Source organism: Chryseobacterium sp. Marseille-Q3244, from assembly GCF_940807095.1.
Taxonomy (GTDB): Bacteria; Bacteroidota; Bacteroidia; order Flavobacteriales; family Weeksellaceae; genus Chryseobacterium.
Window position 1 is genome coordinate 173,015 of sequence record NZ_CALNWX010000003.1, and the last position, 115,343, is coordinate 288,357.

General features: G+C 35.5%; 106 protein-coding genes (2 of these 106 running past the window's edge). 47 read left to right on the plus strand and 59 right to left on the minus strand.

Annotated elements, in window-relative coordinates:
• Positions 1–447, plus strand: the 3' portion of a protein-coding gene (locus tag NBX25_RS06615) for a ClbS/DfsB family four-helix bundle protein (protein WP_250253207.1). It extends 69 nt beyond the left edge of the window; 447 of the gene's 516 nt are visible here — the last part of the coding sequence; its start codon lies beyond the left edge, outside the window; the stop codon is at positions 445–447.
• 36 nt (positions 448–483) lie between these two features.
• On the opposite strand, the gene lysS is transcribed toward NBX25_RS06615, so the two are convergent.
• The 4 genes from lysS to NBX25_RS06635 form a co-directional block, all read right to left on the minus strand.
• A complete protein-coding gene (lysS, locus tag NBX25_RS06620) occupies positions 484–2,181 on the minus strand; it encodes a lysine--tRNA ligase (RefSeq protein ID WP_123860091.1) in 1,698 nt (565 codons plus the stop codon).
• A 173-nt stretch (positions 2,182–2,354) separates the two neighbouring features.
• A complete protein-coding gene (rlmF, locus tag NBX25_RS06625; protein WP_250253208.1) occupies positions 2,355–3,278 on the minus strand; it encodes a 23S rRNA (adenine(1618)-N(6))-methyltransferase RlmF in 924 nt (307 codons plus the stop codon).
• Between the two features lie 3 nt (positions 3,279–3,281).
• The gene (locus tag NBX25_RS06630) at positions 3,282–3,647 is read right to left on the minus strand and encodes a c-type cytochrome (protein ID WP_250253210.1); all 366 of its coding nucleotides are present in this window, start codon (positions 3,645–3,647) and stop codon (positions 3,282–3,284) included.
• Positions 3,647–3,865: a hypothetical protein gene (locus tag NBX25_RS06635; protein ID WP_123860088.1), complete on the minus strand. Its 219-nt coding sequence runs from the start codon at positions 3,863–3,865 to the stop codon at positions 3,647–3,649. The genes NBX25_RS06630 and NBX25_RS06635 overlap by 1 nt, the downstream gene beginning before the upstream one ends.
• Positions 3,866–4,084: 219 nt before the next feature.
• Here NBX25_RS06635 and NBX25_RS06640 point away from each other — a divergent pair, with 219 nt between their 5' ends.
• The 15 genes from NBX25_RS06640 (at position 4,085) to NBX25_RS06705 (ending at position 15,875) form a co-directional block, all read left to right on the plus strand.
• A complete protein-coding gene (locus NBX25_RS06640) occupies positions 4,085–4,522 on the plus strand; it encodes a cupin domain-containing protein (RefSeq protein ID WP_250253212.1) in 438 nt (145 codons plus the stop codon).
• A gap of 242 nt (positions 4,523–4,764) precedes the next feature.
• Positions 4,765–5,409: a hypothetical protein gene (locus NBX25_RS06645; RefSeq protein ID WP_250253213.1), complete on the plus strand. Its 645-nt coding sequence runs from the start codon at positions 4,765–4,767 to the stop codon at positions 5,407–5,409.
• 257 nt (positions 5,410–5,666) lie between these two features.
• Positions 5,667–7,094, plus strand: a complete 1,428-nt coding sequence (locus NBX25_RS06650; RefSeq protein WP_250253214.1) for an anthranilate synthase component I family protein — start codon at positions 5,667–5,669, stop codon at positions 7,092–7,094.
• A 35-nt stretch (positions 7,095–7,129) separates the two neighbouring features.
• On the plus strand, positions 7,130–7,732 hold the full coding sequence (locus NBX25_RS06655) for an anthranilate synthase component II (RefSeq protein ID WP_123908309.1): 603 nt from the start codon (positions 7,130–7,132) through the stop codon (positions 7,730–7,732).
• Positions 7,733–7,800: 68 nt separating this feature from the next.
• Positions 7,801–8,787 (plus strand): anthranilate phosphoribosyltransferase, encoded by a 987-nt coding sequence (gene trpD, locus NBX25_RS06660; RefSeq protein WP_123908311.1) that lies wholly within the window; start codon positions 7,801–7,803, stop codon positions 8,785–8,787.
• 44 nt (positions 8,788–8,831) lie between these two features.
• A complete protein-coding gene (trpC, locus tag NBX25_RS06665) occupies positions 8,832–9,605 on the plus strand; it encodes an indole-3-glycerol phosphate synthase TrpC (protein ID WP_123908313.1) in 774 nt (257 codons plus the stop codon).
• Between the two features lie 65 nt (positions 9,606–9,670).
• A complete protein-coding gene (locus NBX25_RS06670; protein WP_250253398.1) occupies positions 9,671–10,381 on the plus strand; it encodes a phosphoribosylanthranilate isomerase in 711 nt (236 codons plus the stop codon).
• 167 nt (positions 10,382–10,548) lie between these two features.
• Positions 10,549–10,752, plus strand: a complete 204-nt coding sequence (locus tag NBX25_RS24655; protein ID WP_284346216.1) for a transposase — start codon at positions 10,549–10,551, stop codon at positions 10,750–10,752.
• Positions 10,727–10,933 (plus strand): transposase, encoded by a 207-nt coding sequence (locus NBX25_RS24760; RefSeq protein WP_349815570.1) that lies wholly within the window; start codon positions 10,727–10,729, stop codon positions 10,931–10,933. The genes NBX25_RS24655 and NBX25_RS24760 overlap by 26 nt, the downstream gene beginning before the upstream one ends.
• Before the next feature lie 94 nt (positions 10,934–11,027).
• Positions 11,028–11,573 (plus strand): GNAT family N-acetyltransferase, encoded by a 546-nt coding sequence (locus NBX25_RS06680; protein ID WP_250253216.1) that lies wholly within the window; start codon positions 11,028–11,030, stop codon positions 11,571–11,573.
• Positions 11,574–11,577: 4 nt separating this feature from the next.
• Positions 11,578–12,756 (plus strand): tryptophan synthase subunit beta, encoded by a 1,179-nt coding sequence (gene trpB / locus NBX25_RS06685; protein ID WP_123908320.1) that lies wholly within the window; start codon positions 11,578–11,580, stop codon positions 12,754–12,756.
• A gap of 78 nt (positions 12,757–12,834) precedes the next feature.
• Positions 12,835–13,569, plus strand: coding sequence for a tryptophan synthase subunit alpha (gene trpA / locus NBX25_RS06690; protein ID WP_123908322.1), 735 nt, complete (start codon positions 12,835–12,837; stop codon positions 13,567–13,569).
• Between the two features lie 31 nt (positions 13,570–13,600).
• Positions 13,601–14,329: a lipoyl(octanoyl) transferase LipB gene (lipB, locus tag NBX25_RS06695; RefSeq protein ID WP_123860075.1), complete on the plus strand. Its 729-nt coding sequence runs from the start codon at positions 13,601–13,603 to the stop codon at positions 14,327–14,329.
• A gap of 206 nt (positions 14,330–14,535) precedes the next feature.
• Complete coding sequence (locus NBX25_RS06700; RefSeq protein WP_123908323.1) at positions 14,536–15,495, plus strand: protein-glutamine glutaminase; 960 nt, start codon at positions 14,536–14,538, stop codon at positions 15,493–15,495.
• Positions 15,496–15,563: 68 nt separating this feature from the next.
• A complete protein-coding gene (locus NBX25_RS06705; protein ID WP_123860071.1) occupies positions 15,564–15,875 on the plus strand; it encodes a hypothetical protein in 312 nt (103 codons plus the stop codon).
• Positions 15,876–15,898: 23 nt separating this feature from the next.
• Here the strand turns inward: NBX25_RS06705 and NBX25_RS06710 are convergent, their stop codons facing one another.
• On the minus strand, positions 15,899–16,654 hold the full coding sequence (locus NBX25_RS06710; RefSeq protein WP_250253217.1) for an SDR family oxidoreductase: 756 nt from the start codon (positions 16,652–16,654) through the stop codon (positions 15,899–15,901).
• 243 nt (positions 16,655–16,897) lie between these two features.
• Between NBX25_RS06710 and NBX25_RS06715 the strand changes: the two genes are divergently transcribed.
• From NBX25_RS06715 to NBX25_RS06735, 5 genes are all read left to right on the plus strand, one after another.
• Positions 16,898–17,530 carry an NAD(P)H-dependent oxidoreductase gene (locus NBX25_RS06715; RefSeq protein ID WP_123860067.1) on the plus strand — a complete coding sequence of 211 codons (633 nt, stop codon included), beginning with the start codon at positions 16,898–16,900 and terminating at the stop codon, positions 17,528–17,530.
• A gap of 30 nt (positions 17,531–17,560) precedes the next feature.
• The gene (locus NBX25_RS06720) at positions 17,561–17,995 is read left to right on the plus strand and encodes a MarR family winged helix-turn-helix transcriptional regulator (RefSeq protein ID WP_250253218.1); all 435 of its coding nucleotides are present in this window, start codon (positions 17,561–17,563) and stop codon (positions 17,993–17,995) included.
• Positions 17,996–18,421, plus strand: a complete 426-nt coding sequence (locus NBX25_RS06725) for an organic hydroperoxide resistance protein (RefSeq protein WP_123860063.1) — start codon at positions 17,996–17,998, stop codon at positions 18,419–18,421.
• A 37-nt stretch (positions 18,422–18,458) separates the two neighbouring features.
• Complete coding sequence (locus tag NBX25_RS06730; protein ID WP_164464379.1) at positions 18,459–18,608, plus strand: hypothetical protein; 150 nt, start codon at positions 18,459–18,461, stop codon at positions 18,606–18,608.
• A 235-nt stretch (positions 18,609–18,843) separates the two neighbouring features.
• Entirely contained in the window at positions 18,844–19,734 is an 891-nt protein-coding gene (locus NBX25_RS06735; RefSeq protein WP_250253219.1) for a chitinase, read from the plus strand.
• Between the two features lie 63 nt (positions 19,735–19,797).
• Here the strand turns inward: NBX25_RS06735 and NBX25_RS06740 are convergent, their stop codons facing one another.
• From NBX25_RS06740 to NBX25_RS06780, 9 genes are all read right to left on the minus strand, one after another.
• The gene (locus tag NBX25_RS06740) at positions 19,798–20,427 is read right to left on the minus strand and encodes a peptide deformylase (protein ID WP_123908332.1); all 630 of its coding nucleotides are present in this window, start codon (positions 20,425–20,427) and stop codon (positions 19,798–19,800) included.
• Between the two features lie 257 nt (positions 20,428–20,684).
• Positions 20,685–21,557, minus strand: coding sequence for a ChaN family lipoprotein (locus NBX25_RS06745; RefSeq protein ID WP_250253220.1), 873 nt, complete (start codon positions 21,555–21,557; stop codon positions 20,685–20,687).
• Positions 21,558–21,694: 137 nt separating this feature from the next.
• Entirely contained in the window at positions 21,695–22,726 is a 1,032-nt protein-coding gene (locus NBX25_RS06750; RefSeq protein WP_250253221.1) for a hemin-degrading factor, read from the minus strand.
• Positions 22,727–22,730: 4 nt separating this feature from the next.
• Positions 22,731–23,381 (minus strand): class I SAM-dependent methyltransferase, encoded by a 651-nt coding sequence (locus tag NBX25_RS06755; RefSeq protein WP_123908337.1) that lies wholly within the window; start codon positions 23,379–23,381, stop codon positions 22,731–22,733.
• A 2-nt stretch (positions 23,382–23,383) separates the two neighbouring features.
• Positions 23,384–24,157: a heme ABC transporter ATP-binding protein gene (locus tag NBX25_RS06760; RefSeq protein WP_250253222.1), complete on the minus strand. Its 774-nt coding sequence runs from the start codon at positions 24,155–24,157 to the stop codon at positions 23,384–23,386.
• The gene (locus NBX25_RS06765; protein WP_123908341.1) at positions 24,157–25,197 is read right to left on the minus strand and encodes a FecCD family ABC transporter permease; all 1,041 of its coding nucleotides are present in this window, start codon (positions 25,195–25,197) and stop codon (positions 24,157–24,159) included. The genes NBX25_RS06760 and NBX25_RS06765 overlap by 1 nt, the downstream gene beginning before the upstream one ends.
• Positions 25,181–26,059, minus strand: coding sequence for a heme/hemin ABC transporter substrate-binding protein (locus tag NBX25_RS06770; RefSeq protein WP_123908342.1), 879 nt, complete (start codon positions 26,057–26,059; stop codon positions 25,181–25,183). The genes NBX25_RS06765 and NBX25_RS06770 overlap by 17 nt, the downstream gene beginning before the upstream one ends.
• 21 nt (positions 26,060–26,080) lie before the next feature.
• Complete coding sequence (locus NBX25_RS06775) at positions 26,081–27,214, minus strand: HmuY family protein (protein WP_250253225.1); 1,134 nt, start codon at positions 27,212–27,214, stop codon at positions 26,081–26,083.
• Positions 27,215–27,226: 12 nt separating this feature from the next.
• Positions 27,227–29,341 (minus strand): TonB-dependent receptor plug domain-containing protein, encoded by a 2,115-nt coding sequence (locus tag NBX25_RS06780; RefSeq protein ID WP_250253226.1) that lies wholly within the window; start codon positions 29,339–29,341, stop codon positions 27,227–27,229.
• 94 nt (positions 29,342–29,435) lie between these two features.
• Here NBX25_RS06780 and NBX25_RS06785 point away from each other — a divergent pair, with 94 nt between their 5' ends.
• Both NBX25_RS06785 and NBX25_RS06790 read left to right on the plus strand, forming a co-directional pair.
• Complete coding sequence (locus NBX25_RS06785) at positions 29,436–30,251, plus strand: T9SS type A sorting domain-containing protein (protein WP_250253227.1); 816 nt, start codon at positions 29,436–29,438, stop codon at positions 30,249–30,251.
• 185 nt (positions 30,252–30,436) lie between these two features.
• Complete coding sequence (locus NBX25_RS06790; RefSeq protein WP_250253235.1) at positions 30,437–31,729, plus strand: T9SS type A sorting domain-containing protein; 1,293 nt, start codon at positions 30,437–30,439, stop codon at positions 31,727–31,729.
• 76 nt (positions 31,730–31,805) lie between these two features.
• Here the strand turns inward: NBX25_RS06790 and NBX25_RS06795 are convergent, their stop codons facing one another.
• From NBX25_RS06795 to NBX25_RS06805, 4 genes are all read right to left on the minus strand, one after another.
• Positions 31,806–32,096, minus strand: a complete 291-nt coding sequence (locus NBX25_RS06795; RefSeq protein WP_250253237.1) for a putative quinol monooxygenase — start codon at positions 32,094–32,096, stop codon at positions 31,806–31,808.
• A gap of 89 nt (positions 32,097–32,185) precedes the next feature.
• Positions 32,186–33,073 (minus strand): sulfite exporter TauE/SafE family protein, encoded by an 888-nt coding sequence (locus tag NBX25_RS06800; protein ID WP_250253240.1) that lies wholly within the window; start codon positions 33,071–33,073, stop codon positions 32,186–32,188.
• Positions 33,067–33,198 carry a hypothetical protein gene (locus NBX25_RS24660; RefSeq protein WP_262697004.1) on the minus strand — a complete coding sequence of 44 codons (132 nt, stop codon included), beginning with the start codon at positions 33,196–33,198 and terminating at the stop codon, positions 33,067–33,069. Before NBX25_RS24660 ends, NBX25_RS06800 begins: the two co-directional genes overlap by 7 nt.
• An 88-nt stretch (positions 33,199–33,286) precedes the next feature.
• Positions 33,287–33,694, minus strand: coding sequence for an RrF2 family transcriptional regulator (locus NBX25_RS06805; protein WP_109712849.1), 408 nt, complete (start codon positions 33,692–33,694; stop codon positions 33,287–33,289).
• Positions 33,695–33,834: 140 nt separating this feature from the next.
• Between NBX25_RS06805 and NBX25_RS06810 the strand changes: the two genes are divergently transcribed.
• The 4 genes from NBX25_RS06810 to NBX25_RS06825 all read left to right on the plus strand — a co-directional run bounded on the left by NBX25_RS06810 (position 33,835) and on the right by NBX25_RS06825 (position 36,869).
• Positions 33,835–34,263: a DUF4268 domain-containing protein gene (locus NBX25_RS06810; protein WP_123860035.1), complete on the plus strand. Its 429-nt coding sequence runs from the start codon at positions 33,835–33,837 to the stop codon at positions 34,261–34,263.
• A 108-nt stretch (positions 34,264–34,371) separates the two neighbouring features.
• Positions 34,372–35,010: a hypothetical protein gene (locus NBX25_RS06815; RefSeq protein WP_250253241.1), complete on the plus strand. Its 639-nt coding sequence runs from the start codon at positions 34,372–34,374 to the stop codon at positions 35,008–35,010.
• Between the two features lie 37 nt (positions 35,011–35,047).
• Positions 35,048–35,866: a DUF2314 domain-containing protein gene (locus tag NBX25_RS06820; RefSeq protein WP_250253242.1), complete on the plus strand. Its 819-nt coding sequence runs from the start codon at positions 35,048–35,050 to the stop codon at positions 35,864–35,866.
• 244 nt (positions 35,867–36,110) lie between these two features.
• Positions 36,111–36,869, plus strand: a complete 759-nt coding sequence (locus tag NBX25_RS06825) for a T9SS type A sorting domain-containing protein (protein WP_250253243.1) — start codon at positions 36,111–36,113, stop codon at positions 36,867–36,869.
• 130 nt (positions 36,870–36,999) lie between these two features.
• Here NBX25_RS06825 and NBX25_RS06830 read toward each other — a convergent pair whose 3' ends face one another.
• Complete coding sequence (locus NBX25_RS06830; protein ID WP_250253244.1) at positions 37,000–38,397, minus strand: phosphatidylinositol-specific phospholipase C; 1,398 nt, start codon at positions 38,395–38,397, stop codon at positions 37,000–37,002.
• A gap of 429 nt (positions 38,398–38,826) precedes the next feature.
• Between NBX25_RS06830 and NBX25_RS06835 the strand changes: the two genes are divergently transcribed.
• The 3 genes from NBX25_RS06835 (at position 38,827) to NBX25_RS06845 (ending at position 41,191) form a co-directional block, all read left to right on the plus strand.
• The gene (locus tag NBX25_RS06835) at positions 38,827–39,564 is read left to right on the plus strand and encodes a hypothetical protein (RefSeq protein WP_250253245.1); all 738 of its coding nucleotides are present in this window, start codon (positions 38,827–38,829) and stop codon (positions 39,562–39,564) included.
• 135 nt (positions 39,565–39,699) lie between these two features.
• Entirely contained in the window at positions 39,700–40,893 is a 1,194-nt protein-coding gene (locus NBX25_RS06840) for a serine hydrolase domain-containing protein (RefSeq protein WP_250253246.1), read from the plus strand.
• A gap of 148 nt (positions 40,894–41,041) precedes the next feature.
• Positions 41,042–41,191: a hypothetical protein gene (locus tag NBX25_RS06845; RefSeq protein ID WP_250253247.1), complete on the plus strand. Its 150-nt coding sequence runs from the start codon at positions 41,042–41,044 to the stop codon at positions 41,189–41,191.
• Between the two features lie 38 nt (positions 41,192–41,229).
• Here the strand turns inward: NBX25_RS06845 and gldG are convergent, their stop codons facing one another.
• The 4 genes from gldG to kbl form a co-directional block, all read right to left on the minus strand.
• A complete protein-coding gene (gene gldG / locus NBX25_RS06850) occupies positions 41,230–42,906 on the minus strand; it encodes a gliding motility-associated ABC transporter substrate-binding protein GldG (RefSeq protein ID WP_250253248.1) in 1,677 nt (558 codons plus the stop codon).
• 3 nt (positions 42,907–42,909) lie between these two features.
• A complete protein-coding gene (locus tag NBX25_RS06855) occupies positions 42,910–43,638 on the minus strand; it encodes an ABC transporter permease (protein ID WP_123860017.1) in 729 nt (242 codons plus the stop codon).
• 64 nt (positions 43,639–43,702) lie between these two features.
• Complete coding sequence (locus NBX25_RS06860; protein ID WP_123908361.1) at positions 43,703–44,254, minus strand: CopD family protein; 552 nt, start codon at positions 44,252–44,254, stop codon at positions 43,703–43,705.
• 190 nt (positions 44,255–44,444) lie between these two features.
• Positions 44,445–45,641 (minus strand): glycine C-acetyltransferase, encoded by a 1,197-nt coding sequence (gene kbl, locus NBX25_RS06865; RefSeq protein WP_123908363.1) that lies wholly within the window; start codon positions 45,639–45,641, stop codon positions 44,445–44,447.
• Positions 45,642–45,799: 158 nt separating this feature from the next.
• Here kbl and NBX25_RS06870 point away from each other — a divergent pair, with 158 nt between their 5' ends.
• Complete coding sequence (locus tag NBX25_RS06870; protein WP_250253249.1) at positions 45,800–46,678, plus strand: cupin-like domain-containing protein; 879 nt, start codon at positions 45,800–45,802, stop codon at positions 46,676–46,678.
• A 28-nt stretch (positions 46,679–46,706) separates the two neighbouring features.
• Here the strand turns inward: NBX25_RS06870 and NBX25_RS06875 are convergent, their stop codons facing one another.
• From NBX25_RS06875 to priA, 3 genes are all read right to left on the minus strand, one after another.
• Entirely contained in the window at positions 46,707–48,635 is a 1,929-nt protein-coding gene (locus tag NBX25_RS06875; RefSeq protein WP_250253250.1) for a M1 family metallopeptidase, read from the minus strand.
• 87 nt (positions 48,636–48,722) lie between these two features.
• Positions 48,723–50,192, minus strand: a complete 1,470-nt coding sequence (gene dacB, locus NBX25_RS06880) for a D-alanyl-D-alanine carboxypeptidase/D-alanyl-D-alanine endopeptidase (protein WP_250253251.1) — start codon at positions 50,190–50,192, stop codon at positions 48,723–48,725.
• A gap of 162 nt (positions 50,193–50,354) precedes the next feature.
• Positions 50,355–52,802, minus strand: coding sequence for a replication restart helicase PriA (gene priA, locus NBX25_RS06885; RefSeq protein ID WP_123908370.1), 2,448 nt, complete (start codon positions 52,800–52,802; stop codon positions 50,355–50,357).
• Between the two features lie 102 nt (positions 52,803–52,904).
• Here priA and NBX25_RS06890 point away from each other — a divergent pair, with 102 nt between their 5' ends.
• Positions 52,905–53,654, plus strand: coding sequence for a sulfite exporter TauE/SafE family protein (locus tag NBX25_RS06890; protein WP_250253252.1), 750 nt, complete (start codon positions 52,905–52,907; stop codon positions 53,652–53,654).
• Positions 53,655–53,667: 13 nt separating this feature from the next.
• Here NBX25_RS06890 and NBX25_RS06895 read toward each other — a convergent pair whose 3' ends face one another.
• The 5 genes from NBX25_RS06895 to NBX25_RS06915 all read right to left on the minus strand — a co-directional run bounded on the left by NBX25_RS06895 (position 53,668) and on the right by NBX25_RS06915 (position 59,754).
• A complete protein-coding gene (locus NBX25_RS06895) occupies positions 53,668–54,576 on the minus strand; it encodes an AEC family transporter (RefSeq protein ID WP_250253253.1) in 909 nt (302 codons plus the stop codon).
• A gap of 182 nt (positions 54,577–54,758) precedes the next feature.
• Positions 54,759–57,239 (minus strand): beta-mannosidase, encoded by a 2,481-nt coding sequence (locus NBX25_RS06900; protein ID WP_250253254.1) that lies wholly within the window; start codon positions 57,237–57,239, stop codon positions 54,759–54,761.
• A gap of 119 nt (positions 57,240–57,358) precedes the next feature.
• The gene (locus tag NBX25_RS06905) at positions 57,359–58,021 is read right to left on the minus strand and encodes a copper homeostasis protein CutC (protein WP_250253255.1); all 663 of its coding nucleotides are present in this window, start codon (positions 58,019–58,021) and stop codon (positions 57,359–57,361) included.
• Between the two features lie 15 nt (positions 58,022–58,036).
• Complete coding sequence (locus NBX25_RS06910; RefSeq protein WP_250253256.1) at positions 58,037–58,603, minus strand: hypothetical protein; 567 nt, start codon at positions 58,601–58,603, stop codon at positions 58,037–58,039.
• Positions 58,604–58,758: 155 nt separating this feature from the next.
• Positions 58,759–59,754, minus strand: coding sequence for an isoaspartyl peptidase/L-asparaginase family protein (locus tag NBX25_RS06915; protein ID WP_123908378.1), 996 nt, complete (start codon positions 59,752–59,754; stop codon positions 58,759–58,761).
• A 108-nt stretch (positions 59,755–59,862) separates the two neighbouring features.
• Here NBX25_RS06915 and NBX25_RS06920 point away from each other — a divergent pair, with 108 nt between their 5' ends.
• The 4 genes from NBX25_RS06920 (at position 59,863) to NBX25_RS06935 (ending at position 63,608) form a co-directional block, all read left to right on the plus strand.
• Complete coding sequence (locus NBX25_RS06920) at positions 59,863–60,468, plus strand: Crp/Fnr family transcriptional regulator (RefSeq protein WP_123908379.1); 606 nt, start codon at positions 59,863–59,865, stop codon at positions 60,466–60,468.
• A gap of 215 nt (positions 60,469–60,683) precedes the next feature.
• Positions 60,684–61,043 carry a DUF3302 domain-containing protein gene (locus NBX25_RS06925; RefSeq protein ID WP_123908380.1) on the plus strand — a complete coding sequence of 120 codons (360 nt, stop codon included), beginning with the start codon at positions 60,684–60,686 and terminating at the stop codon, positions 61,041–61,043.
• A gap of 5 nt (positions 61,044–61,048) precedes the next feature.
• Positions 61,049–62,206 (plus strand): HlyD family secretion protein, encoded by a 1,158-nt coding sequence (locus NBX25_RS06930; RefSeq protein ID WP_250253257.1) that lies wholly within the window; start codon positions 61,049–61,051, stop codon positions 62,204–62,206.
• A 1-nt stretch (position 62,207) separates the two neighbouring features.
• Positions 62,208–63,608 (plus strand): TolC family protein, encoded by a 1,401-nt coding sequence (locus NBX25_RS06935; protein ID WP_250253258.1) that lies wholly within the window; start codon positions 62,208–62,210, stop codon positions 63,606–63,608.
• Between the two features lie 65 nt (positions 63,609–63,673).
• On the opposite strand, the gene NBX25_RS06940 is transcribed toward NBX25_RS06935, so the two are convergent.
• From NBX25_RS06940 to NBX25_RS06965, 6 genes are all read right to left on the minus strand, one after another.
• Positions 63,674–64,162 (minus strand): YeeE/YedE family protein, encoded by a 489-nt coding sequence (locus tag NBX25_RS06940; RefSeq protein ID WP_250253259.1) that lies wholly within the window; start codon positions 64,160–64,162, stop codon positions 63,674–63,676.
• Between the two features lie 24 nt (positions 64,163–64,186).
• Positions 64,187–64,750: a YeeE/YedE family protein gene (locus tag NBX25_RS06945; protein ID WP_250253260.1), complete on the minus strand. Its 564-nt coding sequence runs from the start codon at positions 64,748–64,750 to the stop codon at positions 64,187–64,189.
• Positions 64,751–64,765: 15 nt separating this feature from the next.
• Complete coding sequence (locus NBX25_RS06950; RefSeq protein WP_250253261.1) at positions 64,766–66,178, minus strand: MBL fold metallo-hydrolase; 1,413 nt, start codon at positions 66,176–66,178, stop codon at positions 64,766–64,768.
• A gap of 85 nt (positions 66,179–66,263) precedes the next feature.
• Entirely contained in the window at positions 66,264–67,058 is a 795-nt protein-coding gene (locus tag NBX25_RS06955) for a sulfite exporter TauE/SafE family protein (RefSeq protein ID WP_123908386.1), read from the minus strand.
• Positions 67,059–67,214: 156 nt separating this feature from the next.
• Positions 67,215–67,841: a Crp/Fnr family transcriptional regulator gene (locus NBX25_RS06960; protein WP_123908387.1), complete on the minus strand. Its 627-nt coding sequence runs from the start codon at positions 67,839–67,841 to the stop codon at positions 67,215–67,217.
• A 19-nt stretch (positions 67,842–67,860) separates the two neighbouring features.
• The gene (locus NBX25_RS06965; RefSeq protein ID WP_250253262.1) at positions 67,861–70,125 is read right to left on the minus strand and encodes a family 20 glycosylhydrolase; all 2,265 of its coding nucleotides are present in this window, start codon (positions 70,123–70,125) and stop codon (positions 67,861–67,863) included.
• 309 nt (positions 70,126–70,434) lie between these two features.
• Here NBX25_RS06965 and NBX25_RS06970 point away from each other — a divergent pair, with 309 nt between their 5' ends.
• Positions 70,435–71,274, plus strand: a complete 840-nt coding sequence (locus NBX25_RS06970; RefSeq protein WP_250253263.1) for a DUF4197 domain-containing protein — start codon at positions 70,435–70,437, stop codon at positions 71,272–71,274.
• Between the two features lie 463 nt (positions 71,275–71,737).
• Here NBX25_RS06970 and NBX25_RS06975 read toward each other — a convergent pair whose 3' ends face one another.
• On the minus strand, positions 71,738–72,391 hold the full coding sequence (locus NBX25_RS06975) for a CoA transferase subunit B (protein ID WP_045494942.1): 654 nt from the start codon (positions 72,389–72,391) through the stop codon (positions 71,738–71,740).
• A 262-nt stretch (positions 72,392–72,653) separates the two neighbouring features.
• Here NBX25_RS06975 and NBX25_RS06980 point away from each other — a divergent pair, with 262 nt between their 5' ends.
• The gene (locus NBX25_RS06980; protein ID WP_123908389.1) at positions 72,654–74,456 is read left to right on the plus strand and encodes an ABC transporter ATP-binding protein; all 1,803 of its coding nucleotides are present in this window, start codon (positions 72,654–72,656) and stop codon (positions 74,454–74,456) included.
• A gap of 497 nt (positions 74,457–74,953) precedes the next feature.
• Here the strand turns inward: NBX25_RS06980 and NBX25_RS06985 are convergent, their stop codons facing one another.
• Positions 74,954–75,655, minus strand: coding sequence for a CoA transferase subunit A (locus NBX25_RS06985; protein ID WP_123908390.1), 702 nt, complete (start codon positions 75,653–75,655; stop codon positions 74,954–74,956).
• A gap of 376 nt (positions 75,656–76,031) precedes the next feature.
• Here NBX25_RS06985 and NBX25_RS06990 point away from each other — a divergent pair, with 376 nt between their 5' ends.
• Positions 76,032–77,567, plus strand: coding sequence for a toxin-antitoxin system YwqK family antitoxin (locus NBX25_RS06990; protein WP_250253264.1), 1,536 nt, complete (start codon positions 76,032–76,034; stop codon positions 77,565–77,567).
• Between the two features lie 375 nt (positions 77,568–77,942).
• On the opposite strand, the gene NBX25_RS06995 is transcribed toward NBX25_RS06990, so the two are convergent.
• Positions 77,943–80,690 carry a fibronectin type III domain-containing protein gene (locus tag NBX25_RS06995; RefSeq protein ID WP_123908392.1) on the minus strand — a complete coding sequence of 916 codons (2,748 nt, stop codon included), beginning with the start codon at positions 80,688–80,690 and terminating at the stop codon, positions 77,943–77,945.
• 295 nt (positions 80,691–80,985) lie between these two features.
• Here NBX25_RS06995 and rplS point away from each other — a divergent pair, with 295 nt between their 5' ends.
• A complete protein-coding gene (rplS, locus tag NBX25_RS07000) occupies positions 80,986–81,342 on the plus strand; it encodes a 50S ribosomal protein L19 (RefSeq protein WP_068942389.1) in 357 nt (118 codons plus the stop codon).
• A gap of 438 nt (positions 81,343–81,780) precedes the next feature.
• Here rplS and NBX25_RS07005 read toward each other — a convergent pair whose 3' ends face one another.
• Both NBX25_RS07005 and NBX25_RS07010 read right to left on the minus strand, forming a co-directional pair.
• On the minus strand, positions 81,781–82,224 hold the full coding sequence (locus tag NBX25_RS07005; RefSeq protein ID WP_250253265.1) for an SRPBCC family protein: 444 nt from the start codon (positions 82,222–82,224) through the stop codon (positions 81,781–81,783).
• A 189-nt stretch (positions 82,225–82,413) separates the two neighbouring features.
• Positions 82,414–83,196, minus strand: a complete 783-nt coding sequence (locus NBX25_RS07010) for an AraC family transcriptional regulator (RefSeq protein WP_250253266.1) — start codon at positions 83,194–83,196, stop codon at positions 82,414–82,416.
• 76 nt (positions 83,197–83,272) lie between these two features.
• On the opposite strand from NBX25_RS07010, the gene NBX25_RS07015 reads away from it, so the two are divergent.
• Positions 83,273–84,421 carry an MFS transporter gene (locus NBX25_RS07015; RefSeq protein ID WP_123908395.1) on the plus strand — a complete coding sequence of 383 codons (1,149 nt, stop codon included), beginning with the start codon at positions 83,273–83,275 and terminating at the stop codon, positions 84,419–84,421.
• On the opposite strand, the gene NBX25_RS07020 is transcribed toward NBX25_RS07015, so the two are convergent.
• The 11 genes from NBX25_RS07020 to NBX25_RS07070 all read right to left on the minus strand — a co-directional run bounded on the left by NBX25_RS07020 (position 84,418) and on the right by NBX25_RS07070 (position 96,705).
• Positions 84,418–84,936, minus strand: coding sequence for a DUF3592 domain-containing protein (locus NBX25_RS07020; protein ID WP_250253267.1), 519 nt, complete (start codon positions 84,934–84,936; stop codon positions 84,418–84,420). The genes NBX25_RS07015 and NBX25_RS07020 overlap by 4 nt on opposite strands.
• A gap of 84 nt (positions 84,937–85,020) precedes the next feature.
• Positions 85,021–85,293 (minus strand): hypothetical protein, encoded by a 273-nt coding sequence (locus NBX25_RS07025; protein WP_250253268.1) that lies wholly within the window; start codon positions 85,291–85,293, stop codon positions 85,021–85,023.
• Entirely contained in the window at positions 85,290–86,000 is a 711-nt protein-coding gene (locus NBX25_RS07030; RefSeq protein ID WP_250253269.1) for a hypothetical protein, read from the minus strand. The genes NBX25_RS07025 and NBX25_RS07030 overlap by 4 nt, the downstream gene beginning before the upstream one ends.
• A gap of 24 nt (positions 86,001–86,024) precedes the next feature.
• Entirely contained in the window at positions 86,025–86,807 is a 783-nt protein-coding gene (locus NBX25_RS07035) for a hypothetical protein (RefSeq protein WP_250253270.1), read from the minus strand.
• A gap of 2 nt (positions 86,808–86,809) precedes the next feature.
• Entirely contained in the window at positions 86,810–87,499 is a 690-nt protein-coding gene (locus NBX25_RS07040) for a hypothetical protein (RefSeq protein ID WP_123859952.1), read from the minus strand.
• Complete coding sequence (locus NBX25_RS07045; RefSeq protein WP_250253271.1) at positions 87,489–90,227, minus strand: hypothetical protein; 2,739 nt, start codon at positions 90,225–90,227, stop codon at positions 87,489–87,491. Before NBX25_RS07045 ends, NBX25_RS07040 begins: the two co-directional genes overlap by 11 nt.
• A gap of 2 nt (positions 90,228–90,229) precedes the next feature.
• Positions 90,230–90,706 (minus strand): DUF4280 domain-containing protein, encoded by a 477-nt coding sequence (locus tag NBX25_RS07050; RefSeq protein WP_250253272.1) that lies wholly within the window; start codon positions 90,704–90,706, stop codon positions 90,230–90,232.
• A gap of 47 nt (positions 90,707–90,753) precedes the next feature.
• Positions 90,754–91,746, minus strand: coding sequence for a hypothetical protein (locus NBX25_RS07055; protein WP_250253273.1), 993 nt, complete (start codon positions 91,744–91,746; stop codon positions 90,754–90,756).
• A 148-nt stretch (positions 91,747–91,894) separates the two neighbouring features.
• Positions 91,895–92,890, minus strand: coding sequence for an alpha/beta fold hydrolase (locus NBX25_RS07060; protein ID WP_250253274.1), 996 nt, complete (start codon positions 92,888–92,890; stop codon positions 91,895–91,897).
• 85 nt (positions 92,891–92,975) lie between these two features.
• The gene (locus NBX25_RS07065) at positions 92,976–93,962 is read right to left on the minus strand and encodes an EamA family transporter (protein WP_123908401.1); all 987 of its coding nucleotides are present in this window, start codon (positions 93,960–93,962) and stop codon (positions 92,976–92,978) included.
• A 127-nt stretch (positions 93,963–94,089) separates the two neighbouring features.
• Positions 94,090–96,705, minus strand: coding sequence for a T9SS-dependent M36 family metallopeptidase (locus NBX25_RS07070; RefSeq protein ID WP_250253275.1), 2,616 nt, complete (start codon positions 96,703–96,705; stop codon positions 94,090–94,092).
• Positions 96,706–97,174: 469 nt separating this feature from the next.
• On the opposite strand from NBX25_RS07070, the gene NBX25_RS07075 reads away from it, so the two are divergent.
• Complete coding sequence (locus NBX25_RS07075) at positions 97,175–98,077, plus strand: BatD family protein (RefSeq protein ID WP_250253276.1); 903 nt, start codon at positions 97,175–97,177, stop codon at positions 98,075–98,077.
• Positions 98,078–98,183: 106 nt separating this feature from the next.
• Here NBX25_RS07075 and NBX25_RS07080 read toward each other — a convergent pair whose 3' ends face one another.
• The 3 genes from NBX25_RS07080 to rpsA all read right to left on the minus strand — a co-directional run bounded on the left by NBX25_RS07080 (position 98,184) and on the right by rpsA (position 104,740).
• Positions 98,184–100,784, minus strand: coding sequence for a T9SS-dependent M36 family metallopeptidase (locus NBX25_RS07080; protein ID WP_250253277.1), 2,601 nt, complete (start codon positions 100,782–100,784; stop codon positions 98,184–98,186).
• Positions 100,785–101,138: 354 nt separating this feature from the next.
• Positions 101,139–102,590 carry a T9SS type A sorting domain-containing protein gene (locus tag NBX25_RS07085; protein ID WP_250253278.1) on the minus strand — a complete coding sequence of 484 codons (1,452 nt, stop codon included), beginning with the start codon at positions 102,588–102,590 and terminating at the stop codon, positions 101,139–101,141.
• Between the two features lie 359 nt (positions 102,591–102,949).
• A complete protein-coding gene (gene rpsA, locus NBX25_RS07090; protein WP_123908405.1) occupies positions 102,950–104,740 on the minus strand; it encodes a 30S ribosomal protein S1 in 1,791 nt (596 codons plus the stop codon).
• A gap of 431 nt (positions 104,741–105,171) precedes the next feature.
• Here rpsA and NBX25_RS07095 point away from each other — a divergent pair, with 431 nt between their 5' ends.
• Both NBX25_RS07095 and NBX25_RS07100 read left to right on the plus strand, forming a co-directional pair.
• Positions 105,172–106,443, plus strand: coding sequence for a carcinine hydrolase/isopenicillin-N N-acyltransferase family protein (locus NBX25_RS07095; protein ID WP_250253279.1), 1,272 nt, complete (start codon positions 105,172–105,174; stop codon positions 106,441–106,443).
• Positions 106,444–106,588: 145 nt separating this feature from the next.
• Positions 106,589–107,896 (plus strand): DEAD/DEAH box helicase, encoded by a 1,308-nt coding sequence (locus NBX25_RS07100; protein WP_250253280.1) that lies wholly within the window; start codon positions 106,589–106,591, stop codon positions 107,894–107,896.
• Positions 107,897–107,984: 88 nt separating this feature from the next.
• Here the strand turns inward: NBX25_RS07100 and NBX25_RS07105 are convergent, their stop codons facing one another.
• Positions 107,985–108,878, minus strand: a complete 894-nt coding sequence (locus NBX25_RS07105; protein WP_250253281.1) for an SMP-30/gluconolactonase/LRE family protein — start codon at positions 108,876–108,878, stop codon at positions 107,985–107,987.
• A gap of 258 nt (positions 108,879–109,136) precedes the next feature.
• Here NBX25_RS07105 and ccoG point away from each other — a divergent pair, with 258 nt between their 5' ends.
• Positions 109,137–110,579, plus strand: coding sequence for a cytochrome c oxidase accessory protein CcoG (gene ccoG, locus NBX25_RS07110; protein ID WP_250253282.1), 1,443 nt, complete (start codon positions 109,137–109,139; stop codon positions 110,577–110,579).
• A 110-nt stretch (positions 110,580–110,689) separates the two neighbouring features.
• On the opposite strand, the gene NBX25_RS07115 is transcribed toward ccoG, so the two are convergent.
• Positions 110,690–111,568, minus strand: coding sequence for an AraC family transcriptional regulator (locus NBX25_RS07115; RefSeq protein ID WP_250253283.1), 879 nt, complete (start codon positions 111,566–111,568; stop codon positions 110,690–110,692).
• Between the two features lie 126 nt (positions 111,569–111,694).
• Positions 111,695–114,373, minus strand: coding sequence for a reprolysin-like metallopeptidase (locus NBX25_RS07120; RefSeq protein ID WP_250253284.1), 2,679 nt, complete (start codon positions 114,371–114,373; stop codon positions 111,695–111,697).
• Between the two features lie 181 nt (positions 114,374–114,554).
• On the opposite strand from NBX25_RS07120, the gene NBX25_RS07125 reads away from it, so the two are divergent.
• Both NBX25_RS07125 and NBX25_RS07130 read left to right on the plus strand, forming a co-directional pair.
• Positions 114,555–114,899: a MerR family transcriptional regulator gene (locus NBX25_RS07125; RefSeq protein WP_123908413.1), complete on the plus strand. Its 345-nt coding sequence runs from the start codon at positions 114,555–114,557 to the stop codon at positions 114,897–114,899.
• Positions 114,900–115,051: 152 nt separating this feature from the next.
• Positions 115,052–115,343, plus strand: partial view of a ComEA family DNA-binding protein gene (locus NBX25_RS07130; RefSeq protein WP_250253285.1) — the 5' end (the start) only. It continues 992 nt past the right edge of the window; the window shows 292 of its 1,284 coding nt (coding positions 1–292); it begins with the start codon at positions 115,052–115,054; its stop codon lies off the right edge, out of view.

Here is a 115,343-nt window from a genome sequence, read left to right on the forward strand (position 1 = left end):
GAGTTTGATGATATTAAAGAAGCTGAAAAAGATCTGTTAAAACCAGGAGTGGATAAAACTCCATCCCAGAATATATCCTATCAGATTGGCTGGACACATTTAATCCTTCAATGGGAATCTGATGAGAAAAAAGGAATTGAAGTAAAAACACCAACTCCAGAATACAAATGGAATAATTTAAAAGGATTATACCAGTCTTTCTATGAACAATATGGCTCCTATAGCTTATCAGATCAAAGAGAACTCCTAAAAAAGCAAGTCAATGAAATCATAAAATGGATTGAAAGTCTTGATGATAATACCCTATTTGTTCCTGAACAGAGAAAATGGGCAACAACATCAGCTAAATGGCCCGTTTGGAAATGGATCCATATCAATACGGTTGCCCCTTTTAAAAATTTCAGGTCACAGCTAAGAAAATGGAAAAAAGAAACCGGTACAGAATAATTCTGTACCGGTTTTTTATTATTATGATGTATAAAACTAAGCTAGTTTCATCAATAGATTCTCATCAATCTTCTCTACTTTCACAATATTATTCTTTGTCAAAGTTTTAGAAGCTTTATCCCATTTTTTACCAGATAATTGGCTTCTTTCTTTTACTTCAGCCAAAGACATTGCTTCTTCCTGAGAATTAAGAATTTCAAGAATTACTTTTTCATCTTCTCCCAGTTCAATTTGAGGAACTGCTTTCTCCGGTCTCATCTGAGGGAAGAATAATACTTCCTGAATAGAGGCATTGTTCGTTAAGAACATAATTAATCTGTCCATACCGATTCCTAATCCTGAAGTTGGTGGCATACCATATTCAAGGGCTCTTAAGAAGTCCTGATCGATGAACATTGCTTCATCATCTCCTCTTTCAGATAAAGCCATTTGTGCTTCAAAACGCTCTCTCTGATCGATAGGGTCGTTAAGCTCTGAATAGGCGTTGGCAATTTCTTTTCCACATACCATTAATTCAAAACGTTCAGTCAAACCTTCTTTGCTTCTGTGCTTTTTAGTCAATGGAGACATCTCAACCGGGTAATCTGTAATGAAAGTCGGCTGGATGAAGTTTCCTTCACACTTCTCACCGAAGATCTCATCAATTAATTTCCCTTTACCCATCGTTTCATTCACCTCAATTCCAATAGACTTCGCGAAATCATATAATTCCTTCTCTGTTTTTCCAGTGATATCGAAACCTGTAAATTTCAGGATTGCTTCTGTCATAGAAACTCTTGGATAAGGAGCTTTGAAATCTACTTCATGTTCTCCAAACGTAGCTGTTGTAGTTCCGTTTACCTGAATAGCACAGAATTCCAATAATTTCTCAGTGAAATCCATCATCCAGTTGTAGTCTTTATAAGCTACATAGATTTCCATAGCTGTAAACTCCGGGTTGTGAGTTCTGTCCATTCCTTCGTTTCTGAAGTTTTTAGAGAATTCATATACTCCGTCAAAACCACCTACGATCAATCTTTTCAGATATAATTCGTTAGCAATCCTTAAATATAATGGAATATCTAATGCATTGTGATGCGTGATGAACGGTTTAGCCGCTGCTCCACCAGGAATTGACTGTAGAATTGGAGTTTCCACTTCAAAATATCCTGCATCATTGAAGAAAGTTCTCATCGCATTGAACAATTTTGTTCTCTTCACGAAGATTTCCTTCACTTGTGGATTTACTGTTAAATCTACATAACGCTGTCTGTATCTTAATTCAGGATCTGTAAATCCGTCGTGTACAACACCGTTTTCATCTGTTTTTGCCTGAGGAAGTGGACGTAAAGCTTTAGTAAGAAGGGTAAAATTCTTTACTAAAACCGTTTTTTCTCCTACCTGAGTAGTAAACAATTCTCCTTCAATACCAATGATATCACCAATATCTAAAAGGTGTTTGTATACTTCGTTATATAATTCTTTATCATCTCCCGGACAAATCTCGTCTCTGTTGAAGTAAACCTGAATTTTTCCTTTAGAATCCTGCAATTCTGCAAAAGAAGCCTTCCCTTGAATTCTGCGGGACATTAATCTACCAGCAATCTTCACCTGTTTACTTTCAGAAAAGTCCTGTTTTATAGATTCTGTAGTATCTGTAATGGTATACTCATCCGCAGGGAACGCATTAATCCCCATTTCAGTAAGCTTATTCAGCTTTTCTCTTCTAATGATTTCTTGTTCTGATAATTGCATTTCTTATTTTTCTAAAAGCGTACAAATTTAGGCATTTTTGAGTTGACCGTCAATTGATTTTTTCAGAAATTTTAAAATGTCAGCCGGAATGGAGTTGAGATACGGGATATGAGGTATTGAAATAAGAGATATAAATTGATGTGTTATTAACTTTAAGCCTTAGACTTTGAACTTTAAAAGCTTTTCCTATTCTGTTGAGGAATAAATGTCCACACCAATATTCTACTTATTTTCTGTCCCTGAGCCATATCAATGGTTTTCACCTCTACAGCCTTTACTTTCTTTAAAAGGGTAGTTAATTTATATAAATTATCTTTTTTAGAAACCAGACAAGTAAACCAAAGAATCTGTGATGAATATTGAACACTTTCATTAATCATATTGGTAATGAATTTCAATTCTCCGCCTTCACACCATAATTCTGATTGTTGTCCCCCAAAATTGAGCAACGTTTTCCTGTCTTTTCCTTTATTTAAATTCTTTGTTTTTCGAAAATTTCCTTTTATCATAGATTCTTTTGAATCATGAAAAGGGGGATTACACATAGAAAATGTAAACCGGTCTTCAGGATTTAGTATATTTTTGAAAATATACTTGGAATCAGGCTGATGTTTCAATTCAATTGATGAGGACAAATCCGGATTCTGATCCAGGATATATTGTGCATTTTTTAAAGAATCTTCATTGATATCCGTCCCAAGCATCTTCCAACCATAAGATTTATGGGCAATCAAAGGATAAATGAGGTTTGCTCCTACTCCAACATCAAGTCCATTTACAAAAGTGCCGGTTGGAATTTCACCATTTTTTTCTGCTAACAGATCAGCAATATAATGAATGTAATCTGCCCGACCAGGAATAGGTGGACATAAATTGGTGTCGGGAATATCCCAATCTTTAACATTATAAAAATGGAATAATAAAGCCTTGTTGAGTAATTTTACAGCTTGAGGAATGCTGAAATTAATAGTTGTTGTCCCATGAATATTCACAAAAACATAATGTTTCAGTTCTGGCACACAAGAAATAAGCCGATCAAAATCATAAGGATTACGGTGCAGATTTCTTGTATGCAGACTGGATTTTTCTGTGGACATTTTTTATTTTTTCTGGCTTAGAATATACTCCACCATTTTTTTGGCATCTTCTTTAGACACCTGTGGATGAGCAGCCATAGGGACACCTCCCCAAACTCCACTGCCGCCCTCTATAATTTTGGAAGCCAACAACTCGATATCCTTGTCAGAATATTTGGCTGCGATTTCCTGATAAGAAGGTCCTATCATTCTCTCATTAACAGAGTGGCACCCCGAACAATCCAATGTTTCCATGATCTGATCACCGGAAAGATTGGACTGAGCTGGAGCTGATGCAGCATCTGAAGACGCTATCTCTGTTGTATTTTCTTTTTTAGAACAGGAAAAGATCAGCAGACCTAAAGCTCCTGCCAAAAATAAGTTTTTCATTATTTCTTCGCTGTAGAATCTGTTTTAGCAGCTTCAGGAGCAGGGGTAGCCGGAGTTGCAGCAGCCGGAGCAGCAGTTTTAGCAGTTGAATCTACCACTGTAGTTGCTTCTGGCTCTTCAAGCATAGTGTTGCTGTCCTGTAATGAGTGATCAGCTTTTTTAGAGCAGCTAGCTAATAATAAACCTCCAATAAATGCGATTGCGAATACTTTTTTCATTTTTTTCTAATTTGAAAGCAAAAATATAAAAAATAAACGTTTCAGCTTATGACAAATGTTTTCTTTGAATAATATTTTTAAACAACAATACTTAATTCAACATATAAAAATAATAATTCAAATACTAGGGAGATTTAAATTCACTTATTACTTTTGTGATATTAATTGTTTACACCAAAACATAACTATTAATTTGAACTTATGACTAAAAAGAATTTATTGAGTACAACTCTTTTTGTTGCACTCACTGCCCTTTCATTGTCTTGTGACAATTCTTCATCAGATATTCAATCCTCTGAATATTCTGATAAAATCGAATCCGTAACCTTATTAAAAACGACAAAATCATGGGAAGGAACATTGTACCCCAACTATCCGAGTGGACAACCTGAAATTTCTGTACTTAAAATTTCCGTCCCACCTCATAAAGCTTTAGACTGGCACAAACATCCGGTGATTAACGCAGCCTATATAGAAAAAGGTGAAATTCAGATTGAAAAGAAGGAAGATGGTAAAACACAATGGATAAGACAAGGCGAAGTACTTCCGGAAATGGTGAACATTGCCCACAGAGGCAAAACCGGAGATAAAGGAGCAACGTTAATTGTCTTCTACAGTGGATCTCCCGATATACCTATTTCAGAACCGGTACATTAAATTAAAAGCCATTAAGTTCACACAGAGTCTTTCTGATTACAGAATCATTTCGCTTAGCCAACAAATAGTGTCTTTCTAAATAAAATACCTTTTATTGCTGTGATATAAGCTCATTGTGAACTTAGTATTATAGGCTATTTACTTTTACAAATTAATTTCCATTATCTTAACTTCAAAATATCCATTGTACTCTTAATTTTTTTTATAATTTTAAATAGATTTCTGATGATAAGATAAAAGTTATGGTTTTAATTTCGAAAATACTGTTTTTCACCAGCCACCACGGCTTTTATACGGTGATCCTTCTTTTTCTGATTTTTGGATTACTATCCTATCTCACTAAAAAAGCATGGTTTTTAATTCTGGCAATTCCTCTCTCTATTTTAAATGGATTTTGCGGACAGTTTCTAAATGCCTGGTTTCTGAATCAATATGGTATAGAAAGTACCGCTATTATTACTTCCGATGTAGAAACTAATTCTACATTGAATGACATGTACATTCACGATTATGAGGCCGTTATTAAAAAACAGGATGGGAAATATGTTTCAACATTTTTCTCTACCACAAGCGCAACGATCTATCCTATTGAAAATACCATCAGGATCCCTCCAGTAGAGATTCCTTTTCCTGTAAAATACATTCCGGGATACGAAAAAAATATCGTTATTCTTTATAATCAGTCCGAGGAAGGAAAAGCAGTCCTTAAATACTCAAAACTGGCTCCGGTAAACTCTGCAAGAATTAAATATGAAGCAGACAGAACCAATAAAGAATTCATTGCAGAATATATCAAAGCATTGGAAGGTTATACGGCATCTTATGATGAGGAAAGTTATAAAATAAAGCTGGAAGAGCTCAAAGAAGAACTTAAACAACTGAAATAGAATTACTTTAATATTAAGTTTTTTATTTTTTTGAATTTTTTGTTTTTTGTATTAAAAAAATTTCTACATTTGTCCCAATGTTTACAATGAGCAACAATATTTGGTGGTGGCTTTCAAACTCTTCGTCGGGTCTGAAGTTATTGTCATGTTGCTAAACAAACAGCAGATATAAGTAAAACAATACACAATATAAGGCTTTGACGGATACCGTTAAAGCCTTTTTTTATTCCTACAATCTAAAAAAAATAAAACAGCAGATGTTTACACAAAAAATCAAAATAAATACCGTTTCGAAAAAAACTCTTGGAGATCTTCATACTCCAATGAATATTTATCTTAAGATTAGAGACAAATTCAGAGACACGATCCTTCTGGAAAGCTCAGATTCAAAAAGTATTGATAACAACTTTTCCTTTATAGCCATCAATGCCGTTGCAGGAATTGAAGTAAAAAACTTAAATGAATTTGAAATCAAACTTCCTGATTCTGCTCCGGTAAAGCAATTCATTATGGAGCGCAATATCTCTGAGATATTTGAAGAGTTCCGTACTATTTTTGATTGTGAAAAAACCAATGATCCTATTGAACAAACTGCACAGAGCCTTTTCGGATATACAAGCTTTGAAGCGGTACAGTTTTTTGAAAACATCAATTTAAAAGCACAAAGTCCGGAAGTAGAAATTCCAATTCTGAGATATAGATTATACCAATATGTAATTGCCATCAATCACTTCAATGACGAAATGCATATTATTGAAAATCAAATGGATGGTGTGAAATCTGAACTACATCTTTTAGAAAACCTCATCAAAAATCAAAATACCCCAGTCTATCCATTTGAAAAAAACGGTCAGGAAACATCCAACATTACTGATGAAGATTATATCGAATTGGTAAAAACAGCTCAGAAACACTGTATGAGAGGTGATGTATTCCAATTGGTACTGAGCAGAAGATTTGAGCAGAAATTCAAAGGTGATGAATTCAATGTTTACCGTGCTCTAAGAAACATCAACCCCTCTCCTTACCTGTTTTATTTTGATTATGGAAACTATAAACTATTCGGATCAAGTCCTGAAAGCCAGTTAATCATTAAAGACAACAAAGCTATTATTCATCCGATTGCCGGAACTTCCAAAAGAACAGGGAATTTAGAAACAGACCTTCAAGCTATTGAAGTCTTAAAGAATGATCCTAAAGAAAATGCTGAACACACAATGCTGGTAGATCTAGCTCGTAACGATCTTGGAAAGCTGGGTAAAAATGTAACAGTGACTAAACTTAAAGAAATTCAGCTTTTCTCTCACGTCATCCACATGGTAAGTGAAGTAACAGCAGACCTTCCCCAGCAAATCAATCCTCTAGACATGATCTCTGCCAATTTCCCTCAGGGAACCTTAAGTGGAGCCCCAAAACATAAAGCTCTTCAACTCATCAATCAATATGAAAAAGATTCCCGTGGGTATTACGGAGGTTGTATAGGGATTATCGGATTAAACGGAACCTGCAATCAAGCCATTATGATCAGAACCTTTTTAAGCAAAAACAATACACTATATTATCAGGCAGGAGCCGGTCTTGTTGCAAAATCTGTCCCTGAAAATGAGTTGCAGGAAGTCAATAACAAATTAAATGCCCTGAAAAAAGCAGTAGAAAAGGCAGAAAAAATTGTCATAGAAAGCTAAGCATCAAAAATCAATTAACCTTCAACAAAAAAGAAATGAATAACAATATCAACACTCAACAATCACCGCTTAAGGTTCTCGTTTTTGATAACTATGACAGCTTTACCTATAACCTTGTTCAGATCATCGAAAGAATCCTGAATCAGAAGGTAGATGTGGTAAGAAATGACCAGATCACTTTGGAAGAAGTCGGAAAATACGATAAAATCATACTTTCTCCAGGACCTGGAATTCCGGAAGAGGCAGGAATTTTACTGGAACTTATTAAAGAATATGCTTCTACTAAAAGTATTTTAGGTGTGTGTTTGGGACAGCAGGCCATTGCAGAAGCTTTTGGTGGAAATCTAATCAATCTGACTGAAATTTTCCACGGAGTGGCTACCACTACTGATTTGGTAAAGGAAAACACCAAACTTTTTAAAGATCTAGCATCAGGGCTTGAAGTAGGAAGATACCACAGCTGGGCTGTTAATCCTGAAAACTTCCCCGATGAATTGGAAGTTACAGCAGTTGATAAAGACGGAATGATTATGGCCCTTCAGCATAAGACCTATGATGTACATGGAGTACAGTTTCATCCCGAAAGTATTTTAACTCCTGACGGAGAGGTAATCATCCGAAACTTTTTAAATCAGTAAAAGTTTAATGAAGTAAGCCAAGTATGAAAACAACAACACAAGATCCATCCATCATAAAAACTCCTCAAATGAAAGAAATATTGCAATACCTGTTCAATCACAATACCTTATCAAAGTCTGAGGCCAAGGCCATGATGATTGAAATTGCTCAGAACAAGTTCAATGCAGCAGAAGTTACAGCCTTCATCAGTGTTTTTCTGATGCGAAATATCACATTAAAAGAATTAGAAGGCTTTAGAGAAGCTCTGTTGCAGATGGCGGTTCCTATCCATATTGATTCCAGTGATGCCATTGATATCGTAGGAACGGGAGGTGACGGAAAAAACACAATCAATATATCAACATTGGCCAGCTTTGTGGTGGCCGGAGCCGGGCAGAAGGTAACAAAACACGGAAATTATGGGGCTTCAACCACTACAGGCTCATCCAATGTACTGGAAGAACTTGGATATCAGTTCAAGAACAGTTCAGAGCAGCTGAATGAAGATCTTGAAAGAGCGAATATCTGCTTTTTACATGCCCCTTACTTCCACCCTGCTCTTCAATCCGTTGGATTATTGAGAAAATCCCTTGGATTAAGAACGTTCTTTAATCTTCTGGGGCCTTTGGTAAACCCTGCAAAACCTCAATATTCCATGATTGGAGTATATAACCTGGAAATTGCAAGAATTTATCAATATCTTTTACAAAAAGAGGAAAAGGATTTTATTTTAGTTCATGGATTGGATGGTTATGATGAGATCAGCCTTACCCACGACAGCAAAATCATCACCAAAAAAGGTGAAGAAATCTATTCTGCAGAAGATTTAGGATTCAATCCTGTAACCTTAGAAGATATTAAGGCCGGAAACACCATTCAGGAAACCGCAAAAATTTTCATGAATATTCTGGAAGGAAAAGGAACGGAACAACAAAACTCCGTGGTTTTAGCCAATGCATCCGTAGCACTTTATCATACTCATAAATTCGGGACGTATGAGGACTGTCTTATGTTGGCTAAGGAAAGCTTAGAAAGTGGAAAAGCATTAAAAACATTTGATCTTTTAATTAATTAAGAATTTAATTTACCTAATAACATTCTAATTTCTAATCTTTACTCATGACCATACTAGATAAAATTATTGAAAGAAAAAAAGAAGAGATTTTGGTTTCAAAGGCTAATATTTCCATCGATCAGTTAAAAAATACAGCATTTTTTGGAAGAAAGAGCTCTTCATTAAAAGAATCCATTAGAAATAAAAGCGGAATTATTGCTGAGTTTAAAAGGCAATCTCCGTCAAAAGGAATCATCAATGATAAAGTTCAGCCTTTAGAAGTTACTTCTGCTTATGAGAACTTTGGGGCAAGTGGGATTTCCATTCTTACGGATAATGACTTTTTTGGAGGAAGTTCTAATGATATTCTGGCCGTAAGAAATCATCTTGGCGTACCAATTTTACGAAAAGATTTCATGGTTGATGAATACCAGTTTTATGAGGCCAAAAGCATGGGAGCTGATGTTATTTTACTGATAGCAGCCTGTCTTTCTCCTAATCAAGTTCAGGAGTTTACAGAATTGGCTCATGAATTGGATCTGGAAGTTTTATTGGAAATTCATACGGAAGAGGAACTGAAACATTTTAATTCTAAAATTGATTTAGTCGGAATTAATAACAGAAATTTAAAGGATTTTAAAGTTGATTTACAACATTCTGTCCAGCTAAAAGATCAACTTCCTAAAGACACATTATCTATTGCAGAAAGCGGGATTTATAATCTTGAAGATTTTAAATATTTAAAGGAAAAAGGGTTTGATGGTTTCCTGATGGGAGAATATTTTATGAGGAATACAGATCCGGCAAAAGCATTTGAAGAGTTTTCTTTACTAATTTGAAAATGTGTCAATTTGAAAATTTGAAAATGGATTTCACTCTGGATAATCAAAAGTCTATAACTATCATGAACCAACAGCAAGCAACCCATTACACCTCTCCTGCCCTTAAAGTCTGTGGTCTGACAAATCTCGACCAGATACAGGAATTAATTGACATCAATACAGATTTCTTAGGCTTTATTTTTTACGAAAAATCGCCACGATATGTTCTGAATCATTTGAGCATTGAAGATATTGCACAGATTAATCATCAGGGAAAAGTTGGGGTTTTTGTCAATGAAAAAATTGAAACCATTGTTGAAATAGCTGAAAAAGGAAAGCTTAATTTGATTCAATTGCATGGTGATGAGGATGACAGCCTAATTACTGAACTAAGAAAACAACTGAACCCAGATGTTAAAATCATCAAAGTGATAAGAATCGGAAATAATACAGCTGAAAACAAAGAGAAAATAGCAAAGATCTTCAATGATAATGCGGCGACCCACAACCTACAACCTATCAACTACTACCTGTTTGATACAGACAGCAAGGCATTTGGAGGAACAGGTCAACTATTTGACTGGAATTTATTAAATGACTTTGATATTCTACTACCCTATTTCCTGAGTGGTGGTATTTCAGAAGAGAATATCAAGCATATGGAAGGATTAAAACAGAAGCCATTTGCCTTAGATATTAATTCAAAATTTGAGATAGCTCCGGGTGATAAGGATGTAAACAGGATTAAAAAATTTAAAACCATCATTCCAAAGAGTCCCAACGGGACGATTTAACCCAGAATTGGAAACATTCCAATCAATATTAGCAACCAATATATCAATGACAAACCCATTCATGACAACATAAATACCAACCACCAAAAAACACACAAATGCCACAATCATTAGTCAAAAATTACATTCATATCGTATTCAGACAAAATACCGGAATGATTTTATAGATGAAAAACATAGAAAATGAATTGTACGCCTACATTGCTACATTATGTAAAGATTTTGAAAGCTATGCATTACAGATTGGCGGAACAGACAATCATATTCACATTCTTTGTAGATTGTCCAGGAAAATTGCATTAATGAAATTGGTTCAGGAAATAAAGGCAACATTCCTCAAAATGGATCAAAACAAAAGGCAGGAAATATGAGAATTTCTTTTGGCAGGATGGTTATGGTACGTTTTCAGTAGGTGAAAAAGATGTTCACATTGTGTCAAAATATATTAAAAATCAACGCCAGCATCATCAAAAACAAAATTTTAAAAATGAATTTATTGAAATGCTGGAAAAACATAAAATGGATTATGATGAAAAATTTTTATGGGATTAGATGCAATGATTATGGCTAAGGATTTTATCCTTTGCTAGGGTTAAATCGTCCCTTCGGGACTCTTTTGTTACCTTTGATTATTATGTAATAAACTATGAAATATCAGATTAAACAAGCCAACGAAATAACAGACAAAGAAATTGAACATATTCTGCCGCTCTGGGATGTTTCTGCATGGAACACGATGAAACCTGCCTATTTCCGCAGCTTTTTTAAAGATTCGGAGTTTCATTTTCTGATGGATTTACATTCTGAAATTCTGGCCGTTCTCCGGCTTAATTTTGATTTTGCACTGGAAATCTCCGGGGAACAATACCCTTTCGCAGAAGTTGTAGGATTGGTTGCTGCCCATCAAAAAAAAGGATATGGAGCAAAGTTGATAGAATATTTTAAAGAAAATGTTACCCAAAGAAAGGTGGAGACCATTGGTTTTTGCCATACTGACCTTCGTCCGTTTTATGAAAAATGCAGTATTGAAATCCTTTATGATAAAGCAAAAGCTATTAAGGAACATACAGGTTCGGAATGGATCAATTCGGAAGATGATGATATTTTAATATTTAATATCTCTCAAAAAGAAAAAGAACAGCTCACTACATTGAGCCCACAAAATAATGCTTATTTAATTACTAAAGAATAAAGAAATGAATTATAAAAACCCTGATGAACATGGATATTATGGAGAATTTGGAGGAGCTTTTATCCCCGAAATGCTTTATCCGAATGTAGAAGAACTGCAAAAGAATTATCTTGAAATCATTGAGTCGGAAGACTTTCAGAATGAATACCAGGATTTGCTTAAAAATTATGTTGGCAGGGCAACTCCGTTGTATTTTGCTAAAAACTTAAGTAACAAATACAATACACAGATCTACTTAAAACGGGAAGATCTCAACCATACCGGAGCTCACAAGATTAATAATGCTTTAGGACAGGTTCTTCTGGCAAAACGCCTTGGAAAAACAAGGATTATTGCAGAAACCGGAGCCGGACAACATGGTGTAGCAACAGCAACAGCCTGTGCCTTGCTTGGTCTTGAGTGTATCGTATATATGGGAGAAATTGATATCCAAAGACAGGCGCCCAATGTAGCCAGAATGAAAATGCTGGGTGCAGAAGTTATAGCAGCCACTTCAGGATCAAAAACACTGAAAGATGCAGTCAATGAAGCTCTAAGAGATTGGATCAATAATCCTGTTACGACTCATTATGTGATTGGAAGTGTGGTAGGACCTCACCCTTTCCCAGATCTTGTAGCAAGATTTCAAAGCATCATTTCAAAAGAGATTAAGGAGCAACTTAAAGAAAAAATCGGGAGAGAAAATCCGGATTATGTGATTGCTTGTGTAGGTGGTGGAAGCAATGCTGCCGGAACATTTTACCATTTTGTAGATGAAAAAGAAGTAAAAATCATTGCTGCTGAAGCTGGAGGTCATGGAGTGGACTCTGGGAAATCCGCAGCTACGACCTTCTTAGGAACGCTGGGGGTACTTCATGGAAGCAAAAGTCTTGTAATGCAAACTGAAGATGGACAGGTCATTGAACCTCATTCAATTTCTGCGGGGCTTGATTATCCTGGAATCGGACCTTTTCACGCGAACTTATTCAAGGAAAAAAGAGCTGAGTTTTTCAGTATTAATGATGATGAAGCCTTGAAATGTGCTTTTGAACTGACCAAACTGGAAGGAATTATTCCTGCTCTTGAAAGTTCTCATGCTCTTGCAGTTTTAGACAAGAAAAAATTCAATGAAGAGGATATTGTCGTTATTTGCTTAAGTGGGCGCGGAGATAAGGATATGGAGACCTATCTTAAAAATTTGTAAAATGTAAAAAGTATTCATGTCATATGACAAACCAGATCATAAATACATTTTGCATGAATACATCAATACAATAAAAAAATGAAAAAACTAAATATATACTTCACTGCAGGAATCCCAGAATTGGAAGATACTGCTGACATCATACAACTTATCCAGGACTCCGGAGCAGACATGATTGAGATCGGTATGCCTTATTCTGATCCCGTAGCCGATGGACCTGTGATTCAAAAAGCCCACGAACTGGCTTTACAAAACGGAATGACTATTGAGAAACTTTTTTCTCAATTAAAAACCATAAAAGATAAAATAAAAGTTCCCGTCATCTTAATGGGATACATCAATCCTGTACTGAGCTTTGGTTTTGAAAAGTTTTGTAAAGAATGCTCAGAAAGCGGAGTTTCAGGACTTATTCTTCCTGACCTCCCTCCTATTGAATTTGAGAAAAACTATCAGCATATTCTGAAAAACTACGGCCTTAATTTCACCTTTTTGGTTACCCCTGAAACGTCTGATGAAAGAATACAATATCTGGATTCATTAAGCTCAGGATTCTTATATGCAGTAAGCTCATCTTCCACTACAGGAAATGAAAACACTGTTCTAAAGAATGAAAATTATCTGACCCGATTATCGGATCTTCCTCTTAAGAATCCGGTAATGATCGGTTTCGGAATAAAATCAAAAGAAGATTTTGAAAATGTAACTGAAAAAGCAGATGGCGGAATCATTGGAACAGCCTTTGTGAATGTGTTGCTGCAGGATAAAGATTGGAAGAAGAATGCCATAGATTTTATCCATTCCATAAAAGCTTAAAATTCACTAAATTTGTATATCAAAAATTGAAATGAATACAAATCAAAATAAAGCAGTAGAATTTGAAGATTTAGGTATTAAAGAATATCAGCCCGCCTGGGATTATCAGGAACAGCTGATGAAGAGTATTATTGATACCAAAATAAAGAACCGCGACCTGCCTGCAGAACAGCATATTACCACCCCGAACCACCTTCTTTTTGTAGAACACCCGCATGTGTATACATTGGGAAAAAGCGGACACGAAGAAAATATGCTGGCCGGAATTGATAAACTGAAGGAAATAGAAGCCACTTATGTAAAAACCAATCGTGGCGGAGACATCACCTATCATGGCTATGGTCAGATTGTGGGTTATCCTGTTCTGGATCTTGAAAATTTCTTTACAGATATTCATTTATATATGAGAAATCTTGAAGAGGTTATCATCAGAACGATTGCCGAATATGGATTGAAAGGAGAACGTTCTCCTGGAGAAACCGGTGTTTGGCTGGATGTTGGGAAACCTTATGCCAGAAAGATGTGTGCAATGGGCGTAAAAGCTTCCCGATGGGTAACTTTGCATGGCTTTGCTTTGAATGTGAATACAGATATGCGTTACTTTGAATACATTGTTCCATGCGGAATCAAGGATAAGCAGGTTACTTCTTTAAAAAGAGAACTGGAAAGAGAATTGACACCGGAAGAAATGGAAGATGTAAAAGCAAAAATTAGAAAGCATTTTGCGGATGTATTTCAAGCAGAACTGATTTATAAGTAATTTTAACAACATACAAGATATCATCCCTATGTAGCCAATACATAGGGATTTTTTATGAATATGATTCACAAAAATGAATTATAAATTATTTTTTTCAAAAAAAACTTGCAGATATTTAAATTTTTCATAATTTTAATATCACTAAATAGTGAATAAAGAAAACGCTGTTTAGCTTAAAAATCATTAACCACCAAAATATGAGAACTATGAAAAAATTTTTGCTATCCATGATGGTATTTGTATCCGTACTGTCCATCAACTCCTGTTCAGATTCCAATGCGAATCAGGAAGCTGTGAATTCACAGACCAAAGAAACTGCGATGAAAGAGTTCGGAAGAACTGTTCCTGTAGGGATAGATAAAGAAGGGGAAAAATATAAGGTTTCCTTTATTCTTTCAGCCCAGCCTTATGAAATTAAAGATACTAAGGAAAATGAGGCTTATATTTCTATGATTAGCGAGGCTGTAAAAAATGAATCCCCGGTTCATATTTTCCTTAAGGCCAATTCCAATGAAATTGCGAAGGTAGAAAGTCCAACACTGGAAGATATTCGTTTCTTTAAATCTGCTTTAACAAAAGAAGAAAAAGCAGGAAATCAGGTAACCAGAAAATTAGCCAGTGTTATTCCTGACCTGGCCACTTTGAACAGCTTATTTACACAGATCAAAAATCAATCTTGTGGAACTTCTACAGCATCTTCTCCATGTATTACGTTCAGATATCCTGTAGACGGCTGCTATGCAAGAGCACACAAAATGAGACAGATTTTAAACAATGCCGGATATGAATGTGAAAAGCAATTCGTCTATGGAAATTTAAGAGCTTCTACCGGAACTTGTTGCGTATCATGGGTGTATCACGTGGCTATCCTTGTAAGCTTTAAAAATGCTTCCGGAGTGGTTGAAAAAAGAATTATTGACCCTTCTCTAAATGGAACAGGTCCTATCACGGATACTGCATGGAGAGCGGCATGCACCAACTCTACTTGTGGTTCTACTTCTGTTTCATCTTTTACTAACACAGCAGGAAATGTTTACTACAGAAGTCCATCAGGATCTTTATTATATGATAACAACCTGGTCAATACCAATTGTACATTAACAGCTTTTTCAGCCCTTTCAGGCTGTTCAGCTCCAGTACCTAGTACAGCACATTGCGGATTCTAACTCACTTTTATAGAAGCTCCTGCATGTATTAATATATTGCAGGAGCTTTTTACAAATACTTTATTATTATGAAAGCCTGGACCTATTTATTGTTACTGTTTACCATGATTACATCCTGTTCTTCCAACCCTGAATCCCAGAAATTAACCTGGTATAATAATGCAACCATCAACAATATTCTTGAAGACCCGGATAAGCCGGAAGAAGTTGTACGTGTCGCTATTGGAATAAGTGCTCAGGTTTTTTATATTTCAAAAAAGTCTTCTGATTATAAAACCTTGATGGAAAAGGCTAATCTAAGTTTTAAAAAAGGTAAAACCTATAATATAGGGGTTGAAAGTAAAACCAATATGGTCAAAGAGATCAATGAGGTGAAATAATTTTTTTCTTCATTTCCTTCTACCTATGCCCTTATTACAGAAATTCCGGCATCTACCTTGATCTCTGCACCATGAATATAAGATGCGTCTTCTGAAGCAAGGAACAGAACTGCACTGGCAATTTCATCAGGATCGCCCTGTCTTTTGAAAGGGATGGTAGGAATAATATCCTGAACTGCAGCATCAATTTGTTCAGGAGCCAACCCTGTATTGTTAAAAATATTGGTTTTGATATGCCCCGGGCTTACTCCATTCACACGAATTCCACGTTCTGTAAGTTCTACCGCAAATGTTTTAATGAACGACTGTACGGCTGATTTTGCTGCAGTATATACTGAAAAGCTATTCATAGCAATCTCTGTAGCCACAGAAGTATTAAAAATAACTGAACTTCCTGTTTTCATCAATGGTAACAACTGCTGAACTGTGAAAAAGGGTCCTTTTACCAATACATTAAAGAGTTCATCAAAATGGCTTTCATTTACACTTTCAACCGGTGCAAACTTTCCATAGCCTGCATTGGCAAAAATAACATCTACTTGTTGAGTATATTTTCTTACCTCTTCCTGTAATTTTAACAAGTCTATCATATTTCCTGCATTGGATATAATTCCGAAAGCATTTTCCCCTAACTTCTTCAAAGCATTATTAACCGTTTCTTCACTTCGCCCGGTGATGATAACTTTACCACCTTCTTCCAGGAATTTTTGAGCCGTTGCTAAGCCCATCCCATTAGTTCCACCAGTAATAATTGCTGTTTTGTTTTTAAATCTCTGCATTGTTTTTAGTTTTAAAATTCTACGGCAAAGATTGTTATCCTTATGATGGAAAAAAATCCGAATCATGCTGAAAACAAAAATCTATTCACATTCTTTTATAAAATAAATAATAGTTATCAATAAAATATTTCAAAATTAAATTGTACGCAATTTAATTGTCTATATATTTGCATAGTGAATTCGTCACAAAATAAAATTTGGAACTCAACAATTGACAAATAGTTTAATTTAAAATAAAAGAAAATGTCATTAATAGAAAACTTAAACTGGAGACACGCCGTAAAAGCTTATGACCCGACTAAAAAAGTATCAAACGAAGATTTAAATACAATTCTTGAAGCAGCAAGACTGGCTCCTACTTCATCCGGGCTACAACCTTTCCGCATTATTGTAGTAGAAAATCAGGAATTAAAAGATAAAATGGTTGCCGGTGCTTTAAACCCTGAAGTGATGAGAGATTCTTCTCATGTATTGGTTTTTGCTGCATGGGATAGCTATTCTAATGATAAAATCGACAAAGTATATGACCATCATACTGATGTAAGAGATCTTCCGAGAGGACGTTTTGGAAGCTATACAGATAAGATCAAAGAGATGTATGGAGCACAAACTCCTGAACAACATTTTGCTCACACAGCCCGCCAGACTTATATTGCTTTAGGAATTGCTCTTGCACAGGCTGCTGAACTTAAAATCGACAGTACTCCGGCAGAAGGATTCAGTAATGCAGTAGTAGATGAAGTATTGGGATTAAAAGAATTAGGCTTGAAAAGTGTAAGCCTTTTATATCTTGGATACCGTGACGAAGCCAATGACTGGCTGTCTTCTATGAAAAAAGTCCGTATTCCAATGGATGAGTTTATCATTAAAAAGTAATACCTTCACGAATCTTTCGTATTCAATCTTATGGAACATTCAAATACACCCAAATTAGAAAACCAGATCTGTTTCCCGTTATATGTAATTGCTAAGGAAATCACAGGATTGTACCGACCTTTTCTTGATGAGCTGGACATCACTTACCCGCAATACCTGGTCATGATGGTATTATGGAATGGTGACGGACTTACGGTAAGCCATATCGGAGAAAAACTGTTTCTGGACAGCGGAACATTAACTCCACTTCTCAAAAGGCTGGAAGCAAAAGGGTTTATTACAAGAAAACGAAAAAAAGAAGACGAAAGAGTTGTTGAAGTATTTTTAGATGAAGCCGGAAAACAGCTTCAGAAAAAGGCCTGCGAAATTCCGGGTAAGATCCAGAAAAAAATCGGGATACAGCCTGAAGAACTGTTGGAGCTTAAAGAAACAGTTTTAAAAATATTAAACAAAATCGAAAAATAAATGAAAACGTTATATACAACAAAAGTTACTGCTACAGGTGGAAGAAATGGCCATGTAAAAAGTGAAAACGGAGTCTTGGATCTTGAAGTAAAAATGCCAAAAGCACTAGGAGGAGCCAATGATGACTTCTCTAATCCTGAAATGCTTTTCGCAGCGGGATATTCTGCTTGCTTCGACAGTGCTTTGAACAGAGTAATCAGCTTAGGTAAAGTAACAACTGGTGAAACAACTGTGACTGCTCAGGTAAGCATCGGTCAGATTGAAAACGGAGGTTTCGGATTGGCTGTGGAACTGGATGTAAACATTCCGGGAGTTTCTATCGAAGAAGCTCAGTCTTTAACAGAGAAAGCTCACCAGATCTGCCCTTATTCTAATGCAACAAGAAACAATATTGAGGTTAAGCTTTCTGTAACCAACAATGATTAATCCAATTTTTTTATAATTATATTTGAAATGAGCTGTTTTGAAATTCAAAACAGCTCATTTTTATTTTTTACCACAGATTTTCTCAGATGAACACAGATATGAAGAGTATGTATTTACCACCGAAGATGAAATGGTAAACTATTTTATTGAAAATAAAGGACTGGATCAAACCTTTTATTGGAATTAATCTCATAATAATCCTCATAGAATAATGATTGGAGCCAATATTACTAATGATGATAAACTAATTATGAGCTTAACTCTGGATGCAAGTCTAGGAAACAGGAAAAGAATATTTCAATAAACTTAAAGATGTTTTACAGTCCAATACAGGAATTATTTCATTCGTGAATCCGGTGGATTATGAAAATGGTGAAGATTTTGTTTTAAGATATCAGAAAAGTATCGAATACAAGTAAATAATGAAAACATTACCATTCATAATAATTTCTTTAGGTCTTTTTTTGACTTCTTACAGCCGGTCTTGTGCCCAATCCCGGCAGAATGACACCCCTTTGCAACAGATTAATGATACTAAAGCAGCAACGCATATTAACCAACTTATAAATGCTAAAACCTGGAATCTGTTATTCCCCAACAGGAATAATATCCAGGGAAAAAACAGGAATCATCAGGATTTTTATTCTTATCAGGCATTTATAAAAGCAGCTACCCACTTCCCTCATTTTCTGAATGAAGGAACACAGGAGGATCAGAAGAGAGAGCTTGCTGCATTTCTGGCCAATATCGCTCAGGAAACAAGTGGCGGCTGGGATGATGCTCCGGGAGGCTATTATAAGTGGGGACTTTATTTTATCGAAGAAAACAATAAGGGAAATGGAAATAATTATTCTGATCCTTCTAAGGTTAACTATCCGCCGGTAGCAGGACAGGCTTATTACGGCCGTGGTCCTAAGCAGCTGAGTTGGAATTACAACTACGGACAATTTAGTGAAGCTTGGTTTGGTGATAAAAATATACTTTTAAAAAATCCCGGACTTCTGGCTGAAAACAATGTTTTATCTTTTGCCTCTGCTATCTGGTTCTGGATGACTCCCCAATTTCCTAAGCCCTCTTGTCATGAAGTGATGACCGGAAAATGGCTGCCTACAGAAAAAGACAAAGAAAGCGGAAGAATCTCCGGTTTTGGAACTACAGTAAATATTATCAATGGTGGTATTGAATGTGGGCAATCTACCACACAGCCCAAAACACAATACCGCTATGAATACTACCGCTATTTTTGTCAATATTTTGGAGTGAACCCCGGAAAAAACATCAGCTGCAGTACGCAAAAGCCATTTGGCAATTAAGAAAAAAGACTATAACATAATGCTTGTAGCCTTTTTTATAGAATTTATTATATTATCTGGAATCTATCTCTTATTCAAATCACTTTTCTGATAGGCATCTACCTTTTTATAGGAATCATTTTTCTCTTTTTCTTTTTTGTCAGAGATTAAGATTCCGAAAAGGTGATCTATTTCGTGTTGTAAGATAACAGCGGTGAATCCTTCTACGATTTCTGAATATTTTTGTCCTTTCAAATCCACATATTCGAATTGAATGACTTTACTTCTGTAAAACTGATCTCTGAAATCAGGAATTGACAAATCTCCTTCGGGTCCAAGATTTTGCAGATCCGATCTCCATACAATCACCGGATTGATGAAATATTCCAAAGGGGTTCCTTCTTTATCAAAACGTTGTACCCAAATCACTTTTCTGTTGATCCCTACTTGCGGAGCCGCAATACCTACTCCACCATCAGTTGAAAGAAGAGATTCCTTCATCCTTTTCACGAGAACAGCCGTATTAGGATCAGTTGGGTTGATTTCTGAGGAGAGATTCAACAAGGTTTTATGCTGATGAGCGTCTGTAGTCTGATAAATTGGTAATGCTGCATTTACATCCCCTTTATTGATTAGAGAAATTTCATCTGAAGTGAATTTTTGAGCATTACATACTCCTGCAAAAAGTATCAATAGAATAGATAGTTTTTTCATACAAATTGAATGTGATGCAAAGGTAGAGATTGTCTGTTGAAAATGGATCATTGTTTTGGAGTTTTAGAATAGGAAGCTGAAAGAGGGAGGCTGGAAATTACTGTTGAAGCTTTGATTTTATGGGTGATTAGGTTTTGGCTAAAGCCATTGGATTTTTATATAAAAGAAGAACGGGCTAAAGCCCGTTCCTATTGAATTTGACATTGTTCTGATTATTTAAAAATCTGCGTAATCTGTGTGATCTGCGGAAAACAAAATTAAAAAGTCTTCGTCATATCACTCGGAATAATCAGATTAAATTCTGTTGGAATATAATCCTTTGAAGGAACCTTCAGTTCAGGATTTTCTGATTCAAAAACAGAAATCACCGCCATTTTTAAGTTTGGATTTTTCTGTTTGATATACCAATAGGTACCGCCAAATTCCTTGCTGTGATAATTACCGTTATAATGAATAAACGTCTTTCCTGACTGGATATTTTTCAGAATAGACTCAGCCATGGTAGCATCCTTTGTAGCCTGCGCTGAAATAAAGTTCATCACTTTAGTTCCTTCCGCATGATCCCCCATCATGGCTTTCATTTCCGGATATCCCGGAGTATCTAAGGTTACCTTGATGGGTAATTGAGCAAGATATGTTTTTTCTTTATCACTTAGCTTATTCAAAGATTCAATTCCTTCTTTTGCCGTTTGTGAGGCATATCTTCTCGGAATATTGGTTGCTATGAAATTAATTTTTTTATTTTTAGCAAAATCAACCAATGGTTTATAATCTGTTGCATAATTATTCCAAAGGCGGGCAGAATCTTTCAATGTTTTAGCATCAAATTTTCCACTCAGATACTGATTCAGCTGAGCCTGATTGTCTCTTTCAAACATTTCAGCACCCAGAATAAGCTGTCCGTTTTTCTTTTCAAATAAAGCTTCTGTTATTTTAAGCTGAAGCCAGTGATTGATAGAGCTGTTATGATTTTCACCAAAGAAAACTACATCATAATCTGCCAATTCCTTCACCAATTTATCCGTTTTTATTTCTTTACCTTTTTGGTCATAGAACTGATATGCTTTAAAGTTCTGTGCCTTAAGTGAACAGAAACCCGCCAGCAAAACCGCTATTAAAAGATTCTTCATTTTTTATCTTTAGTATTTTAATTTAATGACAAATTACATAATATTTGGGGCTTTTTATCATGCTTCCCAAAATCTAAAAGAAAAAGACCGCCTTGAATTTTACAAACAAAACGGCCTCTCTTAAAATCATCTAATTATTATTGTTGTTCAAGAGTTGCTACAAGATCTTTCCATTCCTGAAGTTCAGGAATTCCAGGTTTTCTTTTTCCAAAGAACTGAACGATAAAGTCTCCTTCTTTATTGAATACTTCAATCGCTGTAACTTCTCCGTCTTCAGTCGGTTTTTTCACGATCCATGCTTCTGCAATTTTCGTTACATCTAAGTGTAGGTTAAAATCAGGGTCCATTACATTGAACCACTGCTGATGCCAAAGGGTTTTCTTTACATTTCCGGTATGAATCTGGATAATTCCTCTGTTTCCAACGAAAACCATAATTGGTGTACCCTTTTCTGAAGCTTCTTCAAGGATGTTAACTACTTTTGAGTTATCAATTTTCTGAGTAAAGCCTTCCGGAGCCAATCTTAAAGCCTGAGTTCTGCTTACCCCAAACTTTCTGGTCATCATAAAGAAATCGTGAGTATCTTTTAATTCTGTCCATGCCTTTTTAAATCCTTCAACATCAATTTCTGTATCCGGTTTTTCTGCCTGTTTCGGAGCTACTGCCTCAAATGTGAAAGCTTGGCTCTGATCCTCTGCTTTGAATTTTTCAACGATAACATCGAAGGCAGCTTCATCACTATTTTTAGTTAAATAAATCTTATGCAATGCCAACCCGTCTTTTCCAAAGAACTGAAGGCTTTTTTTGTCTCCTTCCACTACTGCAAATGCAAATTTCCAGTGGTTAAGGAAAATTCTAAGATCAATATCCTCTCCTACGAAAAGCTGAGCATGCGGGCTGCTGAAGTCTCCATTTTGGTAAATTCCTTTTCTTTCATGAACACATTCATCATTGCGGGTAAGAGCCATTACTTTTCCTAATTTCTCTGCTTCTGTAAGAATTCCCGGAAAATCAGGGTTTAATACAGTTACTCCTTCTCCAATCCCTGTTGCCAGTAATTCAGCTTCACTTACGCCAAACTGTGCTGCAGCATTTCTTATTCTTATATGTGGATTTTCTGCTTTCAGAGCTTCCCATTTTTCCTTTAAATCATTCACTAATATGCTCATTATTTTATTTTTTTATAGTTAAAATTGTATAGATTCTTTGTATTGTTTCGTTTCCTGTTTTGCTTTTTATTTCTTCTTCTCTTTCTGAAGTTTTCATTCTTTTGAAATGACTTTTTGAAACCAGTTCTTCCATATCATCATTATTATAAAGAGTGAAATTATAGGCTGTAAAGGGCAGTTTCTCCATAAAATCTCTTTGTCCGAAGGTCAGAACAAAAGTCCCGTTATCCTTTAAAACTCTGCAGATTTCATTTAAAAAACCAACCGGATTTTCCCAGAAATAAACAGTATTTACAGTAAATATTTTATCAAAAGTCTCATCTGCAAAAGGAAGTATTTCCCCTTCATACAGAACAAAATCTGCCTGATCTTCAAACTTCTGATTCAGTCTTTTGGCTTCAAGATGCATGGTTTCAGAAATATCGATCCCCGTGTATTTCAGTCCTTTGGCCAGATTGAGAATACTTTTTACGTGATCTGCATTTCCATGTCCTATTTCAAGGATTCTTTCATCGTCTTCTATCAAAAGGGTTCTGATACTCTCTAACGTCATACCGATGTTAGTGGCATTCATCATTTCACCGATCTCTACGCCTTTTTCTCCCTGAGGATTGGCCAGATTCTCTGCGAGGATTTTTAATTCTTCTTTTTCCATGGTTATCCGAAAATGATCATTGGGTTATTCGTAACAGGATGTTCACAGATGGTACATGGAAAGTTATAAGCATGGCTGATATTTTCTGCTGTAAAAACTTCCTGTGGTGTTCCATAAGCTGAAACCTGTCCTGATTTCATTAATAAAATTTTATCCGCAAATTGAGCGGCTAGATTCAGGTCATGAAGAACAACAATCGCACTGTTTGTTTTTTTGGTGAAATTTTTGATAATTTCCAGTGCCTTATATTGATGTTTTACATCCAGATTATTCAGAGGTTCATCCAGAAAAACCAATTTGTGGGCAATATCATTTTCCAGCTGTGCCATTACTCTTGAAAGATGCACCCTTTGTTTTTCTCCTCCTGAAAGAGAGTTATATTCTCTTTCTTTCAGATGAAAAATATCTGTTTCATACATCTTATTATTCATGGCTTCAAGATCTTTTTTTCCGGGCTGTGCATCAAAATAAGGATACCTTCCCATCATGACAACATCTTTTACTTCAAGAGGAATATCATTACTGTTATGCTGTGAAAACTTTGCTTTATGCATAGAAAGTTCTTTTACATTCCAGTCTTCAATAGGTTTATCTTTAAATAATACTTTTCGTTTCTCAGATTTCACTTCATGAGCCAAAACACTTAAAAGACTTGATTTTCCAGCTCCATTAGGACCTACAATGGCTAAAAATTCTCCGTAATCCAATGAGACATCTACCCCATCCAGAATACGGAACTCTTTATGTTTATAGTTAATTTGATGTGCTTTGATCATTACAGTGATTTTTTAAATTTAACCAAAATAGCGATAAAAATAGGTCCCCCCATTAAAGCGGTCAAAATCCCGATCGGTAATTCTGAAGGTTCTACAATACTTCTGCTGAAGGTATCTGCTGTCAGAAGCAAAATACTTCCAAATACGGCAGACAAAGGCAGGATAAAAGTATAATTGGATTTGAACAAAAGTCTTAAGATATAAGGTACGATAAGACCTACAAAGCCAATGGTTCCTGAAAATGCAACACAACTTCCCACCATCAATGCAACAATAATAATGATCTGCTTCTTCAGCCTTTCTACATTGATTCCTAAATGCTGCGCATCTTTCTCTCCCAGCATCATGGCATTCAAAGCTTTTCCTTTAGGCAGTAAAATAATATAGGCTCCCATCATGACAATGCCAAGAATAATATTCTTCGTCCATGTTGCTGCAGCTAAACTTCCCAAATTCCAAAATGTCAAATCTCTAAGCTGTTCATCTTTTGATACATATATTAAGAAACCAGTAATAGAAAATCCTATTGCTGTAATAGCAACACCGGTCAACAGCATCATAACCACATTGGTTTTTCCGCCGCTTGTTGAAATTCTGTATACCAGCATCATGGATAAAAAAGATCCTATGAAAGCAGAAATTCCTACCAGCGAAAATTGTACGGCTTCAGGAAGATATTCTTTAAAATGTCCTCCTAAAACAATGGCAATGGCAGCCAATAGGGTCGCACCTGAGGTAAGACCTATTAAATCTCCTGTTGCCAAAGGGTTTTTGAATAATCCCTGAAGGCTTGTTCCTGAAACAGACAACATACTTCCAATTAAAACAGCCATAATAATTCTGGCTGCCCTTACATCCCATACTACATATTTATCACTCAATGACAAACTGGAATCTCCTTGTATTACTTTTCCTAAAACGTTAAATGCAGATTTACCACCAAAATCGTAAACCCCTGTATTAATAGACCATACTGCTATAATAATAAGCAGTATGGTACTTATTGTCATGTAAAAGTATAGTTTACTTTGCGTTTTCAATTAAAAGTTTGTTTAATCCAACTGCTGCTTCTCCTAGTCTCGGTCCAAAACCTGAAACTAACCCTCCATCCATTGCGATGATTTTCTTATTTTTTCCGGCATTGGTCTGGGAAACTCCCGGCATCTTCAATGCTCCTTCGTTTCCACCTGCTCCCTGTAATCCTGTTTCAAAAAAGAAAAGCACATCAGGATTAGCTTTTACAACCGCTTCCGGAGTTAATGGTTTGAAATCTTCAAATTCATTCACTGCATTTTCACCTCCTGCCAGATTAATTAAAGAGGCCATTGGAGTATTTTTACCTGCTACCATTAGCATATTTCCTCTAGCATAGATAAATAATACTTTCGGTTTTTTAGCTAAGGGCTGAACCTGCTTCAAATCTGCATCAATTTTATCAGTTAATTTCTTATAATCTGTATTTCCAATGGCTTTTGCAACATCTTCAATCAGTTTTTTAGTACCATCAACAGTATATTCCTGCTTAAAGATCTCTGTTTTAATGCCAGAAGCTTTGATTTTCCCCATCAATTCAGGGTTGATATCTTTATCGGAAGCTAGAATTAAAGTAGGACTTACTGCCATGATCGGCTCAATAGTCATTGATCTTACATGTCCAAGATCTTTAGCTGTAGCTTTTAAACTTACAGGATACGTACTGGTAACGTCTGTTCCTACAATTTCTTTTTCGTGACCTAAGGCACTTACAATTTCTGTAATTCCACCATTTAAGGTGACGATTTTATTGTTGCTTTTTGGAGCTTCAGAAGTCGCTTCCGTTGTATTTTCTTTTTGAGCACCTTCTTCTTTTTTGCAAGAATACACTGCTACAAGAACAGAAGCTGCAAGGATAAATTTCTTCATGATATACTATTATTTGATTTATTATAATGGATCGAATGCGAAAGATGTAAAGCCACGCTCTCCTTTTAAATTCTTCATAGAAGTGAATTTCAGTTTAAAATAAAAACCGTTTGGGTCTTTCAGAATAAAGAAACGATCTGAATATACAAATGGAACAGGATTATCTGCTGTCCCGGTAGTTGTTCTCCATTTATCTCCAATCGCTCTGTGATCGTTTAAAATAAACTTATTATTGTCCACATCCTTTAATTTAAATGCGGCATACGCTTGTTCAAGATTTCCTGTAACATTTACTTGATATGCTTTCACTCCATCTAGGCTATTAATAGTTACAAAGTCTGCATAAAAGTAACTACCTGCGCTGTTCCCTGGACTCATAAATACTTCATTAGTAAATGTAGTAAAGGCTAAATCCCAGCTTTTTTTCTTAGGCTGAATCTTTGCAGGAGTTCCTGTTTTAAGATTGAAAAAAGCAAAGTTATACTCAGGATCTTTTGTTATGATATACTCTCTAATCCCATCGCTTCCGGCATTAAGATCTGCATAACGAATTTTGTAGCCGTTAGTAGCCCTTAGAATCTGGACTTTCTTCCATCCTCTCGGCTCACCAGATAATGAGACAGAACCCGCTCCAATGTTAGTATCAGGAGGAATTTCTCTTCCTAAATTAATTAAATAAACAGGATTATCCGCATCATTTTCTTTGATCGGTTCAATTCCAGAAGTTTGAGTTAGAAATTGACCATTGGGATTATCTATATACTTCATATTTTCAGCATCAAATGTTCCAACCTGCGCAATATCTTTTAAGTTGGTTACATCCGATTCTCTTACTTTGCTGATATCTTTAGCATTAGGTATTTTAATGACTGTCATGGCAAGAGACCCATTCATAATTACTCTGAAATCATCGCCTGTATAAAATCCTAAGTCCCAATCCGTTCGTTTATTAATAGTTTTTCTAGGCTCTTCTTCATCCTTAACCATATCACTCAGATCAATCCACACCTGATTAGGTTCTGTAGCTCCTCCCACAGGCACATTCACCGAAGAACCGGTAATAGGGGGTGCAGGAACTTTATCTTCATCGGCAGAAATACAAGACTGCGCCGCTAGCATTACAGAAAGAATCGAAAATATTTTAAAATACTTCATAGTAACTTTTATTTAAAATTGAAACGTTAATCTGGCAAAATAGCTTCTGCCATAATATAAATTCACAATACCTGTAGGAGCTGTTGTAGCATGAGCCTCAGCCTTCATCGCTGTAGAATTAATACTGGTAACATCAAAGATATTTTTCACTCCAGCTGAAAGCTCCAGATGATCTTTCCAGAACGGCTGGCTTACAATAAAGTCCATCATATGAAAACCATCTGTTCTTCCAAGCTTAAATCCACTTGTTTCATTTTCAAATACATAAATCCTTCCAGGACCTGTATATTTATAGTAAAGGGCAAATGAAGTTCCCGGATTTTTCAGTTTATAGTTAACTGTAGCTCCTGCCTGTACCTGATACTGATAATCTGTAGGTGAAGTATGATACATTGAGTTCATGGATACCGAAGTTCCCCCTAAAGCACTTCTCAGGGAAAGTGCCAATTGGTCCTTTTTGAAATCAACATTTGCTGAGAATAACATATTTCTATATTTATCCATATTTCTAAACTGGTAAGTAGAAGGATCTTTGATGAGAAGCATTTCTATCTTATCCCTTACATCAAGATATAAACCGCTGACACTATAGGCAATCTTCCAATCATTTCCTGTTGTAAAGCTCTGATCCCAAAATGCTCCTGTAGAGAAACCTTTTTCTGGATTCAGGTCAGGGTTTCCTTGAATGTCATGATTAAGATTTACAAAATAGGTATAAAGCTCTTCATAAGTAGGAAAACGGTTTGCTGTACCAGCCACTAATCTCAAATTTGAATTCTCAGCAATTTTATATCTTGCAGAAAGGGAATAATTAAACTGATTATTGAATTTTTCACTTACTGAAAGCCTTGCACCTGGTCTTACAGAGAACTTATCAGATATATTCCATTCTCCCGAAATAAAGTTTGAGTAGGTAAAAAGAGTTCTGTTGATAGCTTTGGTAAAAAATTTACCGGCGATTAATGAAGCATAACCATCCGTATAATCTAATTCATACCCCAATTGAAAGTCGAAAGTTTTATTATCAAGGAAATTACTGAACATCCCTCTTGAATAAATTACATTTGTCTTATAGTAAGACAGCTCTTCTTCTTTATTGAGAATAGATCTGTTTGGAATATCATAATTATAATCCTGAAACTTTCTATCCTGGTTTTGGTAAGAAAAATCTCCCATATACTGAATATGCCCCAGGTTTGTCTGAATATTAAACTGGTGAATCCATCGGTTGGTATTATATTTTCTGTCCATACTTCGATACAACGCCCCACCGTTTCCGTCATTAAGTGGCTCTACATTCACTTCAGGATTGTAGAAATTGAATCCTTCATTCAAATACGAAAGTTTATAATAGAAGGAAGTTTTATTTTTTGAATATCGAATCAAAGCAGAGGCATCATATTGATCTTTAGGATTCCATTCATATCCTCTTTTAAGATCAGTTTCTAAATATTTATAGCCCATTTTATTTCCTTCATAGCCCATAAACTGATTATGGTTGAAGTTGATATTCGCAAACCAGTTATTATCAATATTATAATCAATATTTATATTCTGGATATGCCTTCCATTTCCTTTTTTCTTGATATCATAGTTGTTTCTTACGGTCTCTTCCTGAGCAGAAGCTCTTACACTGATCTTTTTTGAGCTGCCTTTCTTAGTAATAATATTGATCACCCCGGCAAGTGCTCCATTTCCATATTCTACCCCCATGCTTCCCTTGACAATCTCGATTCTTTCGATATTATTCAATGACAGTTTGGTAAGGTCTATATTACTTCCTAAACCTGTATCTCCTACGACCGGAATATTGTCAATAAGAACTTTAACATAGCTTCCATCCAATCCCATCATAGTGGCTGTAGAATTTCCTGAACGGGTATCCGGAGTGATTTGAATGTTAAGACTTTGATTTAAAACATCAGCTACATTGGTTGCCGCCATGTTTTTGATCTGTTCAGCATCTATTACTTCAACCTTATATATAGATTTGTTAATGGATCGTTGTGTAAATTGCCCTGTAATGACAACTTCTTCTATTTTCTTTTGATTAAGAGAATCCTTTTCTTGTGCATTCATCCAAAAAACAATGGATAATGACAGAACGGAAAGCACCTTCTTCTTCATAAGGGTAAAAATTTCGACAAATATAAAACTTTATTTAGAATGATTAAAAATAAATATATACTTTTGTGTAATAATTCTAAATAAATATAACAGCATGAAACTAAAATTACTTTTAGGAGCATTGATACTTACAGCCTTTACCGCTAAGGCACAAGTATCAACTATCAACGAAAACTTCGATAACTTCACTGCGGGAAACACTACTTTCCCTCAGTTTGGCTGGTCTACCGTGGTAGCCCCACTGGTTATGAATGAAGCCCCATTCCCAGTTCCACCAAGAATGATCGTAACGAACACTAGTTCCAACAGAGCTGTTCAATCATATTCAGGAACAAACCCTACAAATCCATCTTATTTAATTTCTCCACAGATCCAGGCTCCTGCAGGAGACAAAACACTGAAGTTTACAACAACTTTGGTATCTCCATCCCCTGGTCCTGGAACTATTCAGATAGGATTAGCTTCTAATCCTACAGATATGTCAACCTTTGTTCCTGTTGGAAATCCTATTACAGTATCTGCAATTGGAACGATTTTAAATATAAACGTACCTATACCAGCATCTACATCGTCATATCTTGTGTTTAAATTTACACCTTCAGCGATGCACGTAGCTGTACAAATTGATGATGTTGTCTATGATACAACAGGTTCTTTGGCAGTTAATGACAAGGTAATTGCCCAAAATGAAGTTAAGTTCTTTGTTAATGAAGATAATATGTCCCTTGACTTTGTAGCGAAAAAAGATCCTAAAAACATCCAGATCTATTCTTCTGCTGGGTTAAAAGTAGCAGAAGGAAAACTGAACGGACAAAGATTTAATATCAATGGACTTCAGACCGGGGTTTACTTCATCGCTATTGAAACTGCTGAAGGAAAAACCATCCAATCAAAATTCATCAAAAAATAAGGTTTATCAGACTATTATTTGCCTTTAATAAAGCCGGAGGGATCATTCCTTTCGGCTTTTTTATAGCCAAGTTCTAAGATCATTCTAATAAAAACACGACAAAAATCATGTTTTTATTTAGAATGATTAAAAATAATTATATACTTTTGTTGAATCATTCTAAATAAGAATTTAAAAAATAAATTATGAGAACAAAACTATTATTGGCATCGTTGCTTGCTCTTACTGTTCAACAGACTGTGTTAGCGCAGACAGATGCATTAGGGTACACACAAGCAAATATGACGTTGGGAAGTGGGTATCAAAATCGTTCATTCTTTAATTTTTCTGATGGAAATATCGTTTCTCAATCTGCTACTACATGGGATGTAGCATTCTATAGAGTTTCTCCTTATGCAACAGGAACAAGAATTAATGATGCTAAGAACATTGAAGTATATACCGCTGCAACCAGTTTAGCAGAATGGGATAATATCAATATAAACAATGAAGCTTCTTGGGGAGAGCCACTTTATAACCCTGATCAAATTACGGACTGGAGCCAGGGAGCCTTTGAACAGGGTCCTATTACAGGTCCTAACCCCAATATTCCTTCTACAGGATGGGGAGTTTATAATCCGGTGAATCACCATATTAATGGAAAAGCAATTTTTGTTCTAAAATATGCTTCAGGAACTTATATTAAATTTGCTATTGAAGATGCATTTTCAGGATACACTTTTAAATATTCCAAGTGGGATGGTACTGCATGGACACCAACTGAAACAAGAACTTTAGCTAACGGAACTGATGACGCTTATTTCAACTATTTCTCATTTGATACCGGAGCAAAAGTTCCTAATATGGAACCTTCAAAAAATGCGTGGGACTTAGTATTTACAAAATATTTCACCTTCTATAATGGAGTTCAGATGTATCCTGTTGCAGGAGCCATTCAGGGCCCAGGTCTGAAAGTTGCCATGGTAGATCCTGAAACTCAACAGGTAGCTGATGGAAACATTCCTGCAGCCAGTAATTTTTCATCCAATATTACTACAATTGGGCATTCATGGAAAGTGATTACTACTTTGAAGAATAACGTTGTGTATTATGTCAAAAAAGGGAATGATTATTACAGAATGTACTTCACACAAAGTGATGGTTCAAGCACTGGAAACATGTATTTTAAATACAAAAAGATTACCGGATCACTGGGAATTACAGAGGTAAGTAAAAAAGCTTCTTTTGGAATCTATCCGAACCCTACCACTGCGGATAAAAAAGTAACGGTTCTATTTGATGTTAAAGAAAAAGCAAGCAATAAAGGAAGTATAGAAGTATATGACCTAACCGGAAAAAAGGTACATGCTGCTGAATTAACCAATCAGGCAGGGTTCTACAGACAAGATCTTAACCTGGCTCATCTTCCTTCAGGAAATTATCTTGTAAAAATTAACTTTGGAGGAACTTCGGAAACGAAAAAACTTATCGTAAAATAATATTTTACTCAAATACTTTCTATTTTTTCTAATAAAAAGGCGGTCTTCAGAATACTGAAGCCGCCTTTTATTTTCATTAATATATTTTAAAACCTTTGTAAACCTCCACCCCTCTTTCCATGATTTTGGAAGCATCTTTACGGAAGTCCAGCAGGTGATCCTGACCGTTGTGTCTGTTGTGATGATCCACACTCTCCCAAAGTTCAATCAGGAAAAATGTTCCTTTATTGTCTTTATCTTCAACAAGGTCGTACTGTAGGCATCCTTCTTCTTTTCTTGTTTCCTTCACCAGATTTTGAAAAAGCTCTACTGCTTCCATCAGATAATTTTCATTAAACTTAAAAAGTGCAATGATATGTAAGTTCATATTCTAATATTTATTGATGTAAAAGTAGAATATTTTCAAAATCAAATTTATTTTTGATCCATTTATTTTTACATCCACAAGCATATTTTTTAACTGAACACTGATTTATAAATAGTTATAGAACTCATCACAATCACCAAAACTCCAATGACCAGAAACATTTTCTTCACCGGAAGCTTTGCAGTAAGCATTGCGGAAAAAGGAGCGGTAATAATTCCACCTATTAAAAGCCCAAGGATAATATTCCAGTGCTGAATTCCAAGAGTAAAGAAAAAGGTAACAGCGGCTGTAATGGTCAGGATAAATTTCGCAACAGTAGAACTTCCCACTGCAAATCTTGGAGTAAAAGCATTTTTAATAAGTGTTCCGGTTACCAAAGGCCCCCAACCACCACCGGCAAAAGAGTCTATAAATCCTCCAATCACGCCAAGTCTTGTCAGGTTAGTCTTTCTTTTCAATGCTTTACTCTGTTTGTCTTTAAAAGCATTGGAAAGGATTTGGAATCCAAGATATAAAGTATAAAAAGCAATCACTGTTTTAGTGATCTTTGCGTAATACTCGCCAAGATAAGTAAGACTAACAGCCCCTATAATTGCTCCAATGACCGCAGGAACAGCTAATTTCTTCACCAGGCTTATGCTTACATTCTTAAGCTTAATATGACTTGCGCTTCCTGCTGCTGTAGTAAAGCTTTCCGCAGAATGAATACTGGCGCTTACAATATGAGGCGGAATGTTCAGAAACATCAGTGTGGTGGTACAGATCACGCCATAGCCCATCCCCATTGATCCTGCTACAATCTCTGCAAAAACACCCACCAAAAGCATCCAGTAAAAAATATAATGATCTTTTGCCAACATCTGCTGCAACTCATCAAAATAACCCAGCTCATATAGGGAAAAAACGGCTGCTGATACCAGAGCAATCGTTACTAACAATATATTGAGCCTTATCTGAATCTTTTTTGTAATCACCATAGCTCTGAAATTGTAAGTTTGTTTTGTTTATCACTCTCTGAATTGTTTACCGGAACAATAGTTCTGTTCAGCAAATCTCCTGCCCGCCATGAGTTTATAGTACCTGCATCTTCTTTTGGAATCATAATTTATTCTTTTGAAGTCATGCAAATATCCAATAAAAATATTATCCTACAAAACAAGTAGACTATTATTTCAAAAAAAAGGATCAGGTCAGTCGACCAAATCCATTAAAGTTTTTTTCTCAAGAATATTCAGTGAGGCATCTCTAACCTCTATCAATACATCATGTAAGCCACAATGATCTTCGTTGCAGTCTTCACATTTTTCATAGAAGTTGAGACTTACACACGGAAGCATGGCAATGGGACCGTTCACAAGACGGATAATTTTGGCTAATTTCACATTTTCAGGATTTTCCCTCAAGAAGTATCCTCCTCCCTTTCCTTTTTTACTGTCAAGGATCTCCGCTTTTTTCAGTTCAAGCAGGATATTTTCTAAAAACTTTAAAGGTATCTTTTTGTGTTCCGCTATTTCGGAAATAAGAACCGGACCTTCATTTCTTTTTTCTACAAGATATGAAAGTGCCTTAAACGCATATTGAGATTTTTTTGATAGCATCACAGCAAAAATAAGAAAATTGTTTAACATGTTTAACCGAAAAGGTAAAATTGCAAAAGAGCTCATTAATCGCATTATTTTTTATCGTTTTGTTGCATTGCAGTTTTGCCTTTTTCCTATTAAATTGCTATGTTTGTCCTATGTTCAGTAAACAAGAAGCACAACAACTCAAAAAGGAATTTTGGACAGCTTTTGGAAAATCCTTTCCAAGAAAATGGATCCTGTATGATACTAAGATCAAGGATATGTCATTTAAATTCTCTGCAGACAACAAAAAAGCAGAGGTTTCTCTTGAAATCGAAATGAAAGATGAGATTTTTCGTAATGCTTATTATGAAAAGATATGGTCTTTGGAAGATATTTTAAAAGACTTTATCGGAGATTTTCAGAAAGACGAATATTTTACATTGGAAAATGGAAAGGTCATCAGCCGTATTTGGGTAGAAAAACATGGGGTTTCAGTCTTCAATAGAAACACATGGCAGGAAATTTTTGAATTCTTTGTCGAAAAAATGGATGGATTCGAAAGGTTTTATTACGAATATGAGGATTTTATAAAGGACATATAAAATAATTACGAAATAAATACCGTTTTACACTTTGGAAGAAGATAAAAAAGAAAACTATCTTTGCTCTATACCACTTAAACTAATAGATGAAACTAAACATGATTAAAAATGAGAAAAGTGTACAAAAACATTTTTGGAGAAGTCATCTCCAAAAGCAAAGCTACCAAGCTAGATGAATACCATCTGTATTATTACGAAAATGACTCCGATATACTGAAAGAAATTGAATTCATCAACGATGAAAGTATATATAACATCAATTATTTTTTAAATGAAGGAGACAATGAGAATGAAGTTCTGGAATACCTAAAGGAAAAATCTGATTTTTTTGACATCGAAAAAAAGGAAACTGCTGACGGATTCATCATTACTACCAATAAACTATATTCACTGTCTGTAGACGAGAAACCTCTAATCTCCAAAACTGTTTTTAAAACTGACGACCCTGAAAATTTTATATGCTCACAGGTGATTGACAATGAAACTCATGAGCCACAGCTTGAAAGAACAGTAAAATGCTGGTATACTAAGGATGAAAACGGAGAAAAATATGCCGCTATAGAGTGCAGTTATCAGGAAGACGGAAAACTGGAACTTGCTATTGATAAAACATCAGATCCCGATAACGAACAGAACTGGGCTCATTATGATTATGAAACATTTCATGAGCTTCAGAAACAATTCCCCGTGGATATAACCTATTACAAAACGGCCGCATTACTTCCAAAGGAAACCTATCAGAACTAAAAACATTTCAACAATACACCAAACCACAATTTATTATATGGAAGAAAATCCTATATTTTGGGCGGATGGAGATGATCCGCAAATGATTGAAGCGTACAAGAAAGCACAGGAAACTTTTAAATATTTTTGGCGTGAACAATCCTGGGAATACAGAAGAATCATTCCGGGACTTAATGTATCATGTGTAAAAGCTCTTTTTTCAGATACCACCGAAACGGGAGAAACTATTGTTGAACACATGTGGATCAATGATATTGGATTTGACGGTGAGCGTGTAACAGGATATCTGATCAATGAACCCAACACCTTAAAGAATGTTCAGGTGGGAGATTATATTGATATTCCTCTTAGTGGTATCAGTGACTGGCTTTTCGCCATTACTCCCAATGTAAAGAAGCCTAAAGGTCTTTCTAAATTATTCTCATCATCTACAGAACCTCTTCCTAAAGCTTATGGTGGTTTTACCATTCAGAAAATGCGTTCAGATATGTCTGCTTCAGAGAGAAAGGATCATGACAATGCCTGGCAGCTGGATTTTGGTGATTTCAACAATATTCTTATGGTAAACAACCAGGAAGAAGAGCCTGAAAATCTTGTAGAGCATCCTATGAGCAGAAATATGAAAGACGATTTTGCGAAATTCTTACAGGAATACCCGGATGAAATCAAACTTATTGATGACAATGGACAGACCCTTCTTCACCGAGAAACTATTGCCGGAAACTTAACCACAGTACAGACTGCACTGGAAGCCGGAGCAGATAAAACGGTTCAATCTAAAGCGGGAAAAACCGCACTGGATTATGCTAAACAGCTGAATTGGGAACATCTTATTCCAGTATTGGAAAATTATTAATAACTATTAGGAGTAAAAACTTAGAAAAATATTAGACAAAATAAAAGAGAAACTTTACAGCTTCTCTTTTTTATTAAGAACTAAATACATTTAATTTCATCGTCAAAGCTGCTTGATCCATGATTAATTCTAATTATTTTACTATTTTTGTGAAGCTAAATCGTGAAAGAACATAACCATTACTTCCATCATTCTATAAACACTCAAAACAAATAAATTTCAATATTTCATTAAATTCTTAACCATGAAAAAACTTTTATTTTCGATCGCCTTACTAGCGACAGGATTTGCTTTTGGACAAATAAACTTAGTACATACTTTTCCGGCTAACGAAGATGCTGCCGTTTACATTAATGACAATCAGTTATTGTATTGTACACAAGTGATAGATCAACCTATCATAAAAATTTACGGACAAAACTACGATTATATCAAAACGCTTAATATCACAATGCCAGCAGGCTATGAATGGATGATTTTTCATCCCGATTTAGATTATCAGGTTTCTAAAAATATATTCAATACGAATGACAAACTTGAGTTTATCGTCTATTTCCATAAAAGTGGCACACCTGATTCGAAGCTAAAAATCATTGACGAAGATGGTACCATTATCAAAGATTTCCCAGGAACTTACAGGGTTGAATATACCAAAATCTATCACGATCCAATAGATAACACCAACAAGATAAAATTACTTAACGAGACGACTCAGCAAACAGAAATTTATTCATTACCTACGACGGTTCTTGCGAACAAAGAGATTATGACGGTAAAGAATAAATTAGCAGCCTTTCCCATTCCTGCGAAAACTACATTAAAGATCAATAATCCTCAAAACAATGCTAGTAAAGTTGAAGTTTTTGATACAACAGGAAAGTTGGTGATTAACCAGGCTTTTTCCAGCCATGATGATCTTATTACCCTGAATGTACAAAATCTAACTAATGGTCTTTACATTTATAAAATCGGAGATTTAAGCTCTAAGTTTATCAAAGAATAAAATTAAAATACTCATTAACAAAAAAAGAGAAACGTTATAGTTTCTCTTTTTTTATCTACATATTATGGTATAAAACCACAGATATAACGTTTGAGTAAAGTATTTTTAACCAATTTTGTGCTTAAAAAAATTAATGATTGGATTGGATAATATTATCAACCAACCCGTTTTCAATTGGATTTCCACCACCGTTGTTATAAAAATCGAGTGGGATGATTCCCAATCTTTTCTTTCCTGAATATTGGGTATACTGTTTCAGCCATGGATTCATGGCCGGATCAACTCCTGAGCCTCCCCACGCATATTGATAAGGAGTATGATGAAAGACGCCATAGGCAATACTGTTAAAGCTTACATACAGAACAGCATCATTATTAGCATTTTTCTGCATAGCCCGTTCCAGGTTTTCCTGTACATATTTTACTTTTTTGTGGGTATCATAACTTTCATAATTATCCTCAATATAGAATTTCTGTCCATTGGCATTCGTTGTTTCAAAAGTCGTATCATCCTGCCATGCTCCAAACCTCACTCCTACTTTATTTTTATCAATTCCTGAGTTTCCTGCATTAAGTTCGAATCTATATAAAAAGAGAATTTTTCCTTTCGTTTCATTTAATTTTGGAATGGCGTTTCCCTGAAAGTAAAGGGTATTGTATTTTTTAAGGTATTGAATGAAATTATCAGAAATGTCCTGGCCGCTTTTCTCATTATTTACAGACATTAAAATAGTTTCAGACGGATGATCCTTTAAAAACGCCTGACAGGCATCCAATACATTACCAAAAGTAACTCCACAGGAAATAATACCATGATAAAGATCTAGCGGATCAGAAGAATTGGACGAATTCACGAGTCTGATATCCAGAAAACGAATCCCATTTTCCAATTGTTGTCTAATGTCATAGTTCTGACACCTTGCTCCAAATGATGCAGAAGAAATTTTATACGTTCCTGAATCGTGTGTCCCGGGGATACTTAAAGCTTTCAGTGAGACATTTTGATCCAATTTACTCATCCACTCCGACTCATTTAACTTAAGATAAAACTGATTCACACCGGACACTGAAACATTACAGTTAAAATGCATATTACCATCTGTTTTTAAGATATAGGTACCCGATATCTTTTTAATATTTCGGCTCCCAATCCACCAGTTATTCTCCAATTTTGAATTGTGCCCCTGCCCAATCTGTACATCACGAAGCTCACAATGCCTGTTCTGGTAATCGAAAGATAAGATGCAGGTAAATGCAAAGTTCAATTTAGCCGGCAAAGCATCATTAGAGCTGCATCCAATAGCATCACCTCCTGATATCTTACTTTTGAACCATTGAGCCACCGTATCGGTGCCGTGTCTTCCGGCCTGGACGTCAATTTCCCAAGTATTTCCGGATTTCTGAATAATATCCGGCGTATTTTCCCAAGGTTGCCCAGAGGAAACGCTATGATCTGTAATGACCATTTTTAAGTTACTCACTCCCTCCATCATCTGGAGAAGAAATCTGTTGTGTTGTTTTGTTGGCATGATATGATGATTTAGTGATATTTCCGAAGAAAGCAGATAGATTAGCCTATCCTGCCAGACAAAATTAGATGGAATACAAGCACTTTCATAGCGTATAAATACCTGTTTTGAATTCGGGTATTTTTACTTAATTATAAATAAAAACCATAACTCATTTTATTGCTTTTTCTTGCTTATTTATAAACAATTTAATACAGTATATTTTTCACACCCTATTAGAATTAATTGAATAATATTTTATATTTTTAGTCTGCCCACAAAATCAATTATAAAAGCTTAGAAGAGGCCTGTTAAAGTCTTTTCTTAATTAATTTAATAATATGAAATTTTCTCTTATATTTAGTTATTTTTGTTTTTACATTAACTTCATGTAAAAAGAACTATATTATTTATTATAACAAAGTAAATCAAATAGACAGCATTTACAGAATGGCTAATAATCCTAATTTGGCCATTCAGCAATATCAAGAACTTTTTAAAGAATTCGAACCTAAAAATCAGGAAAGAATTGAAGAATATTCCACTTATCTTATACTTTCGGACAAATACAATAAAGATTTTGGAGGAAAAAAAAGCCTATATAAATTAATTCCTTTGATATCTCCCTACGATAATGAATATAAAAAATACTTACCCTTATTTAAAAAATATGATATAGACAGTACAGAAGTTATACAGAAAATAGCAGACTGGAAAAAAGAATTGAATCAACAATTAATAGATTCTTTTCGTGTTGCCTTCAAAAGAGACCAACTAGGAAGACCATTTGATACAGCACTGGTGAGAAGAAATGTAGAAAAAAATGCAGCTCTTTTCAAATGGACCTTTGAAAAATTTGGGTTTCCTTCACAACAGAAGATAGGCAGTTTTCCTATGCTTACATTGCTAAGTCATACAGCCGACTCTAAAAGTTCTTACCCTTATTTCGAAAAGAAGGTACTTGAATATATCAAATCAGGAGACTGCCCGCCGCTATATTACTCTATGATGGTTGATGGTGGCAAACATTATTTAGGTAAAAGTACCTACTATGGAATGGGACGTTCCTTTCTAAAAGAAATAGATTCTACAACCATAAACAAACACAGAAAAAGCATAGGACTGCCTTCACTAAAGCATGCTGAAAAACTAAAAAAGGACTATTTTTCAGGCTTTAAAAAAGAATGATATTAATGCAGTAGAGAAGTATTTTCTTAATAACCCGTAACAAAACATATTACTCAAATGTCTTATTATTAAAATCTTATGATAAAAAGTATCATCTTTTTAATAGTTTCTCTTTCTTTGATTTCATGTCACGGCATGAAAAACAATTCAACTTCTGCTTATCATAAAGTTCAGGATTCTTTAGATGTGGACATCAACAAAATATATCAACAAGGAAATTTTAATGGTTTTTCAGTGGCTATAGTTAATGATCAATCCACTCTTTATCAAAAAGGATTTGGCTTTTCAGATATAAAAGAAAAGAAACCCTACACCCTCAATACCATTCAAAATATTGCTTCTGTTTCTAAAACATTAGTTGGAATCGCTCTTTTGAAAGCTCAGGAATTGGGAAAACTGAAATTGGATGATCCGATACAAAAGTATTTACCATTTAAAACTGTGAATCCTAATTTTCCTCAGAAAACCATCACTATCCGCCAACTCGCTACCCATACTTCTTCTATTCTGGATAATGAATTTTATTTATCAAAAAATTACTTTCTAAAGCCCAAACAAAACCTGAATGGAGCAAAGCTTACTTTTGATGATGAGCAAGTATTCAATCCTTCTGATTCTATCTTGACAATGGGTTCTTTTTTAGAAAATGTGTTATCAGAACATGGAAAATGGAATGAAAATAGTTTTTCCACTCATAAACCAGGAGAAATCTATGAATATTCTAATGTGGGAACTGCATTAGCTGCTTTTATTATTGAGCAGGCAACCGGTCAGGAATTCAGTGCGTTTACCAAAGAATATATTCTGAAACCTTTACAAATGAACGATTCAGGATGGAAATTCGAAGATATTCAGTTTTCTAAATTCTCAAGACTTTATGAAAATCCTAAAACGGTTCTGCCTTATTATCTTTCAGCAACTTATCCTGACGGAGGATTTATCACCAATATTTCTGATTTAAGTAAATATTTAACTGAATTAATCAAAGGATACAATGGAAAAGGTACAATCCTGAACCCAAAAAGCTATAAAGAATACTTCACACCACAACTTACTGCTACGAATTTTACCGAAAGAAATACTCAAAATCCTTACAACGAATCTTACAATGTAGGAATATTCATGGGATTTGGTTATACAGGCTATATTGGTCATACAGGTGGAGATCCTGGGGTAATGTCGATGCTATTTTTTGATCCTAAAAATAATTTAGGTAGAATTATGATCTTCAATACTAATTTCTCAGATAAGAAAGGCAATGATGCTTTTTATGGAATATGGAATGTGTTGGAGAAATATCAGTTACATTTGAATAAGAAAAACAATTAAAATGGGACTTCCAAAAAAGGCTTCAAGAAATATAATAATTAATGATATTGAATACAGTTGACTCGCTTCAGGAAATGATGATATTATTAACTTGATTATTACACAAAAAGAAAATTCCGGGCAAAAATTATTTGCTCATTTCGATTATATGATTTTAACAGAACATGAAAATATTCGGATGGAAATTACTCCTGAAGTGGTAAGAAAAGTTATTGAATATGGAATCTTGAATGGCTGGAAGGGAGATGAAAAAGGAAAAAATGTAGATCTTGGGATCATGAATGATAAACTATATTAACTATAAATAAAAAGAGAAGCTCAATAGCTTCTCTTTTATTATTTATATCCAAATTTCTTCTTTCTCAGCCAGAAGAATAATCCTCCGATAAGGCCAATAACCATCAATGGAAGCAATAAATTCAGCCATTGCCAATTGGTTTTCTCTTCTTCTATCCTGTGTCTGTCAAGAAGTCTTTCTTCGATGTTTCTGTTTCTTAATTCCATCAGATTACTGTCATCCAATAGATAATCCAAAGCATTTCTAAGGAACTGTTCATTTCCAAACTGTTCATTTGTCAGCATGTCTACTCCCAATGGAAGTGGTTTTCCTTTAATGACTTTATTACGTCCTATATCTCCGTCTGCAATAACGATCATTTTATTTTCAGGACTTTCTGCTTTAAAACCAGGATACGATTTTCTTTCAATCCTTGAAGCATACGCAGAGTTAAATTTCCCTTCTAATGCTACCGCAAAAATCTTTGGAGTACTTGGTTTCTCCATTTGTCCGAGGCTGTCTACAGTGGCAATTTCTTTCAGATCAACATAATTCGGAACCTGTTTCAGCAATGTTCTTTCACTGGATTCGAAAAGAACTTTTGTTTTTATATTCTTTCTTCCCCCCAATGTATCAATAGAAGTTGGGAATTCGAATTTTACCGGGTTGATATTTTTAGTAATCGGATTATTATTTTCAGCAATTCCAAGAGGGAAATAAGGCCATGGCAGGCTTGTAAACTGAGGATTTCCACTTACCTCTCCCGTTACCAGCTTCAGCAGTGCATATTTCTTCACATCCTTCACCAACGCAGTATTGATTCTTAGTCCGTAATTGAAAAAGAAGTCAGTCATATTGATATCCACCGGGAAAGGCATTACTTTTTTAGATCTTGTCAGGGTATCCATTTCAGCATTTACCGCATCAATCATCCAAAGTGTTTTCCCACCATTCATGATATATTGGTCAAGAATTACCTTTTCATTATCTGTAAAGGCTTTTCTAGGTTTTGCAATCACTAAAGCACTCATCTGCTTCAATAAAGGCAGGTCCTGAAGGCTAAGTTCGACTTGATTTTTAGGAATAATAGGTCCTGCATCGTAATTTTCCAATGCCAGCTGCATAAATCCCTGAAACTCATCCGGACTTAATTCGTCCTGATTGATCAGAACACCTACTTTTTTCCTTTTATCAGCAGCAATATTCTTGATGTTTGAAACCAGGTTATATTCTAATCCTTCTATAGATCTTGTAAGCTGTTGATCTGCATCTATTCCTGTCTGCTGTACAATCAAAGGAATAGAAACTCCTGTTTTATTATACCTGATCACTGCATACGGATAAATTGTAATCTGAGTAAATTTTCCATCCTTAGAATCCGGCAGGAAAGAAGCCTGCATACCCATTGCTGCCAAACTATCTTCCGGGATTTTAGGTCTCAATGGATCTATGAACTTGAAATCAATTTTCGGATTAATTTTCCTGAATTCCTCCAGCATAAACTTCGTTTCTCCCTGAAGCTGTTTAAAGCTTGCCGGGAAATCACCTTCAAGATAAACCTCTACAGTCAAAGGTTTTTTAACGGATTCCAGTACTTTAATGGTACTCTCAGAAAGGGTATATCTTTTTTCTTTTGTTAAATCAAATCTTATTCCTGAATAGGTAAGAATAATAACCAAAGGGATAATCGCAATTAAGAAAATCCCCAATGGAGATTTAGTATTGATCTTCTTCATACGCTACTTCTTTTTGTTAATAAAATGATTAGACAATACTAATGATGCGCTGATGACCAGAATAAAATAGGCAACATCCTTTACATCTATAAGACCTCTTGTGAAGCCCAGGAAATGCTGGTAAAAACCTATATTCTGCAGGATAAAATCTGCTCCGCCCAAAAGTTTATAACTTGCCAGCTGTTCGATTCCAAAATACATGATAAAGCACATGAAAACGCCTAGCAGATAAGCCATAATCTGATTCTGTGATAATGAAGAAGCTAAAATTCCGATTCCTGAAAAAGCTGCGATTAAAATAATCAGCCCGATATAACTTCCCAAGGTCATTCCAAGGTCAATATTACCTTCCGGAACTCCAAGAACATATACAGTATAAAGGTAAACTAGTGATGGAATCAGGCATAAAATCCCAACAATCCATACAGACAGGAATTTTCCTGTTACCAGTTCTGAAACTTTTAAAGGTTGTGAAAACAGCCAGTTCAGCGTTCCCGTTTGTTGTTCTTCAGCAAAAGTTTTCATGGAAAGCGCCGGAATAATGAACATCAAAAGCCATGGAACTAACACAAAATAGCTTTGCAGCGACGCTGCCCCGATCTCAAAAATATTAGAATCGTTGTCGAAAAAGAACAGAAATAGAGTTCCTATTAAACTGAAAGCGGCAATAATTACCCATGCACTCCAGTTTCCAAAGTAACTCCAAAGTTCTTTCTTTAAAATTGCAATCATAGTTTTTTAGTAAAATGTAAAAAGTAAAAAAGCGTAAGACACACTTATTCTTTCACTTAAACAATTATTTGTTTTTTTTATTCTTATTAACAAGTTTTACGGTCATCATAATCAGAAATACAAGAACGAAAAATCCTGCAATTAATTGCCACCAGTATTCAATTGCCATCGATTTCAGGATTACAGTAAACACCACCAGGAATAAAATAAAAGTAGCAATTTCGTTAGCCTGTCTTAACTTGATATTCGCTGTTTCCAGTGTATTTCCGTTCAACGCTTTCAGTTTCAACACTTTTTTCCAGCACCAGTAGTGGTAGACGGCAAGCCCGATCAGGAAGGTCAGCTTTAAATGAAACCATCCCATTTTCATCAGCCCCGGATTTAAAAAGATCATAACCAATCCGCATACTGCCATAATGACTCCGGCAGGCACGGTGATAATATTCCATAGCCTTCTGGCCATAAATGTATACTGCTCCCTCAGAATTTTCTTTTTTTCTTCAGGAAATTCATCGGTATCCTTATAGTAAACAAAAAGTCTTACGAGATAAAAAATTCCCGCAAAATAACTTACCATAAAAATGATGTGCAGCGCTTTGATGATTGTATAAAGCATTCAGAAAAAATTAACAGCAAAGATAAGCTTATTCTATAATTTTTAAAAATAATTTTCTTTTGATTGGGAAAAGCTAATATTCCGATCAAAAGTCATTTAAAATTATATCTATATAAAATGCTTCGGTTCGGGGCGGCTTTGCCGCCCCGAACCGAAGCTTATATTTCATTGATTTTATTCAACTCAGAAATTAAGAGATCACTCCCAATTCTTTTCCTACTTTTTCAAAAGCGGCAATCGCTTTATCCAAATGTTCTTTGGTATGAGCAGCAGATAGCTGAACTCTGATTCTTGCTTTTCCTTTTGGTACTACCGGATAGAAGAATCCAATCACATAGATTCCTTCGTCCATTAGTTTTTCAGCCATTTTCTGAGAAAGCGGTGCATCATACAACATTACCGGAACAATCGCAGCATCTCCATCAGGAATATCAAATCCTTTAGCTTTCATTTCTGTTCTGAAATAGTCTGCATTTTCCATTACCTTATCACGAAGAGAAGTATCATCAGAAATCATATCCAATACTTTCAAAGCAGCTCCTACAATTCCAGGTGCTAATGAATTGGAGAATAAGTAAGGACGGGAACGCTGTCTCAGCATATCGATGATCTCCTTTTTACCAGAAGTAAATCCACCTAAAGCGCCACCCAAAGCCTTTCCTAAGGTAGAGGTAATAATATCTACTCTACCCATTACTTCATTCGCTTCATGCGTTCCTCTCCCTGTTTTCCCGATAAATCCGGTTGCGTGGGAATCATCAACCATTACCAAAGCATCATATTTATCTGCAAGATCACAAACTCCTTTCAGGTCTGCCACAATTCCGTCCATTGAGAAAACACCATCCGTTACAATAATTTTGAAACGGTGATTTTTTTCTGAAGCAGCAATTAATTGAGCTTCAAGATCAGCCATATTGTTATTTTTATAACGATATCTTGCTGCTTTACAAAGACGTACTCCATCAATAATTGAGGCATGGTTCAGTTCATCAGAAATAATAGCATCTTCTTCTGTAAATAAAGGTTCAAAAACACCACCATTTGCATCAAAAGCGGCAGCATAAAGAATGGTATCTTCAAGTCCTAAGAAATCAGCAATCTTTTTCTCTAAATCTTTGTGAATATCTTGAGTTCCACAGATGAAACGTACAGATGACATTCCGTAACCATGAGACTGGATCATATCCTGGGAAGCTTTCATGACCTCCGGATTGTTGGATAATCCAAGATAATTATTGGCACAAAAGTTCAAAAGCTTTTTTCCGTTGGCTTCAATTTCTGCACTTTGTTGAGAAGTAATGATTCTTTCTCTTTTAAAAAGTCCGTCATTCTCAATATTTTGAAGTTCGTTCTGTAAATGTTGAAGGTATTTTTCAGAAATCATTTTTAGTAATTTTTTAGATGTGCTAATTTACTAAAAAGGCAGTAAAATAAAACCTTTTATCCCCTTAATTCTAAAATTTGATCTTTAGTTTCATTTTTAACATTATTAGTCTACTAATTTAGTAGGATAATATTTATATTTGTTTAAAATTTCTGAATATGCAATTGATTCCGGTAAAGAAAACAAAGAAACTCGTTTCAAGAAACTTTATAACCCACCACATGAAAGCTCAGGTTCCTGTCATTATTGAAGATTTTGTAGATCCCGAAAGCCCGGCATTCAAAAAATGGAACTATGAATATTTCAAAGAAATAGCCGGCAATCAAAAGGTAGATATTTACGGCAGTGAAATGGACTCTATGGACAGAGTGGCCAGCCAGCCTATAGCACAGACTACATTCTCAGAATATCTTGACCTGATAGACTCCACTCCTACTGAGCATCGATTATTTCTATTTAATTTACTAAGCATAAAACCGGAGCTTAAAAATGATATCATCTATAATGATGTTACCAATGGTAAAATATTAAAATGGTTACCTTTTATGTTCTTCGGAGGCCAGGGTTCTGCTACCCGGAATCATATTGACATTGACATGTCCCACGTTTTCATCACACAGTTTGAGGGAATTAAAAGAATCTGGCTATTTCCCTGGGAACAATCTGATCTGATGTATAAATTACCTTATAATTTCCATAGTTTGCCTAATATAAAGACACCAGATTACCGGCAGTATCCAGCCTTACTTTATTTAAATGGGTATGAAGCCATCCTTCATCCAGGGGAAACCCTTTATATTCCGTCCGGATGGTGGCATTATATACAATATGAAACCGGAGGATATTCCGTATCAGTCAGAGCGCTGCCATCAAGCCTTCTTGAAAAGTGGCGTGGGTTTAAAAACCTGGTCATCACAAGAAATTTTGATAATATTATGCGAAATATCTTTAAAGAAAAATGGTTCAGGTACAAAGTAAAAGCAGCAAAGAAAAGGGGCACAAAAGCTTTTAAAAAACAAAAAAGCTTTCTGATATGAAAGCTTTTTTATATTCTGTAACGTCTCCTTAATGCTTAATGAATTTGATATGTTTTTCATTCACTGTAATAACATAGGCTCCCGGAACCAGTTCTCCGATCTGTATAGCTTTTCCTGGTTGATAAATAGCTTTTCTTACTAATTTTCCATCTATAGCATGAATAGAAAACTCGGTTGCTTTATCTATTCCCTTTACATAAAGTTCATTTTTTGCTGGATTAGGATATAAACCAAAGCTATCCTTTTCTACAGAAGATACACTTAATGTATTATCCTGGACAACAGTAGAATTCTTTTCCAGAATCTGATGTTCAGCATTAAACTGAACACTTGCTATAGGAAACGATATATTTTCAGCAAAATATTGGTTATTGAAAGTATTATTCAATACTAAATCAGCAGTCTGTCCACCTGTTCCGGTAACTTTTACAGGCAGAGGCATTTCGAAAAAGCTTACTGTAGGGCTGCTTTGTGTCTGAGAAACATTCAATGTAATCTGATTACCCGTTTGCTTCCACTTTATCGCATAAGTTGGATACCCTTCTCCATAGATCCAGTCATTAAAAAATTCTGTAAAATCTTTTCCGGTAGACTGAAGTAAAGATGCATTAAAGTCTGCAGTTCTCACATAGTTGTAAGCCAAAGCAGGTCTTCCGTGATAATCTTTAAGTGCCTGATAGAAAATATCATCACCTAAGATCCATTTTATCATTCTTAAAGCATACCCCCCTTTCGCATAGGTCAGCCTACTATCAAAAATTCTGTAGATATCATTAAGCCCGGTATCAGGAACATAAGTAGTTCCCCCCACATTATTGGTAATTAAAGCTGTTTGATTAACAAGATAATTCATAAACTCATCATGGGTCATAATCAGTTTTTCATTGGCAACATGTTCTCCAAAAGTTGCAAAACCTTCATTCAGCCATATATCATTCCATATTCCACAAGTCACTTTATCTCCAAACCATTGATGAGCGAGTTCATGGGCAATAAGAGACTTAGTCCAACCACTCATGGAAGACATGGTCTGATGTTCCATTCCGCCGCCATTAAGATATTCCATATGCCCATATTTTTCATTACGGAAAGGATAAGATCCAAAATACGTTTCAAAAATATCCATTATCTGTTTTGTCCATTCAATATTGGATACTTTTACAGGATCTCCGGCTGTTGATGGGTAAATATAATTGACAAATGGAAATGGAGGGTTTCCGATGGTGCTATTCGTTTTAGCAAAATTTGTGATAGATAGTGCTATAAGATAAGCAGCAGTAGGATACATCGTTCTCCAAAAAGTCAGCTTCTTCCCGGTTGTTGTAGAAATGATTTCAGACATTAATTTTCCGTTGGCAGCTACACTATATTGTGATGGCGTAGTCACTTTAAAATCAAATCTTTCGATCTTATCATTTAAGCTTTGTTTAGTAGGAAACCAGTCCTGTGCACCATACGGTTCATTTAAAGTAGAAAAGACAGGTATATTAGATCCCTGAGTTCCAATTCTGACCGTATTATTTGCCGGGGAACCGGAATAATGTATTGTCAGTGAATCTAAGGTATTTGCCGGAATAGAAGCCGGAAAATCAATTTTAATCTCCTGGGTAGAAAGCTGCTGAAACGGAATATTGCTGCCATGGTATTGTACCTGAGAAACCGACAGAAGATTGGTAAGATCAAAATAAATACTCGCCATACTCTGATTAGGCTTAAAATGCGAGGTCACAGATCCGGAAATATAATGAACAGCAGGATCAACACTCACATCCATTCTCTGGTATTGTAAATCATAATTCAGAGTATTGGGATTCACACTTCCGATTCCCATTTTTTTGGTAAAAGATTTCATTTCCTGTTCTACCAATCCTTTCATTTCAATAGTATGAATCTCTTTTTGACTATAAAGCTGCTGAACCATCAAAAAGCTCAACATCAGCAGGTAAAATTTTCTCATATGCAGAAATATTGTAATATTCAAATATAAAAAAAACCTCTTAATCATTGATTAAAAGGTTCTTATAATATATAAAATAAACGGGTTCTAAAGATCCAGAGCCGGTTCAAGAATCTTTTCCATTCTTTTCTTCACCATATCTACTGATCCTGAATAATTGTTCACCATTAAAGAGAAAACTAAGGTTTTACCAGAATTGGTCTTCAGGTAACCAGCCAGTGTTTTCACTTTATTTAAAGTTCCTGTTTTTGCAAAAACCTGTCCGTTCCCCGTTCCAAGGAACATTCTTTTCAAGGTTCCGGATTGTCCACCGATAGGTAAAGATGTTAAGTAAGATCTGTAATATTTTTCATCCATTAAAGAAGTCAAAAACTTCACCTGAGAAATGGGAGTCACATTATTGCTTCTTGAAAGTCCGCTTCCATCTATATAATTTAGACCCAACATGTCAAAACCAGCATCCTTTAAGTGATCTGTCACTACAATTCTTCCTGATTCTGAAGTCTGATCTCCTAATTTCTGAAAACCTACTGTTCTCAATAACGCTTCTGCCAATGAATTATCACTATGCTGATTCGTATAATATACAATATCACCCAATGTTGGAGATTTGTAAGCAGAAATCATTTTTCTGTTTTCCGGAGTTGGGTCCGTCATCTTTGCAGATACTTTTCCGGTAACAGGAATTCCGCTTTTCACCAAGGTAGTTCTGAAAGAATTTGCCAGATATGCTGGTGCATCCGGAAGTTTTGTTGTTAAAATTCCATCTCCATCATATTTTTCAGCATATACCATCTGATGAGCATAAGGTGAAACGTAGAAAAATTTCTTTTCTGTAGAAAAACCGGATTTCTTTACGATGAGTTTTTCATTAGCCGGATTAATGGCATGTGTGGTTCCTGCAGGCAGATAATAATTATTATTTTCCAACCATACAACATTTTCCGGAAGCATTGCAATATTGCCTTTGAAAAGCGCTGTCTGAATGATAATATCACCATTTACCTTTCGGATTCCCTCACGCGAAAGTCCACCTATGAAATCTGAAATAATGTCTCTATAAGATCCTGCTCCTGCTTTGTTTGTTCCCAGAGATGGATCTCCACTTCCTACTACATACAAATTTCCGTTTAACGTTCCGTTTTCATCTACAGTTCCTGAATACTCCAACTGAGTCATCCAACGATAGTTTTCCCCTAGGAGATTCAATGCTGTTTCAGTAGTCAGTAATTTTGTTGTGGAAGCTGGGACTAACGGCGAGCTTTCGTTGTACGAAGAAATGACCTTCTTCGTTTTCGGGTCATACACTACGAATCCCCAGGTTGCATTTTTCAGCACAGGATCCGCCATCATTGTGTTTACATTAATGTCTACAAGTTCTTTAGCCGACAAAACACTTTTCTCCACCATCGAACTTACAGGCGACGGAAGGTTTAAGCTGTTTTTCTGATTGTCGTAATTCTGAGAGTAAAGAACAGTAGAAACGGTAGATTGAGCCAGGAAGAAACCGGAAGCCAACACCGCTGCACTTGAAATATATTTTCTGAAATTTACCATCTATCCTTTTTTTGTTTTCTATAGTTTGAGCCTGTAGAAAATGATAAGTTAAATCATTCAATAAAAAAGCCAAACACTTAATCAACGTCCAAAAGTAGAAATTATTGTTATACAACGGACCACAGAGGTCTTATAAAAGAGTGTAAAGTTTGTTAAAAATTGTTAAAAATCAACAAAAACATCCTTTTTAATGCTTTGATAAGCAGTAATTTCATCGAATTCTTTCAAACTTATCAAAACCATGTTTTTAAACTTTTCATAGTTTTTCCCACGGGGTAACTTCAGTAAAATCTGGAACTGATATAAATTATTTAACCTGGCAATCTGAGCTCTTTCCGGTCCCAAAATACATTCTTCAGGAAGATATTTTCTCAGAATAGAACCTAGAAACTGAGAGGCACGGTCTACCTTATCATCTCTCCTGTGTTTCAGTTCGATCATAATCAGTTTGGTAAACGGCGGATAGTGGAATTTCTGACGTTCGGTAAGAATATACTTATAGATTTTCGCCGGATTATTCATTTTAATCAGCTGAAATACGGAATGATCAGGATTATAAGTTTGAATCAGGATTTTACCTTTCCCTGAAACTCTTCCCGCTCTTCCGGAAACCTGTGTAATTAACTGATAGGCCCTTTCTTCTGCCCGGAAATCCTGTACATATAATAAGGAATCAGCTTTAGGAATAGCTACCAATTCTATATGGTCAAAATCGAGACCTTTGGAAATCATCTGTGTTCCTACTACAATATCGGTTTCTCCATCTTCAATTTTCTCATACAGCTTTTCATAGGCAAACTTCTTACGCATAGAATCTACATCCATCCTGTCCACCTCATTTTCAGGAAACAGTTTGGATACTTCTTCGTGAATCTGCTCTACTCCTACTCCTCTTTCATTCAGGTTTTCCGAGTTACATTTCGGGCAGGTTCTAGGCTTTGAAGCTCTTTGACCACAATAATGACATTTCATTTCATTGGCCGCCTTATGATACGTCATTACCACATCACAATTGGAGCAATAATTAACATAACCACAGGTTTCACACTCTATAACATTGGCATATCCACGTCTGTTGTGAAGAACGATAGCCTGGTTCTTTTCATCAATTGTGTGCTTAATGGCGTCAATAAGCCTTGTAGAAAAATTTCCAGATACGTTTTTAGATTCCTGAGCTTCTTTGAAATTAATCAGTTCATATTCAGGCAGATTCACATTCCCGAATCTTTCATTCAGGAAAATGTATTTCATTTTATCTTTTCTGGCTCTGTAATAACTTTCAACAGAAGGGGTTGCAGAGCCCAGAATAACTCCGGCTTTATACAAACCACCCAAAACCAGTGCAGCATCTTTAGCATTAAAATAGGGCGTAACTTCCCTTGGTTTATAAGCAGAATCGTGTTCTTCATCTACTACAATCAATCCCAGATCCTGATAAGGTAAAAACAAAGCATTTCTGGTTCCCACAAGAATACGGATATCATTCTGTTTAATTCTTCTCCACACCTCTACCCTTTCGAAATCTGTCAGTTTCTGATGGTAAAATCCTAACTGCCTGCCATATTTTTTTTCAAGTCTTTGGGTAATCTGTTTAGTCAGAGAAATTTCAGGAAGTAAAAAGAGAACGTTTTTCCCTTCTCTGATGCACTCTTCAATTTTCTCTAAATAAATATGCGTTTTTCCTGACGATGTTACGCCATGAAGCAGCACATTTTTTCCTTCTTCAAAAGCTTCATCGATCTCAGATTTTGCTATTTTCTGCTCTTCGGAAAGTTCTTCTATCTCTTCAATTTCGCCTTCATAACTTTCAATCCTGTCTTTCTGCATATAATATTCCTCCACAAGACCTTTGTCTGCCAACGCCTTGAAATGAGAGCTTCCAAAATAGCCGTCTTCAAACAATTCGGCTTTTTTAATATGAAGATCAGGGTTTTCAGTCTGCTTTTCTAAAATTAAAAGGAACAGATCTTTTTGCTTAGGGGCCTTATTCAGCTTTAAAAGAATTTCTGTAAGATTCTGATTGTTTAAAACACTATCATTAATTCTTACATAAGCTACTTCTTTCGCCTTATATTTTTCGGCAATTTTCTCATCAATCTCAATATACTGCAGATCGATCAGAGAATTGATGGTTTTAATAATTTCTTTCTTGGGAATAAATGCTTCAATGTCTGTAAGATTGACCAATTGTCTTACTTCCAGCGCCTGAACCAAGTACATTTCATTGACATCCAGGTTTTCAAAGTCAATAACTACACCGGGTTTTAATTTTAAATACGTTTCGCTCTCCAGTTTTAAGGAAGATGGAAAAGCTAACCTGTAAATCTCTCCGAGGTTACACAGATAATAATCGGAAAGCCAGTTCCAGAAACGAATTTGTTCTTCCGGAAGAATGGGTCTTTCATCCAAAATACTGATGACATCCTTCGCCACAAAGTTATCCGGAGCATTATCATGAAGTTCAAAAACAATTCCCGTATAGATCTTTTTTCCTCCAAATGGTACCAGAACCCTCATTCCTAATTGAATTTCAGGCATTAGTTCTTCTGGAACCTTATAGGTGAAGGATCCTTTTAAATTAAGTGGTAAAACAATTTGAGCGTATTGCAAGGGAAATATTTAAAGTGTAAAATTAGATGTTTCTGAAGAGAACTGCAATTTTTTGTTAATGATTACGCCTATTTTGTATTATCTTTATTCACCATTTTTTTCATGGAAAATTACATTTTATTATTTTTGATAGGACTTATAGCTGGTGCTTTGAATGCGGCAGCTGGTGGTGGATCATTCATTACTTTTCCAGCTTTTATCTATTCAGGCGTTCCTCCGATTCAGGCTAATGCATCCAGTACTGTAGCATTATTTCCTGGTAGCTTAGCCAGTGCCTGGAAGTTCAAAGAGTATATTCAGCCTTTTCCCAATATTTCAATAACGGCAATGATTATTTTTACTCTTTTGGGGGGATGTGCAGGAGGCTTTCTTCTTTTATATACTCCATCAGCAGATTTTAAGCTAATAGTTCCATGGCTTCTTTTATTAGGTTCTCTCGCATTTGCATTTGGAAAACAAGCCGGTAATTGGCTTAGAAAAAGAATTAAGATTGGTTCCGGATTAGTTTTAGGTGCTCAGTTTATTTTAGGAATATATGGCGGTTATTTTGGTGGTGCAGTAGGAATTATGATGATGGCTGTATGGGCATTATTCGGCTTATCAGACATCAAAATCATCAATGCTAATAAAACACTTTTTACAGGAATAGCTAATGCTGCGGCAGTTATTTTATTTATTTCAGCGGGTAAAATATATTGGCCGGAAACCTGTACCATGATGGTTGCTACAATTCTAGGCGGATATTTTGGTGCTCATTTCACCAAAAAACTTGATCCGGTAAAGTTAAGAACCGGAATTATATTCTTCAATTTTCTGATTACCTTCGTTTTCTTTATTAAAACTTTTTCTTAGTAGAAACCTATATTTAGAATATAATATCTATTATCTCATACCACATTGCAGAGGTAAAAAACCCTACAATAATACTGACTCCGATAATCAGGTTGGTTAGCTTTGTATTCAGCCTGAACTGTTCTGCAATAATACTTGAAGTCACTAATGTTGGCATGGCTGCTTCGAATATGGTAATTTTTGCGACATCTCCTTTTATTCCTAACAATAAAGCCATTCCCAATACAATTACAGGTGCCAGAATTAATTTATATAACATGGAAGCTGACATCTGAGGAATAAGCTTTTTCCAGCCATTAAATTTCAATTGTAATCCAACTGAGAACAGAGCTAGCGGGCTTACAGTAGCGGCTAATTTATCAAAAAGAGGTTCTGCGACGGTTAAATCTATAAATTGAGACAGTACCAAAGCAGAAATACAACCAATCAATGGTGGAAATGTAATCAGACGCTTCAGAATAAATACGGCGCTTACTCTTCCGGACTTACTTCCTCCTTTCACGGCCGCAATAATTCCCAACGTTGAAAGGGCAAAAAACATCGTTTGGTCGCAAATAATCGCAATACTCAAAAGACCTTCACCATAAAAAGCACTGATCAAAGGAAATCCGATGAAAGAGGTATTGCTGTAACCGCTTGCCAACTCCAACGTGCTTCTTGACCGCCTTGAATATCCTCTACTTTTACTGTAAAACATTACATAAAAGAAACAAAATACAGACACTAAGAAAGTGGCTGCAATCGGAAAAAGCATTTCCGTTGTCCATTGTACTTTCGGCAGGTATTTGAATGAAACTGCCGGTAGAGCAAGATAAAGAATCCAGGTATTGATCCCCTTGTGGGCATCCGGGTGGATAGATTTTGTTGCTTTGAATATCATTCCTGCAATAATGCACACTGCAATCAGAACAAAATTTACCATAACTATAAAGAAATATGCTGCAAAGTTACGGCTGATTTCTGAGTTGGGAATAGGAAAATTTATATTTTTTTGAGTAAGATTTCGATTGAAAACAACATTAATTAGATAAATAGCTAAGTTTTTCTAAACGTTATAGGTTTTTGAAACCTATAACGTTTTGGTACTGTTAAATAACTTCTTCACTAATTTTCAAAAATTTCAAACAAACTCATCACCTCAACCTTATCCAAAGATTTCGAAAGGGTAATTCTTTTTGATGTCCCAGGTAACAGATCAAAGAAGTTATCACTGAAATGAGTATCTCCGATCAGGTATACATCCTTTGCCAAAACATCTGTTGATACTTCAATTTCTGTTGGCGATATTTTTTTAATGGTAATATTAGGTTTTGAGAGTTTCAAATCTTTAGGTTTAGCAGGAAAGAAAAGCTTTTCAAATTTCACATCTTCACTATCTAAACTTATTTTCAAAATAGCTTTCGATACATCAAATTTTGCCAGATCAGCTTTGTTGATATTTAAAATTTTCTCACTCACATCAGCCTTCAGCTCTTTATTAATATTAGATTTCCATAGCTGTTTTCCTTCAAAATCAATGAGCTCAAATTTTATATCAGCTTTTATCTCTTTCAATACATCACTAATCAGATAGATTTCATAAGCTTTACTATTTTCAGCAACAGAAATCAGTACAGGCTCAAAACTTCTTTTTGTCTGATAGTGAAAAGCCTTCCAATTTCCTAAATAATCAATGGACGACCATGAAACTACCGGCCAGCAGTCATTAAGCTGCCAGTACAATGTTCCCATATTATAAGGTTTTGCCCTACGGTGTGCTTCTATCGCAATCTGCATTCCTCTCGCCTGTAGCAGTTGGGATACATAATTATACTTCACAAAACCTGTGGGTATTGCATAGTCCCGTTCCATATATTTATTAATGATCTCCCAGCCTCTTGCATGTTTTTCATGGGATTTAATAGTGGGATTTTTTAAGTCAAGATCAGCAACTCCTGAAAACATTGACTTTGTGGTAGCTAAAGTTGGCATTCCCTGAAAGCCATATTCAGACATGAAACGTCCTACTTTTTCATTATACATTTCGAAAGGCTGTTCACCCCACCAAACACCCCAATAATGAGAGTCTCCTTCTGTAAGGCTTTCTTTATGTCCCCAGCCGATAGATGGTGAGCTTGGCCAATACAGATTTTTATCCGGTGTAAGGCTTTGTTTCAATGTATTAGGAATAACTTCATGAAACAGCTTTTTATAATCTTTCCAGACCTGCAAAGAATCTGCTTTTGAATAGTTAAACTGTTTCTGATATCCCCAATTGACAATCGCTTCATCAATTTCATTATTTCCACACCATAAGGCAACGGACGGATGATTTTGCAGTCTATTGACCTGATCTTTCACTTCTTCTTTTACATTCTCCAGAAATTCATTATCTGCCGGATAAAAACTTCCTGCAAACATAAAATCCTGCCACACCAAAATTCCGTTTTCATCACAAGCTTTGTAGAATTCTTCATCTTCATAGATCCCACCACCCCAGATCCGGATCATATTCATATTGGCTTCTTTGGCAGCCTTAATTAATTTTTGATATTTTTCCTTCGTAATCCTTGGAGAGAAACTATCTGCAGGTATCCAGTTTGTTCCTTTGATATATAATGGGTTTCCATTAACTTTAAAATAAAAAGATTTGCCCTTTTCATCTTTCTCCTGAATAAGTTCAATATCTCTCAAACCATACGTAACATTGATATCTCTAATAATTCGGCCTCCTTTCTTGTATAAGGAAATCTTTGTAGTATATACAGTAGGCTTTCCTCTTCCATTAGGCTCCCATCTCTTCGGATTTTTGATATTATAAGGAAGTCTAATTGTATTAAAACCTTTATTAAGATGAAATTTATGCATTCCTCTATTTAAGTTAAACCATGTAAAGTACTCCCCCTCTTCTTCAGCGAAAATGTTCATATTAAATGATACCTGAGCCAATGAATCAGTAAGTGACTTTTGCTCAACCTGAATATGATTAACCTTTGCGTTTCTCCAAAACTCCAGTTTTACATCCTTCCAGATTCCTGCTGTTACTAATCTTGGACCCCAATCCCAGCCAAACTGATATTGTGCTTTTCTTACAAAGCTTCGTGGCGATTCCGGCATGGTAAACGGAACCTTTTTTGCCCGTTCTTTTCCTTCATTGACCGCAGATTTAAACTTTACCTGTAACAAATTTGTTCCCTGCTTCAAATATTCTTTCACTGGAATCTCCCAAATCCTGAACATATTATCTGTTTTCTTCAGTAGTTTTCCATTAAGATAAATGTCAGAAAATGTATCTAATCCGTTAAAAACAAGATCAATATTGTCGTAATCAAATTCCTTGAATGATATATCAAAATTAGTCTGATAATCCCAATCTTCATTTTCTACCCATTGAACCTTCTTTTCATTTTCATCCTTGAAAGGATCCGGAATAAGCTTATTCGCCATCAGATCTAGATGAACAGTTCCTGGAACCTTAGCCGGAAACCAGTTTTTATCTTTTGAATTTTTGAACTGCCAGTTTTCAGAGGACAGGCTCCTTTCCGAGTACTGAGCAAAAAGAATATTCTGAATAAAAAGGAAAGCAAAAAGTAAAGTTTTACGCATCAATGATTTTGTTTTGTATTAAAGACAAACAGTAGTTTTGTCATTCCGAGGAACGAGGAATCTCCAGTATTATTGAGATTCTTCGCTATGCTCAGAATGACAAATTGGATATTTAGTGATTATTTATTCTTCAAAGCAATCACCTCATCAGGATTAGCAAAAGATCCTCCATCAGTAATCGCTGAAGAGTGGAAGTAACCGGCTTTTGTAGCTTGTCTTATCTCCTCAATATTTGAGGAACGAAGACCACCGCCTACAAGAATTTCAATTCTTCCATTGGAAAGGGTAACTAATTTTTTCAGGTTTTCTTTTCCTTCTGAAACATTAGGCTTCTGCCCTGATGTGAGAATGGTTGTAAAACCACATTCAATGACTTTTTCCAAAGATTCTTCCAAGCCTTTTGCTCTGTCGAAGGCCCGATGGAATGTACAAGGAAGTGGTGAAGCCAATTCAATCAAAGCTTTATTCTGTGCCTTATTCACCTCATCATTTTCATCCAGAATACCGAATACGAAACCATCAATATTCAATGATTTCAATGCGGTTAAGTCGGTCTTCATCTGCTCAAATTCAGTATCCGAATAAGTAAAATCACCTCCTCTGGGGCGGATCATCACAAAGATTGGTATATTTATTTTCTCTCTTAATTTTTTTGTAGATTCAAAATCGGGAGTTGTTCCTCCTTCACTTAATCCTGAACAAAGTTCTATTCTATCAGCTCCATTTTCAAAAGCAATCATTGCTGATTCAGGATTAAAACATGCTATTTCTATTTTTGACATCGTCTTTTTTATCTTTTAATTAAATTCGGGAATATCTTGCAGTACATCGGCTATCAAAAAAGAATCCTTATCTTTTCTAACTTTAACTTTCACAGGATATATAGCTTTTAATGCTTTATCATTAAGAACAACATCAAACAAATAGCTGTTATCATTTTCAGAGATCAACTGGCATTTTGTTACCTGTACTTTATCCCAATCCTGGCCGGCGATTAAGAATCCAACTCCTATGCCCGCTTTTTTAGTATCGAACTTCCCTTTCCATTTGTCATTGAATTCTTTTTCTGTAAGACTTCCATCTACATCCATATCAACACTCATCGCATCACCTTTATAATCGTAATACTCTTTGGTGGTTATTTTCTGCATATTCTTATCCAGGTTACCAAGATCTGACTTAAAGTACTCTTCAATACTTTTTTCCAGCCATTTTTTCGCTTCTTCTGCTTCATTAGTTTGAGCCTTCGTATGCAGTACCACTTTTTCTTTCACTTCAGGTTCTGGTTGGGTTGCAATTACTTCTTTCTTTTCTTCTTTACATCCTATTATTAAAAATAATGAAGCAATGATCGTTCTTTTCATATTCTATTGGTCTATTTTTTGGCAATGCCGCTTATATTTAGTTTATATGTATTGGTTTATATGCAGATACAGGTAAATTAAAGATTTCCTGCTTTCTTAACCATGAATACAAGAATAATTCATTAGTGCATTCGTGGCTAAAGAAAAATTGTGTATTATTTCACTGCAAACTCAGGTGTTTCCAGGCGATTACCTTTCTGGTCATATACTGCGAAATTAAATCCATCCTGGATGCAATAGGCACCATATTCTCCTTTTTTATTGATGGCGATAAAGCCTACCTGAATATCTTTAAGGTTTTTATTTCTTCTCTGGTTGATCTTTACAATTCTATCTACCGCTTCTTTACAAGCCTGTTGTGGACTTCTTCCCTGTCTCATCAATTCTACCACAAGATGTGTTCCTACTGTTCTGATCACTTCTTCCCCATGTCCGGTTGCTGTTGCAGCTCCCACTTCATTATCTACAAATAACCCGGCTCCGATAATAGGGGAATCTCCTACTCTTCCATGCATTTTGAAAGCCATTCCACTGGTTGTACAAGCTCCTGAAAGGTTTCCTTGCGCATCAAGAGCAATCATTCCTATGGTATCATGATTTTCAATATTAGCAATAGGTTTATATTTACTTGTTTTCAACCATTCTTTCCATTCTTTTTCGGATTCTTCCGTAAGAAGGTTTTCTTTTTTGAAGCCCTGTGAAAGGGCAAATTGTAATGCTCCGTCTCCTACCAACATGACGTGAGGTGTCTTTTCCATTACCCCTCTTGCTACGGAAATAGGATTTTTAATATGTTCCAGACAAGCCACTGAACCGATATTGTAATTATCATCCATGATACAGGCATCCAATGTTACCCTGCCATCTCTGTCTGGGCGTCCACCATACCCAACACTTCTTTCTTTAGGATCTAATTCTACCAGTCGGACTCCTTTTTCAACCGCATCCAGAGCTTTTCCTCCTTTTCCAAGGATTGTCCAGGCTTCTTCATTGGCTTTGATCCCAAAATTCCAGGTTGAAAGAACGATAGGTTTATTGGCAACGGTATTGTTTTCAGGTAATTCTTTCGCCATTAGATCCAATGGATTTACAGCCAGTGCTGCTGTAGCGATTCCCAGTTTTTTGATAAAACTTCTTCGGTTATTATTCATTGTATATCAAAATTATAGTATTAACAAATCTAAAAAAAACTTCTCTGAAATCCTTAGTCTCGCTTAACGAATATTGATATACTATTTTTAGCTATCTTTACTGCTGTAATGGATGCGTTTAAAACTTTCAGGAATATTATTTTCTTTCAGGATTTATCTGATGAGGAAATTAATGTTTTGGTAAGCATCAGTACGCCCAAACTTCTTCGAAAAAAAGAAATACTGGCAGAACCGGGACAGTCTTTTAATCAGTTATTTATTCTTTCCAACGGATTACTGAGATTTTTCTTTGATGATGAAAATGGTATTGAAACTAATCTTTTTTTACCTTCAGAAAAAGAAGCTGCCATTATGGAGAGTCCGGAATCATTTTCGGAAAAAAGTGAAAGAAAATATACGATTGAAGCTGTTATAGAATCTCAGATCTTTTTATTTAACAAAACTGAATTTGAAGAATTGGCATTCCAGCACAGAGGAATTTATAACGCGTATCTGAAATCTTTAAAACAGATCATTAACACTTTAAAGGTACGCACCGAGCAGCTTTGCTCCACCTCTCCTCATTCACGATATGAAGACTTTCTGGAAACCCGTCCTTTCACTTCTCAAAACGCCAATAGAAAGTATATTGCTAATTTTCTGGGCATCACTCCCAATTCGCTTTCAAGGATGACTGCAAGGGTTCATAAAAAAAGGAACGAAAGAAAAAAATAACTTAGGAATACTTTTTCTCACTTTATTCGATCTATTTTTGCTTACTCAAAATACTGTTACACAAATTATTAAAAGCAAAAATGAGAAAAATATCATTTACAAAACACTATCTATTATAGAAATATTATTAGGACTTTAAGTTAGCCAACTGGCATTGATTAATGTTTCGGTTACCATCTTATTTTACATTTCATTCTACCTTATACAATTATATTATGCAAAGAATATCCATACTTCTCTGCCTGTTACTTTCATGCAATTTTGTTCAGGCATCTACAGGCGGCATAGAAGACCATATAGCTGATGGTGCATCCTGGCTCATCTTACTTGTTTTACCTTTTGCCGGGATCTACCTTTTCTGGAAAGTTCACATTTATCCGGAGAAAGTAGCCGAAAAAAAGAATCATCCTCAGCTCAACGCCATAAAAAGTATGTGCCTCCTTTCCCTTGTTTTTGGAGGCCTTTTATGGCCGATTGCCTTAATCTGGGCGAATTATGATTACACCAATCAGAATGAACAAAAAAAAGATTCGGAGACTACCGAACCTGAAGAAATTAACACAATTGAAAATTAACCAACATGCTAGAATTACTCATTGCGATATATGCCGGAATCTGCTGGCTTCTCATTAAAAAGTTAAAATTAATTCCCTGGACATTTACCACTCAGGTTGTGGTATACTCTCTTCCCATTTTTGGATCTATCGCTTTAATATTAAGCCTCAACTACTATTGTCCCATTACTTCTGACGTGAAGGTCGGGAACAGAAGTGTTGATATTACTACTCAGGTGCTGGGAAAGGTAAAAAAGGTGTACGTAAAAACCAATCAGGAAGTAAAGAAAGGGGATACTTTATTTGTATTAGACAGAGTGCCTTATGTACAGGAAATTAAATCGCTGGAAGCGAAACTCAGCAATATGAAGGCTACTGTGAGCTCTTACAATACAGATATTTCTGCTTCCCAAAAAAATATTGCAGGATTACAATCACAGTTGGATTTAGCTAATAAGAGAGTGAATCAATATAAGGAACTTGTGGATGCAGGTGCTGCTAACAGATTTGATCTGGAACAGGCAATAACCAATGTAAATGATCTTCAGTCGCGAATCAGTGCAGCTCAAGCACAACAACAATCTTTGGAAACAAAATCTAATGCTTCTTACAATGGAGAAAACTCTTCAGTATCTGAGATTCAGGCAAAACTGGATCAGGCAAAATGGAATCTGTCTCAAACTGTTGTTTTAGCTCCTACAGATGGAATCATCCCGAATGTTCAGCTTAATGAAGGAGCGATTATGGCTCCATTTAAATCTGCTTTTGTTTTGATCCAGAAACAACAATCTGTTATCGGATTCTTTGCACAGAATGAACTTGAAGCGGTAAAAAACGGTGATGAAGTAGAGCTGGCTCTTAAAACGGAACCGGGAAAGGTGGTTAAAGCCAAACTAGAATACGTCATTGATGCTACCAGCCAAGGAATTATGAATAATGCCGGAGGAATGCTGGGTGGAAATGGCTCTACTGCAGGTCTTCCTGATACTGCCAGACAACTGCCGGAAACAGACGGAAAACTGATTGCTAAATTTATACTGGAAGACCATCAAAAACAATTGACTGTGGGCGCCAGAGGAACTGCGGTGATCTATTCGGATCATATCAAACCTTTACATCTTATCCGAAAAGTAATGGTACGAATCAACAGTAAAATCAACTTCCTGATCCTTAAACTTCACTAATATGTATAAAAGATTAATGATACTGGGAATGCTTTCTTTGGGACTTAGTTCATGCATTGGCTACAAAGAACCTACCAAAGAAAATATTGCCCAGTTGAAGAAAAATAGTGAAATAGCGTCTCCTATTACGATTCCGGATGACTGGATTTTTGACCGAAATGCCAACATAAGATCACTTTCTTATGACTGGATTACAGATCTTAAGACTCCTCAGCTGGAAACTTTTATCAATGAAGGAATGCAATATAATGCTGACATCATCATTGCTAAAGAAAAACTCAATCAGATTGAGCTGGCAATGGAAATTGCGGGAAGTAATCTTTATCCAAGTGTGAGTGCTGTAGCTAATACCTCTAATAATCTGGTGAGCGAAAGTCAGATTCGCCGTCTTGCATTGAAGGCCAATTGGGAAATTGATTTATGGGGTAAAAATAAATCTGCGCAAATGGCCAGTACGAGTGATTATTTCTCTGCCAAACATCAGAATACACTCCTACACCAGTCAATTGCTGCCATGATTGCCAAAGCATATTATCTTAATATTGCAGGGAATATTCAGGAGAATAAGATTGAAGGTTATATTCAGAAAACCAAAGAACTTGAAAAGCTGTATACTATTCAGAAGAAAGTAGGAACAGCCAATGCGTTGGATTTATCTAATATTGCTGCCGAAATTATTTCTTTGGAAGGATATCTTGAAAAAATCAGAAATGCCAATACACAGTCCAGAAGATCTCTTGAGCTTTTAACCGGAAAATATCCTGAAGGAAAGCTGGAAACACAGAATTTTTTCACTCCTGTACAAAACAACATTCCTTCGTCTTTTCCATTGGAGCTTTTGGAAAACAGATCTGATATTCAGGCTTATCATTTTCAGATAGAAAAATCTTTTTACGAAGTACAGCAGGCTAAGGCAGCAAGGCTTCCTTCTCTTAATATAAATACTTCTTTAGGAACTGCGGGAAGTAATGTAGAAGCGATCAACTCTTTATTCTCGAACCCATTATTAAGAGTGGGTGGTGGATTGGTCTCTCCTATTTTCAATAATGGAAAGCTTAAAAAGAATGTAGAAATAAAAACTTCTCAGCAAAAACAGATTGTTGAAGAGTATTCAAAAGCAGTTCTAAATGCGTTAAATGAAGTGGAATCATCATTAGCCAATCTGAACTCTATTGAAAAACAAAGTGATTTCAGCCGAAAAGCCATCAATGAGCTGAACACTAATATAAACCTTACCCAAAAGCAAATTAAGGTAGGAACCAATAACAGTTTTGTCCTGATCCGGAAACAACGGGATCTTCTTAAAAATGAAATGAACCTCATCAATCTTGAGCTTCAGGACAAAATGGAACGCATCAACCTTTATATGGCTCTGGGTGCCAAGAACTTCATATTTTCATAATTTTATACTCAATAAAGACTGTTGAAATATTATCACCAGTCTTTATTCATTTTATTCCTTTAGCTTTAATGGGGAAGTTTATCTCTGAAATACCCATACACCCAGGTTCCGGCAACAGCACTTAAAAGAGTAACAGATACTGCCAAGGCTCCTGTTCCGATCTGGGCAAAAAGCGGCCCTGGGCAAGCTCCGGTAATCGCCCAGCCAAAACCAAAGATCAATCCTCCATAAATCTGACCTTTATTGAATTTTTTAGAGGTAAATGTAATGGGTTCTCCGTACATTGTTTTGATATTGAATCTCTTAATCAGCCACACTGAAAGCATTCCCACTAAAACAGCACTTCCAATAATTCCATACATATGAAATGATTGCAGGCGGAACATTTCCTGAATTCTGAACCAACTGATGACTTCAGCCTTCACGAAAATAATTCCAAATATAATTCCCGCTGCCAAATATTTTAAGTGGTAATACCACGGATGCTTTAATGTACTTTCATTGATGCAAAGAGTATCCTGATGACCCATATTTTGCTCTTGTTCTTTTATCATTGATTTGATTCTTAAAAATTAAACTTACAGGGATAAGATTATTGGTAAAATAAGGTTGGCCATTAAAAATCCACCAATCATAAAGCAAATAGTCGCTACCAAAGAGGGCCATTGCAGATTGGAAAGTCCCATAATAGCATGACCACTGGTACATCCACCGGCATATCGGGTTCCAAAACCTACTAGAAATCCTCCTATTACCATCATGATGAATCCTCTTAGGGTCAAAAGGCTTTCAAAATTCATTAACTGAGACGGGACAAGATTGGTATAATCTGTAATTCCGTAGCGTGCCAATTCAGTTTTCAGACCGGGATTAACACTCATTTCAGATGGATTCATTAAAAAATTAGCTGCAATCACTCCTCCGAAGAATATTCCTAGTACAAAAAACAGGTTCCAGGCTTCTTTTTTCCAGTCATATTTAAAAAAGTTGACGTTAGCCGGTATACAGGCTGCACAAATATGCCTTAATGAGGAACTGATCCCAAAGGATTTATTACCCATTATCAGTAAGGCAGGAACGGTAAGCCCAATTAACGGGCCTGCAATATACCATGGCCACGGCTCTTTTATAATCTCCAACATATCTATTGTATTATTTTATTTTAAAACTTTAGTTTGACACAAAAAATCACTTTTGGAAACTTCAGTAGCAGCAATCGCTTTAAAGCCCCCTTCAATTTCTGTAAAATTTCTATATCCTCTAGCCTGAAGGATACTGGCTGCCATCATGCTTCTATATCCTCCGGCACAATGCAGATAGAAATGCTCCTCTGGCCGAACCTCATTAATCCATTCATTAATATACATCAAAGGTTTGCTGTAAGCTTCATTCACATGTTCGGCTGCATATTCACTTTCTTTCCTTACATCAATAATTTTTACTTCTTTGCCTTCAATTTCTTTTTCAAACTCTTCAGCAGAAATACGGTTCACAGTATCAGTTTCTTTTCCATGATTCTTCCATGCTTCAAAACCGCCTTGTAAAAAACCCAGAACATGATCAAATCCCACCCTGCTTAATCTGGTTACGGCTTCTTCTTCATCTCCCTGTTTTGTTACTAACAGAATAGGTTGATTTACATCTGCAATCAATGCCCCTACCCATGGAGCAAAATCACCATCTAATCCTATATTGACAGATTGCGGGATAAATCCTTTAGAAAATTCACCATTGTTTCTCACATCCAGTATCAAAGCCCCGGAAGCTTCTGCTACTTCTTCAAACCTTTGAGTGGTAAGAGCTTTTAATGCTTTCGACAAAACTTCATCAAAGCTATGGGATCCTTTTTTATTCATCATTACATTCATTCCAAAATAAGCTGGTGGCGGGAAGAGCCCGTCTGTTACCGCCTGAATAAAACTTCCTCTATCGATCTGATTAAGCGCATAATTTGTTTCTTTTTGGTTCCCTAATGTATCAACAGTTTCCTTCTGCATATTCTTACCACATGCCGAACCTGCCCCATGAGCCGGATAGACCGTAATATTATCATTTAAAGGTAATATTTTATGGTATAAACTATCATACAGTAGCCCTGCCAGTTCTTGCGGTGTCCTATCTGCTGCTTTTTGGGCAAGATCGGGACGGCCTACATCACCTAGAAAAAGGGTATCTCCACTGAAAAGAGCTTTCTCATTTCCTTGTTCATCAATCAACAGATAGCAAGAGCTCTCCAAGGTATGTCCTGGAGTATGAATCACTTTGATCTTAACATCTCCAACTTCAAATACCTGATTGTCTTCGGCAATAATAGCCTCAAATTCGGTATTTGCAGTAGGCCCATAGACAATTGGAGCATTTGTTTTATTGCTTAAATCAATATGTCCACTAACGAAATCAGCGTGAAAATGGGTTTCAAAAATATATTTTAACTGTACCTCATCTTTTTCTAATCTTTCTACATAAGGCTGGGTTTCGCGTAAAGGATCGATAATGGCAGCTTCTCCGGCTGAAGCAATATAATAAGCTCCCTGCGCCAAACATCCTGTATACATTTGTTCTATTTTCATCTTATTTATTTTAGATTTTGTTTTCAGATACAAATTTCCTGGTTTCTATTCTCCTCTACAGCTACTTTTGTTACATAAGAAAGGTTTAAAGAAATATTTCCCTGGTGATTATATAAACACCCATTACCAGAATAAACCATCCAAAAGCAGGTTTTAATTTTTTTCCATCAACATTTTTTGAAATTTGTGAGCCAATGATAATTCCAACAATAGCAATACCTGCGATGGAAACAAGGAAATCCCATTCTATTTTTGCGTTATTCATGGATGAAAAAAATCCTATCAAAGAATTTAGAGAAATAATAACCAATGAAGTTCCTATTGCTGTTTTCACGGGAACTTTCAGTAGATTCACCAATGCCGGAATAATCATAAATCCTCCTCCTGCACCTAGCAGTCCGGTTAAAATACCGACTAACATTCCTTCGCCGGCAGCCAGCAAAGCTTTATTTTTATTCAATTCATTATCATCCATTTCTCCGGAAGCCTGATTCTTAATCATTTTATAAGAAGCCAGAATCATCAAAACGGCAAAAATTAACAGTAGAAAAATGTTTTTGGTTAGTCTCCAATCTTTTATACTGAGAAGTTCTTCCGGAATTAGAGGAAGAAGATAAATTCTGGTTAAAAAAATGGAAATAACAGAAGGAATTCCAAATATCAAAGCTACTCTAAAGTTGACCAGCCCTTTTTTAAAATACGTGATTGAACCTACCGCACTACTCACTCCCACAATAAAAAGAGAGTATTCTGTAGCCAGTAAGGCATCGATTCCGAAAAGATATACTAGTACAGGAACGGTCAGAATACTTCCGCCTCCACCAATTAAACCTAAAGAGACACCGATTAAAACAGATGCCGCATACCCTATAATTTCCATTTGCTCCAATATTCTGATGCAAAAATGGAGTTGTTTGGGGAGAACTACAGTTACTTTTGTTACATAACAGAATTTTGAATACGGATACCGTTAATATTTATCTGTTTGTTCTAAACACACAAGTTTATTTTTATAACACTTTTGTGCTTTTTGTAGTTATACAAGAAGGGTAATTTTGTTTCTTCCCAGCTTTAGTCTTCCGTCATCTTCAAGTTGTTTCAGAAGTCTTGATACTACTACTCTGGCAGTTCCCAATTCGTTGGCAAGCTGTTCATGGGTAATTACAATCCTATCAGAACCTGTAAGCTCAGATTTTTTCCGGAGAAGATTCAACAGTCTTTCATCTACTTTTTTAAAGGCAATGGCATTGATAATATCGAGTAATTCTTCGAACCGTTTATGATAAAGCCTGAAAATATAATCCAGCCATTCGGGATGTTCTTTAATGAATGATGAAACTTTATCTACAGGAAGGAAAAGGATTTCGGCTTCTTCTTCTATCTCTGCTTTTACAATGCTTTTTTCATTATGCATTCCGCCCAGGAAAGACATGATACAGCTCTCGCCTGCTTTGATATAATATAGCAGAATTTCACGTCCATCTTCTTCCGTCCGGATCACTTTCAGCATTCCTTTCATCACTATGGGAATAGAACGTACAGATGCATTTTCGTCTAAAATAATGTCTCCTTCACGGTAGTTTTTGGTAATGCCATACTGGTATAGTTTTTCTACCAGATCAGGTGAAGAGGAGAATTCAGAAGAAAGTATATTATCTTGCATTTTGTTATATTGAATAGGGCTAATTTACGCCAATTTCATCAACAAACAGCCACGCTTTTGAATCAGCCCCAGGATTTCCGGCTGGAATAATGCCAGCATTTTCAATAATCACTTTCAGGTATCTCGCCTGTTGTTTTCCGAAATTCAATTGTATCTTTCCTTTGGCATTTTGAATTTCCTCCTTTCCTATTTCTTTGATGATTTTAAAATCTTTATTGTTATCAGAAACAAAAATTTTAGCAGACTTTGCAAGATGAATCCAGCTTCCTTTGTTTTCCCGTGTATTAAAATAGATTTCTGAAAAATCGGTTTTCTGTCCGAAATCAATGGTGGCTACTACATCTTTTCCCTGGAAACCCAGCCATGTTTTACCTAATTGTTTTACATTTCCGATAATTCCGTCTAACAGAGTAAAAGCTCCACCGAATGAGTAATTTTCACTAGGCTGCTGCTCAAGGATAATTGATTTACCTGTTGATTTTGACACCGTAAATGGTTGTGAAGAAACAGCACTTTTCAATTGTCCATCTTCAAAATAAGCAGATTTAACAGTCAAAGAGTTGGGTATGGAAACAGGACCTTCATAGACTTTAGAATGTATTGTTGGAATACTTCCGTCCAATGTATATCTGATACCGTTTGGATTTTGTGAAGTAGAAAGTTCGTAGGCAATCCCGTTGTTTGATGGAATTACTTTTCCTGAAATATTATAAATACTTTTAGCATAATTAATATTCATGTTGTCCAGAATTTTGAAATGGCTGATGACCCTGTTTTCAAAGTTTTTATAATTTTTAGGGTCTGAAGTTCCCCATCCCACTTCAGAAAGCGCCATCAACCTTGGAAAAATCATGTACTGCACCTGTTTGAAATCCAGAATATATTCTGTCCACAAATTAGCCTGAACCCCTAAAATATATTGAGCCTGTTCAGCATTTAACTCAGCAGGAATCGGGTTATATGAATACACTTTATCCAATGGTGTAAATCCACCGAATGCATTAGGTTCAGACTGTGGATCTCCCTGATAATGGTCAAAATAACAGTATGCTCCCGGTGTCATCACAGCAAAATGTTTTGATTTTGCAGCTTCAATTCCTCCATGTACACCTGTCCAGCTCATTACCGCTGCATTAGGAGCCAACCCACCTTCCAGTATTTCATCCCAACCTATAATTTTTCGTCCTTTACTGTTGATGTATTTTTCAATTCTCTGAATGAAATAACTTTGCAATCCATGTTCATCCTTTAAATTATTCTTTTTGATTAATTCCTGGCAATGGGCACATTCTTTCCATCTTGTTTTAGGACATTCATCTCCTCCGATATGAATATACTGAGATGGAAACAACTTGATAACCTCATCTAACACGTTTTCGAGAAACTTAAATGTTTCGTCTTTAGGGCAGAAAACATCATCAAAGACGCCCCATTTTGTAGCAGCTTCAAAAGGTCCTTTGGTACAGGCTAATTCCGGATATGCTGATAAGGCAGCTAAAGCATGACCAGGCATTTCAATCTCCGGAACTACTGTTATATGTCTTTCCTGAGCATATTTCACCACATCTTTGATCTGTTCCTGAGTATAAAAATAGGGACCATAAGGCTTTCCATCAAATGTATTATCCACATAAGCTCCAATCATTGATTCTTTACGTTTGGAACCAACCTGTGTAAGTTTTGGGTATTTTTTGATTTCAATTCTCCATCCTTGGTCATCGGTTAAATGCCAGTGAAAAGTATTCAGCTTATATATTGCCAGATAGTCAATGTATTGTTTTACCTCATCTACTGTAAAGAAGTGACGGCAGACATCAAGATGCATTCCACGCCATGCAAATTTTGGTTGATCCTCTATTTTCATAGCAGGAATTTTTCCTACTTCTTTATATTGTTCAATAATTTGAATGACAGTCTGAAGTGCCAGGAAATAGCCTTGATCTGTATAGGCCTGAATGGCAAAACCTCTGGGTGAAACTTCAATGGTATATTTTTCTTTTTCCTGCTCAGGAGTTAAAGGAACCAGCGATGGCGGAAACAATACCCTTACCAAATTAGCTCCATCTTTTTTTCCATAACCAAAAGTGAAAAGCTTTGCAAAGTGTTTTTTGAAGTATTCCGTTTCCGGTTTTGGAGTATTGTCTTCAAATTTAAAAGTTTTAGGAATGATGAATTCTCCTTTTAAAAATTCAACTTTCTGAGGGTAAGGAATAACATTCAATTTATTTTGAGCAAATAGCAGGTTTGAAATCAACACAAAAAATACTAAAAAGGTTCGGACCATTGGATGGGGTTAAAGTTTTAGCTAATATACTTATTTTTCAAAACTTTCAAATGGTTCACATTCTATATTTTAGCCCTGAAAAATAGGATTTAACTGCCTGAAAAATGATAAAAACTAACCTAAAAAACCTACTGCCACCGTAAATAACTCAATTAATACACAATAATTATTTAACTTTCTATAAATTTAAAAATCAAATATTTACATTAATAAAAATCTCTTTTTTTTAATCAAAAAAAATTGTGGTTTATTTTTTGATAAGCTTACGTCACTTAAAAGATTAAACATCTAAATTTGTAAAAAAATACAATGAGAAAAAGCATTTTTATAGCAGCTGGATTATTCCTTTCAATTTCTACACAGGCACAACTTCTTGATATTCTAAAATCAACAGTTAAAGACAAAACAGGAATTGATCTCAATAATCCACAGGCTCCCAAAGGTTCCACAACCGCTACAACGACAAATACGAACACCACTACCACGATTCCCACTTCTACTTCAACTAAAACATCTCCTCTTAATGTTGGAAATCTTACTTCAACACAGATTTCTTCCGGATTAAAGGAAGCTTTAAGTATCGGAGTCACAGATGGGGTAAAGAAACTGGCATTAACAGACGGTTTTCTGAAAAATGAGGCGGTAAAAATCTTAATGCCTGAAAAATTAAGAAAGGTGGATGCAACGCTGCGTTCTGTAGGTCTAGGCAGTCTGGCGGATGAAGGGGTAAAGTTATTAAACAGAGCAGCTGAAGATGCTGTAACAGAAGCGGCACCTATTTTTACGAATGCCATTACTTCTATGACCATTACAGATGCTAAAAATATTTTATTAGGAAGTAATAATGCCGCAACAAGTTACTTACAAGGCAAAACCCAATCTCAGTTATTTACCGCTTTCCAACCGAAAGTAAAAGCTTCTTTAGGAAAAGTGGGTGCTGATGCAGTTTGGAAGAATTTGATTTCAAAATACAACACCTTTACAGGACAAGCTGTAACTACTGATCTTAACGAATATGTGACCACAGAAACCATCAATGGAGTATTCAAAATGGTTGCGGATAAGGAAAGCGGAATCAGAAATACACCAGCTATGAGAACTACAAGCATTTTGCAGAAGGTTTTCGGAGCGCAGGATGCTAACAGATAGACAGAAGGTAACTCTAAATACTAAAAAGGTTGTTTCACAAAGGAAACAACCTTTTTTTATGCTTTAATTTCTTTTGTCTTGAAACAAAAATTCAAGACTTGGATTTCTACGCTAAAAATAAATTCTGTTCTCTAAAAATTTTCTTACCGTTCACAGAAATTATTTTTTTAACGCTCCGAGCTCCTATGTCAGTTAAAAAACAAGCCTATGTGAAACCTATATGGTTTAATTTTTTTCACCATATAGTCACATAGAATTAAGTTTATTCGTGCGTTCGTGACGATTAAAAATCTGCGTAATCTCCAAAATCTGCGAGATAAAAATGTAGTTTTAAGAGATTCTTCATTCCGCATTGCTTCATTCAGAATGACAGAAAAATTCCTGATTCAAATTCTCTTTTATTTCTGGAATATTATGGAAATTGAAATAAAAAACCTTGCGGTGGGCAAGGTTTGTATTGTATTTAGAATTGCATTTCAGGAATTTCACCTTCAATGATAAGGTCTGCTTCTGTTGCTTTGATAATATCTTCTACTGAAACGCCCGGTGCTCTCTCCAGCAGTTTGAACCCTTTTGGAGTCACTTCCAATACGGCTAATTCAGTCACTACTTTTTTCACACAGTTTACACCTGTCAAAGGAAGTGTACATTTTTTAAGGATCTTACTTTCTCCAGCTTTATTTACGTGCATCATGGCAACGATAATATTTTCAGCAGAAGCTACTAAATCCATTGCTCCTCCCATTCCTTTTACCATTTTTCCAGGAATCTTCCAGTTGGCAATATCTCCGTTCTCTGAAACTTCCATCGCTCCAAGGATGGTAAGATCTACTTTCTGACCGCGGATCATCCCAAAACTAAAGGCTGAATCAAAGAATGAACCTCCTTCTAAAATAGTAATGGTTTGTTTTCCGGCATTGATGATATCTGCATCTTCTTCTCCTTCAAAAGGGAAAGGCCCCATCCCAAGAACTCCGTTTTCACTCTGGAATTCTACGGAAATACCCTCCGGAACATAGTTGGCAACCAAAGTCGGAATTCCGATTCCCAGGTTTACATAATAACGATCTCTCAGTTCTTTTGAAATTCTTTTGGCAATTTGTTCTTTTGTAAGCATAATTAAAACTTAGACTGCAATTTAATTATTTTCAACCGAATACAAAAGGGATTTCTGAGACAAGGTCTTAGGATAAGGAGGCTGGAAGTTGAAAGAAGGAAGCTGAAGGTTAATTTGAGCCAGAAAAGAAATACAGTTACTTATATATTTTATGCCTTCCGGTATCCAGTTTCAAATCTTCCTCAACAACAGATGTTTGTCATTAATAATTAACATCGTTAGTAAAAATAATATCATTAATTTTGTATCCTTATTTAACAGAATGAAAATACTTTTAAGATACCTTAAACCTTATCAATGGCTGATTGTTATTTCTTTGCTTCTGGCAACCATTAACCAGGTTTTCTCTTTATTTGCTCCTGCAATTACAGGGAATATACTGGACCAGTTGGTCACTCATCCTAATTTTTTCGACAAGGAAAAACTTTTACCCAGAAATATAGATGAATACCTTTATGGGAATTCAGTGTATCATGGTGCTTTCTACTTTTTAGGTTTACTTATCGGAACTGCCATGGTAAGTAGAATTGCTAAGGCTTTTCAGGATTATGTAGTGAGTGTCATTACTCAGAAATTTGGGGCTAAGATCTTTACAGATGGTCTAAAACATTCAATGGCATTGCCTTATCAGGAGTTTGAAGACCAAAGAAGTGGTGAAACCTTATCAATTTTAACTAAAGTAAGAGAGGATTCTGTCAAGTTTATCACCAATTTCATCAATATTTTCTTTGGGATTTTAGTAAGTATTATTTTCGTTTCGGTGTATGCTATCCGTCTGCACTGGTCGATCATGCCGGTGTACATTTGTGGAATTTTTCTGATTGCTTTCATTACTAATTTATTGAGTAAGAGAATAAAAGGCATTCAAAAAAATATTGTTTCAGAGACGACAGCATTAGCCGGGAGTACTACAGAAAGTCTTAGAAATATAGAAATTGTTAAGAGTTTAGGGTTGACAAATCAGGAAGTTATCCGTTTGAATAACAATACGTATAAGATTTTAGGACTTGAACTGAGAAAGGTAAAAAGCATCCGTTCTTTGAGTTTTATTCAGGGAACAATGGTTAATTTTCTTCAACAGATGATTACCCTGACGCTTTTGTATCTGATCTTTAAAAATATTGTGACTCCGGGGCAATACCTTTCGCTGATGTTTTATGGGTTCTTTATTTTTGGCCCTATGCAAGAGATAGGAAACATCATTATCTCTTACAGGGAGGCAGAGGCTTCTCTTCAGAATTTCGATCGTTTAATGAAAAAAGATGTGGAAGAAAAACCACTTCATCCCAAGCAGATTGGTGCTATTGAAGAACTGGAATTCAAACATGTCTCTTTCAAACATCAGTCGGCTCAATATAAAGCATTGAATAATATTTCTTTTGATGTTAAAAATGGAGAAACGATTGCTTTTGTGGGCCCAAGCGGATCAGGAAAAAGTACATTGGTAAAACTACTAGTTGGTCTTTACAGGCCACAGGAAGGGAATATTTTTTACAATGAGATTAATGGAAAGGAATTTGATTTTGATGAACTGAGAAATCAGATTGGTTTTGTCACTCAGGATACCCAGCTTTTCGCTGGAACCATCAAAGAAAACCTTCTCTTCGTGAATCCCCATGCTACAGAACAGGAACTTGCCATTGCTTTACAGAAATCGAGCTGTACTGCCTTGTTAGAAAGAGCTGAGAAAGGAATAGAAACCGTTATTGGTGAAGGTGGATTGAAACTGAGTGGTGGTGAAAAACAAAGAATTGCTATTGCGAGAGCCCTTTTAAGAAAACCTCATTTATTGATTTTCGATGAAGCTACTTCCGCTTTGGACAGTATTACTGAGGAAGAAATTACTTCTACCATAAAAGATATTTCAGAGGAAAGAGAACAAATTACGGTTCTGATTGCCCACCGATTGAGTACCATTATGCATGCAGACAAAATCTATGTCCTGGAACGTGGACAAATTGTAGAAACCGGTTCTCACGATCATCTGATTGCTGAAAAAGGTCTTTATTATGCGATGTGGAGACAACAGATTGGAGAAAGGAAAACAACTGTTCCACAATCTTAGAAATAAATGAGTAAAGATGGTGATAAAGTCGCTGATTAAGCTGTATTATATTTTGCCACGAATGCACGAATTCTTTTTTATTCGTGCATTCGTGGCGTTTAAAAATCTGCGGGATCTGTGAGATCTGCGAGAAACTTTTATCTTGAGATTCTTCATTCCACATCGCTTCATCCAGAATGACAGAGAACAAAATTATGTCTTATTAGTCATTAAAATTGTGAGAATAAGCTTAAACGCAAAGTTCCAATGATTCTCCTGCTTTATTTTAAGGAAGCAAAAGAGAAGCGACAAGTCGCCTATGAAGCTGGATGTATATTCACACGCTTAAAAATAGAGATTCTTCATTCTGTGTTTGAACTACGTTCGCAGACCTTCAGCCTATATTCAGAATGACAGCACAACAAAAAGACACTAAAAAAAGTTAAGTTTACTCAATAAAGAAAGCGCTGAAAATACATTCAGCGCCTTTTATATTGTCAATCGTATCTCTTCAGAAATTATTCTTTAGCTCTAACGGTTCTTTGTTCAATTCTCTTTTCAAATTTTTCTCCCTGAAAAATTCTCTGAATCATAATACCCGGAATATGAATCTCATTAGGATCTAATTCTCCCGGTTCTACTAATTCTTCTACCTCAGCAATGGTAATTTTTCCAGCACCAGCCATCGGATGGTTGAAGTTTCTGGCAGATCCTTTGAAAATAAGGTTTCCTGCGTAATCTCCTTTCCATGCTTTTACAATAGAGAAATCTGCATCAAAAGCATGTTCTAAAATATGTGGTTTTCCTTTGAATTCTTTTACTTCTTTTCCTTCCGCTACTTCAGTTCCATAACCTGCAGGGGTATAGAAAGCAGGAATTCCGGCCTGTGCTGCTCTGCATTTTTCTGCTAAAGTTCCCTGTGGAGTAAGTTCAACCTCCAGTTCTCCTGAAAGCATTTGTCTTTCAAATTCAGCATTTTCCCCAACATAAGAAGAGATCATTTTCTTGATTTGTCTTTTATGAAGCAATAATCCCAGCCCAAAGTCATCTACCCCGGCATTGTTTGAAATGCAGGTAAGATCTTTCACATTACTTTCCACTAAGGCATTAATTGAATTTTCAGGAATTCCGCAAAGTCCAAATCCGCCCAGCATCAGTGTCATTCCATCTTTAATTCCTTCGATGGCCTCCTTTGCATTTTTTACTCTTTTATCTATCATGAAATATTAGATTTTTCTGTTGGCTAAATTTAATAAAAAATATCGTATCTGCGATGATTGGAAAAAGATCCTAATCCCTATCCCATCCTGATAAGCCATTTTTCCTATTAAAAATATAATTATCAAAACTTTACAGCAAAAAGTGAACAAATCGGTTCATTTTTTTTATATATCTCGTAAAATTGATTTATATTTGGGGTTTTAAATTCAAAAAAACATCACACTTTTAATCTTCGGATATAAACACAATATTAGTATAAAAATTATTTCTGACAGTGTACCCGCTGTCTCTCCAATGCTTTTACCTCTTACTTTCTTCGTATTGGTACACAAAAGTAAATCATCACAACCCTAAAATCAGAACTTAATATAAAACATGAAAAAACTATTTACGTCAGCGTTGCTTGCATTAGTACTCAGCATCAACGTATATGCGCAAGAAAAAACTTATTTCGATGAAAACTGGGAAAAGACAACTCAGGAAAAAATGGAGTATTACCGTGAAACGTCTCCTAAAGGAAAACTTATCCTAATTAAAGACTTTTATAAAAACGGAACACTTCAAATGGAAGGTCTGGCTTCTGATACCACTCCAAGCAACGAAGTTTTTGATGGTAAAGTAACCTGGTACACTCCCGAAGGAAAAGTAATGAGTGTGGTGAACTATTCTAAAGGGAAACAGCTTGGATCTTCTCAGAATTATGATGCTAAAGGGAAATTAATTGAAGACCTGGTTTATAAGGCTGATGGTACTTTTTCAGGAAAATCATTCAGCTATAAAGATCCGGAAAATGAGTATTATTATAATACCCTTACGGTCTATGAGAACTCTACTCCTACCCAAACAATTATTTATGATGAGGATATCAAAGGAATCAGAACCGAAAGTATTATAGGTAAAGACGGCAGATACGAAAATAAATACTATGGTGAAAAAGGCAAATATATTGGCAGCGGTAACTCTGAATCCAATAGTGAAAGTACCCAGGTAGACTATTATTATAATCCGATGAGGATTTCTAAAATCGAAAAGTATAAAAGCGACGGAAGCATCAAAGAAGGAATAATTTATGGTAAAAACGGAAAAGTTCTACAGGAGCAGAAAAGAGGTAAAAAAGATGGCTCTAAAACGACCTATGATGAATCCGGAAAGAAAATAGCCGATCTTACTTATCAATATGAAAAAGAGAATGATACCTACAAACCTATGGATGGTGAAGATTATCAGTTCGCCTATGATTACAGCCATATCTCAACCGTAGATGTTTATAAAGGAGGTTTACAGGTTCTTAATAAAGAATTTAATGAAGATGGAAAACTTACTACAGAAAAAATCCTAAAAGAGGGCTCAACCCAGGAGATTAAATATTATGCTCCGGATGGAAAGCTAAAATCTACATTAACGTATAAGGATGATATGCCTTACAATGGTATTGCCCACGAAGGTCTTACCGAAATGCAGTATAAGGATGGTGTTCTGGTAAATACAAGAAACTATACTGATGAGAATAAGCTGAAGTTTGAAAAGAAACTAAACGCTAAGCAAACCGCTTATGATGCAACAGTATATGACAATAAAGGAACTATTTTATATACTTATAACCAACCTGTAAATGAAGAAGAGTATGACTACAGCTTCACGGCTCAGATTGTACAATATGTAAAAGGTAAACCTGCCAACAAGTCTTCTGTAAAAGGAGGTATTCTTCAAAGCGGAAAAATCAGAATAAAAGACTATTATGGAGCAAAGGAGCTTGAACGTAATGGAAAATGGATTTTATTAAAGGTTTATAATGCAGACGGAAAACTTGTTCAGGATTCTAAAATTCTGGCCGACACCGGTGATAATTACCTGTCTAGTGATAGCAATACTGTCATTCAGGAAGATCAATTGTACAGTGTTGTTGATTAATCAACAGATCATTTGAATATAGAGCAGTTTCAGTTTTTGGAACTGCTTTTTTATTTTGTTCTCGCAGATTTCGCAGATGATGTAGCCTTGTCAAGGTTTAAAACCTTGACAAGGCTCACACCTAAAGTTTTTATTGAGAATGGAATATTTTAATTCTTTAGCAAACACATAGATTTCGCAGATGTCTATGAGGATTTGAATCATTAATAAAATGAAACTTTAAGGTAAGTGAAACTTCATTTAAGAGGTGTCTTAATAGGGAGATGTAAGATTTTAAATCTGTGGAATTTGTGAAATCTGTGGGAAATTTAATACAACACAAAAACAGGCTATCATTTTTTGACAGCCTGTATACTTCATGGTTATGTTATGTCGTTACTGAATAATCAGTTTTAAAGTAAATAGTTTTCTTGCGTGAACTTTTACAAAATACACTCCTTTTGGAAGGTTTTCATTCACTAAAGAGAAGCGCTGATTATGAATATTCTTTGATTCATACAGTAATTCTCCTGCTGCTGATACCAACTCAATTTTATCAATGGGATAATCACTTTTGATGAAGGTTGGCTCACCCGGTTTTGTAGGGTTTGGATACAGGATTACATTTTTCTCTGTACTTTTTGCCTCCTCTACTCCTAAAGATCCTGAACTTACCTGAAACTGTACCCTGTTTGAAACTTCCGTATAAGAATCGTTGGTAAACATCACCATATAATAATTTCCAGGTGTGGCTGGCACGCCGTTCACACTTCCTGTAATTGCTTTGGTTCCCTGTGTTACTCCATCAAAATACGTATAAGAAACAAAATTATCATCCGGTGTCTGGATATTCTGAGGATAGATTCCTAACCAGTCTTTAATAATTCCCGGAGAATCCGTCCAGGAAGCAGTGATATTTTCACCTAATGAATACACAGGCTTGTTGATCCACAACTCGGTAACGATATCTCCTACTTTAAAGAATACTTTTTCTCCAATTCCGTTGTATCCGTCTTCCAATAAGTACTGAGCATAATAATATCCTTTTGGAAGCCCTGTAAAATTAAGGGTTCCCGATGCTGTGGTTACATAACTCCATTTTATTGAGGTTGTCGTTCCCGGAGTCTGTCCCATTTTATAAATTCCGATCCAGTCTTTCTGAAGACTTGGAGCATTTGTAAAATTGATCGTTACTGTTCCCCCTACCGGATACGTATCTGCTGTAGCCTGTAATTGAACTTTCGGGCCTACATAGAAGCTTTTTCTTGCAGTAATATCTGTATAGCCATTGTTAGCAAAGAATCCTGCAAAATATTGACCTTTATTAGGTAAACCATTATTGAAAGTAGCCGTTCCAGCTGTTTGCCCATTGGTGTAAACATAGGTCTGTGAAGTTGTAGATCCTCCTGGTGTCTGACCTTTTTTATAGATTCCCACCCAATCCTGCTGATTTCCAGGACCACCGGTGAAAGTAGCAACAATAGGTTCATTTTGGGAATATTCCGTTTTATCTAAAGTGAAGGTAGGATTCGAAACCACACTTCCTGTAATTTCAAACTGTTTCACCTCGCTCCAGTCGCTCCACTCCAGATTTCTGTCTCTGTAACGGGTTTTCACATAATAAATTCCGTTCGGGATTGCATTCGCAGCTAAACTCACCTTTGTAATATCTACTCCTTCATTTAAATTCTTGGCTTTATCCGGATTTCCGTTTCCATCTTTTCCGAACCAGTTTTCAAAATCACGATAGAATTCCTTTTCAATTACAGAAAAATCTGCTGCTTTACTAATTAAGAACTGGGTTGTATTCAAAAGTTCTCCATTGGATGATGAAAAGGCACTTCCATTCAAGGTTAAAGGCAATGTAATTGGCCCTGAGAAGGTATTTGTAACAGAAGGTTTTGCCGGCTTTGGCTGGTTTTTATACCTGTGAAATGAATCTACCAGTACATTATTTTTCTTGGTATATTTTCCACCAATAGAATAACATTCTACATCTACTTTGCCTGTTGGAATATCTACCTCAACGATCTGATAAGTCCAGTCCGTCAGTGTTTTCTGAACATCATCAAAATCCTGTTCATTAGACATTCCCCAATACTGATCCCAGGCTGTTCCTCCTGAAATAATCTGGTAATTCGGCGTGTTTTTCAACTGCCCTCTATGGTATAAATGGTGGTGTGCCCCAACGTGCATCAGGTATTTATCAGATGTTACCAAAAGCGGAACGGCATTATTTCTTACCCATGTAGAAATATCACCTACATATTGCTCTGCCTGATAAGGTCTGTGGCTTAACGAGATGATCCAGTCTACTGTAGAATCATTGTTTGCTTCATTTAAAATCTGTTGCAGCCAAGTCTGTTGAGCAGATCCGGTATGTTCTGAACTTAAACTGATAAACAATACATTTCCTGCCTGCTGAGCGTAATAATTTTCATTTCCTGAAGTAATCCCTTTATACTTGATCTCATCAATATAAAAATGGGCATAATAAGAATTCATTCCGAGAGTTCCGTAGGTTTCGTGGTTTCCTACAGTGGTCTGGATAGGCAGGTATGGTGATAGTTTAATATTCTTTTTGAAGTGAACATTCTCATAATGATCCAGTGTTCCCACATCCACCTGGTCTCCTACCATAAAAGTAAGAGCAATATTATCCGATGGATCAGAACCCGCTCCGAATTTTTCTTTTAATTTTTTAAAAGCATTCAAGGTAAGGCTGTCGTATCTAGGTTCTGCTTTGATCTGGTTATCCCCCATAATCAGAAAACGGATCTTTCCATTGGCTGTTACCGGCTGTCCTGGTAAAGGAAGTGTTCTAAAATTGTATACCGCAGATTCATTACCTCCGGTTTTTATCTTATAATAGTACTTGGTATTCGGTTGAAGATTACCAATTTTTGCGGTGTGATAATAGTAATTATTGTTGTAGCCTGTATCTGAAAAAATATTAGTAGTACCGGTTACCGTTACATTCAGATTAGTTGGGGAATCCCCGTAGATCACGGTTGTTTCGTTATCGGAAGCGGTCTTCCAATTAACGATCATGGAATTCGGAGTTGGGTTTTGCAGATATGGGAACAAAACCTGTCCGAATGCCATTTGGGCCGCGAAACAAAAAAAGAAGAAATAATGTTTCATAATCGCTTAATTTTAAAATGACATATAGAGTTTTAATTTGTAAATCAATAATTTAAAAAAATCATTATGCTGATTTTTATTTCGGGCAAAAGTAGAAGTCCCATATAAACTCTGCCTGATGGAATCTTAAAGAATCTGTTAATTTTTTGATGAAACCGGAATGAAAAATTTATAGTTTTTACCACATTAAATATTTGGTATATTCAAAAACTATTTTGTACATTTGCAACCTGTTATTCAACCTCTGACGATAAACGTGTAAGTTGCTTAGCTTTAACATTTTATTTTATTAATAATGGATTTATTAAAGTACGTACAAGACAAGTACATTGCGAAAAAAGAATTCCCTGAATTCAAAGCAGGTGATACAATTACTGTGTATTACGAAATTAAAGAAGGACAAAAAACTAGAACTCAGTTCTTCAAAGGGACAGTTATCCAATTAAGAGGTACTGGTTCTACAAAAACTTTTACCATCAGAAAAATGTCTGGTGATGTAGGTGTAGAAAGAGTATTCCCTATCAACTTACCTGCACTTCAAAAAATTGAGGTTGACAGAAGAGGTAGAGTTAGAAGAGCTAGAATCTACTACTTCAGAGATCTTAGAGGTAAAAAAGCGAGAATTAAAGACGCTGCTTACAAGAAGAAATAATTCAGACAACAATAAATGCAAAAGGAAGCTGTTTACACGTAAACAGCTTCTTTTTTTATGGGCAATTGGTAATGCATAATAAATGATGATATTATTTCTGTGTAGAATTTTTTATCTCTTTATACTTTTGTTTTGAAACAAAAGTATACAAAAGTTCAAGACTGGAATTATCCGCTAAAAATTTAAACGGACTTCTAAAATTTCCAAACTCGTATAGTCCAGTTGGTACTCTTTCGATTCAAGACTAGAGTCATACCCAGACCGTGGAAATTTTTTAACGGATTAATTGAAATTTCCCCAACGCTCCTAATTCCCAGGTCGATGGAGAGCTCCCCTTACTCCGATTCTCAAACATCTGTAAAAATCTGTGTCATCTGTGGTTAATAATATGAGTAATAGGTAATATTTACACCTAATCTTTACATCCTGAATATGCTATTATTCTTTGTATGGAGTTCCTTTTCCAGTTTCCAGGAAGAGTTTTAGGCTGCCCAGAAACTGCACCCAGCCATTGGAGCAGATATCATAACATTCAATATCCGGATTTAGACCAAGGTGGGTAACTTTTATTTGTGTATTTTCTCCCGTTGGCACTAGTTCCCAAACGATGGTGGTTCCAATCCATTCTGTCTGATTCTTTAACTCTGGAAGAGCAATCAGCGAGTCTTCTACCTCCCAGATTATCTTTGAATTGGGTATCGATTCTTTCACCCGCATTGTTTTGTGAATATTAACTCCAAATCTTATGGTGAATACATCTCCGGTTTGAGCGGAGGAACCTTCAAACATATCAGTCCACCAAAGTGGAATCTGATGAGCTAAAGCACCATAAGATTTGTCTGCAGTAGTTTTTACTTCTATTGTATTGGTATAATTATCCATGGTATTTATTTTAGTTTGGTTATACAATTTTATGGAAATTAATTGCCAATGGGCTTTACATAGGACAAGAAATAGATTGATGAACAATGCATTGATCATCCCGTTAAAAATTCTTTGAATTTTTACCACCTCTCCAGAGGAAGGGAATGATTACGTATTCAACTGGAATGTTATGGATAAATAATAGATTTACTCGTTTTTTATTAGATATTGTAGGGGTGTAGAACCAGTATGCTTTTTAAAAAATTCAATAAAAGCACTGTCTGAAGAGAAATCTAAAATATGAGATACCTCTCCTATTGTATTTCCATCTACCAAAAGTTCAATAGACCGTTGAAGTCGCCACTGCTGTCTCCATTCCTGGTAAGAAAGATTGGTTTCCTTTTTAAAAATACGGGTAATAGTCTTTTCAACAGCTCCGGTTTCTTCTGCCAGTTTTTTTAGCATGGGTGGTGTGGAAATCCGTATTGTCCACTCCTCTACTATTCTCTTAAGGCGTCTGTCAACAGGCATTTTAAGTTCCAGTTTTTCTTCAGGAGCTTTTGCTATTTCATCCCAAAATACGTTTAAAACATTCTTTTGGTCAACCTTCAGCGAGCTCCATTCCCAGAAACAGATTCTTTCAATAATTTCTTTTAATAAAGAGTTTACATGCAAAACTCTGAGACTGGAATTCATATACTTTTCGGCATATTCGTTATCAAAATAAATAGATCTATAGGCTACAATATTCCGGAAATTTACCCTATGAACTTCACATGCTGGTATCCACAGCATCCTGAATGGTGGTAATACAAACTGCCTGTCAGAAGTCGTTACGGTCATACATCCTGAAGGCGCATACAACAGCTGTGCTTTGGTTTTGTGGTCGTGAAATCCGGAATCGTGCATGACCATATCGGATGCTATTCCAATCACTTTTTCTTTCAGAACATCTGCATCAAATTCTTCATTTTGTTTCAATATCGCCATGTCCTATTTTCGATATTTTTTGTTTTTATATCATTATAAATATACAATGATTTTTTCAAAACTTTGCAGAAAAAAAATGAAAAAGACAAATCCTCTATGGCTATTGACACTTCTGGTAATGCTTCCCCAGTTTGTGGAAACCATTTACAGTCCTGTATTACCAATGGTTCAGGAGAAATTTAGGGTGAATGAAGAATCTGCTACCTTAACGATAAGCCTTTATTTTATTGCTTTTGCTTTGGGAGTGGCATTTTGGGGTGTACAATGTGATAGAATTGGAAGAAAAAAGTCGTTGGAATATGGGCTACTCACTTATGGAGTTGGAACTTTAGCCGCTATTTTCGCGCCCACTTTTACCCTTTTACTGGCTGCCAGAATTACTTCCGCTTTTGGTATTGCTGTCGGGTCCATCGTTACTCAGACCATCTTGCGGGATACTTATGACAAAGACCATATCAGCAAAGTATTTTCATGGATTGGGATTGGCTTATCCATCAGTCCGGTAATTGGAATGACCACAGGTTCAGTTCTTGCTTCTTCAACAGGTCATCAGGGAGTTTTTATCACTTTATGCCTGACGGCAATTGTATTTTACATTCTTTCCAGGAAAAACGTTTCTGAAACCCATCATTCCGAAAGGGTAATCAGTTTTAAAATGTTATTTGATTTATTACGACGGATGCTTGGAGACCGGAAAATCATCAGATGCTGCCTATTGATTATGAGTTTTAATGTCTTGTTGTTTTCATATTATTCATTGGCTCCTTTTATTTTCAAAGAACAGCAGTATTCATCGTATGTTTTTGGATACAGCAGCATTGTATTAGCAGCAGGAACATTTGTTGGAGCTAAGCTTAACAGATTTTTACTTCTGAAAAATAGGACTCCTAAGATTTTAGTAACATCAAGTGTAATAGGATCATTCATAGCCTCCGTTTTTGTATGGCTCCTGATTGATCATGGTATTTATTTCCTGATTCCGTACTTCTTTATTGTAATGGCCTTCAGTATTGCTATTCCTAATATTCTGAGTACCGCACTGATCAATTATAAAAATGAAACCGGAAGTGCAGGAGCATTGCTAGGGCTTATTTATTATGTACTGATAGGAAGCGGATTGGTAAGTATAGGATTCATTCAACATCTGGGAATTTCATGCCTTATTTTTTCAGGAATTGGAGTAATCACTTTACTGGCATTCAAACCAAAAGAAAAAACCGTTTAAGTTATAAACGGTTTTTTCTTTTTTAATGTTCCCATGTAATATATTATAACAAACAATCCAATTACTAATGGGATCATGTAAAGACACAGGAATAGAAATGGCCCGAACCAAAGATGCCAAAATCCTCCACGAATAGCGTTGAAAGGATCTTTTTTATCAAAATACACGGTTACATCATTGGACCATTCTCTGCTGTTACTGCTATAATCTGCATGAAGGATATACGAATGATTGGAAGAATCATAATAAGTGATAACCGGAGAATACATTTTGGTATAATTAATCTCGTCACCATCCTTCGACCAGCTTTCTTTATATCCTGTAATCCTTGCTTCCGTTTTGACTCCACCAAATACTAAATTGATATGCCTGTACAATTTGCTACCATTGTAATAGACTCCCCCAGCCCCCATTGCCAGGAATAAAAGTGTAAATACAGTAGCGAGAATAGCGACTAAACGACTATCTCTTTTTTTCTCTGTTTTGTATTGATTTTTTGTACTATTTACTTCCATATTCCTTTTTCAGATCTTTCAACATTATTCAAATCAATTAAAAAGTTAGAACTCTTATTTTCGCTCATGTTAAAAAGTAAATTATTATTGTTTTTCACCCATCATCAATCTTATATTATATTTAAGCAGGTATAATCCCAACCCTAGTGGAATCATCGACAAACATAATACAACAAATGGGGAAAACCATAAATACCAAAGCCCACCCCGAATAGCTTTTGAAGGAATTTCTTTATCATAATAAATGGTTACTTCACTTGACCATTCTTTACTGTTACTGCTATAATCAGCATACAAATTATAAGATCTATTGAAAGCATCATAATAGCTAATTATTGGAGAATAGAACCTTTTCATGATTTACTATTGATTGCATTAAATGACTTTTGCTTAATAATTGTAATCAAAAAAGCAATATTAATGGCTAACAATCCTGCTGGGGCAAAGGAGTTCTCTGCCCTCCCTGAGAAAAGAATCCTTATCACAAATAGAACAATGAATATGAATATTGAAATCTTAAAACTATATATTATGCCTCCTAATCTAACAATAGCATTGTTAAAAGAAGAATCCTTGATTTCAGATTTCAGTTGAAGATAAAGAAAGACTGCCAATAACAAGCACGGTATCAATATCTCCATATTAGTCAAAAGGATCTGGTTAAGTCCTATCACAACCTCTATAACACCCCCAAGCGGAGATTTGAATATCACAACACCAAAAAGAGTTACAAAAATGAGGATTGCCACCAGCATTCCCATGGCTGCTTTACGCTTGTTGAAGCCTTGACTCTCCATATCTTTCTGATAGTTCAAATACATGGTTTTTAACTCATCATAGTTCTTGTTCCTAATTTTATGATAGAGAATATATAGAAATAACGCTTCTGCTTGAAAAAAATTGATGACAACCACCTTCTCAAATTCAAAGAAGGTTTCCTTATTCAAGGTAAACCATACATCGATATAAGAGTTTATAAAAACATATACAATTACATATATCTGGAAGAACAGCAAGAAGTTTCTTGCCATAAAGCTTAAAATATGCTGTGATTTAGTTGTCAAAATATATTAGTTTGAAAACTATCCTTATCTGAATAATTCTAAGTGACCTTGGTTATTCCTAAAAAATATTGCACTTTCTATAAAATGCAGTCCTTCTTCTTTTGAATTTTTGTCCTCCAATACCAATCCAGGAGCATTATTCAATTTTTCCAGATAAACTAATCTATTATTAAAGCAATATTTCAAAGTATATTCTTCTTTTGGAACCAACGACAGTTCATAGTCCTTATATGAAAAAAGCGCCTTATTCAAAAAATACTGTCTTCTATCTTTCTCTAAATAATGAGCCTTAACAAAGTCATCAAATCGAATTGTCGTAAACTGATTATATTGTTTCAAATCATCATCTTTAATATAGCTCGCCAACATTTCATATTGCTGATATACTTCAGAAAACAACTCATCTTGCTCTTCTCTGGAAAAATCATACTTTATTTTACTGACATCCAGATGGTATGGAAAACTGGCATCAAAGTTTAGAATGTTTTCATAAAAGGGTTTATTCTCAAGGGATTCATCAAGTACAAAAGAATGTATTACCTGTTTCTTCAAATAAAAATCATTTGCTTCTTTTACAAAAATATTCAATTCAATTTGAGCATCTTTATGGAAGTCCTTATTATTGAAAAGCGGTGAAATCTTAAATTTAAGGTCTTGTTCACCGGAAGAAAACAATAAATTATTAATTGGAATATCCGTGGCAATTTGAGCCTCATTAAAGTATGAAAAGCAAGGTATGCCGTTAACTTCAATTTCTATTGAACATAGAAAGGCTTTCACTTCAACTTTATAGATAGGTTGGTTCATTCTTACTTTGTTTTTTTATTGTACTCACCTTTTAGTTCATTGAACTTATCTTTATAAAAGCTTTTATCGTTGCTTGACGGTTGAACTTGCAATTCCTTCAAATGAATAGCTGAATTCTTATTTCTGAATTTCGTTAAATCTAAAAACTCACTATAAAAAATTTTATCAAAGAAATAAGGGAGTTCATTTTTGTTAACAGCAATTAAAGCAATACTTTTATTTACTTTTTCATATTTGACACCTACTATCATTTCCTTTGATTCCCATTCATTCCTTACAATATTGGAATCTTCATTCTTTAATTCAATTTCCTGATACTGCTTATCACTTGAGATTTTCTTAAGAATATCTTTATATATCTCATCAGAATTATTCTTTGAATCAGCAAAATATCCTTTAAATCCAATGATTTTCTCTTTGTTGAAATAAACATCCATGTAATCCAGCTTACCATTATTTTTAAAAGGCTGCCATTTCTCTTGGATTTGATTTCCTTGCAAAACGATTCGACTGTGCAGATGATCAACATAGTCTCGGTATCTTAATTGATTAGCTTGTTTACCGTTTGCAAGATTTACATAAGATTCCTGTACAATGTTCAAATCAACCTTTTCTGATTTGGATTGGCAAGAAATCATTATTAGATTTAGATTCAGAAGAAGGATAGCAATATACTTATTTTTATTTCTCATCTTTTTTATTATTTAAATATTCAATACTTTCAGGACCGATCTTGTCCTCTTTCATTACCTCAAAAGTTTCGTCAATCTTTGGTATTACTGAGATTCTATTTCTACTGAAGACATTTTCCACTATAACAACCTTTACGTTCAAACCTTTGAAAACATAGCTATTCTTTTTATAAGGGCCAGTATTATCGGTTCCTAATTCTTCTACAATCTCAATTCCTGAGTTGATGGAGATTTCTGCTTCGAATCTTTCTTTTTTCTCACCTGTAGGCAGTATGATGACGTTTTCCTCATTACTTTTTATACCTCCTTTAACACCGAATGGAATACTTAAAATAGCCTTCTTGTTAGATTTCTTATCATCAATACCATTGATTGAATTATATACTATAGTGAATTCTCCATTCAATTCAATATTTACATAAGCCAGCAAATATATGTCTGTTTCAGTCACCCATTCAATAGCTTTTCTGATAAATTTTGTAATATCACCAATACCATACACTTTGATACTATCTGTAATAACAAATAAATCAACTTCAAAGTTTATTCCGATAAGAGGAGCCAATTTGAAAGCTCCGTTAAGCATTGTTACAACTTTATGGTTATTTTCCTTTTCAACAACACTCCCTAGGTTCCATTTAAAAGCCAATACCACATTTGGAGAGACAAGCTTAAAGCTAAAATATTCCTTAAAGCCTCCAGTACTAGCATTTGCTGAATTTTCAGGATTAAATTTATCTAAAAACGACTTCAAATCAGCAAGTTTTTTTATGATATTTTCAATCTTTTCCATTCCAAATTTGTGAACATCACCATTCACCTTTACAGAAATATCTGTAGAAAAGCTAAATCCTTTATATTCACTCTTGAACTTAAACTTATCTGAGAATCTCAATCCTTGTCCTGCAGGATAACTAGTTAAATCCTCCTTTTTTCCGAAACTCAAAGTATGAGATTCATTGGTTGAAATAATGAATGAAACTTCCCATTCAATATCCGGCCAAACATTTATCTTAACCAATTGATTGGGATATCTGCAAGTAGATACAGGTAAAAAATAAACTTGGGCAGTTTTATCCGTAAACCAAAAGTATCTGAAAATCCATAATAAATTTATTGCATTATTTGCTCTTGTATTATCAGGGTTTTGAAAACTTTCAAAAGCAGTCTTATTATACATATACCTCAACATCAAGGTAATCTTCTCATTGCTGTCAATCTTATAGTCAACTCCTTCTTTCCATTGCTGAGCTACAGCTACCTGATATGCATTATTTGTTTTTAAAACATCTGTATCACTTTCATTTTCTTTGGTTGTTGCAACTCCTGCACTTCTCTGCTGTTCATGATGGGTAGTATCTGCCTGTCTTACATGTGTAGCTCCATTTTTTAAGGCAGCATAAACTTTGTCTACTTGGAAGACATTCTTCTTCTCAGAATGTTTTTGCCCTTCATCCAGCAATAATCCTTGACAAAAGGTATCTTGAGTAGTAAGTTTGTCTAAAGTAATGGAAATATTCTTCCGGCTATCTCCGGTTATAATATTAAAACTTTCCTTACTTTTATCTATCGGACCTACGGTTGCCGTTTCATCAAATATGACAAAAGTTTCTCTATCTTTATCATCCTCATCTTTTACCGTAATCTTTGAATATCCGCATGGATCAAACTCCCTTTGATTGTACTCAATATCCCCAATATATTGAATCATATTATTTTTCTCCTGTTCAATACGAGTAAGATAATGATCCATCAATTCTTCAGACACCATGAATCTACTGGAAATCGAATTTTTATCATCGATATCCTTCAAGCCCAATACCTTGGGATCGTATTCTATAAGATCACTTGTAGGATCATCTGCATAATTTTTATAATTTACCCTTTCTTCCTTGGAATTGGTTCCATAAATCATACCTGGCTCGTTCCAATATCTATAGATTTCCAATATAACCGTAAAATTCTTCTTTACATTTTGATTCTTTTTCCATTCAATTTCTATAGGGAATGTAGTATTGATATAAGAATTCCAATCATCATCTGCCCTCACATTATTTGAGATATTATACACCTTAGGCTCTTTCCAAAGATTATTATCTTCAAAATCATCAGTTTCCGTAAGTCCTTTTGCTGAGGTTTCTTCTAACAGATATAACTTTGCCTTATATTTATTCTTCTCATCCAAATTATAGGCATGAAGCATAATTTGTAGTGTAACACTTTCTCCATAGTGTTTCACTTCTTCACTCTTGGTAAAATAGGCATAGGATATTTTAGGTTTATCTACGGGAACAATATAAAAATAAAAACCCGTTCCTGGATTTTCACTAAAAAGTTCCACCCTCTGTTTAAATCCAAAATAATAGCTATAGGCCTGAGGATTAAAGACAAGGCTGCTCCCTTGTTTATATTTTAGTCCTAGTCCATATTTGGCTATCTTTTCCTTACCTCCACTCAAGGGGCCCCATAAGTTTTCAGTAATATCTTCTTGTTTAGCTTTCTCTAAATTTTTATAAAAAAAGTCATAAATAAAAGCCCATCTAGCCTGCTCCACCGTATGTTTGGGATTTTTGCTTTTCTTTCCCACACAGCTTTCATCAACAAAAAATTCATTCCGCTTATTTAAATATAATGGATAGGTATTTCCTTTAGGGACGGAGTTTACCTTATTGTTTTCTTTCCATAGACAAAACTGTAGTCCGACTGTATTTTCAATATTATCCGGCATAATTATTCAGCATTTAAGAATTTGTAAGGATCTTTTTTATCAAGGTTCTTCATATCCATCAAAGGATTCACATGCGATTGCAATTCACTATCCGCATTCTGAAGATTTTTTTTAGTAGGCTCTCCCATTTGTCCGGATTTAATGATAGAAATACAGTCTGTTCCTCCGATGGGACAGGTTGCTTTGCTGTCTTGCAGCAGAATATAACCTCCGGGTGGATCGTAGAGTTCTTTTTCGTAGTAGCCACTCCATTGGGTAACTACAGCTGAACATGGGGTATTATTTTTTTTGGCGCATGAACCGAAAGTGTTCTTCTCAAAGGTAGCTCCAATATCTTTATGGGTAGCGGCAAGTTTACTGCTACCAGCATTGTCATTCACATAATATTTGGTTTGTGTAAGTACTTTCAGTTTATCCGGAGCAGAGCCAAATTTACATTGGCAGATTGCTCCCTGTACTACTTTTTCTTTTAGTGACATTTGGTGTGTTTTTGTAAAAATAAGTCTTTTTCCTGAACCGATAAGCGTTACCAGTCATTTTCGATCCTTTCGAAATTATCAAATCCCCATTTATTAGGCGGAACTTTGACAAGACCACCCGTAATAAAAGGACTGCTTTCATCTAATATTTTGCCTTTATATTCCTCTGATCCCAACTGATATTGGGTATAATGAATCTTTTTCACGAATACTTTCTTCCCCGACCAATCTCTGGAGAATACTTCAAAATAAGCTCTTGTATGCATCGGAAAATGATGATACAGATCATGATCGAAGATCACTTTAAGGGTCATATAAAGAGTACCATCATCATGGTGACCCTCGGGATAAAAATAGCGAGGGGCCAATAGTTCTTCGCTTTCAAATCCTATGACAAAGGAATGGTAATCTGTAGGAAACTTATCGATAGTCTGTATTCCTGAAAATTTCAACGGTCCACGATAAGGAATCACGGAAAGATACAAATCTCTTTTAACTTTTCTGGTATCTCCGTAATCAATAAACTTAGGATGAAAAAACAGGTTCCAGAACCAATCATTGTGCAGACTTTGTTCAATAACGGCTTTATTTTGAAGCTTATTTTCAAAGTTATCAATAAAAATATCCAGTTCTTTACTGCTGTATTTATCAGCTATTTTTGATTTTTGAATCTTCCATCTTTCCAGCATCTTATCGTGATTGATAATCTCGCCTGTACCTGTTCCTTTTTCATTAATATCTACTTCCACAGGGTAAATGGTGGCTGATAATGCTGATGAAATAATTTCACTGATCTTATCCGGTTCATGCTGGTTGTACAAGATATCTTCCTTATTGATGCTTAATGTTCCCTTGCCGTATTCAACGTTCAGATTAGCAGCTACAGTATAATCTATCCTTTTGGAGGGCTTTTCATCGTTACCGGAAAAATATTTTACAGACACTCCATACTTTCTCCCTTGAAGTCCGGAAGGTCTTATTTTGATCGTATTTAATCTGTGTAGAATTTGTTTTTTAGATAATCTTATCTCCGACTTCATTAACTCAGTATGACTTTATTATATCGCCAAAGTTAACAAATTTCTGTTTTATCACCTGTTTTGGATAAATAGAAATCCACACAACCGCCTGAGCTCTCTGTTATAACCTGATTGCCTAAAAATGATGTCGTTAAAAACCCTCTTCAGATTATTTAATAAAGTTATATAAAGCCTCAAAAAACTTAGGATAGACTTCAATATGCGGAAGATGACCAACGTTTTCTAATTCTACCAGTTGAGAACCTGCAATTTCACGCTGGGTTTTCTTTCCCAGTTCCTGGTACTGCCCCATTTTAGGCTGAAGTTCCTTTGGAGCTCTATCTTTCCCTATTGCAGTTCTGTCTCTGGTACCAATGATGAGTAAAGTGGGAACTTTTATATTTTTAAATTCATAACAAACAGGCTGGTTATAGATCATATCGGAAGTCAATGCTGCATCCCACGCTACCTGTGGATAATCTTTATGTAATGTCCATCCGGCAATAAGGTCAAGCCAAGGCTGATATTCCGCCTTCCATTTATTATCATAATAGAACTTTAACTGATAATTTTTATAAGTTTCCGCTGTATTTTTAAGCTCCGATTGATAAGCCTGATCTATATTCTGGTAGGCAGCAAACGTTTTATAATCTTCAAGTCCGATAGGATTTTCAAGGATTAGCTTCTGAACTTTTTCAGGATAAAGCAATGTAAACCTTGTAGCTACCATACCCCCCATTGAATGTCCCAGAACAATGGTTTTATCAATTCCTAATTCATCCAAAACAGCTTTTGTATTTTCTGCCAGTTGCGAAAAGGAAAACTGATAACTATGTGGTTTTGAAGACTTTCCAAATCCGATCTGATCCGGAATAATCACTCTAAATCCTTTTTCCGAAAGATCTTTTGCAGTTCTTTCCCAATAGGCTCCGTTAAAGTTTTTACCATGGAGAAGAAGAATGGTTTTCCCATTGCCCTTCTGAGGTTTTACATCCATATAAGCCATCTTCAGATTGTTATCCTGAGATTTTAAGTCCTTAAAATGTACCTCATAAGGATATTGATACTCAGATAGCATGGCATCCAATGGTTTTATTTGTGAAAACAGGATTCCTGATCCGGCTACTAATACTATTGCAGTCGCTATATTTCTGAAATATCTCATTATATTTTACTTTAAGTTTTAAAATTAAAAAAACCGCTCCAAAAGGAACGGTTTTCAACTGTTATTTTTAGTTAAATATTATTTTTTAAGAGACTTCTGCCATAGAAACTTCTTTTTCTTTTTTGGAAGGAAGATTCATTAAAACAATGGCAAAAAGAATCAATATAATTCCTACCCATTGTATTAAAAATACTTGTTCACCCAATAGAACAAAGGCCATGGTTACGGAAACCGGGAGTTCCAGTGAAGAAACAATACTTCCTAATCCTAATCCTGCATTCGGAAAACCGATATTGAACAGAATGGGTGGAATGATGGTTCCGAATAAAGCCAATACAAAACCGTATGTTAAAAATATTGAATAATTGAAAGAGTGGATATGCTCTGTATTTTCTGTAAAATTCAGATAAAAAGCTTTTAATCCATCAAAATACATGGGTCCTATCTGGGCGAAGAACAGAAAGGCAAAAACAACAATAGAACCTCCTGCCAACATAATAATACTCTTTCTGAAAACAGGTAAATGCGTCGCCAAAGTATTGGAAGTAAACATCGTTAATGTATATGAAGCTGCGGCCATCAATCCCCAGAAGATTCCATGCCAATCCAGTTCGATTTCCATATTAATAAGGTTGGTCGCTAAAACCGTTCCCAGTAATACAATAATTACGGCAACAATTTTCCTTGCATTAGGAAGCTTTTTGGTGATAATACTTTCCACTACTACACTGAACCAAACAGACTGCATCAGCAATACAATCGCAATAGAAACGTTGATATACTGCACTGCTATATAATAAAACAAACTTGTTCCTCCCAATGACGTTCCGGCAAGCATCAGCATTCTGACCTCTTTGGAGCTTGGCATTGATAATTTCTTTTTCGAGGTTAACGTTTGAATAAGATTCAGGATCAAAAGCCCTATTAAACCTAATACAAATTGGGAGGTCGTCACTTCAGACGTTGTAAAACCATCATGGTAGGCCATTTTCACAAAAGTGGCTAACATTCCGTATATACTAGCACCAATCCCTACAAATAAAACACCTTTTAGTATATTTTTCTTCTTCATAATTTTTTTAACAGCCTGCAAAGGTACAACATATAAATTAAAATACCTTGGAGTGTTGTTATGATAGATAAATAAGATCGCCGCAAGCTTTGCTTGCGGCGATCTCTCCAATTGATTATATAGTTAGTTATTTTTTCACAATCACTTTAGAATTAGCTTCAAAACCAAATCCTTTCACTTTCACAATATAAGTACCGCTTACCAGACGGCTTGTAGAAATTGACTTTTTATTTTCAGGTGAAATTTTATCTTCTGAAGAAACCAATTTACCAGACATATCGTATAATTCTACACTTACTTTTCCAAGAGTTTTACTTGGGAAATTAATATAAAACTCATCTTTTGCAGGATTTGGATAAATAGAAATTTTATTATCTTTAATTGAAGTTACTTCATCAGTTCCCAGTGAAGCACAGTCTTCAGGTATATTAAAATTCTCTACCTGATCCGTACCCACACTCTTCACGCCTGCGGAAGCTCCTACTCCAAGCCCTCTTTTTGCGAAGACTTTCCAGATCATACATCTATCCTGACCGTTTGTTGTTGCCATATCTGCAGACAATATCGCATCTCTTCCATCAATAAAGCTAGGGTTACATGCCTGAAGCTTCAAGGCATCTACCACTAATTGCAGTACTTTTGTACTTCCATTAGGAGTCGTTGACATTACATCTGATGAATATCCATATTTTTCAACATACTTCCAATGCAAATCCCACAACATAGTAGCCCAAACAAAACCAATAGAATGAGAATCTGTAGATACACTCCCATTGGTATTGGTAACTTGCATTTGATTGGTAGTTCCATACGTAAAAGGATTCACTGAAAAATTAGGGGAATATTTAGCAGGTCTGATACCGCCTCCTGTTATTGGCTCTCCTCCTGCGTAAGTTCCCATACCTCTTGCCACCGAAGCATTATCACCAGGCTTATTGGTCAACATTAAAGCAAAGAAATCAGACCAACCTTCTCCCATCTGCTCTCTACTTGCAGAGGTAGACAAACATCCAGAACCTGTACCCGTTAATCGGTTTGATATTCCATGTCCGTATTCATGGGTTACAATTCCATTATCAAAACTTCCGTCTGGAGTAATACTGGTGGCCGGATCATTTTTAAGGGTAATGTTCACTGTTGTATTAGCAGCAAGTTGAGTTTTTATATACTCTCCTTCTGAGTTTTCGATGGAAACTGTAGGAATTGTAATAGAAGGATCCGTCCCACCCATTCCCCACGGAAAACTGGTAGCAGCTGCATTATTATATATTACAACACCAATAGCTCCGGCATCCTGGGCATTTTTTGCTTTTACAGCAAAACCACAGTTTGTGCCTCCTCCTCTTTCAATAAGTCCTATTTTCCCTGCAAGTGATCCAGCTGGTAACGCTGTACAGGCATATATATTTGATGACAACTGCACGTTGGCTGTCACGCCGGTAGCTGTTAATGCAGGACCAAATTCAGCAGTTCCATTAATAGGTGTACGTACAACAGCAGCTCCCGGAGCATTGTAAAAGAACATCTGATTTACGGGTGACCATAAATACATCTGCATGTACGGATTATTTCCATCCGGAGGGGTGCCGAAATTGGCATTATTAAGTCCACCTCCATCTTGACCTTCCGCTTCTACATAATCATCACCGAGCCCACCCAATCCAAAATTATTTTTCTGAAAATTTCTCGCTGATTCTGTAAATCCAAACTTATAAAATACATCATGAATTTTATTATTCAAATAAAACAGATTAGTAATAGACGCATTTTGATTAGCAGCAGGTGTTCCGTTGATACTGAATGGAAAATCAAAATTTCTGGTCGTTCCACCATCAGGAGAAAGACCAGCGTCTACATCTCCTGTATCTTCATAAGCATATACATTATTCCCCCTTGTAATAGTATAATGAATATCTCCATCGGAATGCCATCCTTCTGGTGAAGCTGCTAAATTCCATGGATTAGAGATTAATTGTCTTGAACCGAATGTAGGAGCTTCTACTGGTAAAGGAAAAACATTATAACTGGCATTATCAGGTGCCAGGAAAGGGGTAAATTGAGCCATATTATTTTGCGGTCCCTCCTGCTTATTTTGGATAAAATCCATCTCTTCATGGCTATGAGAATAAGCACCTGGATGAAAACTACAGGATAAATTCAAGTCTGTTTTTTCAATGATTTCACCGGTATTTGTATCTATTAGATAGTTCCAATAGCTTGGTGATTTTGGTTCTCTTAACAGATATTCATAAGCAAGTTTCAAACTCCCTTTATGATCTACATATACAAGTCTTTGTTTTGCAACTTCTTTGCTGTCAGCAGATTCTCCGGAAAAATCATGAATAAGGAAGTCTTTCACATCATTTTTCTTCAAATCTTCTGCAATGGTATGAAGCGCAGCGGTTTTGCTGACAGTGGCATTACCAATTACAGATATAGTATAATCTTTCACAAAATTATCTGTATAATAAACTACTTTATTATCTTTAATAAGTGCTGTCCCCACAGAATTATATATTGGCAAGCCTTTATAAGTCTGTATAAATTTCACAACATTCCCATTTAAAGATTTTGAAGCATCTACATTATCTATAATAAAATTATTGAGATCATATTTTTTATATTCTCTTATTTTATTTTGAGAAATATAATCTTTAATAAGCTTTTCATTGTCTTGTCCGAATGCAATAACCGGAAAAACAGAAAATACCGCAAACAAAATAGGTAGAGTTTTATTTTTCATATCCATTATTAAAGACGCGAATCTACAAATATTTTATATAAAAAGATCAATATTAATAAATAATGAATAAAAAAATAACTTTCTAATCTGAGCCCCATCTTATTTATAAAAATTATTATTTTTTCATAAATATTGATTTCATTTACAACTACCTGACAAAAAAATTGTCTTTCTTTTGTTCTAAAAAGCTCATCTCACTTTTAGAGATAACCTCCCCCTTTCCCTTATCATAAGATGCTTAAAGCACCTCAAACAACAACAAGCATAAAACTAAACCTATAAAAATGGCTAAAGAGAAGACTCTAAAATTGGAATATTTACCTTAAAAAAACCTTTACAGAAGTCGACGTTTTTCTTTATTTCTGAGTTTTCATGATTCCTTATTCACTTGCTTTTAATATCTTAGGTACACTTAATCTCGAAATGAAGATCACAAAGCATTATACAATTTTTTTTAATCACCGAAAAAATGAAGAATATCACAATTAAATTTTTACGTTTATTTTTCTTATTCAGCCTGCTGTCTTGCAGCGGATCACCACAGACTCAGGATGAGGAAAGAATATGGCTGGTATTTCAACCTAAAGTAGAACAGAACAAATCAGTAACCCTAAAATTGTTCTTTAGGAGCAAACCGGATAACGGAAGCGTCAAAGTTCTCTCTGCTTCCTCAAAGACAGATACAGAACTAGATGGTTCAAAAATCGAAAAAGAAATGAAATCGGATGGGAAATATTATTTCTACGATATCTTTTTTGAAGCGGGAGCGTTGGGCAAATCAGATCTCCCCGTTGTAGAAGCAAAAATAAATGGAAAAACCTACAAAAGCAAGTCAGCAACCATTGAGGTTGTGAAAAAACAAGATGTAGACAATAATGCAGTAAGACTGGTATTGGAAACCGATAAAAGCCGTTACCATGTGAATGACACGATTAAGCTCTCCCTGTATGAATATTCTAAATTCTCTCAGATCTCTAAATTTACTCCGGCAGATCTGGTTAAAAAAGGCGCACCCGAGGCTTTATTTGAAGTGATTGATGCAGGAAATGTAGATTATGAAGTAGGCATTGTGGGTTTCAAAAAATACATAGACGCCAATTTTAAGGTAGCAACTTATCACTGGAATGCAAACGATGCAGGCAAGCAGATGGCCACACTAGAGGGTACATCTTATATAAAAAACCTGATTTTTTATATAAAAATGACGGCTAAAGAAAAAGGCACTTTTAGCATACCCAAAAGCCGGTTCGATTATAAAATTTATCCTTATGAAGAAGCTTTCCGAGAGGAAATGCTTGGCCCGGAGGAAGTTTTGCGCACAAAAAACAGGATAAGCCCACAATCTAATGCATTGAATATTATTGTAGAATAGTATAGATTAATGCATATCCTAACAAGAAAAATCAATATAAAACAAAGAAGCTGTCCCTTTTGGAGACAGCTTCTTTTACTTATTATTATTCAATAATCTTTTCAAATTATTTTCTTACCATCACTTTTGATGTTGCTTCAAAGCCCAACCCTTTCACCTTTACCATATAAGTACCATCTACCAAACGGCTTGTAGAAATTGCTTTCTTAGCATCAGGTGAAATTTTATCTTCTGAAGAAACCATCTTACCTGACATATCATAAATCTCTACACTTACTTTTCCAATGGTATTAACCGGGAAACTGATAAAGAACTCATCTCTAGCCGGATTAGGATAAACAGAAATTTTATTTTCTTTAATTGACTTCACCTCATCAGTTGATAATGAAGCACATTCTGACGGTAAGTCAAAGCTCTCAACCTGATCATAGATATTATTTTTAAGACCTGCCGAAGCATTTACCCCCAGCCCTCTCTTTGCAAAAACCTTCCAGATCATACATTTATCCTGTCCGTTTGTAGTTGCCATTTCTGCAGCTAAAATAGCATTTCTTCCATCAACAAAACTTGGATTACAACCCTGCAGCTTCAAAGCATCCGTAACCAGTTGCAATACTTTAGTACTTCCATTAGGCGTACCAGACAATACATCAGAAGAGTATCCGTATTTTTCAACATATTTCCAATGAAGATCCCATAACATAGTTGCCCATACAAACCCTATAGAGTGAACATCAAGAGACAAACCACCACTTGCATTGGTATATACCATTCCATTTGTGTTTCCATAAGTGTAGCTATTGATTGTAAAATCAGGAGAATATTTAGCAGGTCTGATTCCTAAACCTGTTGTAGGCTGTCCTATTACGTAAGTACCCATACCTCTGGCCACAGAAGCATTATCTCCTGGTTTGTTCGTTACCATAAGAGCAAAGAAATCAGACCAACCTTCTCCCATCTGTTCCATACTAACACTCGCATTTAAACAGTTCGATCCTGTTCCGGTCAGCCTGTTAGAAATACCATGTCCATACTCATGAGTAATAATACCATTATCAAAGCTTCCATCCGGAGTCATGCTGGTAGCAGGATCATTTTTTAAAGTCACATTTACTGGTGTATTTGCAGCAAGTAAGCCTTTAATATAATCACCTTCAGATTTTGCAATCAGCACAGTAGGAATAGTAACCGTTGCATCAACTCCAGTCATATTACTCAATGAATTACCATTAGCATCGTTATTATAAATAATAGTAGCGATAGCTCCCGCATCCTGAAGATTTTTAGTTTTAACCACAAATGAGCACGTCCCTCTTTCCACCAGTCCAATTTTCTCCGTAAGCGATCCTGCAGGTAAAGCTGTACATCCGTCAGAAACTGCAGATAACATTACACTACCTGTAACCCCATTAGCATTCAAAGGACTACCAAAATCCGCCGTTCCCACTAAAGGAGCTCTTGGAACAGCCACACTTGGTGCATTATAATAGAATTTTTGGTTTATTGCGCTCCATAAATACATTTGCATTCTTGGTTTACTACCATCTGCAGGGCTTGCAAAGTTCGCATTGTCTGTACCTCCACCATCTTGCGCTTCAGCATTTACATAGTCATTTCCTAAACCTCCCAATCCAAAATTATTTTGTTGAAAATTCTTTGAGGTTTCGGTAAATCCAAACTTGTAAAAGATGTCATGTACCTTGTTATTAATATAAAATAAATTGGTAATAGCAGCATTTAAATTGTTGGCCGGAGTACCATTAATATTGAATGGAAAATCAAAATTTCTACTTGCCCCTCCATCTGCATAAGTACCGGGAGCATTAGTATTAGCCTTATCATCGTAGGCAAACACATTATTTCCTCGTGTATATGTATAATGATTTGTTCCATCAGAATGCCATCCTTCCGGAGAAGCAGTAAGCAGCCATGGATTTGTCACTATTGACCTGGAACCAAATGTTGCAGATTCTATAGGCAATGAAAACACATTATAGGTTGCCATATCCGGCGCCAATAAAGCCGACTGAGCACTCATCTGCACAGGCCCTATAAAACCATTGTGCGCAAGTGTTGATTCATCATGTGAAAAGGCATCGTGTCTGAAATTACAGGAAAGATTGAGATCAGATTCACTAATAATTTCCCCGGTTTTCGCGTTTATAAGAATATCCCAGTAACTTGGGGATTTTGGATCCTGAAATGAGAATTGATAAGCCAATTTCAAACTCCCTTTATCTTCAGCATATACTAATCTCTGCTTTGCCGCATGTCCCTTTTCAGGATCTGTGTCTGAATATCCAAGAATATAGTAAGATTTCACCTCATCCTTTCCTAAATGGTCGGCAATTTTCTGTAAAGCATCTTTTGCAGTAACAGAAGCACTACCTGACGCAGACTCCTTATAATCTTTTACAAAATTATCCGTATAATAAACAATCTTATTATCCCGAATAAGTGCAGTTCCCACAGAACTATATATTGGAAGTCCATTATAGGTTTGTAAAAATTTTACGACATTTCCATTCAAAGACTTTGACGGATCTACATTATCAATAATAATATTATTTAAATCAGATTTTTTATATTCTCTCGTTTTATTTTGAGAAATATAATCCTTAAGCAATCTTTCATTATCTTGTCCGAACATAAAAGCAGGAAAAACAGAGAAAACCGCAAACAAAATAGGTAGAGTTTTATTTTTCATATCCATTATTAAAGCTACTAATCTACAAATATTTCGTAATCAAAATTCAATTACATTAAATCATAATTAACAATAATAAATAATAGATGAAAAAATTAAAATTACTTTAAAATAAAATATATCTCAATAAGGAGAATCCAATTCTATATTATTCCCTAAAACAGAATATATAACAATGATTTCTATTATAATATTCTCACATATCAGAGAAAAAAAACATAAAAACACAGACTTTATACATAGTATTTTTTTGAAAATTTTAATTTTATTTTAATATTTTCCTAAAACATCTCTATCTAATATCAACATTTATCAGCATAAAAAAACTGCCCAGATGGACAGTTTAACCTTCACTTATTTCTTAATGATCTTTTCTGAATACATTTCGTTTTTATCTGTTGTTATATTGACGATATAAACTCCTTCTTTTCGTGAGCTTAAATCCACATCTATTTCTTTTTCACCACGTAAAATTTTATTATACAATGTATTTCCAATCAAATCTCTGACTTCCAATGTCCCCTTCTTAAATTCTTTATTCAGCACTACTTTAAATAATCCGGAGGTAGGATTAGATGTCAGTTGAAAAACTTTCTCCATTACCTGAGGTTCAGAAGCTCTGAATTGCGGACAGTTCTGATCCAGATCAATATCAAAGTCAAAAAATGGATACCTGTTCCACCTATACACAGGAGAAGCAGAAGCACTAGAGGTCATTGCCACTCTAAACTTATGCCATCCCGTCGAACCCATAGTTAATGCAGGAGCAAAACTGGAATAGGGAACAAAATTAAAAGTAAAAGTATTTCCCGGCCCAAGTACAGGATTAGATAACACTGGATATACCTCACCCGTCACTAAATTAATGAGTTCTACTTTAAGTTCTTGCAAGGTAGCACCAGCCGGAAGATGATAATCTCCTTCAATAACACCAGGCTTATATATACAACTTCCCGGTTCATAAAGAAAATCTACAATCCCTTTAGAAGTATTAGAGCTATTAAAACATATACTCTCCGCAATATCCTTCCAGTAATTAACTTCACCAGCCTTTACATCAAATCCGTTATCTTTATTAAAATATGATCTTTTAAGCCCATAACCTGGATCTCCGGCAACCGCTTCAAGCGAGCCCGAATAATCTCCAAAAGGACTGGCTATAGATGCAGCAGCCATAATAGCATTATTGTTTTTATTCGCATGAATTACAGTGAATCTTACTGTTGCGCCTCCTGCCCAATTATTAGTTTTAAAATCCATTACAGGACCAAATGCCTCATAGGAAGCAATATTGGAAGCATAAGTAGGATCCACAAGATAAGAACTCAAGCCAGATGACGCCCTTTCTGCATCAGTAAATATAACAAACCTCATTTCCTGAGTGAAACCCAATGTTTTTTGAGGACTTATAATATCAGGATTAGAGACTCCGCTGAGAGCATCCTTAACCAGCGCTACGGATTGTTGCAAATAATCTCCAAAATCCAAACGGCGTTCAAAATTCTGAGCAGTAAAAAAATCGTTGGTAAACTCAGATTCAATATAAATTAAAGGCTTATAAACACCCGTATCATTGTCTAGTACTCCGGTTCCATACTGCACTACAGCCACTCTATTATGAATATTACAAAATAAAAGCTGCTCTATCAACTTAACGACACCACGTTTCAGTATGGCATAATCTGGCTTAGTAGATATAGAACCACCATTATCTACCATGATGATATAGTCAATCCCCTGCTGCGCATTAAGAGTACTCCACGACATCAGGAACGTCATCAGGAAAAATAAGAATGTTTTTCTCATAGTTAAAAGTTTTAAATTTATTTCGATGAAAATAATATTTTTTCTTTAATACATGAAATACTTAAACACTATTAACTTAAAAACAGAAAAATATAAATAAAATTAAAGCAAATACATAAAACAACAAACCTAACAGGTTTTTGAAACCTGTTAGGTTTACTCATTATGGTCTGTTATTTTACCAACAAACACCCATTCCCCAGCCTTTTCCTAGCCCCGATAGTAACAAAGCTTGAGGACCTGAGCGTTGGAATGGCTGGCGCGGGGAGTATGAGTGGATAACAGGAAATAGCTCCTGAAAATAAAAACAAAAAAAGCCGCTCAAATGAGCGGCTCCTTATTTATAAATGGTTCAAAGATTATTTACCTTCTTCCATTTTTCTTTTCAACTCTGCTAATGCATCGATGTCTCCAAGAGTAGATCTTTCTTCGTTGTTTGAAGAAGAAGATACGTTTCTAGAAGAAGATTCTTTAACGTTTTTCTTTTCTTCGTCTCTGAAGATCCCTGTGTGAGAAACTACAACTCTCTTGAATTCTTTGTTGAATTCAATTACTTTGAATTGAGCATCTTCACCTTTTTTGATTTTAGATCCATCTTCTTTCTCTAATAATCTTGAAGGGCAGAATGCCTCAACCTCAGCATCTTCGAATTGTACAGAAGCTCCTTTATCGTGAACTTCTACAGCTTTACCAGCGTGGATAGTTCCTTCAGCATATTTAGTTTCGAATTTATCCCATGGGTTTTCAGTCAATTGCTTGTGACCTAGAGATAATCTTCTAGCTTGGATATCTAATTCAAGAACTACAACATCTAATTTATCACCTACTGCACAGAACTCAGATGGGTGCTTGATTTTCTTAGTCCAAGAAAGATCAGAGATGTAGATTAATCCGTCGATACCTTCTTCTAACTCTACGAATACACCAAAGTTAGTGAAGTTTCTTACAGTTCCTACATGCTGAGATCCTACCGGATACTTAGCTTCGATGTTCTCCCATGGATCTTTAGATAATTGCTTGATACCAAGAGAAATTTTTCTTTCTTCTCTATCTAAAGTTAATACTTCAGCTTCTACTTCATCACCTACTTTCACAAAGTCACCAGCAGATCTTAAGTGAGTAGACCAAGACATTTCAGAAACGTGGATTAATCCTTCAACACCTGGAGCGATTTCTACGAATGCACCATAGTCAGCAAGAACTACTACTTTTCCTTTTACTTTGTCTCCAACTTTCATGTCAGCAGAAAGAGCATCCCAAGGATGAGCTTCTAATTGCTTCATACCTAATTGGATTCTTGTTTTCTCATCATCGAAATCAAGGATTACAACTTTTACAGTTTGTCCGTCCTCAAGGATTTCAGATGGGTGGTTCACTCTAGACCAAGAAAGGTCTGTAATGTGGATCAATCCATCTACACCACCTAAGTCAATGAATACACCGTAAGAAGTGATATTCTTAACAGTACCTTCAAGAACCTGACCTTTTTCAAGTTGAGCGATGATTTCTTTTTTCTGACCTTCGATATCTGCTTCGATCAATGCTTTGTGAGATACAACTACGTTTTTGAACTCAGGGTTGATTTTCACAACTTTGAACTCCATAGTTTTTCCTACGAACTGATCGTAATCTTTAATTGGCTTAACGTCAATTTGAGAACCTGGTAAGAATGCTTCGATTCCGTGAACGTCAACGATCATACCACCTTTAGTTCTTGATTTAACAAAACCGTTAACGATTTCTCCAGTTTCGTGAAGTTCGTTTACTTTATCCCAAGCTTTAAGCGTTCTAGCTTTTCTGTGAGATAATTGTAATTGACCAGTTTTGTCTTCTCTTTTGTCAACCATTACTTCTACCTCATCACCTACACTTAGGCCTTGGTTGTAACGGAATTCGTTAAGAGAAATAACACCTTCAGATTTGAAGTTGATGTCTACGATAGCTTCTTTGTCAGTTAATCTTACAACTCTACCAACTAAAACGTCATTATCGTTTAGGCTGTTAAGAGATCCGTTGTAGATTTCTTCTAAATCGCTTTTTTCTTTTCTCGCATCTGCATCAAGACCTGATTCGAAAGAATCCCAATCAAATTGTTCTGGTGCTACGTTTTGGTTTAATAAAACCTCTGCTGAATTTGTCTCTTTTGACATTTTCTAATAAAATTTGTATTCCTTCTTTTTTAATGGTTCGAATAAATGTGGATCTAAAAAATACGGAAGTAATTAATTTTTAATATTTTACCTTTTCAAACCTTTCACACAAAAAGTGGGTGCAAAGATAAAAATTTTATTTGAGATAAACAAGAGATTTTCTTTTACCAAACCTTCCGCTAAACAACTGATTGTCAAGGTCTATTTATTTTTATGAAAAGAATAAAAAACCAAAAATTGAGATCATCATGCAAAACATATTGCCACTAGGATCTTGAATATCTTATTTTCTGTTTTTAAAAGCGTTTTTCTGTTGATTACATCCTAATCTGGAATGATTTATTTTTTAACCAAATGTAAAATTTCCAAAAAATCTTTTAACAAAATATTTTTTTATCAATCAAAACAAGGAAACCTATAAAAACTATGTAATGCAAAAGTATTTCCTTTTAATTTTAATCAGTCTGTCAGGGCGCATACATACACTAAAAGCATGTACTATATTATCTTGTTCCAGAGGAGGCGAAGTATTTGCAGCAGCTAATGAAGACGATACAACACCCTTTACAAGAATATGGTACAACCCGGCAACTAAAGACCGTTATGCTTCCATTTGTTTTGGTGCACCGGATATGCAGATTGCAGCCGCAATGAATGAACATGGATTATTTTTTGATTATGCAGCAGCAAACTATGATTTAAGCAAACTTAACCTGACAAATCCTTATAAAAGTGATATTATGTGGGAGGTTCTGGGAAAATGTAAAAATGTAAAGGAGGCAATGGTCATTTTAAAAAAATATGACTACATCTCTCAGTCCCAGGTCTTATTAGCCGATAAAGAAGGAAATTCCATCTTGATTAACCCTAAGGGGATTATCGAAAAAAAAGGAGACTTCCAGATCAATTCAAATTGTAATATGATCAATGGAAAATTAGCATGCAGAAGACCAGAAATTGCCAATGAAATGCTTTCCGGATCTAATGAAAATAATATTAATTTCCTGAAAAGTATTCTGGATAAAACCCATCAGGAAGGAGAATTGAACACATTATATTCTACAATCTGCGATTTGAAAAACGGAGTAATCTATGTCTATCTTTTCCATGATTACAATATGGTATATAAAATTGACTTGAAAGCTGAGTTGAAAAAAGGATACAGGATAGAAAATCTGGCAGATCATTTTTCTCCGACATTTGCTTATGAAAGCTTTTCAAAAAATCATTCTCTATATCTTAAAGAATCTATTTTTCAGGAAATGAAAGAGAAAGGTATAGATATAACCATTGATCATTACATTATGGAAAGCGAGAAACTATCTCCAAAAAATGAAAAAATAAATTCTGCATTATTGGAAGTAGCACTACAGCTTATTAAATATTCATGGAACGAACATCATTATGGCAGTTCATGGGATTATTGGTTCAGTAAACCTGATGGATATGATATCCAGAAATACAAAGACCCAAAACTTGCCTCAGCAGAAAAGCTTTTAAAATATTTATCTTCAAAAGAAACTACAGATCTTAAACTCCGGAATTTCATGTACGAAATCGTTGGCTTTACTAATCTGGCACAGGGAAATAATAATTCAGCCAAAGAGTTTTATGAAAAAGCAATACAAAATCCCGAACACACCTATCCTGTAACTTTAGTCCGCGGAAAAGAAATGCTTAAACGAATGAACGATAGTAAATAAAGTGGACCCCGGATAGAGGGGTATAGAATAATCATCATACAGTACAACCAACAATGAACAGATCATTTTCTCTGTTCTTTCACCCATTCTAGAACTCCCCAACCTTCCTGCTCATCACCCGCGTAAATTCACTACCTTTGCACCCATGGAACTACAATCAATTTATCAAAAGCTGCAGATTCAGGATATGAATCAGATGCAGAAATCTACTTATAAAGCATCTGAAAACAATACGGATATTGTTCTGCTCTCTCCTACCGGATCAGGAAAAACCCTTGCTTTTTTATTTCCTGTTCTCAGAAATCTGAAAAAGGATGTGCAGGGTGTTCAGGCATTAATATTAGTTCCTGCCAGAGAATTGGCGTTACAGATTGAACAGGTTTTCAAGTCGATGGGAACGGATTTTAAGGTTTCTGTTTGCTATGGTGGACATGATAAAAAGATTGAAGTCAATAATTTAATTGAAGCTCCGGCTGTTTTAATCGGAACTCCGGGAAGAATTACCTATCACGTAAGGAATAATAATTTTGATCCAAAAACCATCAAAACATTAGTTCTGGATGAATTTGACAAAGCTTTGGAACTAGGCTTTCATGATGATATGGAGTTTATTTGTAATTCTTTAAAAGGCCTTTCTCAAAGAGTTTTAACCTCTGCAACAGCAATGGATGAAATTCCTGCATTTACAGGATTAAAAGATGAAAAAATCATCAGCTTCCTTAAAGAAAATGAAGTAAAACCGGATATTCAACTGAGAAAAGTAATGACTATCTCAGAAGAAAAACTAGATACACTTTTCAATTTGGTTTGTAAAATAGGGAATAAAAGAACGTTGATCTTCTGTAACCACCGTGATGCAGTAGACCGTATTTCTGAGCTTCTTCATCAGATGGGAATCGACAGAGAAACCTTCCATGGAGGAATGGAACAGGATGAAAGAGAACGTGCCTTACTGAAATTCAGAAATGATTCAGCAAGAATTCTTATCACAACTGATCTGGCAGCTCGTGGACTTGATATTCCTGAGGTAGAATCTATTGTACACTATCAATTGCCTCCAAAAGAAGATGCTTTCATCCACAGAAACGGACGTACTGCGAGGATGAATGCCAAAGGTTTTGTCTACCTTATCATGACGGAAGAGGAAAATTTCCCGTTCATCAAAAACGATACCCCTGAAGAAAGCGTTGCCGGATTTACTAAAGTTCCGCAAAAAACACCTTTCCAGACGATTTACATCAGCGCCGGAAAAAAAGACAAGGTGAATAAAGTGGATATTGTAGGCTATTTGCTTAAAAAAGGGGAACTACAAAAAGAGGATGTTGGTGTTATTGAAGTAAAAGATACTACGTCTTATGTTGCCGTTTCGAGAAATAAAGTGAATGCTCTTTTAAGAAAACTTCAGAATGAAAAACTGAAAGGGAAAAAAGTGAAGATGGAGGTTGCTTATTAAGCTTAACGACTTCTTAAAAACCTATGTGTTTATGTGGTAAAAATTCACCACATAAGCACATAGAAATATTTTAAAATGATCTTACCGTTTATTTTATTCCTCTCACTCTCATCGGAAAAGTATACACCGATTTTGAAGCAGTAATGAATAAAACATCGTTATTTTCTCCCCCGAATGTTACATTGGACGTCCATTTTTCAGGAATAGAAATGTGATATATCTTTTTTCCTTCACGGTTAAAAACATGTACTCCATCACCGGTTAAATAAAGATTTCCGTGTTTATCCAGTGTCATCCCATCTGAACCCATTTCACAAAACAATCTTTTTTCAGATAGTTTTCCTTCTCCTAGAATGTCATAAACATAGGTTTTTCCGGCATCAATATCAGAAAGGTATAATTTCTTTAAAGTCTCACTTCCTACAATTCCGTTAGGCTGCGTGAAAGTGTCTAATTTATTAATCTTTCCATTTTTATTTCTATAATAAAGGCTTTTATTAGACAGTTCCTGCTTAAAACCTATCCAATAATCTCTTTCATATAACGGATCGGTAAAATACATTCCTCCAAAAACGTCATTCCATACATCATTAGGACCATTTAATCTTTTCCCTTCAAAATCTTTGAATAAAATTTCTACTTTTTTATCTTTTGAGATCTTCCACATCTCTCCGTTATCATCTGAACAGGTAATCAGGAAGCCGTCTTTATCAAAATGAGTTCCGTTTGCCCTTCCTGTTTTGCCCAAAAATTCTATAATCTGATTGCTTTTCCAGTCCCAGTAATAGATCTTATCGTTAGGCTGATCGGTAAAATACACATTCCCTTCTTTATCGGTTGATGGGCCTTCTGTAAAGCTAAACTTGTCAGAAACCATTTGTGGTTTTGAACCTTCATAAAACATTTTACTACTATTTACTGATTGACAGTTTACCAATGCGAAAACCAAACCAATCAGACCTATTTTACTGATATTCTTCATACTTCATTTTTAGACCTGCAATTTACAACATACTTTATCAGTTTCAAAAATATTTTCTCATTTTGATACATTGTATTTCAAAACATATAATGTCCCAATTGTCCTATTTTTGAAGTAGATCATATTAGTAGTTAAAGGATATAATTCAGAGCTTTGCAGTAGAGGAATCAATACCGTTTTATCTATAGAAATTCAGTTTGAAAACAGGTATTGTTCCGGATGAAAAATATTACCAAAATACTTTTATAGCATACGATAATGAGCGCAGAGTCCAACAACATCAAATCCCTGGAAATTGAAAATGAAGATTTTAGAAATTCGGTAGGAACAATGGATGAAACCGGAAAAAGAAAATGGATCTTTCCCCGAAAACCAAAAGGAAAATACACCAATTACAGGAACTATACAAGCTATGCTTTACTTACCCTTTTCTTTGGATTGCCTTTTGTGAAGATCAATAACAATCCTTTTTTTCTATTTAATGTTATTGACAGAAAGTTCTTTATTATTGGGCAGCCATTTTATCTTCAGGACTTTTTCATTCTTGCCCTGGGAGCGGTTACCTCTGTGATCTTCGTCATGTTATTTACTGTAGTTTTCGGAAGAATATTCTGTGGCTGGCTTTGTCCGCAAACCTTATTTATGGAAATGGTATTCCGTAAAATAGAATACTGGATTGAAGGAGACCGGAACAAACAAATGAAGCTCGACAGACAGGAATGGGATGCTGAAAAGATCAGAAAAAGAGTTACGAAATGGTCTGTATTTATTCTGATTTCAATGGTCATTTCTACTTTTATGTTCATGTATATCGTAGGTTACGAACAGGTCTTTCAGATTATGATTGAAGGGCCGGCAGAACATCCTTTAAAGTTTATCACAATGATTTTTTTCACGATGACTTTTTACTTTGTTTTTGCATGGCTTCGTGAGCAGGTATGTACTCTGGTTTGTCCTTACGGAAGACTTCAGGGAGTTTTAATTGATAAACAGACCATCAACGTATATTACGATTTTAAAAGAGGGGAAGGCCGTTCAAAATGGAGAAATAATGAAGATAGAAAAGCGGCTGGTAAAGGAGATTGTATAGATTGTAATCAATGCGTTGTAGTCTGTCCTACGGGAATTGACATTAGACACGGGCAGCAATTGGAATGTGTCAACTGTACGGCATGTATTGATGCCTGCGATGAAGTAATGGATAAAGTGGGCTTGCCTAAAGGATTGATCCGTTATGCTACTGAATCTGAAATTGAAAATCGTGAGAAATTCAAATTTACGTCAAGAATGAAGGCTACCACTGTTATTTTAGCCCTATTGATCGGATTTCTTGGCTTTTTAATGTATGATCGTGGATCTATGGAAGCAAAGTTTATTAAACCAGCGGGCTCTACGTTCTTTATTAAAGAAGGTAAAATCACCAATACTTTCATTTATACACTTCTGAATAAATCAAATGAGAAAAAGATTCTAACCATTAAAGTAGTCAGTCCTGAGGATGCTGAAATCACTTATTTCGGATCTGAAAAAATCATTTTGAAGGGTGACCAGATCTTAAAAGGAAATATCAACATATCCTTCCCTGAAGACAAAATCAAATTCTCTAAACAAAATATGGTCATTGGGGTTTTTGATGAAGAAGGAAAACTGGTAGATTCATTTGAAACTACTTTTGAGGGACCATTTAAGCTTGCGTTATAATAGAGAGAGGTGAAGTTCGGGGTTTTTAGGTTTGAACAGGTATTATAAAACCATTCACTGATAACCATCACTATAAATTTTAAACCTTGAGCCCTGAACTTCCAACCAAATTAGGCCTTATATTTCCTCATAAACTGAGTAGGGGTCATTCCGGAACTTTTCCGGAAGACTCTTACAAAGTAAGAATATTCTTCATAGCCGAGTCTGAAAGCAATATCAACAAGGTTTTCATCGAGGTACATCAACATTCTTTTGGCTTCAAGCACTACCCTTTCGGTAATAACTTCTGTAGCTGTTTTCTGTACGACAGCCTGTACAGTCCTATTCAGGTGCTTTGATGAAATCCCTAGTAAAGACGCATAATAAGCAATGGATTTATGTTCCGTAAAATACTGCTCTATAAGGCTTTCAAAATCCTGATAATGCTTAAAATAAGAAAGGCCGGCAGAAGAAGTCAGCGTATCAAAGTCTTTTGAAAACAAACGGGTTGAATTGATAAAAATCTGCGACATTAATGACAGGATAAGTCCATTTTTCATCAGATGGTTAGACTGCTGTTCTTTTTCCAGTTCCTTAAATAAGTGAATTTTCTTTGACAGTTCTATAGCATCCAACTGCAATTTTCTAGGAAAAGAAACTGATCCGAAAAAAGGAAAATTTCTCAGTTTCTGATTCACATAATGCATTTCATAAAATTCCTGAGAACAAAAGAAAATATATCCTTCTATATCTTCCGAAAGTTCCCAGCTGTGAATTTGTCCTGGTGATAGAAAAAAAAGGCTTCCTTCTGAAACCTCATACCGCTGAAAATCTATCTCATGAATTCCATTTCCCTGTGTAAAAAGCACAGCAGCATAAAAGTCATGTCTATGAGGTTTTTCTATATGCTGATGCCCTACAATCAAATGGTTTTTCATCGTATTAAAATAAAAATCAGAAGGATTCTTACCCTGAAAAAGATCAATATGAAGAACAGAAATTGAATTCATCCTATATTTTATAAGAAAAGGATTAATAAATGGGGGATAAAAATACTATAAATAAAACCAAGCTACAAATTACGACATAAAAAAGGACCGACTATTGCCGATCCTTTTTATACAATGTAATGATTATTATTTTATAACCAATTTGCTGTTGTATACTCCTTTCGAAGAACTGATACTGATTACATATACTCCTTTCGGTACATTAACATTCAGTTCTTTGGTATTATTTCCTTCACTCTGATAGACTGATGAATAAATCAATCTTCCACTTGAATCAAATAAAGTGACTTTCACTTCCCCTTTTATATTCTGAGATTTGATAAAGAAATTACCGTCACTTGGGTTAGGATACACTTTAATATCATCAGCTAACAGAGAAGATACCTCTCTGGTTGCAAGGCTCTGATTCTGGGTTTCCTGAGTACATACTTCAAGCGACCATCCGGTAATAGTTCCAGCATTTCCTGCGTTATTATCTGTTGCAAAAAGCTTCCATTCTCCTTGTGCAGAATGTCCTTTAAATATACCCAAAGATTCATTTGATTTGGTCTCTCCCTGAACTGGAGAAGTACAGGTAACTGCAGCTCCTGTATCACTAAATGAAGCTGTAATACCCGATTGTCCCGAACACTGTCTGTTCCAGAAAAGAGCTGATGATCCTACCGGACTTTCAATACCAATCGCCAATTGGCTTACACTTGGATGGGTAACCGCTGGAGTCACTTTTATTTTGGTAATGGTTCCCGTATTATTAACCATTAAAGGAATTGTTATTCTTGGAGCTGATATACCGCTACCGCCTGGACCGTCTGTAATGGCTACGGGACCTCCGCTATAAGTGTAAGTATTACAAATTTCACCTGTCACATTATAATCAATCACAAAACTAGGGCTCACTGCATAATAGATGTTATCCACTGCTTCAATCAAAATATAAGCATTGGACGAAGTAGAACCAACAGGAATCGTTATTTGTTCATTACCATCATTAGGGGTATTAGCGGCAATAATGCTAAATGTCTTTCCACCATCTTTAGATAATTTGATATTTACATTTGCTGTATTCACCGGCGCTGCATTTGTACCGGCAACATTCCAGGTAATATTCACAGTTGCACCGGAGCTCAATGACTGACCAAACACCGGAGCTGTTACCTGAAAAGGCCCTGATACAGCATCCACGGTTATTACCATTCCATCTTTTGAAACTTGTGGCTGTAATGGATTATTATTTCTTACAGTAGCTGCAAAATTAAGATTCCTAGCTACACTTGATACACTTTCCCAACGGGTTGATAAAACACCTGCCAATACTTTATTGAAATCCGGAAAATATCTTACTAATGAGTTTACCGGAGGGAAAGATCTGAAAGTAGGGCCTGTTGGCTTTGCAGGGTAAGCTGAGGAAATATCTCCCGCTCCAATTTGAGCCGCTGCGGCCTGATCTGTTTGCTCCCAGTTATAGGTATAAGAAATAGTATTAACATCGTTAGTAGATGCTTTTAAAACAAATGCTGTTGATTTAGGAATTGTATAATCGAGTCCGGCATTAATAGTAGGAGCAGGATCTATAAAAGGGGTATTGGTCCCACAGCTTAAGCTGTTTAATTTAGTTCTGATCTGGGTGATACTATTGGTATGATAATAATCGTTAGAATTAAACTGAACATCAGAAGCCGTAGTAATTCCGGTATATGCCATTATGGTACTTCCGCTTCCAGGTTCTACTTTTTGATCTGCCTGCGAAGATCTGTAGGTATAAGAATGTCCGGCTCCCAGCTGATGCCCCATTTCATGAGCGACATAGTCTATATCAAATTTATCTCCTTCCGGAAAATTGTGAGCAGTCCATCCTCCTCCTTTTGAGCTACTCCCACAAATAACTCCTACGAAGGCAGATCCGTTACCGCCTTTCTTATCAATCAGATGTCCCATATCATAATCTTCAGTAGGGATTCTTGCTGATATCTGGGCATGGGCTTCGCTAGGGCCACCATTGGTATAAGGATCAGATGCAGGATCTAAGAAAATGATAGTTTCATTATTCGCAATCAGATTAAAATGAAAAGAAAGATCTTTTTCAAAAACACTGTTAAGACGGGTAAGACTAGCATTCATTGCGGCCAGAATTACAGCTTTCTTCTGTACATCTGTAGCTGTTGCAGGGGTTCCGGCTGCCGTTAAATGATACTGTGCATATTCTCCCGTACAGGATAATGCCAATCTGAAAATATTAAAACCAACTGCTTTTTTATTTACAGCATCGTTTTTTTTTTCGGTAGCGTTCTTCTCCACCTCCTCTACTGTGGAACATTCGAAAGGTTCTTTTTCCTGTCCTCTTCTTCCATTGGAATCAAAAACAGCATAAATTGTTCTGTCTTCAGTATAAGGTTCTATAAACTCTGATATTCCGGAACGGGTAATCATAGAAGAAAATCCTACAGGAGATAGACTAAATCTTAAATAGACACTTGGATCTTCCAATGCGGTACCTACATAAGATTTAATATCTGGATATTTTGCCTGTAATTCAGGAGCCATATTGGAAAACTCCCAAACCTGGAATTTTTCCAATCTCCCCTGGGCTGTAGGAAGAGAAATAATAGTTCCTTTTTGACTTGAAAAACGGACCGGTACATTTTTTAAAAGCTGTTTAAGCTGATTGGTATCCAGAGAATAAAGTCCTGCAAATTCAAGCTTTTCCTGTGATTTTTTAACTTTTTGAGCCCGAAGTTCGGTTCTTGTCCACTGTGAAGACCCAAAGAAAGGAATTACCAGTGCAAAAATGAATAAATAATATTTCATAATCGTCATATTTTAATGTGTTTCACTAAGTTATAAAAAAAAACATTTGTTTTTTATTTTTTCACAACATCATGAAAATATATTTTATTTCAATTAAAAACCAGGTTATCACAGGACTTTGCAAGATATATTTGGATGAAACTTTAAAAAATTTTTATCTTTGAAGTTTAGGAGCTGTAAAATGAAAATAAACTTACCTGATAAACTGTATTATTCTATAGGAGAAGTCGCTAAGGCATTCGATGTAAATACTTCATTAATACGATATTGGGAACAGGAATTTCCTATCATCAAACCTAAAAAGAATAGAAAAGGAAATCGTTACTTCACTCCTGAGGATATCAAAAACCTACAGATGATCTATCATTTGGTAAAAGAGAAGGGATACACGCTTGATGGAGCCCGTGTTGCTTTAACTACCAACAGTAAGATTTCAGAAACCATTACTATCATTGACCGTCTCGAATTTGTAAAAGCCGAACTTTTAAAACTGAAAGAATCATTGGGTGATAGGGACACTGAATAGTTTCTTCGCCTTCCTTTAAATAATTCTACCCCAAAGAATATTAAGGTCTTAATTTTTAACAGACTGTACTTTTTATATTCTAATATCAACCATTACAACCTTCGTTATTGTGAGGTATGGTTTTTATCAATATGTTTATACTTTATATACACATGATGAGAAAAAACTATTACCAAAAACTGGCTTTTATGGTCATTGTATTGGCTATTCTATTAGCTTTTCAGAAATATACTCGCAAAGATAAGGAGCCTTTTCCTGAGATAAAATTCATTGCCGGAACTTCAGTTAATGCCAACTTAACAGATTTTGACCCCAATATTTTAAGTCCGGAACGTTGGCAAAAGCTCGGCTTTTCTGAAAAACAGGTATCTACTATCCTTAAATATAAAGACATTGTAGGCGGGACTTTTACGTCAAAAGAACAATTGAAAAAATGTTATGCTA

Bases quoted from the DNA above. Each gene is read 5' to 3' on its own strand.
- dacB (WP_250253251.1), bottom strand. From the start codon at position 50,192: ATGGTAAATTTCAGAAAATATATTTCAAGTGCAGCGGTGTTGGCTTCC.
- NBX25_RS06990 (WP_250253264.1), top strand. From the start codon at position 76,032: ATGAAAAAACTATTTACGTCAGCGTTGCTTGCATTAGTACTCAGCATC.
- trpC (WP_123908313.1), top strand. From the start codon at position 8,832: ATGACCATACTAGATAAAATTATTGAAAGAAAAAAAGAAGAGATTTTG.
- NBX25_RS06870 (WP_250253249.1), top strand. From the start codon at position 45,800: ATGCAATTGATTCCGGTAAAGAAAACAAAGAAACTCGTTTCAAGAAAC.
- gldG (WP_250253248.1), bottom strand. From the start codon at position 42,906: ATGAAGAAGATCAATACTAAATCTCCATTGGGGATTTTCTTAATTGCG.
- NBX25_RS06970 (WP_250253263.1), top strand. From the start codon at position 70,435: ATGAGAAAAAGCATTTTTATAGCAGCTGGATTATTCCTTTCAATTTCT.
- NBX25_RS07075 (WP_250253276.1), top strand. From the start codon at position 97,175: ATGAAGAATATCACAATTAAATTTTTACGTTTATTTTTCTTATTCAGC.
- NBX25_RS06740 (WP_123908332.1), bottom strand. From the start codon at position 20,427: ATGAAAAAACTATCTATTCTATTGATACTTTTTGCAGGAGTATGTAAT.
- NBX25_RS06680 (WP_250253216.1), top strand. From the start codon at position 11,028: ATGAAATATCAGATTAAACAAGCCAACGAAATAACAGACAAAGAAATT.
- NBX25_RS06655 (WP_123908309.1), top strand. From the start codon at position 7,130: ATGAATAACAATATCAACACTCAACAATCACCGCTTAAGGTTCTCGTT.
- NBX25_RS07085 (WP_250253278.1), bottom strand. From the start codon at position 102,590: ATGAGAAAAACATTCTTATTTTTCCTGATGACGTTCCTGATGTCGTGG.
- NBX25_RS06760 (WP_250253222.1), bottom strand. From the start codon at position 24,157: ATGATCAAAGCACATCAAATTAACTATAAACATAAAGAGTTCCGTATT.
- lipB (WP_123860075.1), top strand. From the start codon at position 13,601: ATGAATACAAATCAAAATAAAGCAGTAGAATTTGAAGATTTAGGTATT.
- NBX25_RS07005 (WP_250253265.1), bottom strand. From the start codon at position 82,224: ATGGATAATTATACCAATACAATAGAAGTAAAAACTACTGCAGACAAA.
- NBX25_RS06635 (WP_123860088.1), bottom strand. From the start codon at position 3,865: ATGAAAAAAGTATTCGCAATCGCATTTATTGGAGGTTTATTATTAGCT.
- NBX25_RS06845 (WP_250253247.1), top strand. From the start codon at position 41,042: ATGATTTTAACAGAACATGAAAATATTCGGATGGAAATTACTCCTGAA.
- NBX25_RS07070 (WP_250253275.1), bottom strand. From the start codon at position 96,705: ATGAAAAATAAAACTCTACCTATTTTGTTTGCGGTATTTTCTGTTTTT.
- NBX25_RS06720 (WP_250253218.1), top strand. From the start codon at position 17,561: ATGGAACATTCAAATACACCCAAATTAGAAAACCAGATCTGTTTCCCG.
- NBX25_RS06710 (WP_250253217.1), bottom strand. From the start codon at position 16,654: ATGCAGAGATTTAAAAACAAAACAGCAATTATTACTGGTGGAACTAAT.
- trpB (WP_123908320.1), top strand. From the start codon at position 11,578: ATGAATTATAAAAACCCTGATGAACATGGATATTATGGAGAATTTGGA.
- NBX25_RS06860 (WP_123908361.1), bottom strand. From the start codon at position 44,254: ATGCTTTATACAATCATCAAAGCGCTGCACATCATTTTTATGGTAAGT.
- lysS (WP_123860091.1), bottom strand. From the start codon at position 2,181: ATGCAATTATCAGAACAAGAAATCATTAGAAGAGAAAAGCTGAATAAG.
- NBX25_RS06805 (WP_109712849.1), bottom strand. From the start codon at position 33,694: ATGCTATCAAAAAAATCTCAATATGCGTTTAAGGCACTTTCATATCTT.
- NBX25_RS24655 (WP_284346216.1), top strand. From the start codon at position 10,549: ATGAAAAACATAGAAAATGAATTGTACGCCTACATTGCTACATTATGT.
- NBX25_RS06750 (WP_250253221.1), bottom strand. From the start codon at position 22,726: ATGAGCATATTAGTGAATGATTTAAAGGAAAAATGGGAAGCTCTGAAA.
- NBX25_RS06945 (WP_250253260.1), bottom strand. From the start codon at position 64,750: ATGTTGGAGATTATAAAAGAGCCGTGGCCATGGTATATTGCAGGCCCG.
- NBX25_RS06735 (WP_250253219.1), top strand. From the start codon at position 18,844: ATGAAAACATTACCATTCATAATAATTTCTTTAGGTCTTTTTTTGACT.
- NBX25_RS07050 (WP_250253272.1), bottom strand. From the start codon at position 90,706: ATGTCACTAAAAGAAAAAGTAGTACAGGGAGCAATCTGCCAATGTAAA.
- NBX25_RS06630 (WP_250253210.1), bottom strand. From the start codon at position 3,647: ATGAAAAACTTATTTTTGGCAGGAGCTTTAGGTCTGCTGATCTTTTCC.
- NBX25_RS06875 (WP_250253250.1), bottom strand. From the start codon at position 48,635: ATGAGAAAATTTTACCTGCTGATGTTGAGCTTTTTGATGGTTCAGCAG.
- NBX25_RS07015 (WP_123908395.1), top strand. From the start codon at position 83,273: ATGAAAAAGACAAATCCTCTATGGCTATTGACACTTCTGGTAATGCTT.
- NBX25_RS07065 (WP_123908401.1), bottom strand. From the start codon at position 93,962: ATGAAGAAGAAAAATATACTAAAAGGTGTTTTATTTGTAGGGATTGGT.
- NBX25_RS06795 (WP_250253237.1), bottom strand. From the start codon at position 32,096: ATGAACTTACATATCATTGCACTTTTTAAGTTTAATGAAAATTATCTG.
- NBX25_RS06715 (WP_123860067.1), top strand. From the start codon at position 16,898: ATGTCATTAATAGAAAACTTAAACTGGAGACACGCCGTAAAAGCTTAT.
- NBX25_RS06820 (WP_250253242.1), top strand. From the start codon at position 35,048: ATGGAAGAAAATCCTATATTTTGGGCGGATGGAGATGATCCGCAAATG.
- NBX25_RS06755 (WP_123908337.1), bottom strand. From the start codon at position 23,381: ATGGAAAAAGAAGAATTAAAAATCCTCGCAGAGAATCTGGCCAATCCT.
- NBX25_RS07010 (WP_250253266.1), bottom strand. From the start codon at position 83,196: ATGGCGATATTGAAACAAAATGAAGAATTTGATGCAGATGTTCTGAAA.
- NBX25_RS07035 (WP_250253270.1), bottom strand. From the start codon at position 86,807: ATGAACCAACCTATCTATAAAGTTGAAGTGAAAGCCTTTCTATGTTCA.
- NBX25_RS07060 (WP_250253274.1), bottom strand. From the start codon at position 92,890: ATGAGATATTTCAGAAATATAGCGACTGCAATAGTATTAGTAGCCGGA.
- NBX25_RS06855 (WP_123860017.1), bottom strand. From the start codon at position 43,638: ATGATTGCAATTTTAAAGAAAGAACTTTGGAGTTACTTTGGAAACTGG.
- NBX25_RS07100 (WP_250253280.1), top strand. From the start codon at position 106,589: ATGGAACTACAATCAATTTATCAAAAGCTGCAGATTCAGGATATGAAT.
- rpsA (WP_123908405.1), bottom strand. From the start codon at position 104,740: ATGTCAAAAGAGACAAATTCAGCAGAGGTTTTATTAAACCAAAACGTA.
- rlmF (WP_250253208.1), bottom strand. From the start codon at position 3,278: ATGTCCACAGAAAAATCCAGTCTGCATACAAGAAATCTGCACCGTAAT.
- NBX25_RS06915 (WP_123908378.1), bottom strand. From the start codon at position 59,754: ATGAATAATAACCGAAGAAGTTTTATCAAAAAACTGGGAATCGCTACA.
- NBX25_RS06995 (WP_123908392.1), bottom strand. From the start codon at position 80,690: ATGAAACATTATTTCTTCTTTTTTTGTTTCGCGGCCCAAATGGCATTC.
- NBX25_RS06745 (WP_250253220.1), bottom strand. From the start codon at position 21,557: ATGAAGAATCTTTTAATAGCGGTTTTGCTGGCGGGTTTCTGTTCACTT.
- NBX25_RS06900 (WP_250253254.1), bottom strand. From the start codon at position 57,239: ATGCGTAAAACTTTACTTTTTGCTTTCCTTTTTATTCAGAATATTCTT.
- NBX25_RS06780 (WP_250253226.1), bottom strand. From the start codon at position 29,341: ATGAAGAAGAAGGTGCTTTCCGTTCTGTCATTATCCATTGTTTTTTGG.
- NBX25_RS06725 (WP_123860063.1), top strand. From the start codon at position 17,996: ATGAAAACGTTATATACAACAAAAGTTACTGCTACAGGTGGAAGAAAT.
- NBX25_RS07025 (WP_250253268.1), bottom strand. From the start codon at position 85,293: ATGAAAAGGTTCTATTCTCCAATAATTAGCTATTATGATGCTTTCAAT.
- NBX25_RS06925 (WP_123908380.1), top strand. From the start codon at position 60,684: ATGCAAAGAATATCCATACTTCTCTGCCTGTTACTTTCATGCAATTTT.
- NBX25_RS06775 (WP_250253225.1), bottom strand. From the start codon at position 27,214: ATGAAGTATTTTAAAATATTTTCGATTCTTTCTGTAATGCTAGCGGCG.
- NBX25_RS06930 (WP_250253257.1), top strand. From the start codon at position 61,049: ATGCTAGAATTACTCATTGCGATATATGCCGGAATCTGCTGGCTTCTC.
- trpA (WP_123908322.1), top strand. From the start codon at position 12,835: ATGAAAAAACTAAATATATACTTCACTGCAGGAATCCCAGAATTGGAA.
- NBX25_RS06770 (WP_123908342.1), bottom strand. From the start codon at position 26,059: ATGAAGAAATTTATCCTTGCAGCTTCTGTTCTTGTAGCAGTGTATTCT.
- NBX25_RS07125 (WP_123908413.1), top strand. From the start codon at position 114,555: ATGAAAATAAACTTACCTGATAAACTGTATTATTCTATAGGAGAAGTC.
- NBX25_RS06705 (WP_123860071.1), top strand. From the start codon at position 15,564: ATGAAAGCCTGGACCTATTTATTGTTACTGTTTACCATGATTACATCC.
- NBX25_RS06955 (WP_123908386.1), bottom strand. From the start codon at position 67,058: ATGGAAATTATAGGGTATGCGGCATCTGTTTTAATCGGTGTCTCTTTA.
- NBX25_RS07120 (WP_250253284.1), bottom strand. From the start codon at position 114,373: ATGAAATATTATTTATTCATTTTTGCACTGGTAATTCCTTTCTTTGGG.
- NBX25_RS06975 (WP_045494942.1), bottom strand. From the start codon at position 72,391: ATGCTTACAAAAGAACAAATTGCCAAAAGAATTTCAAAAGAACTGAGA.
- ccoG (WP_250253282.1), top strand. From the start codon at position 109,137: ATGAGCGCAGAGTCCAACAACATCAAATCCCTGGAAATTGAAAATGAA.
- NBX25_RS06815 (WP_250253241.1), top strand. From the start codon at position 34,372: ATGAGAAAAGTGTACAAAAACATTTTTGGAGAAGTCATCTCCAAAAGC.
- NBX25_RS06790 (WP_250253235.1), top strand. From the start codon at position 30,437: ATGAGAACAAAACTATTATTGGCATCGTTGCTTGCTCTTACTGTTCAA.
- NBX25_RS06810 (WP_123860035.1), top strand. From the start codon at position 33,835: ATGTTCAGTAAACAAGAAGCACAACAACTCAAAAAGGAATTTTGGACA.
- NBX25_RS07040 (WP_123859952.1), bottom strand. From the start codon at position 87,499: ATGAGAAATAAAAATAAGTATATTGCTATCCTTCTTCTGAATCTAAAT.
- NBX25_RS07095 (WP_250253279.1), top strand. From the start codon at position 105,172: ATGCAAAAGTATTTCCTTTTAATTTTAATCAGTCTGTCAGGGCGCATA.
- NBX25_RS06785 (WP_250253227.1), top strand. From the start codon at position 29,436: ATGAAACTAAAATTACTTTTAGGAGCATTGATACTTACAGCCTTTACC.
- kbl (WP_123908363.1), bottom strand. From the start codon at position 45,641: ATGATTTCTGAAAAATACCTTCAACATTTACAGAACGAACTTCAAAAT.
- trpD (WP_123908311.1), top strand. From the start codon at position 7,801: ATGAAAGAAATATTGCAATACCTGTTCAATCACAATACCTTATCAAAG.
- NBX25_RS07045 (WP_250253271.1), bottom strand. From the start codon at position 90,227: ATGCCGGATAATATTGAAAATACAGTCGGACTACAGTTTTGTCTATGG.
- NBX25_RS24660 (WP_262697004.1), bottom strand. From the start codon at position 33,198: ATGATTCCAAAAGAAGATGCAGGTACTATAAACTCATGGCGGGCAGGA.
- NBX25_RS06890 (WP_250253252.1), top strand. From the start codon at position 52,905: ATGGAAAATTACATTTTATTATTTTTGATAGGACTTATAGCTGGTGCT.
- NBX25_RS06965 (WP_250253262.1), bottom strand. From the start codon at position 70,125: ATGGTCCGAACCTTTTTAGTATTTTTTGTGTTGATTTCAAACCTGCTA.
- NBX25_RS06650 (WP_250253214.1), top strand. From the start codon at position 5,667: ATGTTTACACAAAAAATCAAAATAAATACCGTTTCGAAAAAAACTCTT.
- NBX25_RS06980 (WP_123908389.1), top strand. From the start codon at position 72,654: ATGAAAATACTTTTAAGATACCTTAAACCTTATCAATGGCTGATTGTT.
- NBX25_RS06905 (WP_250253255.1), bottom strand. From the start codon at position 58,021: ATGTCAAAAATAGAAATAGCATGTTTTAATCCTGAATCAGCAATGATT.
- rplS (WP_068942389.1), top strand. From the start codon at position 80,986: ATGGATTTATTAAAGTACGTACAAGACAAGTACATTGCGAAAAAAGAA.
- NBX25_RS06825 (WP_250253243.1), top strand. From the start codon at position 36,111: ATGAAAAAACTTTTATTTTCGATCGCCTTACTAGCGACAGGATTTGCT.
- NBX25_RS06910 (WP_250253256.1), bottom strand. From the start codon at position 58,603: ATGAAAAGAACGATCATTGCTTCATTATTTTTAATAATAGGATGTAAA.
- NBX25_RS06645 (WP_250253213.1), top strand. From the start codon at position 4,765: ATGGTTTTAATTTCGAAAATACTGTTTTTCACCAGCCACCACGGCTTT.
- NBX25_RS06840 (WP_250253246.1), top strand. From the start codon at position 39,700: ATGAAAAACAATTCAACTTCTGCTTATCATAAAGTTCAGGATTCTTTA.
- NBX25_RS07115 (WP_250253283.1), bottom strand. From the start codon at position 111,568: ATGAATTCAATTTCTGTTCTTCATATTGATCTTTTTCAGGGTAAGAAT.
- NBX25_RS07020 (WP_250253267.1), bottom strand. From the start codon at position 84,936: ATGGAAGTAAATAGTACAAAAAATCAATACAAAACAGAGAAAAAAAGA.
- NBX25_RS06950 (WP_250253261.1), bottom strand. From the start codon at position 66,178: ATGAAAATAGAACAAATGTATACAGGATGTTTGGCGCAGGGAGCTTAT.
- NBX25_RS06920 (WP_123908379.1), top strand. From the start codon at position 59,863: ATGGATGCGTTTAAAACTTTCAGGAATATTATTTTCTTTCAGGATTTA.
- NBX25_RS06960 (WP_123908387.1), bottom strand. From the start codon at position 67,841: ATGCAAGATAATATACTTTCTTCTGAATTCTCCTCTTCACCTGATCTG.
- NBX25_RS07080 (WP_250253277.1), bottom strand. From the start codon at position 100,784: ATGAAAAATAAAACTCTACCTATTTTGTTTGCGGTTTTCTCTGTTTTT.
- NBX25_RS06830 (WP_250253244.1), bottom strand. From the start codon at position 38,397: ATGCCAACAAAACAACACAACAGATTTCTTCTCCAGATGATGGAGGGA.
- NBX25_RS06940 (WP_250253259.1), bottom strand. From the start codon at position 64,162: ATGATAAAAGAACAAGAGCAAAATATGGGTCATCAGGATACTCTTTGC.
- NBX25_RS06935 (WP_250253258.1), top strand. From the start codon at position 62,208: ATGTATAAAAGATTAATGATACTGGGAATGCTTTCTTTGGGACTTAGT.
- NBX25_RS06835 (WP_250253245.1), top strand. From the start codon at position 38,827: ATGGCTAATAATCCTAATTTGGCCATTCAGCAATATCAAGAACTTTTT.
- NBX25_RS06670 (WP_250253398.1), top strand. From the start codon at position 9,671: ATGAACCAACAGCAAGCAACCCATTACACCTCTCCTGCCCTTAAAGTC.
- NBX25_RS06985 (WP_123908390.1), bottom strand. From the start codon at position 75,655: ATGATAGATAAAAGAGTAAAAAATGCAAAGGAGGCCATCGAAGGAATT.
- NBX25_RS07055 (WP_250253273.1), bottom strand. From the start codon at position 91,746: ATGAAGTCGGAGATAAGATTATCTAAAAAACAAATTCTACACAGATTA.
- NBX25_RS06895 (WP_250253253.1), bottom strand. From the start codon at position 54,576: ATGGTAAATTTTGTTCTGATTGCAGTGTGCATTATTGCAGGAATGATA.
- NBX25_RS06800 (WP_250253240.1), bottom strand. From the start codon at position 33,073: ATGGTGATTACAAAAAAGATTCAGATAAGGCTCAATATATTGTTAGTA.
- NBX25_RS06700 (WP_123908323.1), top strand. From the start codon at position 14,536: ATGAAAAAATTTTTGCTATCCATGATGGTATTTGTATCCGTACTGTCC.
- NBX25_RS07105 (WP_250253281.1), bottom strand. From the start codon at position 108,878: ATGAAGAATATCAGTAAAATAGGTCTGATTGGTTTGGTTTTCGCATTG.